A 113424-nucleotide genomic window follows, 5' to 3' on the forward strand; every position below is an offset into this window, starting at 1 on the left:
GATCGTCGAGCAGGCGCCGCCGCAGGAGTTCTTCGGCAACCCCAAGGACGAGCGCACGCGCCAGTTCCTCGGGCAAATTCTCAGCTCGCACCAAGCCCACTGATGGCCTTCGAAGTCCTGATTTCTCTGTCGTCCTTCGGTGCGGCCGAGGTGGGGCGGCACGGCCAGCTCTGGTGCTCGCAACTCTCGCGCGCGGCCGGCGCCGATTCGGTGGAAGTGCGCGGCGAGATGCTGCGCGACGCCGAGGCCGAACTGCCTGCGCTCAACGGCCTGGCATCCGTGTACTCCAGCCCCGAGGGCCTGTGGGCCGAAGGCGGCTGGCTCGACAGCGCCGCGCTGCAACGCGGCATCGCCGCCGCCACGCGCGTGGGCGCGAAGCGGCTCAAGATGGCCATCGGCGATTTCCAGCCCTCGTCGCACGGCTCGCTCTGGGGCCTGAAGGTGGCGCTGGCCGAGACCCGCGTCGAGCTGCTCATCGAAAACGACCAGACCGTGCGCGCCGGCACGCTGGCCGCGCTGCAGACCTTCTTCGACGTGGCCGACCGCGCCGGCGTGCCGCTGGGCATGACCTTCGACATGGGCAACTGGCACTGGCTCGGCGAGTGCCCGCTGCAGGCCGCGCAGGCGCTCGGCCACCGCGTGCGCTACGTGCATTGCAAGGGCGCGCAGCGCCTGCCGCACAAGTGGGTGGCGGTGCCGCTGGGCGACTCGGTCGCGCCGTGGCGCGCGGTGCTGCGCGCACTGCCGGCCGATGTGCCCCACGCCATCGAATACCCTCTGGTGGGCGACGACCTGCTGGCCGTCACCCGCACGCAGATCGACTTCATCCGCGCCGCACGGGCGTAGGAACACACACATGACGCAACCCACCGCCTTCGACGTCGCGCTGTTCGGCGAAGCCATGCTGCTGCTCGTGGCCGACCGGCCCGGCCCGCTGGAAGACGCAGAGGCGTTCCACAAGCGCACCGCCGGTGCCGAGACCAACGTGGCCATCGGCCTGTCGCGCCTGGGCCTGAAGGTCGGCTGGGCCAGCCGCCTGGGCACCGACTCCATGGGCCGCGCACTGCTGGCCGCGATGCGCGCCGAAGGCATCGACTGCTCGCACGTGATCACCGACGCGACGCAGCGCACCGGCTTCCAGTTCAAGGGTCGCGTCACCGACGGCAGCGACCCGCCGATCGAATACCACCGCAAGGGCTCGGCCGCCAGCCACATGGGTCCGGCCGATGTCGACGAAGCCTGGCTGCGCTCGGCGCGCCACCTGCACGCCACCGGCGTGTTCGCCGCCATTTCCGAGACCAGCCTGCAGGCCGCGCTCAAGTCGATGGACGTGATGCGCGCGGCCGGCCGCACCATCTCGTTCGACACCAACCTGCGGCCCACGCTGTGGTCGTCCACCGAGACGATGCGCCACTGGGTGAACGAACTCGCCTCGCGCGCCGACTGGGTGCTGCCCGGCATCGAAGAGGGCCTGCTGCTCACCGGCCATGACAAGCCCGAAGACGTGGCAAAGTTCTACCGCGAGCGCGGCGCGAAGCTGGTCGTCGTCAAGCTCGGCGCGGCCGGCGCCTACTACGACAGCGACGTGGCCGGCACCGGCCATGTCGACGGCTTCCCGGTGAAGGAAGTGATCGACACCGTGGGCGCGGGCGACGGCTTTGCGGCCGGCGTGGTGAGCGCGTTGCTCGAAGGCCGCAGCGTCCCCGACGCGGTGCGCCGCGGCGCCTGGATCGGCGCGCGCGCCGTGCAGGTGCTCGGCGACACCGAAGGCCTGCCGACGCGGGCGCAACTCGAAGAAGCGGGACTGTGATGACCAAGAAGAATGTGCTGGTGTTCCGGGCGCTGCCCGAAGACCAGCTCGCGCGCCTGCAGGCGGTGCACCACGTCACCGTGGCCGATCCGCGCAAGGCGCCCGAGGCCTTTGCCGCTGCGCTTGCCACCGCGAACGGGCTGATCGGTTCGAGCTACAACGTCGACGCCGCGCTGCTCGATGCGGCGCCGCAGCTCGAAGTGATTTCGAGCGTGTCGGTCGGCGTCGACAACTACCCGCTGGCCGAACTGCACAAGCGCCACATCGTGCTGTGCCACACGCCCGACGTGCTCACCGAGACGGTGGCCGACACGGTGTTCGCGATCCTCATGGCCACGCAGCGCCGCGTGGTCGAGCTGTCGAACCTCGTGCGCGAAGGCCGCTGGACGAAGAACATCGGCGAGGAATTCTTCGGCACCGACGTGCATGGCAAGACGCTGGGCATCCTCGGCTTTGGCCGCATCGGCCAGGCCGTGGCGCGCCGTGCCGCGCTGGGCTTCGGCATGCCGGTGCTCTATCACTCGCGTCGCGCGGTCGACCTGGCCACGCAGGCGCCCGAGCTGCAGGGCCGCGCCACGCACACGCCGCTGGACGACCTGCTAGTGCGCGCCGACATCGTGCTCGCGATGCTGCCGCTGACCGACGCCACGCGCGGCATGATCGACGCCGCCTTCTTCGCGCGCATGAAGCCGGGCGCGTCGTTCCTCAACGGCGGCCGTGGCGCCACCGTGAACGAGGCCGCGCTGCTCGACGCGCTGGACCACGGCACCTTGCGCGCCGCCGGCCTCGACGTGTTCGCGAAGGAGCCGCTGCCGGCCGACTCGCCGCTGCGCACGCACCCGCGCGTCACGCCGCTGCCGCACATCGGCTCGGCCACGCACGAGACGCGCCACGCGATGGCCGAGCTGGCCACGACCAACCTGCTGCAGGTGCTGGCCGGCCAGAAACCCACGGCACCCTACGACACCGCCGCCGCCTGACATGAAGCCCACAGGCCGCGCCACCATCGCCGACGTTGCCGAAGCCGCGGGCGTCTCCAAGGCCACCGTCTCGCGCTTCCTGAACCACCGCGAGCGCCTGCTGAGCCCCGACATCGCCGCGCGCGTCGAGGCCGCCATCGCCAAGCTGGCGTACTCGCCCAGCCCGATGGCGCAGGCGCTGAGCCACGGCCGCTCGCGGCTCATCGGCCTGATCGTGGCCGACATCACCAACCCGTACTCGGTGGCCGTGCTGCGCGGCGCCGAGAAGGCCTGCCAGGATGCCGGCTACCTCGTGATGCTGTTCAACCTCGGCAACGAGAGCGAACGCGAGCGCGAGGCCATCAATGCGCTGGCGGGCTACCAGGTCGACGGCTTCATCCTCAACACGCTGGGGCGCGGCAGCAACGTGGTCGACGCGGTCACGCTGCACGGCAAGCCCGCCGTGCTGGTCGACCGCCGGCACACGGGCATGCACACCGATTTCGTCTCACTCGACAACCACGCCGCCATGCGCGACACCTGCGGCCACCTGGTCGAGGGCGGCTACCGCGAATTGCTGTACGTCACCGAGCCGCAGAAGGGCGTGAGCTCGCGGCGCGAGCGCACGGCCGCTTTCGGCGCCTGCGTGGCCGCGCACGAGCCGCGCGTGGCGGGCGAGGTCTTCGAATCGGTCGAGGGCGAGAACGATGCGCTCGACGAGGCCTTGCGCGCACTGCGCCAGCGCGCCAAACGGGGCCGCCGCGCGGCGGTGGTCGCGGGCAATGCCGTGGTCACGCTGCGCGTGGCGCAGGCCATGGCGCGGCTGGACTGGCGCTTCGGCACCGACCTGGGCTTCGTGGGCTTCGACGATCCCGAATGGGCCTCGCTCATCGGGCCGGGCCTGAGCACCGTGGCACAGCCGACCGACGAGATCGGCCGTGCCGCCGCCACCTGCCTCATCGAGCGCCTGCGCGGGCTCGACGCGGCGCCGCGTCAGCTGCTGCTGCCGGGCGAACTCATGGTGCGAGGCTCATCGACGGCACTGCCGTAGCGGATGCCGCGAAGGAGGCCGCCCCGCGCATCCAGCCGGCTGCGCGCTCCGCGATCATGATCGTCGGCGCGTTGGTGTTGCCGCCGATCAGTGTCGGCATCACCGAGGCATCGACCACGCGCAGGCCCGCGATGCCGTGCACGCGCAATTGCGGGTCGACCACCGCCATCGCATCCACGCCCATCTTGCAGGTGCCCACGGGGTGGTAGATGGTGTCGGCGCGCGCGCGGATGTGCTGCTCGAGCTGCGCGTCGGTGTGGGCGTCGGCGGTGTAGACCTCGCGGTGGCGGTATTTTTCGAGCGCGGGCGCGCGCATGATCTCGCGCGTCTTCTTCACGCCCTGCAGCAGCAGCGCCATGTCTTCCGGGTCGGCCAGGAAGCGCGGGTCGATGCGCGGCGCCGAGTCGGGGCTGGCGTCGTTCAGCCGCACGTCGCCCCGGCCCTTGGGGCGCAGCACGCACACATGGCACGAGAAGCCGAAGCCCGCGTGCAGCTTGCGCGCATGGTCGTCGGTGATCGCGATCACGAAGTGCAGCTGCAGGTCGGGCCGGCGCAGCTCGGGCGACGACTTGATGAAGGCGCCGCCTTCCGCGAAGGGCGTGGCGACCAGGCCCGTGCCGTCGCGGCGCCACTGGTTGATGGCCTTCAGCAGGTGCAGCCCGCCGACCGGGCCGATGCCGAACATGTCGGTCTGCTTGGACTTGTAGGCGACGATGAAGTCGCAGTGGTCCTGCAGGTTCTGCCCCACGCCGCGCAGCGCATGCCGCACTTCGATGCCGTGGCGCGCGAGCTCGTCGGGGTCGCCGATGCCCGAGAGCATCAGCAGCTGCGGCGAGTTGAAGGCGCCGCCGCACAGCGCCACCTCGCGGCGCGCGCGAATGGTTTCGACGTTGCCGCCGCGCCGCACCTCGACGCCCACCGCGCGCCGGTCTTCGAGCACCACGCGCAGGGCCTGCGTGCCGGTCATCACCGAGAGGTTGGGGCGCTGGTCCATCACCGGGTGCAGGTAGGCCGCGGCGGCCGAGCAGCGCTCGCCGTTCTTCGCGCCGCCGTGGAACTGCGTCACCTGGTAGAGCCCCGCGCCTTCCTGCTCGGGGCCGTTGAAGTCGTCGTTGCGCGCAATGCCGCACTCGGCGGCGGCGCGCACGAAGGCCTCGGTGATGGCTCGCGGGCTTTGCTGCTCCGACACCTGCAGCGGTCCGTCGGCACCGTGCAGCGCGCTCGCACCGCGCTGGTTGCCTTCGGCGCGCAGGAAGTGCGGCAGCACCTCGTCGAAGCTCCAGCCGGCGCAGCCTGCGCGCGCCCAGTCGTCGTAGTCCTCGCGGTGGCCGCGCACGTAGAGCATGGCGTTGATCGCACTGGAGCCGCCCAGGCAGCGCCCGCGCGGCTGGTAGCCGCGCCGCCCGTTCAGGCCGGGCTGCGGCACGGTCTGGTAGGCGTAGTTGTTGATGCGCGGACGGCCCGGCAGCATCGCCACCACGGCGGCCGGCGCCCGCACGAGGATGCCGCGGCCGTCGCCGCCGGCCTCGATGAGGCAGACCGTCACCGACGGGTCCTCGCTCAGGCGCGAGGCCAGCGTGGCGCCGCCCGAGCCGCCGCCCACGATCACGTAGTCGAATTCCGCCATGGCATCTGGTCCTTCTTGTCGTTGGATGTTGGGGTGCCCATGCGCCGATGCGCGCACCGGCATTGTGGCCAGCGACCCCGGGTTCGGGCCCCACGGGTTTCCCCTGCCGTGGACGCACCTTGGGGGCTTTACCGATGCTTCACCCCGCGGACAAATTGCAACGCGCCGCCCGTGGCCCAATGCGCCTTCGGAGCGGCCGACCCGCTGCCCGCCCTCAACGCTCTGCCCATGCACCTGCTTTCAGACGCGACGATATTCACCGAGGTCCGTTTCTGGGGGCTGGTGCTGTGCTCGCTGGTGCTGCCCGCCGCGATCTTCGTCACGCTGTTCGTGCGGCGCGAGTTCTCCAAGACCACCGTGCTGGCCTTCGGCCTGCTGCTGATCGCGCTGGCGGGCGCGGACATCTTCCTGCTGCGCGCGCTGGCGCGGCTGGCGCAGGCCACGCCCTCGCTGGCGGACGATCTCGTCTTCTCGTCGGAACTGTCGATCGCGCTGTACATCTTTCCGGCGGCGTTCGGCACCCTCGGGCTGAACATGGTGTCGCACGTGCTCATGCACTACCTGAAGCAGAAGGAAGCGCGGTTCGAGGCCCACCGGCAGGCACCGCCGTCGGCACTGCAAGGGCGCCGAGGGGCGCGCGTGCTGCGCCATCGTCGTGCAGCCGCGCGCGTGTCGCTGCGGCCGGGCTTGCGCACGTCCGCGGCGCGCCGTCCGCCTGCCGACCGCTGAGGGCGATACCCGGCGGGTTTCCTCCGGCACCCACGGGGAACCGTGGGGTTCGACGCCGGTTGCCGCCAGAATCGGAAGATGCCCGCCACCATCCTGTTGATCGACGACCACGCGATGTTTCGCGAAGGCCTGTTCCTCGCGCTGCGCGAAGCCGAGCCGACGATGACCGTCGCCACGGCCCGCAACGGCGCCGAAGCGCTCGAGGCGCTCGCCACCTTGCCCCGGCTCGACGCGGTGATGACCGACTACTACCTGCCCGACCTCGGCGGCGCGGCGCTGCTGGCCGAGCTGCACCGGCGGCGCGGCGGCCTGCGCATCCTGGTGCTGTCGGCCTCCGAAGACCCGCAGGACATCGACACCGCGCTCGACGCCGGCGCGCAAGGCTTCGTGCACAAGTCGGCCGACAGCCAGCAGCTCATGGACGCGCTGCGCCGCGTCATGGCGGGCGAGCAGAACGTGGTGCAGGCCTCGCCGGCGGGCGGTGCGTCGCTGCCCGTGCTGTCGACGCCCACCGACGTGCTGAGCACGCTCACGGCGCGGCAGGCCGAGGTGCTGCAGCTGCTGTGCGAAGGGCTGCGCAACGCCGAGATCGCGCTGCGCCTGGCCACCAGCGAGAAGACGATCAAGGCGCACATCTCGGCGATCTTCGGCGCGCTCGGCGTGACCAGCCGCACGCAAGCCGTGATCGCGGCGCGGCGCGCGGGGATGCTCGGTCGCCCGCGCTAAGGCCAACGCATCAGCGCGGCTGCTGCTGCGTCGTGCAGTGGATGCCGCCGCCGCCCGCGGCAATGGCGTCGATGTCGAGCTGCACCACCTCGCGCTTGGGGAAGAGCTCGCGCAGCAGCGCACGCGCGTTGCCGTCGGCGCGCGCGTCGCCGAACTGCGGCGCAATGACGGCGCCGTTGCAGACGTAGAAGTTGATGTAGCCCGCCGCGAACTCGTCCGACTCGTAGGTGCTGCGCACCGATTCCGGGCCGCGCAGCACTTCCACGCGCAGGCGCTGGCCGCGTGCATCGGTGGCCTGGCGCAGGATCTCCAGGTGGCGCCGGGTCACGGCGTGGTCGTAGGAGTCGGGGTCGTCGTCCAGGCCCGCGACCACCACGCCCGGCGCGGCAAAGCGCGCATAGAAATCGGTGTGGCCATCGGTGATGTCACGGCCCGCGATGCCGGGCAGCCAGATGATCTTGCGCAGGCCCAGCAGGCGCTTGAGTTCGGCCTCGCAGGCCTCCTTGCGCAGGCCGGGGTTGCGGTTGGCATTGAGCACGCAGCTTTCGGTGATGATCGCCGTGCCCGCACCGTCGACCTCGATGCCGCCGCCTTCGAGCACGAGCCGCGTGCGCAGGCGCTGCACCTCGGCGGCGTCGGTCACGTACTCGGCCACTTCGGCGTCGCGCGCATGCGACTGCTTGTTGCCCCAGCCGTTGAAGTTGAAGTCGACGCCGGCCCATTCGCCCGCGCCGTTGCGCACGAACACGGGGCCGGTGTCACGCATCCAGAGGTCGTCCACCGGCTGCACCTCGAGCGTCACGCGGTTGCCGCACAGCCGCGCGGCCAGGTCGTGCTCCTGCTCGCGCACCAGCAGGTGCACGGGTTCGAAGGCGGCGATGGTGCGGGCGATCTGCGCCAGGTGCTCGCGCGCCGGCTTCAGCAGGCGCCGCCCCCAGACGCGTTCGCTGGGGCCGAAGGACATCCAGGTGGCGCGGTGCGCGTCGCCCTCGTCGGGCATGTGCCAGGTGTCGGGTGCTGCGGCGGTGGCCGTGGCGACCAGGCCCAACGAGGCCAGGGGCGCCAGGCCCATGCCGTGCAGCAGGCGGCGGCGGGTCAGGGGAAGGTGCATGTCGGTCTCCGGAATCAGGGGCGGGGGCGCGGCATCACGCCGGTTCCTGTTGCGTCGTGCAGTGGATGCCGCCGCCGCCCGCGGCGATGGCGTCGATGTCCAGCTGCACGATCTGATGGCTGGGCAGGTGCGCGGCCAGCGCCGCGCGGGCTGCGCTGTCGGCCACGGCGTCGCCGAACTCGGGCATGAACACCGCCTTGTCGGTGAGGAAGAAGTTGACGTAGCCAGCCGCGAACTCCTTGCGCGCAAAGGTGGGGCGCACCTGGCTCGGCGTCTTCAGCGTGACGATCTGCAGGGGGCGCCCGCGCGCGTCGGTGGCGCCGGTCAGCAGTTCCAGGTGGCGGTGCGTCACGGCGTGGTCGTACGATTTCGGGTCGGTGTCCAGCGCCGCCACGACCACGCCGGGCTTGAGAAAGCGCGCATAGAAGTCGGTATGGCCGTCGGTGATGTCGCGGCCCGCGATGCCCGGCAGCCAGATGATCTTGTCCAGCCCCAGCATGCGCTTGAGCTCGGCCTCCGCGTCGGCCTTGCTGACGCCCGGGTTGCGGTTCTTGTTGAGCACGCAGCTCTCCGTGATGATCGCCGTGCCCTGGCCGTCGACCTCGATGCCGCCGCCTTCCATCACGAGGCTGCTGCGCAGCAGCGGCACGCCCGTGAGTTCGGCCATGCGCGCGGCCACCGTGGCGTCGCGTGCATGGGCCTGCTGGTTGCCCCAGCCGTTGAAGTTGAAGCTCACGGCGGCGCGCTCGCCACGGGCGTTGCGCACGAAGACGCAGCCGGTGTCGCGCATCCAGAGGTCGTCGATGGCGTGTTCGATCAGGTGCACGTTGGAGCCGCACAGTTGGCGGGCCGTGGAAGCATCCGCGGGGTTCACCAGCATCTTGACCGGTTCGTAGACGCTGATGGCATTGGCGATGCGCGCCAGCGCCTGGAACACCGGCTGGCGCATCTCGGCGGTCCAGATGGATTCGCGCGCGGCGAAGGCCATCCACACGGCGCGGTGGGCGTCGCCTTCGTCGGGCATGCGCCAGCCGGACGCGGGCGCCGGGGCGGGAGACGGCGAAGGGGCGGGCATGGGCACGGGGAAGGGCGGCAGCATGCCGCTGCCCCCACCACCGCCGCCGCCGCCACAGGCGGTCACGAGTCCACCGAAAAGGCCCAGGCCGCCCAGGCCCAGGAGAGTGCGTCGCGTTGTCATTGGAATCAGGGTTATTACTAAGTTCTAGGAAGCCCCGGATTCTGTCGACGCCTATCTATCTACACAATTGATGTCTTTTCAACCGATTGATCGATCTGGCTCATATCGAGGGCGTCTTCCTGCGCAAACAGCCGCAGGCTGTCGAACACCTCCCGCACCAGCGGCAGGCGTGAGGGGCCTTCGGCGCACGCGATCCAGAGGGTGCCCAGCGGCAGACTCGGGCTGTCCGGCAACCGCCGCAATTGCCCGGTGCGCAAGGCGTCGTCGGCCAGCAGCCGCGACACCAGCGCGATGCCCCGGCCGCGCAGCGCCGCGTCGAGCACCAGGCGCGGGTCGTCGTAGATCGCGGCCTTGCGCAGGCCGCCGAAATGCGCGCGGATGAAGGGGCCGATGCGGTCGCTCGTGAGGTCTTCTTCGAGGCACAGCAGGCCCTGGTTGGCGTCTTCGTTCTGAGCGGGCGGGCCGACGGCCACGAGTTCGTCGGTGAGCAGCGGCACTTCGAAGACGCCCTCTTGCCGCAGCGGCGCGCGGGTGATGGCGATGTCCACGTCGAGTTCATCGATGAAGCGCGCGCTCTCGTCGACCGAGATGATCGGGCACAGGTCGGGGTGCGCCTGCAGCAGCCGGTCGACCCGCGGCTGCAGCCAGCCGGTGGCCACGGGCGCGGGACACACCAGCGTGACGAGCCGGTCGTCCATGTAGGTCTCGATGCGGGCCAGCCCGTTGCGGATGTGCTCGAGCGACTTGCCCACGCTGTCCAGCAGCAGGCTGCCCGCCACCGTCAGCTCCACGCCGCGCCCCTTGCGCCGGAACAGCGGCTGGCCGACCTGCTGCTCCAGCTGCGAGATCTGGTGGCTCACGGCGGACTGCGAGACGAACAGCTCTTCCGCCGCGCGCGAATAGTTGCCCAGGCGCGCCGCCGCCTCGAAGCCGATGAGGAACTTGAAAGAGGGCAGCCGGGTGTTGGACATATGAGTGAAGTCGATGAATTCAGCCAAGAAATGTCGCTTTTTCATCGAAGGAATTCAAGTCAGAGTGGGCGTCCCTGCAATTTCTTCTGAAGGACCCTTTGATTTCCAACGATTTCGACGCTCGCCGCGCCGGCCTGCGCATGCCCGCCGAATGGGAGCCGATGGCCGCCACCTGGCTGGGCTGGCCGGTGCTCGACCACCGCGAAACCTTGTGGGGCGCGCACTACGACGCGGTCTGCCGCGCGTTCGGCCTGCTGGCGCGTACCATCGCGCGCTACCAGCGCTGCATCGTGGCCGCGCACGCACCGCTGGCCGATGCGGCCCGCACGGTCTGCGGCCCGCAGGTGCGCGTGGTGCCCATCGCGGCCGAAGACAACTGGCTGCGTGACTGCGGCCCGATCTTCCTCGTCGACGAGCACCACGTCAGCCAAACCGCGGTGGGCTTCCGCTTCAACGCATGGGGCGAGAAGTACCACCCGCACGACGGCTGCCAGCGCGCCGCCGCGGACATCGCCGCGTTGGCCGGCGTGCCGCTGGTGCGTTCGGACATGGTGCTCGAAGGCGGCGCCTTCTACGTGGACGGGCAGGGCACGCTGCTCACCACCGAGAGCTGCCTGCTGCACCCGAACCGCAACCCGGGCCTGCGCAAGACGGAGATCGAGGCCGAACTGCGGCGCATGCTGGGCGTGCAGAAAATCGTCTGGCTGCCGGGCCATGCGGCCGAGGTGGAGACCGACGGCCACATCGACGGCATTGCGTCGTTCATGGCGCCGGCCCGCATTCTTTTCAATGCGGCCGACCCCGACCAGGGCGACTACTTTCGCGCGATGCAGGAGAACCGCCGCGCGCTCGAACTGGCGACCGACGCGTGCGGCCGTCGCTTCGAGATCCTCGAGCTGCCCGTGCCGCGCGACGCGCACAACTACGGCAGCGCGCGCTTCTGCGACCTCTATTCGAACTACATCCTCGTCAACGGCGCGGTGATCTCGACCGCCTTCGGCGTGCCGCGCGATGCGCAGGCGCGCGAGGTGTTCGCGCGTGCGTTCCCGGGCCGTCGCGTCGAGCTGCTGCCCATCGATGCGATCTCGCTGGGCGGTGGCGCCGTGCACTGTTCGACACAGCAGCAGCCGATGCAGGGGAATCGCCTGGCCGCGCGCGGCTTCTAGGGCGCGATCAGCTGCGACACCGTCGCCTGCAGCTGCGCCGGGTCCACTGGCTTGTGCAGCATCTGCCAGCCGCGGGCCGCCACGTCGCTCAGGCGGCGCGGATCGGTGTCGCCGCTCACGATCAGCGCGGGAATCGCGTCGTCGTTGTATTCCTCGTGCAGGCGGTCGACCACGTCGATGCCGGTCTCGCCCGCGCGCAGGCGGTAGTCGCTGACGATGAGCGCCGGCTTGCCGGGCTGGCGCGCGGCGAGTGCCAGCAGTTCGTCGCCGCCTTCGGCCGCGATCACGCGCAGGCCCCAGCTTTCGAGCAGCAGCTGCAGGCCCAGGCGGCTTTCGCCGTCGTCCTCGGCCACGAGCACGAGGCGGCCGGTGTCGGCCGGCAGCGGCGCAGGCGGCGCCTCGGGCGCGGGCAGCGCCTGGCGCGCCAGCGGCACCGTCACCGAGAACACCGTGCCCCGGCCGACGCGCGAGCGCAGCGCCAGCGGATGGCCCAGCAGCGCGGCCGTGCGGCGCACGATGGCCAGGCCCAGGCCCAGCCCCTTGGTGCGGTCGCGCTCGGGGTTGCCGAGCTGGTGGAACTCCCAGAACACCTGCTCCTGCTCGGTGGGCGGAATGCCGGGGCCGGTGTCCCACACCTCGATGCGCAGCGCGTCGGCGCCCGCGCGGCGACAGCCGATGAGCACGCCGCCGCGCACCGTGTAGCGGATCGCGTTCTCCACCAGGTTGCGCAGCACGCGGTCGAGCAGCGCGGGGTCGGAGTGCACCACCGCATCGCCCGCGCGCAAGCGCAGCGACAGCGTCTTGCCCGCCGCCTGCGGCGCGAACTCCAGCTGGATCTGGTCGAGCAGGCGCGCCAGCGCAAACGGCCGCGCCTTCACACGCACCACGCCCGCGTCGAGCCGCGAGATGTTGAGCAGGCCTTCGAACAGCAGCCCCATCGCCGCGGCGGCGCGGCCGATGCTGTCGACCAGGTGCCGGCTCGCCGCCGGCAGCGCCTGCCCGCGCAGCACGCCCACGAACAGGCTCAGCGCATGCACCGGCTGGCGCAGGTCGTGGCTGGCCGCGGCAAGGAAGCGCGACTTGGCGAGGTCGCTGCGCTCGGCCGCGTCTTTCTCCAGGCGCAGCTGGCGCAGCAGGTAGAGGTTTTCGAAACGCAGCTCGAGCGAGTCGACCTGCGTGCGGTACATGCGCTGCGCGAAGGCCAGCGTGACGAACAGGTAGAGCACGCCGGCCGCCGACATCACGCGCAGCAGCACGTCGTCGAGCGTGGCCATCGCGAGGATCGCGGGCGCGAAGTACGTCACCTGGAAACCGTAGAGCAGCCCCAGGTCGATGCAGTAGGCGTAGATCGCGCCCGTGCCCATGGTGAGCATCGCCACCACGATGAACATCTGCTGCGGCAGCGACACCTGCAGCATCCACCCCGCCAGCGGCAGCCCCCACAACAACCCGCCGAGCACCGCGCCCCCCATCGCGCCGCGCCGCCAACGCCGCAGCGCGCCCGGGTCGTGCTCGGCCTGCCGGTAGCGTGCGACCTGCCAGGCGCGCGCTGCCGTCAGCACCGCGTTGGCGCCCACCCAGGCCAGCAGCTGCTCTTGCGGCACCGCGCCCCACAGCGCCGCGACCACCAGCCCCGCCGTGAGCATCACGCCGAGCAGCGAGAACGGAAAGTTGCGTCGCAAGGCAGCCATGCGCGCGGCAAAGACGGGGTCGGCGGGCGTCGTGGGTGGGGTGGCGCTCATCGGTGTGTGGACGGTGGGGGAGGTGGGATCGCCGAAGGTGGCGATCCCAAGGTAACGCGTGGCGTGGGGGGCGTCATGGGACTTTAGTCCAATGCCTGGGTTTGCCTGAGGCCACGGGGGGCGGCATGGCATCATCGTGCGCCGCTTCCCACCACCCACCCATGTCCGCCGATTCCTTCGTCCGCCGCGTTCGCAGCCAGCTCGACCAGTTGTCCGCAACCGAACGCCAGCTTGCCGATTTCGTCCTGGAGTTTCCCGGCGAGCTGGCCAGCTATGCGGGCAACGAACTGGCGGAACTGGCGGGCGTGTCGCCCTCCACGGTGAGCCGCTTCATCCGGCGCATCGGCTACGAGAACTACGAAGAGGCGCGGCGCCAGGTGCGCGAAGAAAAGCAGACCGGCTCGCCGCTGTTCCAGAACGCCACCGAAGCCTCCAAGCGCGGCCACCTCGTGGCCACGCACTTCCAGCAGTCGCAGGCCAATCTGGCGAGCACCTTCGAGCGCCTGAGCGACAAGCAGATGGCCGAGATCGTGAAGGCGATCATCGGTGCGGGGCAGGTGCTGATCTTCGGCACGCGCAGCAGCCACGCGTTCGCGCTGTACCTGCGCTGGCAGATCATCCAGGTGGTGCCGCGCGTCACCGCCATTCCGGGCCCCGGCGAGACGCTGGCCGAGCACCTGGCGGGGCTGGGCGAGCGCGACTGCGTGATCGTGTTCGGCACGCGCCGCCAGACCCGCCAGCTCGACACGCTGCTGGCGGGCGCGCAGCGCGTTGGCGCGAAGATCGTCTACATCAGCGACCGCGCCTCGCCCGATTTCGCGGGCGCCACGTGGTCGCTGCAATGCGACTGCCGCGGCCCGGGGCTGCTCGACAACCATGCGGCCGTGATGGGCGTGTGCGACCTGATCGCCACGATGGTGATCGAGGCCGCCGGCTCGGCCGGGCGCAAGCGGCTGGCGGCGATCGAGCTGGGGCACGAGGAAAACGGCGAGCTCTGAAGGAGCACTCGGCCCCCGCGCCGTTTACTTCACCGCTTCGCTGCGCGGCAACTGCGCCTTCAGCAACAGCGCCATCTCCTTTTTGCGCGCCGGCGGCAGCCGCGGCGTGATCGCGCCGAAGCTGATCGCGGCCAACGTGGTGGCCGACGCCGCGAAGGTGCGCCCCACGCCCGACACCCCTTCGGTGAGCGTGTCCACGATGTCCGCATGGCCCGCCGCGCGCGTGCGCTTCACGGCCTGCTTCATGCGCTCGCGGGTGAAGCCGGCCTGCGCGTACTCGGCGGTGTGGCGCTCGAGGATGCGGTCGATCTCGGTATCGGTGAGCGCGGCCATCAGCGCCAGCCCGCCCGCGCCCAGGCCCAGCAGGCGGCGCCCGCCGACGTCGGTGGTGAACACCTTCACCGGAAAGTGCCCTTCCTCGCGGTGCAGGCACACGCAGTAGTCGCCCTGGCGGATCACGAGGAACACGGTGTCGCCCGACATGCGCGCGAGCTTTTGCATGAGCGCGCGGCAGGAGTCCACCAGCGGCACGCGGCGCATCGAGGCGAAGCCCAGCTGCATGGCGTCGATGCCCAGGCGGTAGGCCTTGCCGTCGGGGTCGCGCTCGGCGAACTGCTCCTCGGCCAGGCACGACAGCAGGCGGTGCACGGTGGAGCGCTCCAGCCCCGAGGCGGCGATCACCTCGGTGAGCTTGATGCCTTCCTCGTGGTGCTCGGCCAGCAGGCGCAGCAGCTGCAAAGCGCGCCGTAGGCTCTGGGCGCCGGCGGTCTCTCTGGGTTCGTCCATATAGTGGGAAAAATTGGAATTAGTGTTTGGAATGCAGGAATTTCGAAGTCTAAACTGCCCCCGCCCCAGACACAGACCCGGAGACACACGATGGCGTACGACACCCTCGAAATCGAACACCACGGCGCCGTGCGCCGCATCCTGCTGGCACGCGACGCCCAGCGCAACGCCCAGAGCCAGCAGATGCTGGACGAGCTCATGGCCGCCTTCGACGACGCCGCGCGCGACGACACGGTGAACGCCGTGGTGCTCGGCGGCAAGGGCGCGCACTTCTCGGCCGGCCACGACCTCAAGCAGGCGCAGGCCGAGCGCGCCAACTTCACCGTGGAAGAGCGCTGGGCCTACGAAGAGCTGCGCTACTTCGACTACTCGATGCGCATCTGGGACTTTCCCAAGCCCACCATCGCGCAGGTGCAGGGCGCCTGCGTGGCGGGCGGCTTCATGATCGCCAACATGTGCGACCTGGTGGTCGCGGGCGAGTCGGCCTTCTTCAGCGACCCCGTGGGCCACACGCTGGGCGCGGCGGCCACCGAGGTGCTGATCCACCCCTGGGTGATGGGCGCGCGCAAGGCCAAGGAAATGCTCTACACCGGCGGCAAGCTGTCGGCGCAGGAGGCGCATGCCATCGGCATGGTGAACCGCGTCGTGCCCGATGCCGAGCTGGCCGACGCCGCGCTGGCGCTCGCGCAGCAGATCGCCAAGGCGCCGCCGTTCGGGCTGCGCCTGATCAAGCGCTCGATCAACCGCACGCTCGACGCGCAGGGCCTGCGCACCGCGCTGGCCGCGCACTTCGACACGCACCAGCTCTCGCACCTGAGCGAGGGCTTTCTCACGGCCCGCGACCGCGGCCTGGCCTCGGCCATCCAGAAGAACCCCGCCTCCGCCTGAACGATGATGACCTTGCACCGTCTCGAACCCCTGCTGAACCCGGCATCGATCGCCGTGGTCGGCGCCAGCGGCAATGCCGCGCGCATCGGCGGCATGCCGCTCGCGCACCTCACGACATTCGGCTACCAGGGCGCGATCTACCCGATCAACCCGAAGTACGAAGAAGTCTTCGGCCTGCGCTGCTGGCCCGATCTCGAAGCGCTGCCCGCCGCGCCCGACCTGGTGGTGCTGGCACTGGCCGCGGCCGAGGTCACGCCGATGCTCAAGCGCTGCCAGGCGCGCGGCGTGCGCGCGGTCATCGTGTATGCCGCGGGCTTTGCCGAAGCCGGTGACGCGGGCGCCGCGTTGCAGGCCGAGCTGGAAGCCTTCGTGGCCACCACCGACATGGTGGTGGCGGGCCCGAACGCGATGGGTTTCGCCAACCTGAACACGCAGGCCCACACCAACTTCGCGTCGGTGTTCAACACCGCGCCGATGCAGCAGGGGCCGGGCCGCGTGAGCCTGCTCACGCAAAGCGGCAATGTGTGCGCCGCGGTGTACGCCATTGCGCGCCGGCTGGGCGTGGACTTCAGCCACTTCATCAACACCGGCAACGAGGCCTGCGTGGACTTCGCACAGTACCTCGAGTACCTGGCACAGGACGATGCCACCGAAGTGGGCATCGGCTACATCGAGGAGCTGCGCGACGGCCCGCGTTTCATGGAGGCCGCGGCCGAGTTCGTGCGGCGCGACAAGCTGCTCATCCTCTACAAGGCCGGCGAGACCGAGAAGGGCTCCGAGGCCGTGCGCTCGCACACCTCGGCGCTGGCGGGCGACCAGCAGATCTACCAGGCGGCGTTTCGCCAGCTCAACATCATCCAGAGCCACGACTTCGCGCAGATGGCGCAGCTCGCGCACCTGGCCGGCTACCGGCAGCGCAGCGCGGGCAAGCGCGTGGCGATCATCACCATCTCGGGTGCGCTGGGCGCGATCCTGGCCGACAAGTTCATCGGGCAGGGGCTCGACGTGCCCACGCTGCCGCAGCCGCTGCAGGACCAGCTGCGTGCCGGCATTCCCGACTACGGCATGGTCTCCAACCCGGTCGACGTGACGGGCAACGTGGTGAACGACCCCGGCTTCGTGCGCACCGCGATGGAAGCGCTGGCGGTGTCTGACGCCATCGACGCCATCGTGGTCTACGCGCCGGGCTACATGCTCGACCGCATGGCCGACGACCTGTGCGCCGTGGCCGAAAAACACCCGCGCCTGATCGTCGCCATCGACACCGGCGCAGCGAAGACGCGCGAGCAGTTGCGCGCGGGCGGCGTGCCGGTGTTCGAGGACATCGGCGTGGCCGTGTCGGCGCTGTCGCCCTTCCTGCTGTGGCAGGAGCGGCGCAAGCACAACCCCTGGCTGCAGGTGCGCAGCCAGCCCGCGCCCGCGCGCGCCGCATTGGCGGGCCGCGCCGACGAGCACACCACCAAGCGCTACCTCGCGGAGTTCGGCGTGCAGCCGGTCGACGAGGCCGTGGCGCGCACAGCGGACGAAGCCGCGGCCGTGGCCGGGCGGCTGGGCTTCCCGGTCGTGCTGAAGGTGCTCAGTGCCGACATCGCGCACAAGACCGAAGCAGGCGGCGTGCGCCTGCGCCTGGGCAATGCGCAAGAGGTGCGCAAGGCCTTCGACGAAGTGATGGCCTCGGCGCGCGCCTACGCGCCCACGGCGCAGATCGACGGCGCGCTGCTGCAGAAGATGGAAGCGGGGCAGGCCGAGCTCATCCTCGGCGCCACGCGCGACCCGGTGTTCGGCATGACGCTGACCGTGGGCCTGGGCGGCGTGCTCACCGAGCTGTACAAGGACGTGAGCCACCGCGTGCTGCCGGTCGACGAAGCCATGGCGCGCGACATGCTGGGCGAGCTCAAGGCCTTTCCGCTGCTCACGGGCTACCGCGGCCGGCCGCTGGGCGACGTCGAGGCCGCGTGCCGCGCCATCGCCGGATTTTCACGCGCCGTGCTGGCGCTGCAGGAACAGGCAGACGAGGTCGAAGTCAACCCGCTGCTCGTGAAGGAACAGGGCCAGGGCGTGCGCGCGCTCGACGCGCTGGTCCTGGCTTCGTAAGACACAACCACAACCATCGACAGAGACAGGAGACATCCCATGTTCAAGAAAGCACTGGCCTGCATGGCCCTGGCCGCCGCCGCTCTGGCGGGCGGCCCCGCCGCGGCGCAGACCTACCCGACCAAGCCCGTCACGCTCGTCGTGCCGTTCTCGCCCGGCGGCGCGGCCGACATCATGTCGCGCCTGCTCGCCGAGCGGCTGCACAAGCGCCTGGGCCAGCCCGTGCTGGTGGAGAACAAGCACGGCGCCGGCACCATGATCGCGTCGGAGTACGTGGCCAAGGCCGCGCCCGACGGCCACACGCTGCTGCTCGCGGCCTCGTCGCTGGGCATCGCGCCCAGCCTGTACAGCAAGGTCAACTACGACCCGGTGAAGGACTTCGCGCCGGTCTCGCAGGTGGCCTCGGTGGTGCACGTGCTGGTGGTGCATCCGAGCATTCCGGCCAAGAACGTGGGCGAACTCGTGAGCTGGCTCAAGGCCAACCCCAACAAGGCCAACTACGGCTCGGTGGGCGCGGGCACGTCCACGCACCTGGAGGCCGAGCTCTTCAACAGCGTGGCCGGCGTGAAGATGCAGCACATCCCCTACAAGGGCAGCGCGCCCGCGCTCACCGACATGATCGGCGGCCAGCTGCAGGTGATGTTCGACGCATACGCGTCTTCGGGCCCCTTCATCAAGGACGGCAAGGTGCGCCTCTTGGCCGTGACCACGGCGCAGCGTTCGCAGTCGCTGCCCGACACGCCCACCGTCGCCGAGTCGGGCCTGCCCGGCTACGAAGCCATGCCGTGGCTGGGCGTGGTCGCGCCGGCGAAGACGCCTGCAGCGGTCGTGAACAAGCTGCACGACGAACTGCAGGAAGTGCTCAAGGAACCCGAGGTGAAGGACAAGTTCCGCAGCCTGGGCCTGGACATCATCGGCAACAAGCCCGAGGAGTTCGCGGCCTTCCTGCGCAAGGACATCGTCAAGTGGGCCAAGGTCATCAAGGACTCGGGCGCGAAAGCTGACTAACCCCCAGGCTTCGCGCACTGCGTGTCGCTTCGCCAACCCCCTTGCAGGGGGCGACACCAGCGGCCCGGCAAAGCCGGTTCCGCGGCGTCTCGCGACTGAGTTGCGCCGGTTTCATGCCGCGCGGACGACGCACGGCAACGCGCAAAGCTGCACGAATACATACGACGACATAGAGAAAGCAGACAAGCATGCAAGTGGGTTACTCGGCGCAAGACGAAGCCTTCCGCCTCACGTTGCGCGACTGGTTCGAGACGCACTATCCGCGCTTCGTCGCGGCCTGGCCCGGCGGCGCGCCCGACGCCAACGAGCTGACCTGGCGCCGCGCCTGGGAAGACCACGTGTGCCAGGCCGGCTGGTCGGGCCTGGGCTGGCCCGAGGCCCATGGGGGCAAGGCCTGGCCGCTCACGCGGCAGGCCATCTTCCACGAGGAGCAGGCCCGCATCGGCGCGCCGCTGGGCGTGAACATCATCGGCCACGGCATCCTGGCGCCCACGCTGATCCACTTCGCGAGCGAGGCGCAGAAGGCCCGCTACTTGCCGGGCATCCTGAGCAACCGAGAGCTCTGGTGCCAGGGCTATTCCGAGCCTGGCGCGGGCTCCGACCTTGCGGCGCTGTCCACGCGCGCCGAGCGGCGCGGCGACCACTACGTGCTCAACGGCCACAAGGTGTGGACCTCGTTCGCACACATTGCCGACCACTGCTTCGTGCTCGCGCGCACCGACGCCGCGGCCGCGCGCCACCAGGGCATCAGCTTCCTGCTGGTCGACATGAAGAGCCCCGGCGTGCGCGTGGAACCCATCCGCCAGATCACGGGCGAGTCGGACTTCAACGAGGTCTTCTTCGAGGACGTGAAGGTGCCGCTCGATGCGCTCGTCGGCGAGGAGAACGGCGGCTGGCGGCTGGCCATGGCCGCCGCGAGCTTCGAGCGCGGCACCTACTTCATTCCGCGCCAGGTGCGCTTCACGCAGGAGCTGGGCGCGCTCACGCGGCTGGCGGCCAGCGTGCAAAGGGGCGGACGCCCCGCGCTCGATTGCCCGCACCTGCGGCGCGACCTCGCGCGGCTGGCGGTCGACAGCCATGTGCTCAAGCTCAAGTCTTACCGCGCGCTCACGCACGCGATGCGCGGCGGGCCACCGGGCCCCGAAGGTTCGTCGACCAAGCTGCACTGGAGCGAGTCGCATCAGAAGCTGCTCGCCACGGCCATGGAAGTGCTGGGCGAGCGCGCGCTGGCCGGCCCCGAGCCCACGGGCGCCGACCCGCAGGCCGCGGCCTGGGTGCGCGACTTCCTGTGGACGCGCGCCGAAACCATCCTGGCGGGCACCTCCGAAGTGCAGCGCAACATCCTGGCCGAGCAGATGCTGGGCCTGCCCAAGAACTGATTGAAGACGACGACACGACGACCGCCATGGATTTCGCATTGAACGACGAGCAGCAGATGCTGCACGCGTCGGCCCACCGCTTCTTCGCCGACCACCACCCGCTCGTGCGCGCACGGCGCGCCTTGCCCTGGACCGATGCCACGCAGCCGTCGCTGTGGGCCGACATGGCCGGCATGGGCTGGATGGCGCTGCTGGTGCCCGAGGCGCACGACGGTTTGGGGCTCGGCATGAGCGAGGCCTGCATCGTGGCCGAGGCCGCAGGCCAGCAGTTGTTGAACCTGCCGCTGGCCGGCAGCGCCGTGCTGCTGCCGTTGTGGCTGCAGGCGTGTGGTGAGGCGCCGCCCAATGCGTTGCGCGAGGGGGTGCGCGCGGCGATGGCGGGCGAGCGCGCCTTCCATTGCATCGCCGACGGTGATGGCTGGATCGACCACGCAGGGCAGGCGTCGGACCTCGTGGTGGTGCAGGGCTGGCATGACGACACCGTGCCGCTGCGCGTGGCGCTGCAGCCGATGCCCGAGGGCGCGGTGTCCGATGCGCTCGATCCCACGTTGCGACAAGCACCGACGACTCTCGCGCCGTCACTCGCGTGGGAGACGCTGCCCATCGCGCCCGAAGCGCGTGCCCGCGTGCGCGCCGCCCACCGCGCCGCGCTGTCGGCGGAACTCGTCGGCGTCGCGCAGGCCGCACTCGACCTCGCCAGCGCCTACGCCCGCGAGCGCGTGCAGTTCGGCAAGCCCATCGGCAGCTACCAAGCCATCAAGCACCAGCTCGCCAACGCCTGGATGGGCGTGGACAACGCGCGCCTGGCCGTGCGCTACGCCGCCGCCGCGCTCGACGGCGGCCTGCCTGACTGGCGTTTTGCCTGCGCCGCCGCCGAGTTCACGGCCATCGATGGCGCGCAGCAGGCCACGCGCACAGCCATCCAGGTGCATGGCGGCATGGGCTTCACCTGGGAGCACGACGCGCACCTGTACCTGAAGCGCGCGCAACACCTGGCGACGCGCCTGGGCGGTGCGTCGCGCGCGCTGGACCAGGTCGAGGCGCTGGCCCTGGCCTGAGCGGCGTCAGGCCTGCGGCGCGGCAGCGTCCGCGCGCAGGCCATCGATCAGCAGCGACAGGCTCGCCCGGAACTCGGTCTCCGCATCGCTGGCCGTCGCGGCGGTGGCGATTTCGATCAGGTGCGGGAACCGGTCCGGCGGCAGCGCCTGGAAGCGCGCGATGGTCTCGTCGGGCGATTCGTCGGCCTGCAGCGTGAGCGGCCCGGCCAGCTCCGCCTGCGCGGCGCCCATGATGAGCGCGGACACCGCGCGAAAACCCACGAGCAGGCGCGCGCCGCTGCGGCCGCTGTGGGCCAGCGTGCGCAGCAGGGCTTCGGTCACTTCGAACACCGCGGGCGAGCGGCTGCGCTTCGTGAGGATCAGGGGAATCACATGGGGATGGTCGCGGATCACGCGCCACAGCGCGATCGCGATGTCCTCCAGCGCTTCGTGCCAGGGCAGGCGGTCGTCGGTCTCCCAGCGCACCTTGCCCAGCACCGCCTCGACCACCAGCATCTCCAGCTCCTCGCGCTGCGAGACGTAGTTGTAGAGCGTCATCGCGCCGGTTTCCAGCCGGCTCGCGAGCGCGCGCATGGTCAGGCCGGAGAGGCCGTCCGCATCGACCAGCGCCAGCGCGGCCTGCTGGAGCTGTTCACGGGTGAATTTGGCGGGACGTCCCACGCTTGACTCCGTTCTCGAAAGGGTTGTAAAGTAATAAACGTACAGTGTACTTAAAATGGGAAGACGCTTTCCAGCCACCCGGCCCGGCGTCTTCGCAACCCTTCCTGAAGGATCATCGATGAAGTTCTCGCCCGGCGATGTGGTGCCCGCCACGGCCCTGGAAACGATCCACGGAAAGCCCTTGCAGCTGCCGGACGCCGGTTCGCGCTGGGTTCACCTGCAGTTTCGCCGCTTCGCGGGCTGCCCGGTCTGCAACTTCCATCTGATGACCTTTGCCCGAAGGCAGGGCGAGCTGGCGGCGGCGGGCATCCGCGAGGTCGTGCTCTTTCACTCGTCCGCGCAGGAGATGCGCAAGTACCAGGCGCAGCTGCCGTTCGACTGCGTGGCCGATCCCGCCAAGGCGCACTACCGGCGCTTCGGCGTGGAAACCTCGCGGTTGGCGTTCCTGCATCCGCGCGTCTTCTGGAGCGGCCTGCGCTGGGTGCTCGCGACGGGCCGCTTCTACAAGCGGGCGGAGAACGGCATCACGGGTTTGCCGGCCGACGTGCTCATCGACGCGCGGGGCACCGTGGTCGCCGTCAAGTACGGCGGGCACGCGGACGACCATTGGGAGGTCGACGAACTGCTGGCGCTGGCCGGCGCCGCGAGTTCCTAGACAGCGGCGCACGCCCACGGTGCGCGAGCGCACGCTGCAGGTGCGCTCGGGCGCCACTTTCCAGCCAGACCCCGGAGAACCCGTTTTCCAGGCCTGAAAAACACCCGGCATGAAGCTTGCAAACGCTCGCAATTGAATGAAATTTGAATTTCAACTATTCAAAGTAGGTGAAATCCATATGCCATTCAGGCGCGATGCCGCCTACGATGCGATCCGCGACACCGGGCTGCACCGCGCAAGCAAGCACTTCATTCCTTCTCAAGGGGTTTTTCCATGGCTGGACCTGCACTCTCCTCCGGGCCCGACTCGCCCCGAGTCGCGGAGCTCGATCGCGCGCTCGACACCATCGGCGTCACGCGCTCGCACCACACGATCATCTTCCTGATCCTCATCGGTTGCCTGTTCGATGCCTTCGAACAGAACGCGGTGGGCATCGTCGGTCCGATGCTGCGCGAGCAGTGGGGGCTGAGCGCCTCCGACATCGGCTTCCTGAACACCGTCACCTTTGCCTGCGCGGCCATCGGACGGATCATTTCGGGCTTCATCGCCGACCGCTACGGCCGGCGCGTGATGCTGTCGATCGACCTGCTGCTGTTCACGCTCGGCGCGGGCATCTGCGCGATGGCACCCAACTTCACGGTGATGGCGCTGGGCCGCGCGGTGGTGGGCTTCGGGCTGGGCGGCGAGATTGCCATTGCCGTGACCATGCTGGCCGAGTTCTGCTCGACCAAGTTCCGCGGCACGGCCGTGGGCATGGTGAACGTGGGCGCCGGCGGGCTCGGCAACTTCCTCGCACCGGGCTTTGGCCTGCTGGTGTTCTGGATGTTCCCGGGCGACAACGCCTGGCGCTGGCTGTTCGCCTGCCTCATGGTGCCGGCGCTGCTCGGCGCTTTCTACCGCCGCTACATCCCCGAGACGCCGCGCTTCCTGCTGTCGCAGGGCCGCGTGAAAGAAACGAATGCCGTGCTGTCGCGCCTCGCCTCGGGACGGCTGTCAGGCAAGCCGGCGGCGCCGCACCCCTACATCACCGACGACGGCACGCTCGCGCAGGCCGTCCGGCCGAAGGTGCGTGTGACCGAGATCTTCCGCGGCGCGCTGGCGCGGCGCACGGTGCCGCTGTGCATCACGATCTGGATGACCTACGGTGCGCAGATCTCGGTGCTCACGCTGATGCCGACCATCCTCGTGACACTGGGCTACAGCATGTCCAAGAGCCTGCTGTTCACGATGGTGATGCAGGGCGGCAGCCTGCTGGGCGCCATCGCGGCCTCGCTGCTGGGCTTTCACTTTCCACGCAAGCGCGTGCTGACGGCCGGCGCCGTGTGCGCCTGCCTCGCGGCACTGACCATCGGCTTCGTGGCCAAGAGCATCGTCGTGATCCTCATTGCGGGCGCGGTGTTCCAGTTCTTCGTGCTGCTGCTGAACACCACCATCTGGATCTTCGCGCCCGAGCTGTACCCGACGCGCGTGCGCGCCTTCGGCACGGCCTTCATCCTCGCCACGGGCACGGCGGCCGGCGCGCTGATGCCGCTGGTGGCGGGCCGCCTGTTCGACAGCTTCGGGCTGGTCGGCGTGTTCGGCCTGGCTGCCGCGATGTACGCGGTGTTCGTGGCCAGCGTGCAGTGCGTGCCCGAGACCTACGGCCAGTCGCCCGATGCGCTGCCGCTGCCCGGCGAAGCCGAGGCCGAAGACCGCGCACCGGGCGCGACGCTGGCCCGCTCGAACTGAACCGCGCACCGAACGATCTCCAAAGAAAGCGCTTTTCCGCATGCCCGACATCCTGCTCATCAACCCCAACGCCTCCGTCGCCACCACCGACATGATGGTCGGCATCGCGTCCGCCGAAGCGCCCGCCGGTTGCCGCGTGACCGGCCGCACGGCGGTGCAGGGCCCGCCGATGATCGTCAACGAAGACGAGCTGAACGCGGCCGCGCACGAGGTGCTGAAGGTGTGGCGCGCGGCGGCGGACGAGGGCTGGGACGGCGTGATCGTCAGCGCCTTCGGCGACCCCGGCGTGGCGCTGTTGCGGCGCGAGGCCGGCGTGCCCGTGGTCGGCATCGCCGAAGCCTCGATGCTCGCGGCGGGCGAGGGCGGCCGCCGCTTCGGCATCGCGACCGTCACGCCCGACCTCGTGGCGCCCATCGAAGCGCGCGCCGCCGCGCTCGGGTTGGGCGCGCAGTTCAGCGGCATCCGTCTCACGCAGGGCGATCCGCGTGCGCTCGCGGCCGATGCGAAGGCGCTCGAAGAGGCGCTGGCGCAGGCCGTGCAGCGCTGCATCGACGACGACGGCGCGCAGGCCGTGATCATCGGTGGTGGTCCGCTCGGGCAGGCCGCGCTGGCGCTCGCACCGCGCTTCGAAGTGCCGGTGATCGCGCCGATCGGTGCTGCGATGCGGCTGCTGTGTTCGAAGCTCGCGGTCACACCGTGAGACGTTCGTCGCGGCGATGAGATGCGAGGCGTTCTGGCAATGAACGCCTTCTAGAATGAAACGACACACTTGTCCGCAAACATCGGGCAAGCCGCATCGTTCGTTTTCTTTTTTGCATGCCTCACCTTCGACCGCGTTCCGCTCTCCTCGCTTTTCTTCTTCTCTCTTCCCTCGGCGCCGTCGCACAAACCGCGACACCCCAGCTGGTCCTCGTGCCGCATCACGAGCGCGCCCCGGAAACATCCCAGGCCCCCGCACTCGACCTTGCCGTGACGCGCTTCGCGGGCATGGCGTCGGGCTCGTACTACTGGCCCGAAGGCCTGCTGGCCGAGCAGCTGATCTCGGGCCTGGCCTCGCGCCCCGACCGCAAGCAGCAGGCGCTGCCTGACGGCCAACGACTGCTTTCGTCGTACCGCCGGCCCTACGACGGCGGCGAGCGCGCGGCCGTGCTGGTCGACGACCGCAGCGGTGACGTGCTGGCTGCCGCACTGGTGCATCGCAGCTGCGGCAAGGACTCGTCGTCGAGCGGTTGCCTCGACGACCAGCATGCCGTGCTCTCGATCTTCCTGCGCCCCGGCCTCGACCGCACCAAGGCGCAACCGCTGGTCGCATGGAGTCAGCAGGTTCCCGACCGCATGCAGGGCGGCGAGGGCGTGGGCGAGAAGATCGCGACGACCGAGTACGTCACGATGGACGCCGCGCGCACCACGGCACGGCCCATCGTGCGGCCCAACAAGGCCTTCTCCGCGCAGGTGCCGCTGTATCCCAAGGCGCTGATCTACGGCACCGCACAGGACGCGCTGAGCGACGCCAAGGCCAAGCGCGTGCTGCGCCTGCAGACCGTCGACACGCCACAGCAGGTGCTGGCGTTCTACAAGCAGCTGTCGCCGCCGCTGAAGGACATCGAGTCCAGCGACGGCTTCATCGCCGGCAGCCGCAACGGCCTGAGCTTCTCCGTCAGCACGACGGTCCCGCGCGACATGCCCGCGATCACGAACATCGAAGTGGAAATTTCCGAATGAAGAAGACATTGATTCCGGCGGCGCTCGCGTCGCTGGTGTTCGCCTGCGCGCTCACCGCCCACGCACAAGACGCTGCGGCGCCCGTCACGACGGAGCTGCCGCCGCCCACGCTGCGCCTGAGCGAGCAGACGCGCATCCGCAGCGCCGTGATCGGCCTGGTCGGCTACGCGCGCGGCAGCTACACCGAACCCGACACGCTGATCGCGCAGCAGCTGCTCGAAGGCATGCGCTCGAAGTTCGACGTCACGCGCACCGTGTGGCCCGACGGCCGCCAGGTGATCGCGTCGGTCAGCGGCGGCGGCCACGGCGAAGAGCGCGCGGCACTGCTGATCGACGCCGATGGCCGCGTGCAGGCGGTGGGGCTGGTCAACGGCCACTGCCGCACGGCTGCCAAGCGCGACGACCCCAAGGTGTGCAACCCCTTGCCGCAGACCGTGCTCTCGGTCTTCCAGCGCGCCGGTGCCAGCCAGGCCGACGCCGCGCCGCTCGTGGCCTGGAGCAAGCAGCTGCCGTCGTTCCTTGCGGCCATGGCCGACAGCGACGATCCGGCGGACGTGGCCGCCGCGCAGAAGATCGCCAGCGTCGAGTACATCACCGGCCAGCCGGGCGTGCCGGGCTGGCGCGCCGAGCAGCTGCCGCCGGGCTTCCCGGCGTCGTTGCATCCGCTGCTGGTGCAGACGGCCGAGGTGAACAGCACTGCCAGCGCCGGTAAGATCGTGCTGCCCAAGGGGCTGGCCGGCCTGCCGATGCGCACGGCCTACCAGAGCGCCCAGCGCCCCGAGGCGCGCCTGCCCGACGCCGAGGTCACGCTGCGCAGCTACGAGCCGATCGCCAAGCTGGTCGACGCCTACCGCGAACTCGCCAAGGGCGCGACGCTGGACGAAGAGGGCCGCGAGGTCGTCTTCAACGGCACCGACGGCGCCGGCCGCTACAGCGTGCGCCTGCGCGACGCGAAGGAAACCGGCGTGTACATCACCGTGGCGAGCTGGAAGCGCAAGTAGCAGCCGCCAAGCGTTGCATGGCCCTTTGCGGGCCGGATGTCAATCGGAGGATTCTTGCCGCCCCCCTGCGATGACACCGAGGCGGGCGGGGCAGGGTGCTCACGAGAATCGATGCATGACCGAGGCCGTCAGAGCCCGCCGCATCCACCTCGAGGAGACAACCACCATGCACCGCTCCCGTTCTCTCGCAGGCCTCGTTCGCCTGCTGCTTCGCACCACGGTCCTGTGGGCGCTCGCGATGCTCGCGGCGCCTGCGCTGGCCGCCTACAACCAGAGCCTCACGCGCACGCTGGACGCCGGCCAGATCTACGGCAAGGTCGCGGCCAACAACACGCATGCCTTCCTGGGCATTCCCTTCGCGCAGCCGCCCGTCGGCAACCTGCGCTGGCGCGCCCCGCAGCCGCCGCAACCGTGGAGCGGCGCGCGTGCCGCGACCACGCTGGCCGGCATGTGCGCGCAGGTCGGCAACCCCTTCGGCGAGCCCGACCCGGCCACCTTCGGCCAGCCCGTGGGCACCGAAGACTGCCTGTACCTGAACGTGTGGCGGCCGAACTCCAGCGCCGAGAACCTGCCGGTGTTCTTCTGGATCCACGGCGGCAGCAACACCAAGGGCTCGGCGCGCGAGCCGGCCTACGACGGCGCCTACCTGGCGCAGAAGGCCAACATGGTGGTGGTCACCGTGCAGTACCGCATGGGCATGCTGGGCTGGCTGAACCACCCGGCCATGAAGACCGGCAACGCGCTGGACGACTCGGGCAACTTCACCACGCTGGACCTCGTGCGCGCGCTCGACTGGGTGAAGGCCAACGCGCGCGCCTTCGGCGGCAACCCGGGGCAGGTGACGGTGGCGGGCCAGTCGGCCGGCTGCATCAACACCTGGGGCCTGCTGCAGTCGCCGCTGGCCGACGGCAAGTTCCACCGCGCACTGTGCATGTCGGGCGTGCCCAATGCGTACCCGCCGGTGGTGGGCACGCTGGCGGCCGACTCGCTCATCGACAACCTGCTGGTCGACACCGGCCGCGCCTCGACCACGCTGCAGGCCGCGGCGCAACGCGTGACCATGAGCGCCGCCGACATCGCCGCCTTGCTGCGCGGTGCGAGCGCGGCGCAGATCATGAAGTTCACGCCCAGCCCCGTGGTGCCAGGCCACTTCACCGATGGCACCGTGATCCGCGCGAGCGGGCTGCCCGGCCTGCTGGCGGGCAACTACAACAAGATGCCGCTGATGATCGGCTCCACGCACGACGAGGGCTCGTACTTCGCCTTCCTGTTCGGCATGGGCCAGCCCTCGCAGCAGGAGCTGTGGAACCTGAGCAACTACGCGGCGCCCGGCAGCGTCACCTTCAACCAGCTGATCAAGCCCGAGTTCCGGCCGATCTACACGCAGACGCATGAAGTGATCAGCTACGCGCTGGACAACGTGATCGACAACGTGATCCGCGTGCTGCGCCTGCAGAACGGCGACATCTACCGCTACAACTACAACTGGGACGACACGCCGCAGCCCTGGAAGGACACCTTCGGCGCGTTCCACGGCATCGACGTGGCGGCGCTGTTCGGCAACTTCGTGACCGACGAGCCGAACTTCATGCGCTTTGCCTGGAGCTCCGCGAACGCAAGCAGCCGCAAGGCGCTGTCGGACAAGTTCATCGGCCACGCGGCGAGCTTTGCCCGCTACGGCGCACCGAGCCGCATGTTCGACGGCCAGACGACCTGGAACAACTGGACCAACTTCGTGTGCCTGCTGTGCAGCAAGCGCATGGTCTTCGACAACCAGCCGCGCATGTCGGCCGACGACTACCTGTTCTTCTGGCCGCGCTACTCGCTGCTGTCGCCGCAGCAGCGCGAGTTCCTGTTCCAGCAGATCGATTTCAACGCGCTGCCCGATTCGGTGGACCCACTGCGCAACGGTACTCGCTGAGTTCCTGAAAAAGCCAGCTACTGGATGATCCCGTGGCGCACGGCATAGAGCACCAGCTCCGCCGTGCTGGCCACGCCCAGCTTGTCCAGGATGTTGCTGCGGTGCGTGCTCACGGTCTTCACGCTGATGAGCATCTCGTCGCCGATGGCGGTGAGCGACAGGCCCTTGAGCATCATGAGCATGATCTGGTGCTCGCGCACCGTGAGCCGCTGGTGCGCGGGGCGGTCGTCGCGGCCTTCGAGTTGGCCGCTGACCTGCGAGGCGGCGCGCGCGCTCAGGTACTGGCCGCCGGCCGCGACGCAGCGGATCGCGCGCACCAGCTCGGCGGGCTCCGCGTCTTTCGCGATGTAGCCGCGCGCGCCGGCCTGGATGGCGACCAGCGCGTACTGTTCCTCGGCGTACATCGACAGCATGAGCACCGGCAGCGCGGGCTGCAGCGCGCGGATCGAGGCCAGCACCTCCAGGCCGTTGCGGCCTTCCATGTTGATGTCCAGCAGCACCACGTCGAAGCGGCGCTGGCGCACCAGCTCGAGCGCCTCGGCGCCGTTGCCGGCCTCGGCCGTGGTGCGCAGGTCGGTCTCGTCGAGCAGCAGCCGCTGCAGGCCCGAGCGGAAGATCGTGTGGTCGTCGACCATCAGGATGTCGATCATGAGGGGCCGCTCTCCGGCTGCAGCGGCACGCTCAGCGCCAGCCGCGTGCCCGCGCCGGGCGCCGCGTGGATGTGCAGCTCGCCGCCGATCTCGCGCGCGCGTTCGCGCATGCTCAGAAGGCCCAGCGCGCTGCCCTCGGGCGCGTCGGGGTCGAAGCCGCAGCCGTCGTCGTGCAGCGCGAGCCGCAGGCGCTCGCCGTCCACGCGCAGCCGCACGTCCACGCGCTGCGCCTTCGCGTGGCGCAGGACGTTCGTCAGGCCTTCCTGGAAGATGCGGTAGACCGCGGTGGCCTGCTTGGGCGCGAGCCGCAGCGCGGGTGCGTCGGTGTCCAGCGAATGCAGCACGCCCGAGCGGCGCGTGAAGGCCTGCAGCTCGTGGGCCAGCGCCACCGACAGGTCCAGGTGGTCGAGCGCGCTGGGGCGCAGCGCCTCCGAGATCTGCTTGACCGTGTCGATGGTCTGCTGCGTGAGCGCGATCAGGCCCTGCGTGAGCGCCTGCACCTCGGGGTTGTCGGCGCGGCGCTGGATGCGCGTGGCGTCCATCTTGATCGAGGTCAGCATGCCACCGAGCACGTCGTGCACGTCGCGCGACAGCGCCAGCCGCTGCTCCTCGAGCTTGTTGGCGGTGTAGGCCGCCAGGGCCTGCAGCTGCTCGCGCGAGCGCTGGCGCTCTTCCTCGTTGCGCACGCGGTCGGTCACGTCCACGCCCACGCCCATCACGGCCGGGCGGCCCCGGTGCTCGATGCGCGAGCCGTGGACTTCGACGAAGCGCACGCGCCCGTCGCGGTGCAGGCCGCGCGTGATGAAGTGCATGCTCGGCGGATTGCCCGCCAGCCGGATGCGGATGCGCGAGCGCACGACTTCGACGAAGTCGGGCGGCACGATCTCGGCCAGCGACATGCCGGTCATTTCCTCTGCGGTGTAGCCCACGATGGCGGCCCAGGTCGCGTTGCAGTAGACGAAGCGGTCGTCCTGGATCACGTAGATGCCCGCCACCGCCTGTTCGACGATGGTGTCGAAGGGCATGTCCTGCAGGCTCTCGCGGGCGGGTGCTGTCATGGGGGGCGGGCGGTGGCGCGCTGCATGATAGGTCGCGGGCCGCGCCGCACGGCCGCGCCCGAGGGTTTGCGAGCAGCAGGGTTCCCCGTAGCGCCGGCCGGAAATGTCCGATGGCCGCCGCATGCGGTGCGCCGCCAAGATCGGGGCCCGCCTGCTTCAGGCTGCCCCACGGCCGGCGACGCCGGCAAGGACGACACGACGATGGTCTACCGCTGGCTTGCGCCTCTGCTCCTCATGCTCCTGGGCCTGCCGGGCCGCGCCGACGAGATCGTGGTGGGGCAGTCGCTGCCGCTGAGCGGGCCGCTCGGCGAGGCCGGGCGCAACGTGAAGGACGGCATCGACGCCTACCTGGCGCGCGTGCAGCGCGACGGCCTGCTCGGGCGCCACAAGCTGGTGTGGCGCGCGCTGGACGACGGCTACTCGGTGGAGCGCCACACGCAGAACATCCGCCAGCTCGTGGTGCAGGACAAGGTCGATGCGCTGGGCCTGTCGGCCGGCACCTCGCACATCGACGCGGCCTACCCGACGATGCGCGAAGCGGGCACGCCGCTGATCGGCGCGATGACCGGCGCCTCGGCGCTGCACGGCGCGCAGCGCGCGCTCATCTACCACCTGCGCGCAAGCTACGCCGACGAAGTGCGCCAGCTGGTCGCGCAGGCGGTGTCGGTGCGGCAGCGGCGCGCGTTCGCGGTCTGGCAGGACGACGGGCTGGGGCGCGACGCGTTTGCGGCGCTCGAGATCGCGCTGCGCGGCGCGGGCATCGAGCTGGTGGGACAGCAGGGCGTGGCGCTGGCGCAAATGGACGGGGCCGCGGTGGCCGCGAGTGTGCGTGCGGCGAAGCCCGACGCGCTGTTCGCGCTGTGCGTGACGCCGTGCGGGGTGAAGCTGCTGTCGGGGCTGGCGGCGGAGAGTGGTGTTGCGAGGCCGACGCCGTACATGCTCTCGATCGTCAACGGCGAGGTGCTCGCCAAGAGCGTGGGGCCGGCGGCGCGCGGTACCGTGATCTCGCAGGTCATGCCCAACCCGCGGCTGGCGACCTCGCCGCTGGTGCAGCGCTACCAGCAGGACATGCGCAGCCACATGGGCCGCGACGAGTTCAGCTACTTTTCGCTGGAAGGGTACGTGGTGGCGATGGTGACGGTGGAGGCGGCGCGCTCGGCGCTGGCCGCTTCACCACGCCGCTCGATGCAGGACGCCATGAAGCTGATGCTGCGGCGTGAGATCGAGGGGATTCCGGTGTCGAGTGGCGATGATCCGGGTGTGCGTCCGCATCCCGTGACGCTCTCGATGATTGGCAACGGAGGGCGGCTCATTCACTGAAGGCGCGAATAAACCTACTGCGCGTCCCGATCTCGCATCTGCGGTCCTCACCGTACGGGTGTACGGTTCCGGTCCTCGATGCGACCTCGGGCCGCTCGCTACGGTTTCTTCACGCCTTCAGAGACCGAGCCGCCCAGGAGAAAGATCAGCCGATCTCTGCGATCAGCTCGATCTCGACGCAGGCGCCCATCGGGATCTGCGCCACGCCGAAGGCGCTGCGTGCATGCGCGCCCTTTTCGGGGCCGAACACTTCGGCGAAGAACTCGCTGGCGCCGTTGGTCACCAGGTGCTGTTCGGTGAAGGTGCCGACCGAGTTCACGAGGCTCATCACCTTGACGATGCGCTTGACCTTGTTCAGGTCGCCCACGGCCGCGTGCAGCGTGCCGAGCAGGTCGATGGCGATGGCGCGTGCGGCCTGCTTGCCTTCGTCGGTGCCGATGTTGGCGCCGAGCTGGCCGACCCAGACCTTGCCGTCCTTCTTGGCGATGTGGCCCGACAGGAACACGAGGTTGCCGGTCTGCACGAAAGGCACGTAGGCGGCGGCGGGTGCGGACACCGGGGGCAGGGAAATGCCGAGGCTGGAAAGCTTGTCGTAAACGCTCATGGAGACTCCTGATCTGAGGATGGTGATGACGATGACGGGGGTGATTGTGTCTGTGTTTGCGCCGCCGACGTCGGCAGCTGCACCACTTCCCCCACGGGTTGCACGGTCACGCCGACATGCAGCGTGTGGCGCGCGCCGCCATGCAGCACGCCGCGCATCGGCGAGACGTCGGAGTAGTCGCGCCCGATGGCGAGCGTGACGTAGTCCTCGCCGGGCTGGCGGCCGTTGGTGGGGTCGAAGTCGGCCCAGCCACCCACGCTCTCGGGGCCTTCGCCCTCGCCAGGCAAATACACCGACACCCACGCGTGCGAGGCGTCGGCGCCGACCAGGCGCGGCTGGCCCGGCGGCGGCTGCGTGAGCAGGTAGCCGCTCACGTAGCGCGCCGGCAGCCCCATGGCGCGAAAGCACGCGATGAGGATGTGGGCGAAGTCCTGGCACACGCCCTTGCGCTGCGCCAAGGCCTCGACGGCGGGGGTGTTGATCTCGGTGCTGTCGGCGTCGTAGGCGAAGTCGCGGTACATGCGCTCGGTGAGGTCCATCGCCACGTCGAAGGTGGGACGCTCGGGCACGAAGCTGGCGCGCGCGTAGGCGACGAAGTCGTCGTGACGCGGCACGTACGGCGAGGGAAAGACGAACTCCGAGGCGGGGTCGAAGGGCGCGTCCTTGCGAAAGCGGAAGCGCTCGCGCACGGCCTCCCAGGGCAGCTCGCGCGCCACGGCGGGCGAGAGCACGGGCGCCGATGTTTTCACCACGCTTTCGGCCGTGACGATGAGGTGGTCGTGCGTGGTCTCGAGCGCGAAGAAGGCGCGCGTGTTGCCGTACAGGTCGGGCACCTCGTTGCGCTGCGCGGGCGCGGGGTCGATCGTGAGCTGGTGGCTCACGAGTTCCTGCGAGGCGGTGGCCAGCGGGCGCAGGTGCGCCAGGTGCTGCGCCGTCTCGACCGCTGGCGCGTACGCGTAGCGCGTTTCGTGGGTGACGTGCAGCAGCATCGCGCGGGCCTGTGGCTTACTTGGACTCGGCGCCGAAGTGCGAAGCGTAGATCTTCGCGTAGGTGCCGTCGGCCTTGATGTCGGCCAGGCCCTTGTCGATCTTCGCCAGCAGCTCGGCGTTGCCCTTTTTCACGGCGATGCCGTACTGCTCGGTCGAGAAGCCGGCATCGCTCACGGTCTTGAAGCCGCCGCCCGGGTTGTTGGCCAGGTAGTGGGCGACCACGCCGTTGTCGGCCACCACGGCCTGCACGCCGCCGGCCTCGAGTTCCTTGAGCGCCAGCGGCGTCGATTCGAAGCGCTTGATGTCGGTGCTCGACTTGCCCAGCAGCTTGCCCACCACCTCGTCGCCGGTGGTGCCGTTCTGCACGCCGACCTTGAGCTTCTTGATGTCGTCGAACTTCGCGACCGTCGAATCGCTCTTCACGGCGATGAGCTGGCGGGCCTCGAAGTAGGGCTGCGAGAAGTCCATCGTCTGGCGGCGCTCGGGCGTGATGGTGATGGCCGACACCAGCAGGTCGCGGTCGCCCAGCTCGAGCGTGTTGAAGATGCCTTCCCACGGCGTGTTGACGAACTTCACTTCGATGCCGGCCTTCTGCGCGATGGCCTTCACCACGTCGATGTCGAAGCCCACGACCTCGCCCTTTTCGTTCTGCGATTCGAAGGGCGTGTAGGCGGCGTCGGTGCCGACGACCAGCACGCGCGGTGCGGCGGCGGGCGGCGGTGCCGAGGCGGCTGCGGGCGCGGTGGGTTCCTGCTTGCCGCAGCCGGCGAGCGCGAGGCCGACCAGGAGGCTGGCGGCGGTCAGTGTGAGACGGCGGTTGAGGGCGATGCCGGACATGGAAATGCCTCCTTCGAAATATCGTTGTGTGTATCTGTGGAATCAGGCGCCGACGGAGCGCAGCGATTCCGAGGTGAGCGTGAAGTAGCGCGTGCCGATGGCGTCCGACACGTGGTACGCCGCCGTCTCGCAGGTGGCGAGCAGTTCGACCAGCGCGGGGTAGTCGGCGCCGGGGCCGGCCGCGCACAGGTGTTCGAGCGTCCAGGTGGCGGGGTCGGGCAGCTCGTACGACAGGGCGGTGAGCTTGCCTGGTGCGCTGCCTGCGAGCCTTGCGATGCGACCGCGCAGCGTCTGCGTGACCCAGGCCAGCGAACGCGGGTTCTCGGCGTCGAGCACCAGCAGGTCGACCAGCGTGGCGACGTCGCGGCGCTGCTGGTAGCGCGCATGGAAGGTGATGGTGCTGTCGAACAGCGCCACCATCGCCTCGAAGCCGCTCACCTCGTGCACGGCGCCGTTGGCGAAGCCGGCCTCGAGCGCGCTCGACAAAAAGCCCAGCCGCTCGATGTGGCGACCGATCGACAGCAACCGCCAGGCGTCGTCGCGCGTCATGCGGTCGGTCTGCGCGCCGGTCATGGCGGCCAACGCGGTGCTGGCGGATTCGAGCGCGCGCAGGGCGGCGCTGGCGGCAAAGCTGCCTTCGCCGGCCTGTTCGGCCGCGCGCCGCAGGAAGTCGCTTTCGGCGCGCACGATCTGGTTCCAGTTGTCCTGCGACAGCCGTTCGCGCACGGCCGCCGCGGCCTGCCGGATGCTGCGCAGGCTGTAGCCGACGCTGCCGCCGTGGTCGACATCACCCAGCTCGGCGATGAGTGCGCGCTCGAACACGCGGCGCGACTGAGGCGCGCTCGGCGCCTCGGCGGGCACGAGTGCATTGCGCACTGCCATGCGGTGCAGCCATTCGAGCAGCGGGCGCGAGGACTGGTCTTCGCTGCCCAGCAGGTTGAGCGTGAGCCGGGCCAGGCGCACTGCGTTCTCGGCGCGCTCGGTGTAGCGGCCGAGCCAGAACATGTTCTCGGCCGCGCGGCTGGTGACCGGCGCGCGGTGCCGCGCGAGCGAGGCCGGCGTGGCGTGCGGCTGCAGCAGCGTGGTGCGGTCGACCTCGCCGTGCGTCTGCACCCAGACGTCGGCACTGCTGCCGCCGCGTTGCATGGAGGCGATCTGTGCGTCGGGGCCTGCGAGGCGCGCCAGGCCGCCGGGCAGCACGCGCCACGACTGCGGGCCGTCGCTCACTGCGAATACGCGCAGCATCAGCGCGCGCGGCGCGATGTGGCCGGGGCCGAGGTCGCTGGCCCAGGTCGGCATCTGCGACAGCGGCAGGTAGCCCTGCACCGTGTGGACGTCGCCCTCGCGCACGATGCGGCCGGCCCATTCGTCGATTTCGCGGCGGCCGAGCTGGCTGCCGAACACGGCGTCGAAACTGGAGCGGCCCTGGAAGCCGGGGTAGGTCGGCTTGATGGCGCTTTCGCCGAGCTGCGGCAGCACGGCCTCGAGCGCGGCGCGCTCGCCGCACCACCAGGTCGGCAGCGCCGGCAGCTTGAGTTTTTCACCGATGAGCCGCAGCGCCAGCCCCGGCAAAAAGCCCAGCAGCGCCGGCGATTCGAGGAAGGCCGAGCCCGGCATGTTGGCCACCAGCAGGTTGCCCGCGCGGATGGCCTGCAGCAGGCCGGGCACGCCGAGCGTGGAGTCGGGGCGCAGCTCCAGCGGGTCGAGGAACTGGTCGTCGAGCCGCTTGATGAGGCCGTGCACCGGGCGCAGGCCCTGCAGCGTCTTGAGGTACAGGCGCTGGTCGCGCACCGTGAGGTCGCTGCCCTCGACCAGCGTCAGGCCGAGGTAGCGCGCCAGGTAGGCGTGCTCGAAGTAGGTTTCGTTATACGGGCCCGGCGTGAGCAGTGCGATGTGCGGCGGCGAGCCCGAGGGGCACATGCGCTGCAGGCCTTCCATCATGGCGCTGTAGGTGGCGGCCAGCCGCTGCACCTGCAGCGCCTCGAAGGCCTGCGGAAACTGCCGCGTGATCGCGAGACGGTTCTCCAGCAGGTAGCCCAGGCCCGAAGGCGCCTGCGTGCGCTGCGAGACCACCCACCAGTTGCCGTCGGGGCCGCGTGCGAGGTCGAAGGCGGCGATGTGCAGCCAGGTGTCGCCCGCCGGCTTCACGCCGTGCAGCGCGCGCAGGTAGCCCGGGTGGCCGCGGACCAGCGCCGGCGGCAGCAGGCCTTCGGCCAGCAGCTGCTGCGGGCCGTAGGCGTCGGCCATCACGCGGTCGAGCACGCGCACGCGCTGCTGTACGCCGGCCTCGATCTGGGCCCAGCTCTCGGGCGAGACGATCAGCGGGAACAGGTCGAGCGACCACGGCCGTTGCGGGCCGTTGGCGTCGGCGTACACGTTGTAGGTGACGCCGTTGTCGCGGATCTGCCGCTCCAGGCTGACCGCGCGCCGCGGCAGGTCGTTGATGCCGCCGGGGCCGAGCTGTTCGAAGAAGGCGTTCCAGGCGGGGGTGAGCGGGGGCTGGTCGCCGGAGGGTGAAGGTTCCTGTGCCTGTGATTGCGAGGACGACTGTGACTGTGACTGGGACTGGGACTGCGATTGCGACGGAGCCGGTCGCTCTTCGGCGGCGTCGTACAGCAGCGGGGCCGCGGCGGGCGCCGGGGCTGCGCCCGACACCGGCCGCGAGGGCGCCGCGGGCGTCGCCTGTCCCCGCAATTCGTCGAAATGCCCAGGCAGGGCCGCCGGCGCGAGCGAAGACGCCAGCGCCGCCGGATGCTCCGGGGCCTGGGCGTCGAACAGGGATTCGTTCAGGGGTTCCACAGGGGGGAGATTGTCACATCACCGTCACCGGGGCCTCCGCGCACCGTCTGGCGAGGCGAAATGAAGGCGTTGAGGGTCCGAACATGAATAGCGGTAGCCATAATCAAGAAAACCAATCCATCTCTTCACATGAGCGCGGCATCCCCCAACTCACCGCTGCAACCACATATCGAGAGCCGCATCCTGTCATTGCGAGAGCAGCGCGTGATGCTGGATTCCGATCTGGCAGTGCTCTACGACGTGCAGACCAAGGTGCTGGTGCAGGCGGTCAAGCGCAATGCCGAGCGCTTCCCGGCCGATTTCATGTTCCAGCTTTCGCCCGAGGAGTGGGCGGCTTTGAGGTCACAAACTGTGACCTCAAACACCGGCCGTGGCGGCCGACGCACGGCACCCTACGTGTTCACCGAGCAGGGCGTGGCGATGCTGTCCTCGGTGCTCGGCAGCCCGCGCGCCATTGCGGTCAACATCGAGATCATGCGCACCTTCGTGCGGGTACGGGCGCTGGTCACCACGCACCAGGACCTGGCCAGGCGTTTGAGCGAGCTGGAAGAAAAGACCGAGCTGATCGACATGCGGCAGGAATCGTTCAGCAGCAACACGCGCAACCAGCTGCGCCAGGTCTTCGATGCCATCAAGGCGCTGACGACGCCACCCGATCCGCCCAGGCGGCCCATCGGCTTTGTGACGCCCGATGAGAAGAAGGCTCCGAAGGCGCGCGGCAAGCAATAAGCGCCCCGCGCGAACAGAGCCCACCTCGTTCCTCAGCGCCGCAGGTCCAGCGTGAACGGAAACTCCCGGCTGCCCGGCAGCTCGATGGTGGCCGGCGGCGTGCGCAGCAGGCCAGGCGTGTGGCCGGTGCGTGTGAAGCGCGAGTGGCGACGGCTCTCGGCCTCGTAGGCGTTGACCGGGAAGGTGTCGTAGTTGCGTCCACCCGGGTGGGCGACGAAATACTGGCAGCCGCCCAGCGAGCGCTTCATCCAGGTGTCGACGAGGTCGAAGGTCAGCGGTGCGTGGGCCGGGATGCTCGGGTGCAGCGCCGAGGGCGGGTTCCACGCCTTGTAGCGCACGCCCGCGACGAATTCGCCGGTGACGCCGGTGGGCTGCAGCGGCAGCACCTTGCCGTTGACGGTGACGACGTGGCGGCTTTCGTTCAGGCCGGTCACGCGCACCTCGATGCGCTCCAGCGACGAATCGACGTAACGCACCGTGCCGCCGGCCGAGCCTTCTTCGCCCATCACGTGCCAGGGCTCGAGCGCGTTGCGCAGCGACAGCTCCACGCCCATCGACTGCATCTGGCCCACGAGCGGGAAGCGGAACTCGAAGTGCGGCGCGAACCAGTCGGCATCGAAGGCAAAGCCGGCCTGGCGCATCTCGCTGATGACGTCGTCGAAGTCCATCTTGACGAAGGTCGGCAGCAGGAAGCGGTCGTGCAGCTCGGTGCCCCAGCGGGTGACGGGCGCCTGGTAAGGCGCGTCCCAGAAGCGGGCGACCAGCGCGCGGATCAGCAGCTGCTGCGCGATGCTCATGCGCGCATGCGGCGGCATTTCGAAGGCGCGCAGTTCCAGGAGGCCGAGGCGGCCGGTGCTGGAGTCGGGCGAGTAGAGCTTGTCGATGCAGAACTCGCTGCGGTGCGTGTTGCCCGACACGTCGATCAGGATGTTGCGCAGCGTGCGGTCGACCAGCCACGCGGGCATGTTCTGGCCGTAGATCTCGCGGTTCTTGGCGATTTCCTTCAGCGCGATCTCGAGTTCGTAGACCTGGTCGTTGCGCGCCTCGTCCACGCGCGGCGCCTGGCTCGTCGGGCCGATGAACATGCCCGAGAACAGGTAGCTCAGCGACGGGTGGTTGTGCCAGTACAGCAGCAGGCTGGCCAGCAGTTCGGGCCGGCGCAGGAACGGGCTGTCGGCGGGCGTGGCGCCGCCCATCACGAAGTGGTTGCCGCCGCCGGTGCCGGTGTGGCGGCCGTCGGTCATGAACTTCTCGGCCGACAGGCGCGTCTCGAACGCGGCGTTGTAGAGGAACTCGGTGTGGTCGACGAGTTCCTTCCAGTTGTGGGCCGGGTGGATGTTGACCTCGATCACGCCCGGGTCGGGCGTCACGGCCAGCATCTTCAGGCGCGGATCGCGCGGCGGCGGATAGCCTTCCATCACGATGCGCACGCCCAGCTGCTGCGCGGTGGCTTCGACGGCGGCGACGAGGTCGAGGTAGTCCTCCAGGCGCGCCAGCGGCGGCATGAAGACGTAGAGCACGCCCGAGGCGCTGCCTTTCTTCTCGGCCGCGGGGCCGTTGGCGCGGCGCGGGTCGCGCACCTCGACGCACAGCGCGGTGCGCGTGACCCAGTGGGCCGATTCGCCGCGCAGCGGCTGGCGCGTGGCGGCATCAGCAGGAGCAGCAGCATCGCCCTTCGCCGCATCGCCGGGGCTTTGCATGCGCAGCGACGCGGCCATCACGGGCGGCGCGCCGAAGGTGTAGGGCACCTCGCCCAGGTCGGCGCCAGCCACCGGCGTGGCGGTGGCATAGCGCGCGCGGTAGTCGGACGCGCTGGGCAACGCGGCGCGCGGCGCGGTCGGGTCGCGCTCGATGAGGTAGGGGTAGTCGCCCTTGCTGGCCCACGGCTGCGAGTCGAGCGGCAGGCGGTAGCCCATGGGCGAGTCGCCCGGGATCAGGAACAGGCGGTCGTCGCGCAGGAACCAGGGGCCGGTCTTCCAGCCGGGGCCGGCGAGCGCGGGCGCGTCGCTGTTGGCGTTGCCGGGTTCGATGGGCAGCATGTAGCCGATCACCGCGTCGAGCTTCTGCGTGAACACGCGGCGCAGGCGCACGCGTTCGAGTTCGTCGTCGAGCTTGGAGTCGAAGGGGTCGACGTTCACCGGCAGGCGGCGTTCGCGCCACAGGTAGTAGTAGGTGTCCTCGTAGCCGGCCTGGGTGTAGCGCTCGGTGAGGCCCAGCTTGTGCGCCAGCACGGCAGTGAAGCGGCGCGCGTCCTCGCTCGTGTAGTGCGTGGGAAAGCGCTCATCGGCGAACAGCTCGGGGTCGTGCCACAGCGTCTGGCCGTCGGCGCGCCAGAAGATCGACAGCGCCCAGCGCGGCAGCTGCTCGCCCGGGTACCACTTGCCCTGGCCGAAATGCAGGAAGCCGCCCTGGCCGTACTCGGCGCGCAGCTTGTGCACGAGCTCGGTGGCGTAGCCGCGCTTGGTGGGGCCGAGCGCGTCGGTGTTCCATTCGGGCGCGTCGCGGTCGCTGGTGGCCACGTAGGTGGGCTCGCCGCCCATCGTGAGGCGCACGTCGCCGGCCACGAGGCGCGCATCGACCGCGTCGCCGAGCGCGAGCACCTCGGCCCATTGTTCTTCGGTGTAGGGCTTGGTGACGCGCGGCGATTCGTAGATGCGCGTGACCTTCATCTCGTGGCTGAACTCGACCTCGGACTCGTCGACGCCGCCCTCGATGGGCGCGGCGCTCGACGGTGTGGGCGTGCAGGCGAGTGGAATGTGGCCTTCGCCGGCGAGCAGGCCCGAGGTGGCATCCAGGCCGATCCAGCCGGCGCCCGGCAGGAACACTTCGCACCAGGCATGCAGGTCGGTGAAGTCGACCGTGGTGCCGCTGGGGCCGTCGAGGGCCTTCACGTCGGGCGTGAGCTGGATCAGGTAGCCCGACACGAAGCGCGCGGCCAGGCCGCAATGGCGCAGCAGCTGCACCAGCAGCCAGCCCGAGTCGCGGCACGAGCCGCTGCCGTTGCTCAGCGTTTCTTCCGGCGTCTGCACGCCGGGCTCCATGCGGATGAGGTAGCTGACGTCCTTCTGCACCTGCTGGTTGATGCCGACCAGGAAGTCGATGGTGCGCTGCTCCTTGCGCTCGATCCTGTCGAGGTAGGCCTGCAGCAGCGGCGTGGGCTTCTCGGTGACGAGGTAGGGCGCCAGCTCTTCGGCCTGCGAGGCCGTGTACTTGAAGGGAAAGTTCTCGGCCTGCGGCTCGAGGAAGAAGTCGAAGGGGTTGTAGACCGCCATCTCGACCACGAGGTCGACCGTGACCTTGAACTCACGCGTCTTCTCGGGGAACACGAGCCGCGCCTGGTAGTTGGCGAACGGGTCCTGCATCCAGTTGACGAAGTGCTCGGCCGGCTCGACCCGCAGCGAGTACGAGATCACATTGCTTCGGCAATGGGGCGCGGGGCGCAGTCGCACGACTTGCGGGCCCAACTGCACCAGGCGGTCGTATGTGTAGTGGGTGACGTGGTGGAGTGCGGCGTGGATGGACATGCGTAGGGGCGTGCAGTGCAGCGAGGTTGCATCGAAAAGATGTCTCTGGTGAGACGCATACTAGCCCAGTTGCCAAGCAATTAACGCGCCATCGAGCGTGGGTTGGGGGAGGGTTTGCATCATGGATTCCGGGGTGTGGGGAGGGCAGTCGCGGCGTGCGTCCGACGCTGTCGCGGGTGGGGCGGGGGCCTTCGTTGCGCTGGGCGGCACGCTGCTCGGCGCGGCGGTGCAACTGCGCCAGCCGCTGCTGTGGGCGGCGGGTGTCTACGTCGCATTGCTGCTCGTGGGGCTCGGCGGCGGATGGCTGCTGTGGCGGTGGCGGGGGACTCGGCTGATCGTGCTGATGCTGTCGCTGGCCTGCGGCGCGATGGCCGGCGCGGGGCTCGCTGGATGGCGCGCGACGGCCTATGCGCAAGGGGCCCTGAGCCCGCAGCTCGAAGGGCGTGACCTGCGGCTCACGGGCGTGGTCTCGCAGATGCCGCAGCCCGGCGAGATCGGAACGCGCTTCCGTTTCGACGTGGAGACGGCGCAATGGGCCGAGGCCTCGCGCGGCGATGCGCCGCCGAAGGTGCCTTCGCGCATCGCACTCTCCTGGTACGGCGAGTACGGCGGGATGTGGGAGCAGCCCGCCGAACGTCGCGCGTCCGTCGCACGCACCGTGGGCGAGGTGCATGCCGGCCAGCGCTGGCAACTGACCGTGCGCCTGCGCGCGCCGCACGGCAACCTCAATCCGCATGGCTTCGACAGCGAACTGTGGGCGTGGGAGCAGGGCGTGCATGCGCAGGGCCATGTGCGAGTTGGCGCACGCGACCCTGCGCCGCAGCTGATGGGCACCACTTGGCGGCACCCGATCGAGCGGGCGCGCGAGGCCGTGCGCGATGCGGTCTTCACCCGCGTGGACGACCGGCGGCAGGCCGGCGTGATCGCCGCGCTGGTCACCGGCGACCAGGGCGCCATCGACCGCGCCGACTGGGACGTGTTCCGCGCTACCGGCGTGGCGCACCTGATGTCGATCTCGGGCCTGCACATCACCTTGTTCGCGTGGTTCGCGGCGCACATCGTGGGCGCGCTCTGGCGGCGCAGCAGCCGGCTCATGCTGCGGCTGCCCGCGCAACAGGCCGCGCTCGCGGGCGGCGTGCTGCTGGCCGCGCTCTATGCGCTCTTCAGCGGCTGGGGCGTGCCCTCGCAGCGCACGGTCTGGATGCTCGCGGCCGTGGCGCTGTTGCGCCTGACCGGTCGGCGCTGGCCGTGGCCGCACGTCTGGTTGTTGACGGCGGCGGTCGTGGTGGCCGCCGATCCGTGGGCGCTGCTGCAGGCCGGCTTCTGGCTCAGCTTCGTCGCCGTGGCGGTGCTGTTCGCCTCCGCCACGGCCGTGCCGGGCGAGGGCAGGGTGGGCGCGCTCACGCGCCTGGGGCGCTTCTTTCGTGAGCAATGGACGATCACGCTAGCGCTCACGCCGCTGAGCCTGCTGCTGTTCCAGCAGGTGTCGGCGGTCGGGCTCGTGGCCAATGCGCTCGCGATCCCGTGGGTGACGCTGGTGATCACGCCGCTGGCGATGCTCGGCGTGGCGGTGCCGCCGCTGTGGGATGTGGCGGCCGGTGCGGTGAAGCTGTTCGCGCTGTTGCTGCAAGTGCTCGCCGGTCTGCCGTTCGCCACGCTGTCGATGGCCGCGCCGCCGCCATGGCTGGCCGCAAGCGGCGTGGCGGGCGGCGTGCTGCTGGCGATGCGCCTGCCGTGGTCGATGCGCGCGCTCGGCCTGCCGCTGCTGTTGCCGGTGCTCCTGTGGCAGCCGGCGCGGCCCGCCGTGGGCGAATTCGACCTGCTCGCCGCCGACATCGGGCAGGGCAACGCGGTGCTCGTGCGCACCGCCACGCACAGCCTGCTGTATGACGCCGGCCCGCGCTACGGGCTCGACAGCGACGCGGGCCACCGCGTGCTCGTGCCGCTGCTGCGCGCGCGGGGCGAACGGCTCGACCTGCTGTTGCTGAGCCACCGCGACATCGACCACACCGGCGGCGCCCCCGCCGTGCTCGCCATGCAGCCGCAGGCCGCGCTGCTGAGTTCCATCGAGGCCGCGCACCCGCTGCAGGCGCTGCGCCCCGCGCGCCGCTGCGAGGCCGGGCAGCGCTGGACCTGGGACGGTGTCGATTTCGAGGTGCTGTTTCCCTTCGACAGCGACTACCTCGGCTTCACGCGGCCCAACGCCGTGTCGTGCGTGCTGCGCATCGGCAACGGCCGCGCCACGGTTCTATTGGCGGGCGATATCGAACGGCTGCAGGAGGCCGCGCTCGTGTCGCGCACGCCCGGGCTGTCGGCCGACGTGTTGCTGGTGCCACACCACGGCAGCAAGACCTCGTCGAGCGAGGTTTTCCTGGACGCCGTGCGCCCGCGCATTGCGCTCGTGCAGGCCGGCTACCGCAGCCGCTTCGGCCACCCCGCGCCCGAGGTGGTGGCGCGCTACGTGGAGCGCGGCGTGCAGGTGGTCGACAGCCCGCGCTGCGGCGCCGCCCATTGGGCGAGCCCGGCGCCGGCCGAGCTGAAGTGTGAACGCGCGAATGATCCGCGCTACTGGCGCCACCGCATGCCATGAAGGTCCGAAACGCGAAATGCCCTCGCATCGGGCCCAAACCTAGGGCTTCTACTGGCCTCGAACTTGCTAAGCTATGGCTCAAGGAGATTGGTCGTTCCATGCACAAATTCGACGAGATGTATGAGCAGCTCCCCTATGCGGGCGCTGCAATCCGACAGCACTACAAGCGCTACGACCAATGGCTTGCGAAGCAACCCGGTGAGGTGATGCGATCGCGCCGTGAAGAGGCGGAGATGATTTTCCGTCGGGTCGGCATCACCTTCGCGGTGTACGGCGCCAAGGACGAGGACGGCTCCGGCACCGAGCGGCTGATCCCGTTCGACCTGCTGCCCCGGATCATTCCCTCCCATGAGTGGGAGAGCATGGAAAAGGGGCTGGTGCAACGCGTCACGGCGCTCAACCGCTTCCTGTACGACGTGTACCACGACCAGGAAATCATCAAGGCCGGCATCATCCCGGCCGAGCAGATCCTGAACAACGCCCAGTTCCGTCCCGAGATGATGGGCGTGAACGTGCCGCACAACGTCTACTCGAACATCTCGGGCATCGACATCGTGCGTGCCCCCGATGCCCAGGGCAACGGCGAGTACTACGTGCTCGAAGACAACCTGCGCGTGCCCAGCGGCGTGAGCTACATGCTCGAAAACCGCAAGATGATGATGCGGCTCTTCCCCGAGCTGTTCAACCAGAACCGCATCGCGCCGGTCGCCCACTACCCCGACCTGCTGCTCGAAACGCTGCGCGCCAGCGCGCCGCCGGCCACGGCCGAGCCCACGGTGGTGGTGCTCACGCCCGGCATGTACAACAGCGCCTACTTCGAGCACGCCTTCCTGGCCCAGCAGATGGGCGTGGAGCTGGTCGAGGGACAAGACCTGTTCGTCAAGGACGACTTCGTCTACATGCGCACCACGCGCGGCCCGGTGCGGGTCGACGTGATCTACCGCCGCGTCGACGACGACTTCCTCGACCCCGAGGTGTTCCGCCCGACCTCCACCCTCGGCTGCGCGGGCCTCATGCGTGCCTACCGCCAGGGCAACGTCGTCATCTGCAATGCCGTGGGCACCGGCGTGGCCGACGACAAGTCGATCTACCCCTACGTGCCGAAGATGGTCGAGTTCTACCTCGGCGAGAAGCCGATCCTGAAGAACGTGCCCACCTACATGTGCCGCAACAAGGACGAGCTGCAGTACACGCTCGACAACATGAAGGACCTGGTCGTCAAGGAGGTGCACGGCGCCGGCGGCTACGGCATGCTCATCGGCCCGGCCGCGACGCAGGCCGAGATCGAAGACTTCAAGAAGGCCGTCATCGCCAAGCCCGACGGCTACATCGCCCAGCCCACGCTGAGCCTGTCGACCTCGCCGACCTTCGTCGACGCCGGCATTGCGCCGCGCCACATCGACCTGCGCCCCTTCGTGCTCTCGGGCAGCGAGGTGCAGATGGTGCCCGGCGGCCTCACGCGCGTGGCACTGAAAGAAGGGTCGCTGGTGGTCAACTCGTCGCAGGGCGGCGGCACCAAGGACACCTGGATTCTCGAAGCGGACCGCACGGCCAAGCCGAAGGCGGCCACGCAGTCGCAAAGCCAATCGCAGTAGGAGCACAAACGATGCTGTCCCGCACCGCAGACCACCTCTACTGGATGTCGCGCTACACCGAGCGTGCCGAGAACACGGCGCGCATGCTCGACGTCAACTACCAGACCTCGCTGCTGCCGCAGTCGGCCGAGGTTGCCAAGTACGGCTGGCAGGGCGTGCTCTCGATCAGCGAATTGCTGCCCTGGTACAGCAAGAAGTACGACCAGATCACGCCCAACGAAGTCATGGAGTTCATGGTCAAGGACGAGAGCAATCCGTCGTCGATCGTCTCCTGCCTGAAGGCCGCCCGCGAGAATGCGCGTGCCGTGCGCGGCGCGCTCACCACCGAGGCCTGGGAAACGCAGAACACCACCTGGCTCGAAGTGAACCGCATGCTGCGCGCCGGCGATTTCGAGCGCGACCCGGGCCAGTTCTTCGAGTGGGTCAAGTTCCGCTCGCACCTGTCGCGCGGCGTCACGCTGGGCACCATGCTCCAGGATGAGGCGTTCTACTTCTCGCGCCTTGGCACCTTTTTGGAGCGTGCCGACAACACGGCGCGCCTGGTCGACGTGAAGTTCCACGCGCTCAACAGCGAATTCTTCGGTGCCGCCACCGAGGAAGACCAGGAGTACGACTTCTATCACTGGAGCGCGATCCTGCGCAGCGTCTCGGCCTTCGAGGTCTACCGCAAGGTGTACCGCGACGTGATCAAGCCCGAGCGCGTGGCCGAGCTGCTCATTCTTCGCGCCGACATGCCGCGCTCGCTGCACGCGAGCCTGGTCGAGGTGGTCAACAACCTCGCGAAGGTGCAGAACGAGCAGAGCGCCGAAACCCAGCGCCGCGCCGGCAAGCTGCTGGCCGACCTGCAGTACGCGCGGGTCGACGAGATCCTGGCGACGGGTTTGCATGCCTACCTCACGCAGTTCCTCGACCGGGTGAACGAGCTGGGCGGGCGCATCAGTCAGGACTTCCTGGTGCCGGCGCACTGACGACGCATCGAATCGACGTCCTGCGGGCCCGGGCCGGCCCCGGGACCTCGCGCACCCGGCGGTAGCATTCGAGTTCGATCTCGATCCAAGTTGCTGACCGCAGGGAGTTTTCATGAAGAAATCAATGCTTGCCCGTGATGGCAAGTGGAAGGCCGCCGCCTTCGCGGCTGTCGCGTTGCTCGCCGGCTGCGACCAGGCCGCCTCACCGAAAGAACAAGCCTCCGCGCAGGTATCGACGGCCGTCGTCGTCGATGCCGCCACCGGATTGCGCTGGCTGCGCTGCGCCTTGGGGCAGACCTGGCAGGGTGGCCGTTGCATCGGCGAGGCCGAAGCCCTGAGCCTGATGGACGCGCAGGAACGCGTGCAGGCGCTCAACATCAAGGGCCATGAAGGCATCTCGCAATGGCGGCTGCCGACCATCGTGGAGCTGGCGGCGCTGCGGCGTTGTGACCATGGCCTGGTCGACGAGACCTTCACGCTCGAATTGAGCCCCGAACGGGAGCCCGTCACCGTGCCCCGGTGGTGCGCCCGCGAAACCTCCGTTCCCACCATCGACGGTGCGCGCTTTCCCGATACGCCGCTGCGCAAGTTCTGGTCGGGCTCGGGCAGCGAGGCCGCGCAGCACTTCTATGCCGTGGACTTCAGCAATGCGTGGATTGGCCAGAACGAGGCGGCCGAGGCCACCCACGCCGTGCGGCCGGTGGCCGATCGCTGACCTCCCGCTACTTCGAGAACGACTCCACCACCACCGGAATCTCCGGCGCCTGCCACCGATAGCTGTCGCCCAGCACATTGCGCTCGGCCTTCTGCCCGCTCCAGCGGATGCCCAGCAGGTCCATCAGGCTCCAGCCGGCCCAGTCCGCGCGAAAGGGCTGCTGCGTGGCGGCGCCGGTGGGCAGTGGCTCGCGGTTGCGCCAGACGACGGCCGGGATGCGGTAGCCCGAGGCGGTCGCGGGGCTGTGGCCTGCGCGGTCGCTGCCGTGGCCGACTTCCTGGCCGTGGTCCGACAGGTACATCCAGGCGCGGTAGTCGTCCGGCTTGCCGGTGCTGCGGGTCTGTTGCAGCAGTTCCGACACCACGAAGTCGTGGTACAGCAGGGCCGCGTCGTACTCCTGGCGGAAGTGGCGCACCCAGGCCGAGCGGCCGTCCTTCACGAGGCCGTTCTCGACCGCGTCGACGCTGTCGTCGAAGGGATTGGCGTTCTCGGGAAAGCGCAGGCTGTAGTGCGGGTGCGCGCCCATCAGGTGGACCACGATGAGCTTGCGCTCGGTGCCGGTGTCGGCAAAGGCTTCCTGCACGCAGTCGAGGATCTCGCCGTCGAGCGAGGCGCTGGCGCGGCCCGGCGTGCGGTTCACCATGTCGACCACGTCGGCGTAGCGCGCGTGCTGCTGCTCGATGGCCAGGTCGTCGTGGTTGCTGATCCACCAGACCTTGTAGCCGGCGGCGCGCGCCAGGGCCAGCAGGTGGGGCGGGCTGTCGCCATTCCCGTTGTTTCCGTCGTTTCCATTCGCGGGTTGGCCGAAATGGAACATGTTGCGCAGCGCGGGCAGGGTGCTTGCGTCCACCGACCACGCGTTGCGCAGCACGGCCATGCGGTCACCCTCCTGCGCCTTGTGTGCCTGCAGGCGCGGCGTGGTCGGGCGGCCGTAGCCGTACAGGGCCATGTTGTCGCGGTTGATGCTGTCGGTGATCACCAGCACGACGGTGGACGGCCCTTCGCGCGTGATCACCGGCGCGATCTGCCGGGCCTGGGCCATCTGCGCATCGCGGGTTTTTTCCTGGTCGGCCCAGGCGGCGCGCTGGTCGTGCAGCGACTGCGACCACTGAGTCCAGAAGACGACCGGGTGCAGCCGGCGCCAGGGTTTGCTCACGTAGGCGACACAGGCGGCGAGCAGGATGAGGAGCAGCAGCGAGCGCGCCCAGAACGGCCGCCGCGCACGCGGCGCCGTGGCACCGCGTCGCGCGAAGAGGCCCGCCAGCAGGCCCGCCGCCACGAGCGCGGCCGACCACACGACGGCGGAGCGCCAGTGCATGCGCAGGTACTCGGCGCTTTCCCGCGCGTTGGTGTTGGCCGCGGCGCCCAGCACCATGGCGCTGTCGGGCGCGGCTTGGTAGGTGTCGAGCAGGTAGGCGCGGACCACGGCGTCCAGGCCGAAGCCCATGACCCAGAGCCACACCAGCGCCGTGCGCCAGCGCCGCAGGCGCGCGCTGTGCAGCGGCCACAGCAGCCAGAGCACGGGTGGCGCGGCGAGCACCGCGAGCTGGGCGATGCGGCGGCCGTCGTGGCCCAGGGCGATCAGCGCCAGCAGCGTCGCGCCGACCACGCCGCAGGCCAGCAGCGCGCTGGAGGGAGGACGCGGGGCGTCGATGGCGGGATGTGTCAAGCGCGGCGCGGGGGAGTCGAGGGCGGCCGAATTCTGCCCCGCACCCTGCCGCGACACGGCCAGTGTCCCGACCCTCGCGGGGTCTTTGGAGTGCGGCTCAGGGATATCCCCGCGGAACTTATCGGCGCTCAGCGTCCCAGAGGGGGGCTTCGACCGGCATTTGCCGGACCTCCCGTGTCTTCTCGAAAGGAACCCTCGCCCCATGGCCCGATTCAGCCGCCGACTGCCCGCGCTCCTGCTCGCATTCTTCTTCTCGTGGATGCTGCTGCCGTCCGCCTTTGCCGCGCAGCCGCAGATGGTCAGTGTCGCGGTCAAGACCCTGAACATGCGCACCGCCCCCAGCCAGCGCGCCGAGGCGCACTGGACGGTGAGCCGGGGTTATCCGCTGCGCGTGATCGGCCGCAAGGGCGACTGGCTGCGCGTCACCGATTTCGAGAACGACAAGGCCTGGGTCTTCCGTTCGATGACGAGCAAGACGCCGCACCACGTCGTGAAGGCGAAGACCGCGCAACTGCGCCGCGCGCCCGGCGCGCGCAGCCCGGTCGTGAAGAAGGCCGTGTACGGCGACGTGCTGCGCACCCTCGAGCGCCGCGGCGACTGGGTGAAGGTGCGCCACGAAGGCGGCACCACCGGCTGGGTGCTGAAGCGCTCCCTCTGGGGCTGGTGAACCCGAGGGCGCTCAGGTCGCGGTGGCCTGGCGCACGGCGCGCTCCCAGCGCGCCATCGATTCCTCGGCCTGCGCGCGGCCCATGGTCGGCATGAAGCGGCGCTCCACCTTCCACAGCTTCGAGAGCTGGCGCGCGTCGGTGTAGACGCCGGTCGACAGCCCCGCCAGGTAGGCCGCGCCCAGCGCGGTGGTCTCGACCACCTCGGGCCGCACCACCGGAATGCCCAGCAGGTCGGCCTGGAATTGCATCAGCAGGTCGTTCACGCTCGCGCCGCCGTCCACGCGCAGCTCGGCCACGGGCTTGCCGCCCGCGGCCACGGCGTCGCGGCTCATGGCCTGCAGCAGCGCGGCACTTTGATAGGCGATGCTTTCCAGTGCGGCGCGCGCGATGTGCGCGACCGTGGTGCCGCGCGTGAGCCCGGTGATCGTGCCGCGCGCGTCCGCGTCCCAGTAGGGCGCGCCCAGGCCGGTGAAGGCCGGCACCATCATCACGCCGCCGGCGTCGGGCACGCTCTCGGCCAGCGACTGCACCTCGGCGCTGCCCTTGATGGCCTTGAGGCCGTCGCGCAGCCACTGCACCACGGCGCCGCCGACGAACACGCTGCCTTCCATCGCGTACTGCGGTGTCGCATCGACCTGCGCCGCGCTGGTCACGAGCAGGCCGTTGTGCGAGGGCTGGAACGCGCCGCCCGTGTGCATCAGCAGGAAGCAGCCGGTGCCGTAGGTGTTCTTGGCCATGCCGGCCTCGAAGCAGGCCTGGCCGAAGAGGGCGCTCTGCTGGTCGCCGGCCACGCCGCCGATGGGCAGCGCGTGGCCCAGCAGCGCGGCGTCGGTGTCGGCAAAGTGCGAGCTCGAGGGCTGCACCTTCGGCATCAGCGCGGCGGGGATGTCCAGCGCCTTCAGCAGGTCGGCGTCCCAGTCGTTCGTGTGCACGTTGAAGAGCATGGTGCGCGAGGCGTTGCTCACGTCGGTCACGTGCACCTTGCCGCCGGTGAGCTGCCACATGAGCCAGCTGTCGACCGTGCCGAAGGCGAGTTCGCCGCGTTCGGCCTGGGCGCGCGCGCCGGGCACGTTGTCGAGCAGCCAGCGCAGCTTGGTGCCCGAGAAATACGCGTCGATCACCAGGCCGGTCTTCTCGCGGATGGTGTCGCTCAGGCCCTGTTCGCGCAGCTGCGCGCACAGCGGTTCGGCGCGGCGGTCCTGCCAGACGATGGCGTGGTGCACCGGCTGGCCGGTGGTGCGGTTCCACAGCACGGTGGTCTCGCGCTGATTGGTGATGCCGATGGCGTGGATGTCGGCGGGCTGCAGCTTTGCCTTGGCCAGCACTTCGCGCGCGGTGGCCAGCTGGCTGCGCCAGATTTCCATGGGGTCGTGCTCGACCCAGCCCGGCTGCGGGTAGATCTGCGTGAGTTCCTTTTGGGCGATGGCGACGATGCGGCCTTCGCGGTCGAACACGATGCTGCGCGAGCTGGAGGTGCCCTGGTCCAGGGCAAGCAGGTAGGTGGTCATTCGATGAGTCTGATGGGGTTCAGTTGTCGCGCGCGATCTCGAGGCGCACCTGCGCGGCGTGCAGCAGGTCGGGGAAGGGCGGCGGCGGCGCGGCGTCGGTGAACAGGCGGTCGATCTGCGAGAGCGTGCCCAGCTGGATCATGGCCGGCCGGTTGAACTTGCTCGCGTCGGCCGCCAGCCACACCTCGCGCGCCTGGGCAATGATGGTCTGCGCGACCTTCACCTCGCGCAGGTCGAAGTCGCGCAGCGAGCCGTCGGCCTCGATGCTCGACACGCCGATGAGCGCGATGTCGACCTTGAACTGGCGGATGAAGTCGATGGTGGCCTCGCCCACCACGGCGCGGTCGCGCGGGCGCACCGAGCCGCCGGCCACGATCACCTCGCAGGCCGTGTTGCCACTCAGGATGGTCGCCACGTTCAGGTTGTTGGTGATCACGCGCAGGCCCGTGTGGCGCATCAGCGCCTTGGCGATGGCCTCGGTGGTGGTGCCGATGTTCAGGATGAGCGAACAGTCGTTGGGCACCAGCTCGGCCACGCGGCGCGCAATGCGCGCCTTGCCGTCGGCATTGAGCGTTTCGCGCTGCTGGTAGCCGATGTTCTCGGTGGTCGAGCTGGGCACGCGCACGCCGCCGTGGAAACGCGTGAGCAAGCCCGCATCGGCCAGCCGCTGCACGTCGCGCCGCACGGTCTGCAGCGTGACGCCCAGCATGTCGGCGAGCTGTTCGACGGTGACGGAGCCGCGCGCGCGCACGGTGTCGAGGAGGTTGATCTGGCGCGGGTTGGAGTTCACAGAGGCGTCGTGGAAAGCGGAAAGACTGGGGTCGAGGGTACAGGCCGCGTCACTTTAAAACGAAAGAAAACGAAGCCGAGTAAGGGAAAACTCGGAGGAAAATCGCGCCAAAAGGAATCCAAATGAAAAAACGCGAAAATACAATCTCGGCCTTTGCTGACAAAAGTCACGAACCTACGGACCTCCAGCCTGTGACCGATTTCTCCTCTCCAGCGGCCGAGCCCGCCACCGATTGCGATGTGCTGATCGTCGGCGGTGGCATCAACGGCTGCGGCATTGCGCGCGACCTGGCCGGCCGGGGCTGGCGCGTGGTCCTGTGCGAGAAGGACGACCTGGCCTCGCACACCTCGTCGTCTTCCACCAAGCTGATCCACGGCGGGCTGCGCTACCTCGAGTACTACGAGTTCTCGCTGGTGCGCAAGGCGCTGCAGGAGCGCGAGGTGCTGCTCAAGAGCGCGCCGCACATCATGTGGCCGCTGCGCTTCGTGATGCCGCACGACCCCTCGATGCGTCCGGCCTGGATGATCCGCATCGGCCTGTTCATGTACGACCACCTCGCCAAACGCGAGGTGCTGCCGCCGTCGCGCGGCATCGACCTGCGCCAGCATCCGGCCGGCGCGCCGCTCAAGGCGCAGTACAAGCGCGGTTTCGTGTACTCCGACGGCTGGGTCGACGACGCGCGGCTGGTGGTGCTCAACGCCATCGACGCGCGTTCGAAGGGCGCCGAAGTGCTCACGCGCACGCGCTGCATCCATGCGCAGCGCGGCGCCGACGGCTGGGTCGCCACGCTCGAAGGCCCCGACGGCGCGCACCGCACCGTGCGTGCGCGCGCCGTGGTGAACGCGGCCGGCCCGTGGGCCGAATCCTTCCTGCGCGGCGTGGCCCAGTCGGCGCGCGGCGAGGCGCTGGCCACCAAGAGCCTGCGGCTCGTGAAGGGCAGCCACATCATCGTGCCGCGCCTGTTCGACCACGACCACGCCTACATCTTCCAGAACCCCGACAAGCGGATCATCTTCGCCATTCCCTACCAGGGCGCGTTCACGCTGATCGGCACCACCGACATCGAGATCAGCGGCGACGACCCCGGCGCCGCGCGCATCGCGCAGGAAGAGATCGACTACCTGTGCACCCAGGCCAGCCGCTACTTCGACAAGGCCATCGTGCCGGCCGACGTGGTCTGGACCTACTCGGGCGTGCGCCCGCTGCTGGACGACGCCTCGGGCGACCCGTCGGCCGTCACGCGCGACTACCTGCTCGAGTCGAACACCACCGCCGCGCCGCTGCTGTCGGTGTGGGGCGGCAAGATCACGACCTTCCGCAAGCTGGCCGAGGACGCGGCCGACGAGGTCGGCAAGATGCTCGGCCAGTCGGGCGCGCAGCGTCCGGCCTGGACCGACGGCGCCTTCCTGGCCGGCGGCGACCTGTCGGCCTGGATCGGCGCGCCCAAGCGCCCCGACGACGACTTCGGCCGCTTCGTGGCGGCCGTTCAGGCGAAGTACCCCTGGCTCGACGCCCAGGTCGCGCTGCGGCTGGCGCGCGGCTACGGCGCGCGCGTGGCCGAACTGGTCGGCGAGGCGCAGTCGCTGGCCGACATGGGCGCCGAGGTGGCGCCCGGCCTGTACGAACGCGAGCTGCGCTTCTTGCAGGCGCGTGAATGGGCCGTGAGCTCGGACGACGTGCTCTGGCGCCGCACCAAGCTCGGCCTGCACTACACGCCGGCCGAGCGCGAGCAAGTGGCCATCTGGCTGCAGGCCAACGCAAAGAACAACAACGACACCGTGGAAGTGGAGGTGAGCTGATGCAGCTGACTCTGGAGCGCGTCACCAAGAAGGTCGGCGCGCAAACCTGGCTCTACGAGCAGAGCATTGCGCCGAAAAGCGGCGCGGTGACCGTGCTGCTCGGCGCCACGCAGGCCGGCAAGACCAGCCTGATGCGCCTCATGGCCGGGCTCGACACGCCCAGCACCGGGCGTGTGCTGGTGGACGGCAAGGACGTCACCGGCACGCCGGTGCGCGAGCGCAACGTCGCGATGGTCTACCAGCAGTTCATCAACTACCCCTCGCTCAAGGTGGCCGACAACATCGCCTCGCCGCTGAAGCTGCGCGGCGAGTCGAACATCGACGCGCGGGTGAAGGCGCTGGCCGACAAGCTGCACATCGGCATGTTCCTCGACCGCTACCCGCAGGAGCTGTCGGGCGGCCAGCAGCAGCGCGTGGCGCTGGCGCGTGCGCTCGCCAAGAGCGCACCGCTCATGCTGCTCGACGAGCCGCTGGTCAACCTCGACTACAAATTGCGCGAAGGCCTGCGCGAAGAACTCACGCAGCTCTTCGCCACCGGCGACTCGACCGTCATCTACGCCACCACCGAGCCCGGCGAAGCGCTGCTGCTGGGCGGCTACACGGCCGTGATGGACGCCGGCGAGCTGCTGCAGTACGGCCCGACCGCCGAGGTGTTCCACGCGCCGCAGTCGCTGCGCGTGGCGCGCGCCTTCAGCGATCCGCCGATGAACCTGCTGGCGGGCACGGCCGCGGCCGGCCGCGTGCAGCTCGCGGGCGGGCCCGCGCTCACGCTGGCCCTGCCTGAAAGCGTGTCGGGGGCGGTCACCGTCGGCCTGCGCGCGAGTGCCTTGAACGTGAATGCGGGGGAGGGCGACATCGCCTTGCCCGGCAAGGTGGAGCTGGCCGAAATTTCGGGCTCCGACACCTTCGTGCACGTCGACACGGCGGTGGGCGAACTGGTGGCGCAGCTCACCGGTGTGCACCGCTTCGAGCTGGGCGCTTCGATCACGCTGTACTTCAGCGCATCGCAAGCCTATGTGTTCGATGCCAGCGAAAAGCTGGCGCTCGCGCCGGCATGGCGCAAAGGAAGCTAGTCATGGCACGCATCGATCTCGACCTGGCCCACGCCTACCGCGCCAACCCCACGCAGGACAGCGACTACGCGCTGCTCCCGCTCAAGATGAGCTTTCGCGACGGCGGCGCGTATGCCTTGCTCGGCCCCTCGGGCTGCGGCAAGACGACCATGCTCAACATCATCTCGGGCCTGCTCGTGCCCTCGCAGGGCAGCGTGAGCTTCGACGGCCGCGACATGACGCGCGCCACGCCGCAGGAACGCAACATCGCGCAGGTGTTCCAGTTCCCGGTGATCTACGACACCATGACCGTGGCCGAGAACCTGGCGTTCCCGCTGCGCAACCGCAAGGTGCCCGAAGACCAGATCAAGAAGCGCGTCGGCGAGATCGCCGAAATGCTCGACATGAGCGGCCAGCTCAACCAGCGCGCCGCGGGCCTCGCGGCCGACGCCAAGCAGAAGATCTCGCTGGGCCGCGGCCTGGTGCGCAGCGACGTGTCGGCGGTGCTGTTCGACGAACCGCTCACCGTGATCGACCCGCACCTGAAGTGGCAGCTGCGCCGCAAGCTCAAGCAGATCCACCGCGAGCTCAAGCTCACGCTGATCTACGTGACGCACGATCAGGTCGAGGCGCTCACATTCGCCGAAGAGGTGGTGGTCATGACGCGCGGCAAGGCCGTGCAGGTGGGCAGCGCCGAGGCGCTTTTCGAGCGGCCGGCCCACACCTTCGTCGGCCATTTCATCGGCTCGCCGGGCATGAACTTTTTGTCGGCCCACAGCGCCAACGGCGCACTCGAAGTGGCGGGCACGCCGCTGGTGCCCACGCGCGAGCTGCCGCCCGGCGCGCTCAAGATGGGCATCCGGCCCGAGTACCTGCGCCTGTCGAACGCGGGCGCCGCCGGCGCCGTGCCGGCGGTGGTGAAGCAGGTGCAGGACGTCGGCACGCACGCGATGCTCAGCGCGGAGGTCGACGGCGGCGTGGTCAAGGTGCGCATGCATTCGGACGAACAGCCGCCCTCGGTGGGCGACACGGTGTGGCTGCGGGTGCTCGACACCCACACCTGCTACTACAAGGACGAGGAACTGGTCGCATGAACCCGACGAACAAGCCGGTCAACCAGAAGGCATGGTGGCTGGTGCTGCCTGTGCTGATCTGCGTGGCCTTCTCGGCCATCGTGCCGCTGATGACGGTGGTCAACTACTCGGTGCAGGACATCATCTCGCCCGACCGGCGCGTGTTCGTCGGCACCGAATGGTTCGCCGCCGTGATGCGCGACGACGAGCTGCACCAGGCGCTGTGGCGCCAGCTGGGCTTCTCGCTGTCGGTGCTGCTGGTGGAGATTCCGCTGGGCATCGCACTCGCGCTGTCGATGCCGGCCACGGGCTGGAAGTCGTCGGCGGTGCTGGTGGTGGTGGCGCTGTCGCTGCTCATTCCATGGAACGTGGTGGGCACCATCTGGCAGATCTACGGCCGCGCCGACATCGGCCTCCTGGGCCACGCGCTGCAGGTCATGGGCATCGAATACAACTACACCGGCAGTGCGACCGACGCCTGGCTCACGGTGCTGGTGATGGACGTGTGGCACTGGACGCCGCTGGTGGCCTTGCTCTGCTACGCCGGCCTGCGCTCGATTCCCGACGCCTACTACCAGGCCGCGCGCATCGACGGCGCCAGCAAGTTCGCGGTGTTTCGCTACATCCAGCTGCCCAAGATGCGCGGCGTGCTGATGATCGCGGTGCTGCTGCGCTTCATGGACAGTTTCATGATCTACACCGAGCCCTTCGTGCTGACGGGCGGCGGGCCGGGCAATGCGACCACCTTCCTGAGCCAGTACCTCACGCAGAAGGCCGTGGGGCAGTTCGACCTCGGGCCGGCGGCTGCGTTCTCGCTGATCTATTTCCTGATCATCCTGCTGTTCTGCTTCGTGCTCTACAACTGGATGCAGCGTGTGGGCACGCAAGAAGTGGAGAAAGAACAATGAACGAAAAGAGATTCCACAAGCGCAGCATCTTCTTGCTGCTGTACATCCTGTTCGCGCTGTTGCCCATCTACTGGATGGTCAACATGAGCTTCAAGACGAACGAGGAGATTCTTTCGAGCTTTTCGTTCTTCCCGCAGCAGCTCACCTGGGCCAACTACGCGCGCATCTTCACCGACGAGTCGTGGTACTCGGGCTACATCAACAGCCTGATCTACGTGGCGATCAACACGGTGATCTCGCTCACCGTGGCGCTGCCGGCGGCCTATGCGTTCTCGCGCTATTCGTTCCTGGGCGACAAGCACGTGTTCTTCTGGCTGCTGACGAACCGCATGACGCCGCCCGCGGTGTTCCTGCTGCCGTTCTTCCAGCTGTACAGCACCGTGGGCCTCATGGACACGCACCTGGGCGTGGCGCTGGCGCACCTGCTGTTCAACGTGCCGCTGGCGGTGTGGATTCTCGAAGGCTTCATGAGCGGCATCCCGCGCGAGATCGACGAGACGGCGTACATCGACGGCTACTCGTTCCCGCGCTTCTTCCTCACCATCTTCCTGCCGCTCATCAAGGCCGGCGTGGGCGTGGCGGCGTTCTTCTGCTTCATGTTCAGCTGGGTCGAGTTGCTGCTGGCGCGCACGCTCACGAGCGTGAACGCCAAGCCCATCGTGGCGACGATGACGCGCACGGTGAGCGCCTCGGGAATGGACTGGGCGACGCTGGCCGCGGCCGGTGTGCTCACCATCGTGCCGGGCGCGATCGTGATCTGGTTTGTCCGCCACTACATCGCAAAAGGCTTTGCGATGGGCCGCGTCTAAGGAGACCGAGAGATGTTCGACTGGATGGTCTGGACCACCCCGGTGGCCGTTTTCTTCAGCTGCATCGCGCTCATGCTGGTCGGCATGACCGTGTGGGAATTCAAGTCGCCCACCACGATGCGGCGCGGCTGGCTGCCCATTGCCACCACGCGCGGCGATCGGCTTTTCATCGGCCTCTTGTCCGCTGCCTACGTCAACCTGATCTTCGTCGGCCTGGCCGGCAAGGTGCAGGAGTGGCTGAGCCTGGAGGCCGAACCCTCGATCTGGATCGGCTTCGTGCTGTCGATGTTCGTGCTCGCGCTCGTGATGCGCAAAGGCTAGCCCACCGATTTCGTCAACGCGTCCGGCTCTCCGCCTCCCCGGAGCCGCGATGAAAAAACCGGGGAAGCACAACCGAGGAGACACATTCATGAAGATGCGCTACACGGCATTGGCAATGGCGGCGGCGATGGTCGCCGCGCACGGCGCATGGGCCGCAGAGCCCGAAGCCAAGAAATGGATCGACAGCGAGTTCCAGCCGTCGACCCTGAGCAAGGACCAGCAGGCGGCCGAGATGAAGTGGTTCATCGACGCGGCCAAGAAGCTGCAGGCCAAGGGCGTCAAGGAAATCTCGGTGGTGTCGGAGACCATCACCACGCATGAATACGAGTCGAAGACGCTGGCCAAGGCCTTCGAGGAAATCACCGGCATCAAGGTCAAGCACGACCTGATCCAGGAAGGCGACGTGGTCGAGAAGCTGCAGACCTCGATGCAGTCGGGCAAGTCGATCTACGACGGCTGGATTTCCGACTCCGACCTGATCGGCACGCACTACCGCTACGGCAAGATGATGAACCTCACCGACTACATGGCCGGTGCGGGCAAGGAGTACACCAACCCCGGGCTCGACCTCAAGGACTTCATCGGCACCAAGTTCACCACCGCGCCCGACGGCAAGCTCTACCAGCTGCCCGACCAGCAGTTCGCCAACCTGTACTGGTTCCGCGCCGACCTGTTCGATCGCAAGGACCTGAAGGACAAGTTCAAGGCCAAGTACGGCTACGACCTGGGCGTGCCGCTGAACTGGAGCGCCTACGAGGACATCGCCGAGTTCTTCAGCGTCGACGTGAAGACCATCGACGGCAAGCCGATCTACGGCCACATGGACTACGGCAAGAAGGACCCGTCGCTGGGCTGGCGCTTCACCGATGCGTGGCTCTCGATGGCCGGCACCGCCGACATCGGCACCCCCAACGGCATGCCGATCGACGAGTGGGGCATCCGCGTGGCCGACGACAAGTGCACGCCCGTGGGCGCGGCCGTGTCGCGCGGCGGTGCGACCAACTCGCCGGCCGCCGTGTACGCGCTCACCAAGTACATCGACTGGATGAAGAAGTACGCGCCCAAGGAAGCCATGGGCATGACCTTCGGCGAAGCCGGCCCGGTGCCCGCGCAGGGCCAGATCGCCCAGCAGATCTTCTGGTACACGGCCTTCACGGCCGACATGACCAAGAAGGGCCTGCCCGTGGTGAACGAGGACGGCACGCCCAAGTGGCGCATGGCGCCCGGCCCGAACGGCCCGTACTGGAAGCAGGGCATGCAGAACGGCTACCAGGACGTGGGTTCGTGGTCCTTCTTCAACGGCCATGACGCCAACAAGACCGCCGCCGCCTGGCTCTACGCCCAGTTCGTGACCTCCAAGAGCGTCTCGCTCAAGAAGACCATCGTGGGCCTGACCCCGATCCGCGAATCGGACATCCAGAGCAAGGCCATGACCGACATGGCGCCCAAGCTGGGCGGCCTGGTCGAGTTCTACCGCAGCCCGGCCCGCGTGGCATGGACGCCCACCGGCACCAACGTGCCCGACTACCCCAAGCTGGCGCAGCTGTGGTGGAAGAACGTGGCCGAGGCCGTCACGGGCGAGAAGACCCCGCAAAAAGCCATGGACAACCTGGCCGACGAGATGGACAACGTGATGGGCCGCCTGCAACGCGCCGGCATGGCCCACTGCGCGCCCAAGCTCAATGCCAAGGGCGACCCGAACAAGTGGCTCAGCGACCAGCACGCCCCGTGGAAGAAGCTGGCCAACGAGAAGCCCAAGGGCGAGACCATCGACTACAACAAGCTGCTGAGCGCCTGGAAGGCCGGCAAGGTACGCTGATCGGCGCGTCGCCAGCAGCAATTGCAAACAAGGGCCGCGCCGCGAGGTGCGGCCCTTTTTCGCTTTCTGGCGCCCTGGTTCGTCGGATTCACGCGACGCCATGACCTATGGCAGATGCACCTTTGAAAAGGTTCGCTTACATTCGACGGCCCCCGCCACGGCCCGCCAGTGAATCCAAGTTCTTCCAGCCCCACCGCCAGCCCTCCTGCCACCCCGAGCGCGCGTGTCAAACGCGTCCTGCTGATCCAGTACTCGCAGACCGGGCAACTCGACCGCGTGGCCGGGCAGATCGCCGCGCCGCTGCGCGCCGATCCGGGCATCGAACTGCGCGTGGAAACGCTGCGGCCGCTGCAGCGCTTTCCCTTTCCCTGGCCGTTCCTGACCTTCTTCGACGCGTTCCCCGAGTCGGCCCACCTGAAGCCGGGCCCGCTGGCGCCGCTGACGCTCACGGGCGACGAAGACTTCGACCTCGTCATCCTGCCGTACCAGGTCTGGTTCCTGGCGCCTGCGCAGCCGGTCGTGGCCTTCCTGCAGCACCCCGTGGCGGCACGGCTGCTCAAGGGAAAACCCGTGGTCACGGTCATTGCCTGCCGCAACATGTGGCTGCTGGCCCATGAAAAGCTCAAGGGCCTGCTCGCCGCCACCGGCGCGCGCCTGATCGACAACGTGGTGCTCACCGACCCGGGCCCGACGCTCGCCACCTTCTTCACCACGCCGGCCTGGCTCATCTGGGGCCGCAAGCGCGGCTTCTGGGGCATGCCCGACGCGGGCCTGAGCGAGGAACAGATCCACGGCTGCGGCCGTTTCGGCCGGGCCCTGCGCGACGCGCTGCATGAAGGCCGCGAGCAGGGCGATGCGCCCTTGCTGGCCGGGCTGGGCGCGGTGCGCGCCCAGGCGCGCCTGCTCATCAGCGAGAAGGCCGGCACGCGCAGCTTCTATCTCTGGGGCAAGCTGATCATGGCGGCCGGCGGGCCGGGCGCGGCGGTGCGTAAACCGCTGCTCTTGCTGTACGTGCTGTTTCTGCTGGCACTGATCGTCACCGTCGTGCCGGTGAGCCTGACGCTGCAGGCCCTGCTGCGGCCGTTGTTCCGAGGGTGGCTGACTAAAATGACGGCTCAATTCGAGCGCCCGTCGGGCTCTGCCACGGACCGGCTCCCTCTCTATGACGACTGATGTTTTCCTGACCCGCACCGCTGCCTTCCTGCCTTTTTCTCCGGTCAGCAACGAAGACATCGAAGAAGTGTTGGGCCGCATCGGCGGCAAGGTGTCGCGTGCGCGACGCCTCATCCTGCGCAGCAACGGCATCCAGTCGCGCCACTACGCGATTGATCGCGCCACCGGCCAGCTGGCCATGACCAACGCGCAGCTCACCGCCGCGGCCATCCGCGCGCTGGGCGACGACATCGGCCCGGTCGACTGCCTGGCCACCGGCACCTCGCTGCCCGACCAGCTCATGCCCAACCACGCGGTGATGGTGCACGGCGAACTGGGCTGGCCCCGGCTCGAAGTGGTGGCCTGCGCCGGCATCTGCCTGGCCGGCGCGGCGGCGCTCAAGCATGCGTGGCTGTCGGTGCGTGCGGGCGATGCGCGGCGCGCGGTCGCCACGGGCTCCGAGCTGGCCTCGGCCGTGATGCGCGGCATCAACTTCGAAGCCGAGCTCGAGCACAAGCTCGAGGCCCTCGAAGCGCGCCCGGAGATCGCCTTCGAGAAAGACTTCCTGCGCTGGATGCTGTCCGACGGCGCCGGCGCGGTGCTGCTGGAGCGCGAGCCGCGCGGGCCGCTGTCGCTGCGCGTCGAGTGGATCGAGCTGTCGTCGGCGGCGCACGAGCTGCCGGTGTGCATGTACGCCGGCGCCGACAAGAACGAGCAGGGCGGCCTCGACGGCTGGGCCCGCACCTCGCCGGCCGACTGGCAGCGCGACTCGACCTTCGCCGTCAAGCAGGACGTGCGCCTGCTCAACGACAACATCGTGCGCGCCACGCTGGCCGAGCCGCTGGCGGCCATCATCGAGCGGCGCGGACTGAAGACCGACGACATCGACTGGTTCCTGCCGCACCTGTCGTCGCACTATTTCGTCGAGCCCGTGGCCGCGAGCCTGGCCGCGCTGGGCCTGCCGATTCCGCGCGAGCGCTGGTTCAGCAACCTCGCGACCAAGGGCAACACGGGCTCGGCCTCGCCGTACATCATGCTCGACGAGCTGTTCCGCTCGGGGCGTATCAAGCCGGGCCAGAAGCTCCTGATGTTCGTGCCGGAAAGCGGCCGCTTCTCCAGCGGCTTCATCTACCTGGAGGCGGTGTAGCCATGGACCTCGATGCCGTGCCACAAGAGGGCAACGTGACCCTCGCAGGCCATTCCAAGCTGATGTACGCCCGCGACGCGCAAGGCCGCGTCGTCACCACCACGTCCAAGGGCTGGGAGGCGGAAGAGATCGTCACCAGCCACGCGGTCGATGTGCTCATCGAGCAGGCGCAGGAGGCCAAGGCGCGCGTGAAGGCCGGGCTGGCCTCGCCGCTCGAGTACTGGATGTACGAGCGCCGCATGGACGTGGCGCTGCTCTCGCAGACCAGCGGCTTCTGGCAATGGCGCGTGCGCCGCCACCTGCAGCCGCGCCATTTCGCCGCGTTGTCGCCGGCCCAGCTCGCCCGCTACGGCCAGGCGCTGGGGCTGCCCGTTTCCACCCTGCAAGGCCTGCCGTGAACTTCCAACACCAACAGGCGGCGCACTGCGAAAGCGGCGTCATCTCCAGCCTCATGCGCCACCACGGTGCGCCGATGAGCGAGGCGATGGCGCTGGGGTTGTCGTCGGCGCTCTCGTTCGCCTACCTGCCGTTCATCAAGCTGTCGGGCCTGCCGCTCATCTCGTACCGCATGCCGCCCAAGGCCATCATCAAGGGCCTGCTGGCGCCGATGGCCGCGCGCTTTCGCTTCGAGACCTTCCGCAGCCCGCAGGCCGGGCAGCAGCGGCTGGACGCGCTGCTGGCCGACGGCCAGCTCGTGGGCCTGCAGACCTCGGTTTACTGGTTGCCGTACTTTCCGCCGAACATGCGCTTTCACTTCAACGCGCACAACCTGCTGGTCTACGGCAAGGACGGCGACGACTACCTGATCAGCGACCCGGTGTTCGAGGAGCCCGTGCGTTGCGCCAGCGAAGACCTGTCGCGCGCCCGCTTCGCCAAGGGCGTGCTGGCACCCAAGGGCCTCATGTACTACCCGCAGGCCATCGAGCGCAAGGCGGTCGACGCCGCCTCGGTGACCCGGGCCATCCGCAAGACCGTGCGCAACATGCTCGCACCCGTGCCCATCGTCGGCGTGCGCGGCATGCGCACGCTGGCCAGGCGCATGCAGAAGCTGTCGCCCAGCGATCCGCGCAGCGTCGACTTCATCGGCCATCTGGTGCGCATGCAGGAAGAAATCGGCACGGGCGGGGCGGGCTTTCGCTTCATCTACGCGGGCTTCCTGCAGGAGGCGGCGCAGCTGCTCGACAAGCCGCAGCTCACGCAGATGTCCGAACGCCTGATCGCCATCGGCGACGGCTGGCGCGCGTTCGCGCTCAAGGCGGCGCGCATGGTCAAGGGCCGCGAGCCGGTCGATCCGGTGGCGCTGGCGGGCAAGCTGCGCGAGCAGGCGCAGCAAGAGGAAACCTTCTTCCGCGACCTCAAGGCCGCTGTTGCCTGATGCTCGAGCTTCACCAGCTCGGCTACCGCTACCCGCACGCTGACAAGGCCGCGCTGGCCGACGTGTCGCTCGCCGTGCCGCGCGGTTGCGTGCTGGGCCTGCTCGGCCCGAACGGCGCCGGCAAGACCACGCTGATCTCGCACCTGTCGGGTGCGCTCGCGGTGCAGTCGGGCGACATCCGCATCGACGGCCGGCCGCTGCAGCAGGTGCGAGCCAAGGCGCCCACGCGCATCGCCGTGGCGCCGCAGGACCAGGCCTTCTATCCGATGCTCACCGTGGCCGAGAACCTGGCCTGCTTCGCCGCGGCCGGCGGTCTCTCGGGGGCGCGCAAGAAGGCGCGCATCGACACCTGCACGCAGTTCGCGCAGCTCGAGCAGTTCGCGGGCGTGCGTGCCGAGCGGCTTTCGGGCGGCCTCAAGCGCCGCCTCAACCTCGCGATCGCCTTGCTGCCCGAACCCGAGCTGATGCTGTTCGACGAGCCGACGGTGGGTGTCGATCCGCAGTCGCGCGCCTTCATCCTCGATGCGATCAAGAGCCTGGCGCAGGCCGGCGCGGCGGTGATCTACGCCTCGCACTACATGGAAGAGATCGAGGCCATCGCCGACCGCGTGGCCATCCTCGACCAGGGCCGCGTGCTGCGCGAAGGCCCGCTCGACGCGCTGCTGTCGCAAAGCGCGATGCTGCTGACGCTGGCCGCCGACGGGCTCGATGCGCAGCGGCTGTCGCGCTTCGGCACGGTGGAGCAGGGCGCGGCGCACTGGCGCATCCACCTGCACGCAGGCACCGGTCCCGGCCCCGTGCTGGCCGCGCTCGAAGCCGAAGGCATCGAGGTGCGCCAGGCCGAGTTCGGCCGGCACGACCTCGAGCAGCTCTTCATGGCGCTCACGCACCGCTCGCTGCGCGACTGACCGAACGCCATGCTCCTAGCGCTCATCAAGAAGGAACTGCTGGCCCTCGTGCGCGACATGCACGGGCTGGCCGTGCTGTTCGTGATGCCGATGGTCTTCATCGTGCTGATGTCGCTCACGCTGAAGGACATCTACCGTCCGCCGCTGGCCGAGCTGAGCTACGCGGTCGATGCACGCGACAGCGGCACGCCCGCCAAATGGCTGTTGCAGATCTGGCAGCGCAGCCACGGCGCGCCGCAGCCGCTGGGCAGCGACTGGCAGGCGCGGCTGCGCAGCGGCACGCTCAAGTACGTGATCGTGCTGGAGCCCGGGCTGTCGGACGAACTGGAATCGGCCGCGCTCTCCACGCGTGCCCACATCCGCCTGCTCGCCGAACCCGGCATCGACGCCAATCTGTTCAACGCACTGCGCGCCGAACTCATCGGGGCCTCGGGCGAACTCAAGGCGCGGCTCGCGCTGGCGGTGCCCGGCACGGCCAGCCCCGCGCCCGATGCGTCCATCCAGGCGATGGTGCAGGCCGAGCGCTTTGCCACCGCCGGCCCGCGGCCCACGTCGGTGCAGCAGAACGTGCCGGCCTGGCTGGTGTTCGGCATGTTCTTCGTGGTGGCCTCGCTGTCCAGCCTGTTCGTGCAGGAGCGCGGCTCGGGCGCGCTCGGCCGGCTGCAGAGCCTGGGCGTGTCGCGTTCGATGCTGCTGGCCTCCAAGGCCTTGCCCTACCTCGGCGTGAACGCGCTGCAGGCGCTGCTGATGCTGGCGGCGGGCATCTGGTTCATGCCGCTGATCGGTGGCGACGCGCTCTCGCTCGCGGGCATCCACTGGGGCGGCCTGCTGCTGTCGCTGGCGGCCGTGAGCCTGGCGGCGGTGAGCCTGTCGCTGGCGGTGGCCTGCCTCGTGAAGAGTCATGCGCAGGCCGCCACGCTGGGGCCGATGGTGAATGTGCTGATGGCGGCGGCGGGCGGCATCATGGTGCCCAAGTTCGTCATGCCGGGCTTCATGCAGCGCATGGTCGAAATTTCTCCCATGAACTGGGGGCTCGAAGCGCTGCTCACCGTGCTGCTGCGCGGCGGCGGCGTGGCCGAGGTGCTGCCGCAGGTCGGCCGGCTGGTGGCGTTCGCGGCCCTCATGTTCTTCGTGGCTGTCTTTCTGTTTCGCAGGCGCGCACCGTGACGAGCACCGCTTCTTCTCCTGAATTCATCGCCCGCCTCAAGGCCCTCGTGCTCGAGGCCGTCGAAAAAGACGCGCCGCCCGGCGGCCTCGGCGACGACGAGCCGCTGTTCGGCCCCGAGGCGCGGCTGGACCTCGACTCGCTCGATGCGCTGCAGGTGTCGATGGCGATCCAGCAGCACTTCGGCCTGCGCATGCCCGACAGCAAGGACACGCGCCGCGCCATGACCTCGATCGCGCACCTGGCGGAACACCTGGCGCAAGCGGGCAAGGCATGAGTCCTGTGTACCTGGCCGGCATGGGCCTGGCCTGCGTGCTCGGCGACGATGTGCCGTCGGCGCTCGCGGCATTGCGGCGCGGTGGTGTGCCGCCCACGCCGGTGACCGTGGCTGACGGCCTGCAGTGGCCGGTCTACACGCTGGCGGTGCCGCCCGGTGACTGGGCGCAGCGCGTGCAGCACACGGTGCGCCGCGTGGTCGCGCAGACCGGCGACGGGCTGGACCGGCACGGGCCGTTGTTCGTGGCCTCGTCGTCGCTCGACATCGGCGCCATGGAGCACGCGCAGCACGACGCGCGGCTCAGCGGCGACCTGCAGGATTTCGCCGACATCGCCGCCGCCGCGCTCGACTGGCAGGGCCCGGTCTTCACCGTCTCGACCGCCTGCACCTCGGCGCTCAACGCGATGCTGGCGGCGGCCGACATGGTGCGTGCGGGCGAGGCCCGCGAGGCGCTGGTGATCGGCGCCGAACTCGACAACCGCTTCACCGTGGCCGGCTTCGGCGCGATGCAGCTGCTGGCGCCCGACAGCGCGCGGCCTTTCGGCGCGGGGCGCCAGGGGCTGGTGCTCGGCGAAGCGGTGGCGGCGCTGCGGCTCGGATCGCAACCCGCGCGCTGGGCGCTGCTGGGCGGCGCCAACGTGGTCGACGGGCGCAACCCCTCGGGCACCGAGGCCAGCGCCGTGCGCGCGATGTGCCGCGACACGCTGGCGCGCAGCGGCCTGCAGCCCGCGGACATCGACCTCATCAAGGTGCAGGCCGCCGGCAGCCCGGTCAACGACGCGATCGAGGTCGAGGCGCTGCGGCAGGTGTTCGACCCGCTGCCGCCGCTGGTGTCGCTCAAGTCGGCGATCGGCCACACGCTGGGCGCGGCCGGGGCGGCGGAGCTGGCCCTGCTGGTCGGCTGCATCGAAGGCGCCGCCTGGCCGTCGGTCGGCTACACGCTGGACGAGACGCTGGGCATCGCGCTGAGCGACGGACCGCCCGCGCGGCTGCGCCACATCCTGCTCAACGTGGTGGGCTTCGGCGGCGGGCATGCGTCGCTGGTGCTCAAGGATTGCGACGCCGCATGACCACACCGACTTGGCGCACTGTCGCGCACGTCGTGGCGCATCCGCCGCCCGACGACTGGCGCGACGCGCTCGCGACCCGCCTGGGCCGCCGGCCGCGCCGCGTCGGCCTGTGGACCGAGCTGGCGATGTACGGCGCGCTGCGCTGCCTCGACGCGGCCGGCGAAGCCGCGCTGCCGGCGGGCGCGCGCTTGCGCGTGACCAGCCGGCGCGGCGCGTGGGAGGCCACGCGCGCGGGGCTGGCACAGCTCGACGCGGGCCTGCCGATGCCCTTCACCTTCATGCAGGGCCAACCCGCGCTGATGCTGGCGGAAGTCGGCCGCTGCCTCGACTGGCAGGGCGATGCGAGCTTCATGCTGTGCCGCGATCTCGCGCGGCCGCTGGCGCTGTCGCAGCTGGGCGCGGGGTGCGACGGGCTGCTGTTCGGTGTGGTGGAGGAGACGTTCGGCGACGTGCCGCCGCGCTCCGAATGGTGGCGGCTGGTGCCGGCAGATCAGGTGGCGATCGAGCGCTGAAGGTTCTCGCGCGCTCGCGCTTCGAGCAGTGCGTGCATGCGTGGCGTGGCGTAGATCTCCGGGCGAGCTAGAAAGTGCTGGAGGATCGCGCGCCGGCGCGGCAGGCGAATCTCCTCCGGAACGAAACCGTATTCCGCATGCACCTGGCGCTCGTACTCGTCGAAGCGCGCACGCTCGGCGCCGAGGATCGACAGGTCGATGTCGATCAGCAGCTCGGCGTCGCGGCCCTCGGGCACGGCGTCGTGGCGCGTGGCCATGACGAGTGCGTGGACGCGTTCGGCCGACGCTGTGTCCACACCGGCGACCTGCAACGCCTGCCGCGCCCAGTCGGCGCTGCGCGCTTCGTTGTCATGCGCATGCACGTCGTAGATCGCGTCGTGGAACCACAGCGCCAGCGCGACTTCGCCGGGGCGTTCGGCGAGCGCCTGCTCCCGGTCGAACCACGCGAGGCATTCGCCCAGGTGCTGCATCGTGTGGTAGTGGCGCTGCGGCTCGCCGTAGCGGCGTTGCAGTTCGAGCCGCAATGTGTCGTCGGGCGCGGCAACGCCCAGCGCGTGCCAGGCGGCGGTCCAGTTCGCGTGCAGCGCCTGCGGTGTCATCGCGGCTATTGCTCCATCGCGGCCTTGACCTCCTGGCCGAGGTCGAGCACCGACATCGCGTAGTAGCTGCTCCAGTTGTAGCGCGTGATCACGTAGAAATTGCGCGTGCCCGCGACATAGGTGGGCGGCGCGTCGAGGCCGTTCTGCAGCTCGATGAGCGCCAGCAAGCCCTTGTGCTTCAGGCCTTCGCCCTCGGGCACGGCGCCCGCGGCCACGAAGCTGTCGGCGCTGAAGGTCGGCAGGATGTCGGGCGCCAGCAGCAGCGCCTTCTTCAAGCGCGCTTCCTCGAAGTGCACCGGATAGATCGACGGCATGCCCGGCGTCCAGCCGAAGCCCTTGAAGTAGCTTGCCACCGAGCCGATCACGTCGACCGGGTTGTTCACGAGGTCGATGCGGCCGTCGCCGTCGAAGTCGACCGCGTACTTGGCGATGCTGCTGGGCATGAACTGCGGCATGCCCATGGCGCCGGCGTAACTGCCCACGGGCGTGAGCGGGTCGTCGGCGGTGCGGCTTTCGGTGCTCAGGAAGCTTTCGAGCTCGCCGCGGAAGAAGGCGATGCGCTCGGCCGCGCGCGGGTGGCCCTGCGGGAAGTCGAAGGACAGCGTGGCCAGCGCATCGATCACGCGGAAGTTGCCCATGTTGCGGCCGTAGATGGTCTCGACGCCGACGATGCCGACGATGATTTCCGGCGGCACGCCGTAGGTGGCCTCGGCGCGCGCGAGTGTCTCGGCATTGGCGCGCCAGAAGCGCACGCCGGCCGCGATGCGCACCGGGTCGATGAAGCGGCTGCGATAGGTCTGCCAGTTCTTCACCGTGCCGACCGGGCCCGGCAGCATCAGGCGCGGCACGTTGGGCAGGAAGCGTGCGGCGCCGATGGTGGCGCGCACCCAGTCGCGGTCGAGGTTGCGGCGCTGGGCGACGTCGTCGGCGAACGCCATGGCGTCGTCGCGCGTGGCGTAGGGAGTGCTGCCGCGCACCGGCGTGACGGCGGGGCGGCCATTGGCCTGGGGCTTCTGGGCCAGGGCGCCCGTGGGCCAGGCGACGCAGGCGGCGAGGAGGGCGGTGGCGGCCACTGCGGCGCGCAAGGGCGTGGGGAAGGCGTGTGACATGGGCACGATTGTGCCGCCCGTGCGCATGCGCACTTTCGGGGGACACATGTGGTTGCAGCCGCGCGTCAGGCGCGCGGCGGTGCGGGCGGCCAGGGCAGCCGGCGGAACTCGGCGCGCAGCGCGGCGAGCGAGGCCGATGGGCCGGATGCGGCGGGTGCGTAGCGCTGGGCTTCGAGCTTCAGCAGCCAGTCGCGCACGGCCTGCGCGGCGGGCCCGAAGCGGGCATCCGCGGCCTGGGCCATCTGGCGCGGCGGCGCCGTCTCGGGCAGCGGCAGGCCGGCCTTGGCCAGGCGCGCGCGGGCCCGGCCCAGCAGGCGCAGCCACGGGTCGTGCCGGCTGCGCTCCCACAGCGTCCAGCCGGCGCCGGCCAGGCTCGCGGCCACCAGCAGGTACAGCAGCACGTAGCCCAGGTCTTCCAGGCTCGGGGCGTTGAAGCCGAGGGTCTTGAGCAGGTCGAGCTGGCGGCTCTGCGTGTAGTTGAGCACCCACTGGTTCCAGCCGTTGTTCACGGCCTCCCAGGCGGCGCGCAGGTTCTGTACCAGCGTCGGGCTCATGACGCCGATGGCGCCGGCCAGCAGGCCGGGCTGCGGCGTGAGGCGCTGGAACTGCCCGATGCGCCCCGGCGCGACCGAGCCGGTCGGGTCGACGCGCACCCAGCCCGCGCCTTCTTGCCAGACCTCGGCCCAGGCGTGCGCGTCGCTCTGGCGCACCACCCAGTAGTTGTCGACGTTGTTGAGCTCGCCGCCCTGGTAGCCGGTGACGATGCGCGCCGGGATCTGCAGATTGCGCATGAGCACCACGAAGGCCGAGGCGATGTGCTCGCAGAAGCCTTCCTTGCGATCGAACCAGAACTCGTCGGCGGTCTCGTTGCCGTACACGCCGGGCTCCAACGTGTAGGTGTAGCCGCCGGTGCGCAGGCGTTGCAAGGCGGCCTGCACGAAGGCGTTGGCATCGGCGCCGGCCAGCGCGGGGTCGGCGCGCATCTGGGCGGCGAGCGCGGCGGTGCGTGGGTTGCTGCCGGGCGGCAGCACCAGGTAGGGCTGCAGCCGGCCGCCGGTGCGCACGATCGGGCCGCTCTGGAACTGCGGGTGGCTCTCGGCGCGGTAGCGCACGAGGTCCATGATCGGCCGGTTCACGAACCACTGCAGGTCGGGCGTGCCGGTGACCTCGTAGCCGGGCACCTCGGGTGCGCGCGGCGCGGCGTCGAGCGTGAGCAGCCACGGGCGCTGGCTGGCCTCGAGCGTGACCTCGTAGCGCACCGGCTCGCCGCGCGTGCGCAGGTTCGACACCGACTGCCCGCTGCGCGCCCAGGTCGGCAGCGCCGTCCATTCGCGGCCGTCGAACTGCGCCAGCACGGGGCCGCGGAAATACAGCTGGCTCTGCGGCGGCGCGCGGTTGTCGTCGAACTTGATGCGCGCGGCGATGCTCCCGTCGAGCGCCAGCTCGGCGATGGTGCCGACCCGCATCGTGTTCGACAGGCCGGTGCGCCCGGCCATGGCGTCGCCGGGCGTGCCCCACAGCGGCGCGAAGCGCGGGAACAGCAGGAACAGCGCGAGCATCACCGGCGCGCCCGCCAGTGCCATCCAGCCGGCCATGCGCGCGGCCTGCATCAGCGGCGGCCGGCCCACCGGCATGTGGGCGTTGACCAGCGCCGTCAGCAGGCCCAGCAGCGCCAGCAGCATGGTGAAGGCGGTGAGCAGTGACTGCGAATAGAAGAAGTTCGTGAGCATCGCGAAGAAGCCCAGGAAGAAGACCACGAAGGCGTCGCGCCGCGCGCGCAGCTCCAGCGTCTTGAGCGCCAGCAGGCACACGACCAGCGTGACGCCCGCGTCGCGGCCCAGCAGCGTGCGGTGGGTGGCGTAGGTGCCGGCCAGCGCCAGCGCCAGCAGCGCGATGCGCCACCACTTGCTGGGCAGCGGGCGCGCCTGCACCGCCAGCGAGGCGCGCCACAGCAGCACCATGGCGGTGATGGCCGAGCACCACCAGGGCAGCTCGTCCACCTGCGGCAGCAGGATGAGGCCGATGACGCACAGCAGGAACAGCGTGTCCCGTGCGTCCCTCGGCAGTGCGGTGAGTTCGCGTACGACCCGGTTCATGCGGCGACCTCGTTCATGCGCACAGCGCCAGCGCCTCGAGGCAGGCGCGCCGGTGCGCTTCGCCCTGCGACGGCTTCACCGTGCGGCCGGCGACGCGCACGCCGTAGTCCACGCCGAGCCGGTCGGCCATCAGCACCCAGGCGCACAGGCGCGAGAGGCGGGCCTCGGTGTCGGGCAGCGCGGCGGCGTGCGCGTCGAGCCAGAGTTCTTCGCGTTGCGTGTGCTGCGTGTCGCGGCTCACGAGGTCTTCGGAGCCGTTGGCTTGCGCGCGGGCGGCCTTCTTCCAGACCACGAGCTTGAGCGGATCGCCGCGCCGGTAGGCCCGCACGCCGTCGTACTCGCCGGCGTTCTGCGCCCGCACCGCGGCCGACGCGGCGGCGGGCCCCGAGAGCGGCTCGCCCGCCGGCAGCGGCGGCGGGTGGGCTTCGGGCGTCGGGTACACGAGCAGCTGCGCGGCCGGCCGCCAGACGGTCCAGACGCGGAAGGTGCCGAGCGGAAAGCGCGTCTCGGCGGTCAACGCCGGCACCGGGTGCAGGCCGCGCCGCTCGGGCTGGAAGGCGATCTCCACCGTGGCCGTGCCTTCGGCCGGCACGTCGGTCCAGGCCCACTGGCCGCTGCCGCGCACCGCCATGCCGATGCCGTAGCGCACGCTGCGCCGTTCGTTGTGCAGCACCACGCGCAGCACCGCCGCAGCGCCCGCGAACTGCGCCTCGGGCGGCACCATGCGCAGCGCCAGCCCGCGCAGCGTGGCGTGGCACACGTGCATGCCCACCGCGACGCTGCCGGCCAGCAGGAAGGTCAGCAGGTAGCCCAGGTTGAGCTGGTAGTTGATCGACGCCACCAGCAGCACCAGCAGCGTGGCCGCCAGCGTCCATCCGGCGCGCGTGGGCACGATGTAGACGTTGCGCTGGGTGAGCTCGAGCGTGTCCGACGGGGCCCGGCGCGAGAGGAACCAGCCGTCGATGCGCGAGCGCAGGACGCCGACAGGGTTCACGGCAGCGGCACCGCGGCGATCATGGCGCGCACCTGTTCGACGGCGCCGCGACCGGCGTCGCCCACGGGCGTGAGGCGGTGCGCGATGGTCTGCGGCAGCACGGCCTGCACGTCGTCGGGCGCCACGTAGTTCCGGTTGGCCAGCAGCGCCTGCGCCTTGGCGGCGCGCAGCACGGCGATGCCCGCGCGCGGCGACAGGCCCTGCAGGAACCAGCGGCCCGAGCGGGTCGCGGCGATCAGGTCCTGCAGGTAGTTCAGCAGCGGCTCGGCCGCATGCACCTGCTGCACGCGCTGCTGCAGCGCGGTGAGCTCGCCGGCGGTCAGCATCGCGGGCAGGCCGGCGAGCATCTCGCGGCGGTCGGCGCCGGCCAGCAGCTGGCGCTCGGCGGCCCGGTCGGGGTAGCCCAGCGAGATGCGCATCAGGAAGCGGTCGAGCTGCGACTCGGGCAGCGCGAAGGTGCCGAGCTGGTCCTGCGGGTTCTGCGTGGCGATCACGAAGAAGGGCGAGGGCAGGGGACGGGTCTCGCCCTCGACCGTGACCTGCTTTTCTTCCATCGCCTCGAGCAGCGCGCTCTGGGTCTTGGGGCTGGCGCGGTTGATCTCGTCGGCCAGCAGCACCTGCGCGAAGATCGGCCCGGGGTGGAACACGAAGGCCTGCTGGCCCCGGTCGTAGATCGCCACGCCCGACAGGTCGCCTGGCATCAGGTCGGCCGTGAACTGCACGCGCGAGAACTGCAGGCCGAAAGTGTGCGAGAGCGCATGGGCCAGGGTGGTCTTGCCGACCCCCGGCACGTCCTCGATCAGCAGGTGCCCGCCCGCCAGCAGACAGGCCACGCAGTCGCGCACCTGGGCCTCTTTGCCAACAATCACCGTGTTAAGCTGACTCAGCAAAGTGGCTAGCTTCGCAGCAACGTCCATATTTGTATCCATATGCAAACGATACCGTAAGACCTTGCGGCCCCATGCTGCGTGAGGTCTAGACGCGACGACACGAGACACGGCGAGAGATGGGCAAGACAGGCTACTTCACGCATCGCGACTTCTGGAAGCACGACATGGGCAACGGGCATCCCGAATGCCCCGAGCGGCTGGATGCCATCGAAGACCGGCTGCTGTTGACCGGCGTCGGCGACGCGCTGGCGCGGGGCGAGGTGCCCCTGGCCACGCTCGAACAGATCACCCGGGCCCACAGCCACGCGCATGTCGAACACCTCGAGGAACTGCAGCAGCGCCTCGTGGCCGACGCGCCCGCTGGCGGCCCCGACCATGCGCAGGTCGACCCCGACACCGTGCTGACCCGCTTCACCCTGCTGGCCGCCCGCCGCGCCGCCGGTGCCGCCGTGGCGGCCACCGACGCCGTGATGGCCGGCGAGGTCGAGAACGCTTTCTGCCCCGTGCGCCCGCCGGGCCACCATGCCTGCCGGGAGCAGGCCATGGGCTTTTGCTTCTTCAACAACGTGGCCATCGCCGCGCGGCACGCGCTCGAGGTGCACGGCCTGGACCGCGTGGCCATCGTCGATTTCGACGTGCATCACGGCAACGGCACCGAGAACATTTTGTCGAACGACCCGCGCGTGCTGATGGTCGGGTTCTTCCAGCACCCGTTCTATCCGTACAGCGGCACCGAGCACCCGGCGTCGAACATGCTGAACCTGCCGATCCCGGCCTACACCAAGGGCATGGACGTGCGCGAGCTGGTCGAGGCGATCTGGATGCCCCGGCTCGAGGCCTTCAAGCCGCAGATGGTGTTCATCAGCGCCGGCTTCGACGCCCACCGCGAGGACGAGCTGGGCCAGCTCGGCCTCAACGAAAACGACTTCGCCTGGATCACCGGCCGCGTGCGCGATGTCGCCAAGCGCCATGCGCGCGGGCGCATCGTCTCGCTGCTCGAGGGCGGCTACCACCTCGATGCCCTGGCGCGCAGCGTGGAAGCGCACATCCGCGTGCTGGCGGACCTGTAACCCGGTTGGTGCCCGTGGGGCGCCCTGTTTCTTTCACCGATGAATTTCAATTTCGACGACTTCCTCCAGCGCCTGCGACAGGTCGACGCGCACGGCCTGGGCATCGAACTGGCCGTGCTCGTGGCCTGCGTGGGCGTGGCATGGGGGGTATGCAAATGGTTCGGGCGCGACCAGCCCAAGGATTCGATCTGGTTCGGCGAGCGCACCTTCGACGGCCTGCTGTTCCCGCTGCTCGCGCTGGTGCTCACCGGCATTGCGCGCCGCCTGGCGCTCGACCTGCTGCCCGTGGTGCTGGTGCTGCGCATCGCCGTGCCGGTGTTCCTGTCGCTGGCGGTCATCCGCCTGGTCGCGCGGGTGCTGCGGGCCGTGTTCCCCACCTCCAGCCTGGTGCGGCTGATCGAGCGCACCATCTCGTGGCTGGCCTGGATCGCCGCCGTGCTGTGGATCGTCGGGCTGTTGCCGCCGGTGCTGGCCGAGCTGGACGACATCACGCTGGCCTTCGGCAAGACCCGCGTGAGCCTGCAGACCATCATCCAGGGCGCGCTGTCGGCGGGGCTGGTGCTGATGATCGCGCTGTGGATCTCCAGCACCATCGAGAAGCGCATCCTGCGCGAGGCCGTGAGCGACCTGTCGATGCGCAAGGTGGCGTCGAACGCGGTGCGCGCCTTTTTGCTGCTGATCGGCCTCTTGTTCGCGCTGTCGGCGGTGGGGGTCGACCTCACGGCGCTGTCGGTGTTGGGCGGCGCGCTCGGCGTGGGCCTGGGCTTCGGCCTGCAGAAGCTGGCGGCCAACTACGTGAGCGGTTTCGTGATCCTGCTGGAGCGCTCGATCCGCATCGGCGACAACGTGAAGGTCGACACCTTCGAAGGCCGCATCACCGACATCAAGACGCGTTACACGCTCATCCGCGCGGGCAACGGGCGCGAGGCGATCGTGCCGAACGAATCGCTCATCACCGGGCGGGTCGAGAACCTCTCGCTGGCCGACCGCAAGTTCAACATCACGACCAACATCGTGGTCGGCTACGAGAGCGACGTGGCGCAGGTGCAGGGCATCCTGTGCGACGCTGCCAAGGCCCAGCCGCGCGTCATGACCGACCCGGCGCCCATCGCCTACCTCGTCACCTTCGCGCCCGACGGCCTGGAGTTCAGCCTGAACTTCTGGGTCGCCGACCCTGACAAGGGCAAGGACAACGTGCGCTCGGCCATCAACATCGCCATCCTCGAAGGGCTGCGCGCCGCCCGCATTGACATTCCCTATCCGCAGCGGGTGCTGCGAGTGGAATCTTTGCCGGCGGGAATGGCCGCAGCGCCTCCCGCTGTTTTATAATCACGGAAAAGCACGATCGTTCTTTTTTTGGCCCTCGAGGCCGACAAGAAGAATGGAGAGGCAGCCAAGGCCGGCGTCCTAAAATGGCAGGCTGCTCTCGAAGCCCCCCTTTTTGCAATCCAATGGAGTCAAGTCAATGAAGGTTCTTGTGCCTGTCAAACGGGTCGTCGATTACAACGTGAAGGTGCGCGTCAAGAGCGACGGCACCGGGGTGGACATTGCCAACGTCAAGATGAGCATGAACCCCTTCGACGAGATCGCTGTCGAAGAGGCAGTGCGGCTGAAGGAAAAGGGCCTGGTCACGGAAGTGATCGCTGTGTCGTGCGGTGATGCCAAGTGCCAGGAAACCCTGCGCACCGCGATGGCCATCGGCGCCGACCGCGGCATCCTGGTCGAGACGAGCGAAGAGCTGCAGCCTCTCGCGGTTGCCAAGCTGCTCAAGGCACTGGTCGACAAGGAACAGCCCCAGCTGATCATCCTGGGCAAGCAAGCCATCGATGACGACGCGAATCAAACGGGCCAGATGCTGGCTGCGCTGGCCGACCTGCCCCAAGCCACCTTCGCCTCGAAGGTCGACCTGGCAGCCGACAAGGTCACCGTCGCACGCGAAGTCGACGGCGGCATGGAAACGCTGACGCTCACGCTGCCCGCGGTCATCACGACCGACCTGCGCCTGAACGAGCCGCGCTACGTCACCTTGCCCAACATCATGAAGGCCAAGAAGAAGCAGCTGGACACCTTCAAGCCCGAAGACCTGGGTGTGGACGTCAAGCCCCGCCTGAAGACCCTCAAGGTCAGCGAGCCCCCGAAGCGTGGCGCAGGCATCAAGGTGCCCGACGTCGCCACCCTGGTGGACAAGCTCAAGAACGAAGCCAAAGTGATCTGAGGAAGAAACGAACATGACCGCACTCGTCATTGCCGAACACGACCACGCCAGCATCAAGCCGGCCACCCTCAACACCGTGACCGCAGCCCTGGCTTGCGGTGGCGACGTCCACATCCTCGTGGCCGGTGCCAACGCCGCCGAAGCCGCCAAGGCCGCCGCCCAGATCGCCGGCGTGTCCAAGGTGATCGCCGCTGATAGCGCCAGCCTGGCAGAGAACCTCGCCGAGAACGTCGCAGCCCAGGTGCTGGCGATCGCCGGCAACTACAGCCACATCCTGTTCCCCTCGACCGCCAACGGCAAGAACGTCGCACCGCGCGTGGCTGCCAAGCTGGACGTGGCGCAGATCAGCGACATCACCAAGGTCGACAGCCCCGACACCTTCGAGCGCCCGATCTACGCCGGCAACGCCATCGCCACCGTGCAGAGCACCGACGCCACCAAGGTGATCACCGTGCGCACGACCGGCTTCGACGCTGCAGCCGCCACCGGTGGCAGCGCCACGGTTGAAACCGCTGAAGGCGTGGCCGACAGCGGCAAGAGCGCCTTCGTGGGCCGTGAAGTCACGAAGAGCGACCGCCCCGAACTGACCGCCGCCAAGATCATCGTCTCGGGCGGCCGTGCGCTGGGCAGCGCCGAGAAGTTCAACGAAGTGATGACGCCGCTGGCCGACAAGCTCAACGCCGGCCTGGGCGCCAGCCGCGCCGCCGTGGACGCGGGCTACGCCCCGAACGACTGGCAAGTGGGCCAGACCGGCAAGATCGTCGCGCCGCAGCTGTACATCGCCGCGGGCATCTCGGGCGCCATCCAGCATCTGGCCGGCATGAAGGACTCGAAGGTCATCGTCGCGATCAACAAGGACGAAGAGGCTCCGATCTTCTCGGTGGCCGACTACGGCCTCGTGGCCGACCTGTTCACGGCCGTGCCGGAACTCGTGAAGGCGCTCTGATCGCTTCAACGCATTGAGCCAGAAGGCATCGTTCGCGATGCCTTTTTTACATCTGCCGCTCCCACCGCGGCCCCTGGAGAGAAGACATGAGCTACACCGCCCCCCTCAAGGACATGCTGTTCGACATCGAACACCTGGCCAACATCGGCGAGATCGCCAAGCTGCCCGGCTTCGAAGACGCCGGCCTCGAAACCGCACAGGCCGTGCTCGAAGAGTGCGCGCGCTTCAACCAGGACGTGGTGGCGCCGCTGAACGTCGAAGGCGACCGCAACCCCTCGTCGTTCAAGGACGGCGAAGTCACCACCAGCAAGGGCTTCAAGGACGCCTTCGCGCAGTACGTGTCGGGCGGCTGGCAGGGCCTGCAGCATCCGGCGGACTTCGGCGGCCAGGGCCTGCCCAAGACCATCGGTGCGGCCTGCGGCGAAATGCTCAACTCGGCCAACATGAGCTTCGCGCTGTGCCCGCTGCTGAGCGACGGCGCCATCGAGGCGTTGCTCACCGCCGGCTCCGACGAGCTCAAGGCCGTGTACCTCGAGAAGCTCGTGAGCGGCCAGTGGACCGGCACGATGAACCTCACCGAGCCGCAGGCCGGCAGCGACCTGGCCATGGTGCGCAGCCGCGCCGAGCCGCAGCCCGACGGCACCTACAAGGTGTTCGGCACCAAGATCTTCATCACCTACGGTGAGCACGACATGGCCGAGAACATCGTGCACCTCGTGTTGGCCCGCGTGAGCGGCGCGCCCGAGGGCGTGAAGGGCATCAGCCTGTTCGTGGTGCCGAAGTTCATGGTCAATGCCGACGGTTCGCTGGGCGCACGCAACGACGTGCACTGCGTGAGCATCGAGCACAAGATGGGCATCAAGGCCTCGCCCACCGCCGTGCTGCAGTACGGCGACCACGGCGGCGCCGTCGGTTACCTCGTGGGCCAGGAGAACCGCGGCCTGGAGTACATGTTCATCATGATGAACTCGGCCCGCTACGCCGTGGGCATGCAGGGCATCGCGATCGCCGAGCGCGCCTACCAGCACGCCGTGGCCTACGCCAAGGACCGCGTGCAGAGCCGCCCGGTCGATGGCTCCATCAACGCCAGCGCGCCCATCATTCACCACCCGGACGTGAAGCGCATGCTGATGACGATGCGCGCCTACACCGAAGGCTGCCGCGCGATGGCCTCGGTGGCCGCCGCCGCCTACGACGCCGCGCACCACCATCCCGATGCGGATGCGCGCAAGCAGAACCAGGCCTTCTACGAATTCATGGTGCCGCTCGTGAAGGGCTACAGCACCGAGATGAGCCTCGAAGTGACCTCGCTGGGCGTGCAGGTGCACGGCGGCATGGGCTTCATCGAGGAGACCGGCGCGGCGCAGTACTACCGCGACGCGAAGATCCTCACGATCTACGAAGGCACCACCGCGATCCAGGCCAACGACCTCGTGGGCCGGAAGACCGCACGCGACGGCGGTCAAACGGCCAAGGCGATCGCCGCGCAGATCGAGAAGACCGAGGCCGAACTCGCTAAGAGCGACAGCGCCGCGGCCGCAGCCGTCCTCAAGCGCCTGACCGCCGCGCGCCTGGCCTTCATCGACGTGGTCGACTTCGTCGCCGGCCAGACCAAGGCCTCGCCGAACGCCGTGTTCTCGGGCAGCGTGCCGTACCTCATGCTCGCGGGCAACCTCGTGGCCGGCTGGCAGCTGGCGCGTTCGCTGATCGTGGCGCAGGACCAGGCCTCGCACAACGTCGACGTCGCCTTCATGCAGGCCAAGATTGCCACCGCGCGCTTCTACGCCGAGCACATCCTGAACAAGGTGCCGGGCATCCGCGACAGCATCGTCGAAGGTGCCGAGAGCGTCACGGCGCTGGCGCTCGAAGCGTTCTGACGCACCCGCCGCTGTCGCCGATCTGACGGGCGGCAGCGGCCCCTTGCTCTTATAAAACCGAACCCCTTCCCGGAGACGACATGTCCAAGCTGCCTTCTGTTCTCGCGAACCTCCCGCTGCCGATCATCGGCTCGCCGCTGTTCATCATCAGCAACCCCAAGCTCGTGATCGCGCAATGCAAGGCCGGCGTGGTCGGCTCGATGCCGGCGCTCAACGCCCGCCCGGCCGCCCAGCTCGAAGAGTGGCTGATCGAGATCACCGAGGAGCTAGCGGCCTACAACAAGGCCAACCCGGACAAGCCGGCCGCGCCCTTCGCCATCAACCAGATCGTGCACAAGAGCAATGACCGCCTGGAGCACGACATGGAGATGGTCGTGAAGTACAAGGTGCCGATCGTGATCACCTCGCTGGGCGCGCGCACCGACGTGAACGACGCGGTGCACAGCTACGGCGGCGTGACCTTGCACGACATCATCAACAACAAGTTCGCGCAGAAGGCGATCGAGAAGGGCGCCGACGGCATCATCGCCGTGGCGGCCGGTGCCGGCGGCCATGCGGGCGTGAAGAGCCCGTTCGCGCTGGTGCAGGAAATCCGCCAGTGGTTCGACGGCCCGATCGCGCTGTCGGGCTCCATCGCCTCCGGCGGCGCGGTGCTCGCGGCGCAGGCCATGGGCGCCGACTTCGCCTACATCGGCACCGCCTTCATCGCGACCGAAGAAGCGCGCGCGAGCGAGGAGTACAAGCAGGCCATCGTGGACGGCAACTCGGACGACATCGTCTATTCGAGCCTGTTCACCGGCGTGCACGGCAACTACCTGGCGCCCAGCATCGTCAAGGCCGGCATGGACCCGGCCAACCTGCCCGAAGGCGACGTGACGACCATGAACTTCGGCGGCGGCGAAGGCAGCAAGGCCAAGGCCTGGAAAGACATCTGGGGCTCGGGCCAGGGTATCGGCGCGATCACCGAAGTGGCGAGCGCGGGTGCCTTCATCGAGAAGCTCAAGCGCGAATACCAGGAAGCACGACAGCGATTGGCACTTTGAACAGTTCGCACGCACCGGCATCGACCTCCGCTGCGAGCGGTGGCGGCGGGGTTGTGCCCGCGCGGCAGGGGCGCATGCCGCTGCTCGACGTGGTCAAGGGCCTGGCCTGTGCGCTGATCGTCGGGCACCACCTCGCGCGCTACGGCCCGATGCCGGCCGGCGCGCAGGTGCTGGCGCCCGACTTCTTCGGCTGGCTGGCGAACGACGGCCGGCTCGCGGTGCAGGTCTTTCTCGTGATCGCCGGCTTCCTGGCCACGGCGAGCCTGGCGCCCGACGGCGTGCTGCGCGTGGACCGGCCGCTCTCGCGGATCTTCCAGCGCTATGGCCGGCTCGTCATGCCGTACCTGGCGGCGCTCACGGTCTGCGTGCTGGTGGCCGAGGTGGCGCGGCCATGGCTGGGTGAAGAGGTGGTGCCGGCCGAGCCGAGCCTCGGTCAGCTGCTGGCGCACGGCCTGCTGCTGCAGGACCTGCTGAACTACGAGTCGTTGTCGACCGGTGTCTGGTATGTGGCCATCGACTTCCAGCTGTTCGCACTGGCGCTCGCACTGGTCGGGCTGCCCGCCGTGCTGCGACAACCCACTTCGGCCGCGCGCTGGGCGCCGGTGGCGCTGGTGTTCATCGTGGCCGTGGCGTCGCTCGCGCTGTTCAACCGGCAGGCGCGGCTGGACGAAACGGCGTTCTATTTCTTCGGCGCCTACGGGCTCGGCATGCTGGCCTTCTGGGTCGGCCGCGCCACGCGCACCAGCACCTGGTGCAGCGCCGTTGCGCTGCTGGCGCTGGTGGGGGCGGGCGCGCTTGCCATCGACTGGCGCAGCCGCATCGCCATCGCGCTGGTGACCGCGCTGTTGATCGCGGTGGCGCAGCGCCGGCAGTGGCTGTCGCCCGCGCACTGGCCCGCGGCGGCCGTGCCGCTGCAGCAGTTGGGGCGCATTTCGTACTCGCTGTTCCTGATCCATTTCCCGGTGCTGCTCGCCGTGAACGCGCTGGTGGCGGGCCTGGGGCCGCATGGGCCATGGGTCGACCTGCTGGGCATGGTCGCGACCTTCGGCCTCTCGGTGGGCGCCGCGGTGCTGCTGTACCGCGGGGTCGAAGCCCGCCCGGCCTCGCTGCGCAGCGTCTGCACACTTTTTGCCGCATTGCTCGTCAGCGGCCTCATCGTGTCGTACTGAAGCGCGCCGCACCCGCTGCGGTGCGGCCCTTTTTCTTCCCATTCCTTTGCAAATCTGTTGCCTTCGGGCTTCAGAGCGGGCAGTCTGCGCGAACTGCCCCTGTTGTGTATGATTGTGAATCTTTCAGTAAATACTGAAAATACACAAACTCAAGGAATGACAGAACCATCGCCGCCACGATCGCCGTTGAAGGCTTTCACGTCGCCCGACATCGGCAGCGTGGTGCAAGGCGTCGCGGCGCTCGCTTGGTTGCTGCAGGCGGCGCTGCTGGCGATGGCAGTCCAGGGTCTGGCCAACGGCGAGGGCATGGCGGCCGTGCTGTGGCCGGCGGTGGGCATCCTCTTTCTCGGCCTGCTGCGCGCGGGCTGCGAAGCCTGGGGCGTGCGCCGCACCTTCGGGCGCGCGCGGGCGCAATTGACGGCCTTGCGCGCGCAGACAGCGTCCGTATTGGCGGCCAGTTCGCCGCTCGACCGCGAACGCGCGCCCTCGGGCCTTGCGGCCAGCGTGCTCGCCGAACAGGCCGAGGCGCTGGTGCCGTACCTCGTGCGCTACCAACCCGCGCGCTGGCGTGCGACGGTGGTGCCGCTCTTCCTGCTCGCCGCAGTGGCCTGGTTCTCGTGGGCCGCGGCACTGGTGCTGCTGGTGGCGGCGCCGCTGATCCCGATCTTCATGGCCATCGTCGGCTGGCGCGCCAAGGCGGCCAGCGAGGCGCAGATGGTCGAGATGGGCGGCATGAACGCCTTCCTGCTCGACCGCCTGCGCGGCCTGGCCACGCTGCGCGCGCTCGATGCGGTCGATACCACGGCCGACCGGCTCGGCGCCTCCGCCCAGTCGCTGCGCCAGCGCACGATGGCGGTGCTGCGCATCGCGTTCCTGTCGTCCGCCGTGCTGGAGCTGTTCTCCGCGCTGGGCGTGGCGCTGGTCGCGGTCTACGTCGGTTTCCACCTGCTGGGCTCGCTCGGTTTCGGTGCCTGGGGCCAGCAGCTCAGCTTGGGCGAAGGCCTGTTCGTGCTGTTGCTGGCGCCGGCCTTCTTCGAGCCGCTGCGCGAGCTGTCGGCGGTCTGGCACGACCGCGCGGCGGGCGAGGCGGCGCTGCAGGCGCTCGACGACCTGCAAGGCGGCGCGCTGCCATTGCCCGGCGCGGGTGTCGCGGTCACGCGCGCAGCGACCGGCGCTGCTGGGGCAGGGGCTGCGCCTGCGGTGACGGTCCACGGACTGCATTTCTCCTGGCCCGGCGAGTCGACGCCGCTCTTCGACGGCTATGAATTGCGCATCGGCGCCGGCGAGCATGTCGCGCTGGCCGGCCCCAGCGGATCGGGCAAGACCGCGCTGCTCTCGCTGCTGGCCGGGCTGATGCCGGCCACGCGTGGCGAGATCGCCATCGGCGGTGTGCCGCTCACCGAACACACGGCCGCCACATTGCGCCAGCGCACGGCGTGGATGGGGCAGAAGCCCCACGTCTTCGCCGGATCGGTCGAAGCCAACGTGGCACTGGGCCGTGCCGACATCGGCGCGCCCGAGGTGGCCGAGGCGATGCGTTTCGCGGCGCTCGAGGACGTGGCGCAGGCCCATCCCGGCACCGCGCTGGGCGAGGGCGGCAGCGGCCTGTCGGGCGGCGAGGCCGTGCGGCTGGCGCTGGCGCGCGTCGCGGTGCATCCGCATGCCGACCTGATCCTGGCCGACGAGCCCACGGCCCACCTGGACACCGCCACCGCCGCGCGCGTGGCCGATGCGCTGGTGGCACTCGCCCGTGGCCGGACGCTGATCGTCTCGACTCACGATCCGGTGCTGGCCGCGCGCATGGACCGCACGGTGAGCCTCGGCCCCGAGCCGCTGGTGGAGAAGGCCGCATGAGCCGCCACGCCACCCGTTCCCCCCGCTGGCGCGACCTGCGCCTCGTGCTGCGTCCCTTCCTCGCGACGCAGCCGCGCGCCTTGCTGCTGGGCTGCCTGCTGGCCGCTGTCACGGTGCTCGCGGGCATGGCGCTGCTGGGCCTGTCAGGCTGGTTCATCACCGCGACCGCGCTCGCGGGCCTGCATGCGGCCACGGCCTTCACCTTCGATGTCTTCATGCCCTCGGCCGGCATCCGGCTGCTGGCGCTCGGGCGCACGGGGTCGCGCTACGGCGAGCGGCTGGTCACGCACGACGCCACTTTCGCCGTGCTTGCCGAACTGCGCGTGCGGCTGTTCCGCGGCTGGGCACGCCCCGAGGCTGCGCGCGACCTGCTCATGCGCCCGGCGCGGCTGCTGTTCCGCCTCACGTCCGACATCGACGCGCTCGAGTCGCTCTACCTGCGCCTGTTCGTGCCTGCCGCTGCGGCGTTGGGCGCCGCGCTGTTGGCGGGCATCGTGCTCGGCTTCATGCACGTCGGGATGGGCGTAGCGATCGCGCTCTGGCTCTGTGCCATCGGCTGGGGGCTGGCGTTCCTCATCGCGCGGCGTGCGCGGCAGCCGGCGCGGCAGCGCGCCCATGCCGTGGAAGCGCTGCGCGCGCGGGCTGTCGACCTGGTCGCAGGCCAGGCCGACCTCGCAATGGCCGGCCGGCTCGACGCCCAGCGCGCGGCGCTGATGAATGCCGACGCCCACCTCGCGCAGGCCGACCTCGCGCTGAACAAGCTCGAAGCCGCGGCCGGCTTCGCCTACGGCAGCGCGGGCACGCTGACGCTGGTCGGCGTGCTGCTGGCCGTGGGCGCGCTGGTGAGCGAAGGCGTCATCGGCGCCCCCGGCGCGGCGCTCGCGTTGCTGATCGCACTCACCGCCACCGAACCGTTCGCCGCGCTGCGGCGTGGCGCGCTCGATGCGGGGCGCACCTGGCTGGCCGTGCGCCGGCTAGCGCCACGGCTGGACCCTTCAGTGGAAGAGGGCGCGCGCCTCTCTCGCACCATGCAGACGGCGGCCGTGCAAGTCGACCAGCTCACCGTCATGCACCCCGGCAGCCTCGTCGAAGTGCTCGGCGGCGTGTCGCTGCACCTGAACGCGGGCGAGCGCGTCGCACTGGTCGGCGCCAGCGGCGCGGGCAAGTCCACGCTGCTTTCCGTGATCGCCGGCGACCTCACGCCACGCGCCGGCCAGGTGCAGGCGCAACCGGCCTGCCTGCTGACCCAGCGCACCGAACTCTTCCAGGACAGCCTGCGCGACAACCTGCGCCTTGCTGATCCCCAAGCCAGCGACGAGCGCCTGTGGACCGTGCTGCACGCCGCCGGCCTCGATGCCGATGTGCGCGCGCTGGCCACCGGCCTCGACACGCGCCTGGGCGAAGGCGGCCTCGGCCTCTCGGGCGGGCAGTCGCGCCGGCTCGCGCTCGCGCGGCTGCTGCTGCGGCCCGTGCCGCTGTGGCTGCTCGACGAACCGACCGAGGCGCTCGACGCCGCCACCGCGCACGACGTGCTGCAGCGCCTGGCGCAAGAGGCCGGCCCGCGCACCTTGCTGATCGCCACGCACCTGCGCCGCGAAGCCGCGCTGGCCGACCGCCTCGTGTGCATGGCGCAGGGCCGCATCGTCGCCGACCTGCGCCGTGGCGCCGATGCCTTCGAGGCCGCACTGCGCAGCCTGCGCCCCGATTGACCCGAGCCCGTACCGACCGAACGAACAGAACACATAAAGGAAGCCCCCATGGACCTTGACATCGTCGCGCTCTCGCGCCTGCAGTTCGCCGTGACGGCGCTGTACCACTTCCTGTTCGTGCCGCTCACGCTCGGACTGTCGATCATCCTGGCCATCATGGAGACGGTTTACGTGATGACCGGGCGCGTCATCTGGCGCGACATGACCAAGTTCTGGGGCGTGCTGTTCGGCATCAACTTCGCGATGGGCGTGGCCACCGGCATCGTGATGGAGTTCCAGTTCGGCATGAACTGGAGCTACTACAGCCACTACGTCGGCGACATCTTCGGTGCGCCGCTGGCCATCGAAGGGCTCATGGCCTTCTTCATGGAAGCGACCTTCGTGGGCCTGTTCTTCTTCGGCTGGGACAAGCTCTCGAAGGTGGGCCACCTCACGGCCACCTGGGCCGTGGCCATCGGCTCCAACTTCTCGGCGCTGTGGATCCTCATCGCCAACGGCTGGATGCAGAACCCCGTCGGCGCGGCCTTCAACCCCGCGACCATGCGCATGGAAGTGACCGACTTCGCCGCCGTGCTGACCAACCCGGTGGCGCAGGCCAAGTTCGTGCACACCGTGTCGGCCGGCTATGTGTGTGCCGCGGTGTTCGTGCTCGGCGTGTCGGCGTGGTACCTGCTCAAGGGTCGCCACATCGAACTGGCCAAGCGCTCGATGACCGTGGCCGCATCGTTCGGCCTGGCCGCTGCGCTGTCGGTGGCGGTGCTCGGCGACGAGAGCGGTTACCTTTCGGGCGAACACCAGAAGATGAAGCTGGCCGCCATCGAAGGCATGTGGGAGACGCAGCCCGCGCCCGCCGCCTTCACCGTGATCGGCTTCCCCGACCAGAAGGCGCGCGAGACGCACTACGCCATTCACATCCCGGCGGTGATGGGCCTCATCGGCACGCGTTCGCTCAACACCGTGATGCCCGGCATCGACGAGCTCGTGAAGCGCGCCGAGGCCCGCATTCGCGAGGGCCTGAAGGCCTACGACGCGCTGCAGAAGATCCGCGAGGCCGGCGGCACCGACAAGGTCACGCAGGGCGTGCGCGGCGACTTCGAGGACAACGGCATCAACATGGGCTACGCGCTGCTGCTCAAGCGCTACGTGGACGACCCGCGCCAGGCCACCGACGAACAGATCGCCAAGGCCGCATGGGACACCGTGCCGCAGGTGGCGCCGCTGTTCTGGCTGTTCCGCGTGATGGTGGGCATCGGCATGCTGCTGATCCTGCTGACGGGCACCTTCTTCGTGCTGTCGGCGCGCCGCGCGCTCGACCGCCACCGCTGGCTGCTGAAGGTCGCGGTGTGGGCGATTCCGCTGCCGTGGATCGCCATTGAATCCGGCTGGCTGGTGGCGGAGTTCGGCCGCCAGCCCTGGGTGATCGAGGGCGTGCTGCCGACCGCGGTGGCCGTGTCGAACCTGGGCGTGACGACGCTGCTGATCACGCTCGCGGGTTTCATCGCGATCTACACCACGCTGCTCATCATTGAGATGAAGCTGATGCTCAAGGCCATCCGCAAGGGCCCCGAGGTCGAGCATGCGCCCACCGAGGGCGATGCGCGCTCGCACATTCCGCCGGCGCGTGCCGCCACGTCTTCCTCTTCTGCCTCGACCGGGAGCGCCGCATGATCCTCCACACACTCCTCGACTACGACACCCTGCGCTTCATCTGGTGGCTGCTGATCGGCGTGCTGCTGGTCGGCTTCGCGGTGACCGACGGCTTCGACCTGGGCGCCGGCATGCTGCTGCCCTTTGCCGCGCGCAACGACATCGAACGGCGCGTGGTCATCAACAGCGTGGGCCCGGTGTGGGAGGGCAACCAGGTGTGGCTCATCCTGGGCGGCGGCGCCGTCTTTGCGGCCTGGCCGCAGCTGTACGCCGTGTCGTTCTCGGGCTTCTACCTGGCAATGTTCGTGATCCTGTCGGCGCTGATCTTGCGGCCGGTGGCCTTCAAGTTCCGTAGCAAGCGCGAGTCGCCGCAGTGGCGCGCGCGCTGGGACGGCGTGCTGTTCTTCAGCGGCTTCGTGCCCGCGCTGATCTGCGGCGTGGCAGTGGGCAACGTGCTGCAGGGCGTGCCGTTCCGCTTCGGCGCCGACATGCACATCTTCTACGACGGCAGCTTCTTCGGCCTGCTGAACCCCTTCGCCATCCTCTGCGGGCTGGTGTCGGTGGCGATGCTGGTGATGCACGGCGCGGCCTGGCTGCTGCTCAAGACCGCCGGGCCGGTGGCCGAGCGTGCGCGCAGCTACGGCATGGTCGCGGCGGTGCTCACGCTCGTGTTCTATGCGCTGGCCGGCGTGTGGCTGGCCATGGGCATCGGGGGCTTTCGCATCAGCAGCGTGGTCGACGCGGTGGGCCCGTCGAACCCGATGCTCAAGACCGTCGAGCTGCATGCCGGCGCCTGGATGGGCAACTACGCGGCGCACCCCTGGACCATCGCTGCGCCGGCAGCGGGCTTCGTCGGCACGCTGGGCGCATTGCTCGGGCTGGTGCTGCGCCGGCCGGGGCTGGCGCTGCTGGCCGCGGCGCTGGGCATCGCCGGCATCATCCTCAGCGTGGGCGCGTCGATGTTCCCGTTCATCCTGCCGTCGTCGATCGACCCGCGCGCCAGCCTCACGGTGTGGGATTCGTCGTCGAGCCACCTGACGCTGTTCATCATGCTGGTGGTCACCGCGATCTTCATCCCGATCATCGTGGCCTACACCACCTGGGTCTACCACGTGCTGTGGGGCAAGGTCGACGAGCAAGCCATCCGCGACGAGAGCGGACACGCCTACTGAAACGGGAAGGAAAAAGACATGTGGTACTTCGCCTGGATCCTCGGCCTGCCGCTGGCCGCCGCCTTCGCCGTGCTCAACGCCATGTGGTACGAGCTGATGGACGACGAGGCCATCCGCAAGGAAAAGCTCGGCACGCCGGAAGCCCCGCAGGGGCAGGAACGGCTCTGACGCGCAGCGGATAGCCGTTCATCAGCCCCGCGGCGACTCAGCTGTCGCCCGCGGGGCCCTTGCTCTTCTTCGACGCACCGCCCGTGAGGCGGTCCTTGAGCGTCAGCACCTTCGTCACCGTCGCGCCCATGCCCATGAGCTGCATGGCAGTTTCGGGCGCCAGGCGCTGCACGTCGTCGAACCACTTCATCAGCCGGTCAATCAGGTCGTGCATCTCGCGCATGCGGGCCTGCGCGTGGCGCTCGGCGTCGCTGGTGGGCGATTCGAGCAGCGCGTTGCGCAGCATCGAGAGCGTGGGCTCGATCTCGCGGCGCCGGCGCTCCTCGGCCAGCACGCGGAAGATTTCCCACACGTCCTTCGGCGCCTCGAAGTACTCGCGCCGGTCGCCCGCGTGGTGGCGCAGGTGCACGAGGCGCCAGGCCTGCAGCTCCTTCAGGCCCATGCTCACATTGGAGCGCGAGAACTCCAGCATCTCGGCGATCTCGTCGGCATTGAGCGCGCGCTCCGACAGGAAGATCAGCGCGTAGATCTGGCCGACGGTGCGGTTGATGCCCCACTTGCTGCCCATCTCGCCGAAGTGGGCGACGAACTGGCGGTTGAGGGGAGGGAGGTCGGGTGCGGAAGCCATGCGGCGGATTGTCGCGCCGGATTGCTGGACGTACGGAAGTTTCCGAAAACCCAGCAAGGCAGCGGGGTGCATGAATAACTAGTTTCGGTGATGGGTGAGAAACAAATTATTTACAAAAATAAACGTTTCCTGACGGTTTGCCCATTTTTGGTGCATCCGGCCTCCCATTTCAAGGTTTTTCTCCCATGAACAAAGCACATCGCAGCCTCTGGAACTCGTCGTTGGGGGCCTGGGTGGCTGTTTCCGAGAACACCCACGCCCGCGGCAAGAAGAGCCACCGGGCGGTGGCGCGGGCGGCGGGCGCGGCGTCGCTGCTGATGCTGGCCGGGGCGTCGTTCGCGGGGGGCGATGGGGGCGGAGGGGGTTTCCTTATCAACGGCAGCTATGGCGCGGGGCACACGGCGGGCAACAGCACGACCGGTGAAGGCGGTCATGGGGGGCAGGGCGATCAGTCCGCCGCGGGTGCCGCCGGGGGCGCCCTCGGTGCCAACGGAACGAACGGGGCTGCGGCGTCGAGCGGCAACAACCCGGACAGGCTCGACGGCAGTGGTGGCGGCGGCGGCGGTTCCGCCCAGACCGGCTCCGCGCCTGTCACCACCTCGATCAAGGCCGGTAACGGCGGCAACGGGGGGACCGGCGGCTACGCCGGCTCAATAGACCCTGGCGGTGCAGGCGGCGGCGGCGGTGGTGGCAGTGTGCTCGCCACCCAATCGTTCGAAGTCAAGACGACGGGGGTGCTCCTCGGCGGCGATGGCGGCAACGGCGGCGATGCGTTCACAGGCACTTCGTCCCTGAAGGGGACTGGCGGCGGCGGCGGCGCAGGCGTGCTGGTGGTGCCTGTGGGCGGCGTGACGATCACCAACGCCGGCTCAATCGCGGGCGGCAACGGCGGCAAGGGCCTGGCCGCCCGAGGAACCCATCCGATTGTGAACGTGACGGTCTATGGCGGTGCCGGCGGCAACGGTGAAGGCGGCGCGCAGGGCGGCACGCAACTGGGTGCGTATGCGCAGGGCGGCGCGGGCATCGTCGGCAGCAATCTCACCATCGTCAACAGCGGCATCATTTCCGGTGGCGTTTCAGGCGACGGACTGACCCGCGCCAATTCGCTCCAGCTGGGCGGCAGCAACAACTCGCTCACGCTCCAGGCAGGCTCGGTGCTCAACGGCAGCGTGGTCGCCCAGGGCACGGGCAACACGCTGCGCCTGGAAGGTACGAACATCGAGGACGACGCGTTCCAGGGCTTCTCGAGCATCCAGGCCGCCAGCGGCAGCCGGTGGACGCTGACAGGCGCGTTCCTGCCCACGGGCGACCTCACGGTCACCGTCGACGGCACCGGCCCAATGCCTGCGCATCTGGCCATGAACGGCGTCATCTCCGGCCCCGGCAGTCTCACGGCCGACGGCGGCGGCACGCTGGCGCTGGGCGGTCCCAACACGTACGCCGGCGGAACCACGATCAAGACAGGCACCACGCTGCAGATCGGCACGGCCGGCGCGCTCGGCGCCGGTACGGTCACGCTCGACGGCGGCAAGCTGACCGCCACCTCGAGTCTCCACCTGACCAACCGCCTGGACTTCGCCGGCGGTCAGCGAAGCACAGTGGCTGCCGCCAGTGGCCAGGCGTTCGGTATCGGCGGTGCCCTGAACCTGGGCGCTGGGGCGACTGTCGTCTTTGGCAGCGCCGCCGAAAACGGCACCATCCGTCTGAGTGGCGGCGGCGGAGGCAGCCTCTTTTCGGATGCCGCGATCGTCGTGGCCGGCGGCACGCTGCAGGCGGCAGACGTCTTTTTCCTTGGGTTCTTCTTGTCCAACGTGGCTTCCACCACGGTGGACACCGGCGCCACGCTCGACCTGAACGGCTCTAATGTCACCCTCCGCAACCTGCAGGGCGCCGGAACGCTGAACACCCAGACCGGCAACGGCCCGACCCAGACCACGACGGTAGAGTCCGGCGCGTTCTCCGGTGCGATCACCGGCACGGGCCAACTCGTGAAGACGACGGCGGGCACGCTGACCCTGACGGGCGCCAGCACCTACACCGGCGGCACGACCATCAGCGCGGGGACGCTGCAGATCGGCGACGGCGGCAGCCTCATCGGCAACGTGGTCAACAACGGCACGCTGGCTTTCGACCGCACCGACAGCAGCACCTTCTCCGGCGCCATCAGCGGCGCGGGCGACGTGACGAAATGGGGCACCGGCGCGGTCACGCTCTCGGGCAACAACACCTACCAGGGCGGCACCACCGTTCGCGGCGGCACGCTGCGCTCCGGCGCCGCATCGGCCCTGTCGCAGAACACGGCGTACACCGTGCTTGGCGGCGTGCTGGACCTGGGCAGCTTCAACCTGCGTGCATCGAGCCTGTCGGGCACCGCAGGCACCGTTCAACTGGGCAGCGCCACCCTGACCGTCGGGTCGGCCAACGCCAGCACCACGTTTGCAGGCAGCATCGACGGCACGGGCTCGCTGGTCAAGGAGGGCTCGGGCACCTTGACGCTCTCGGGCTCGAACACCTACACCGGCGGCACGACGGTCAGCGCGGGTACCTTGCAGATCGGCAGCGGCGGCAACAACGGCAGCATCACCGGCGACGTCACCAACCACGCGGCGCTGGTCTTCAACCGCGCCAACGGCACCGCTTTCGCGGGCAACATCAGCGGCGTCGGCAGCGTGACGAAGACCGGCACGGGCACGCTGGTCTACACCGGCAGCGCCACGCACGCCGGTGGCACCACCATCGACGGCGGCACCCTGCAGATCGGCAATGGCGGCACTGTCGGCAGCATCACCGGCAACGTCACCAACAACGCGTCACTGGTCTTCAACCGATCGAACGATGCGGCTTTCGCGGGCGACATCACCGGCAGCGGCAACGTGACGAAGACCGGCGCGGGCGCGCTGGTCTACACCGGCAACGCCACGCACACCGGCGGCACGACCATCGACAGCGGCACCCTGGAGATCCGCGACAGCGGCAGCATCGTCGGCCACATCGACAACAACGCCGCGCTGGTGTTCAACCGCAGCGCCGACACCACCTTCGCCGGCAACATCAGCGGCTCCGGCAGCCTTCTGCAGAAGGGCGCGCGCAAGCTGACTCTGACCGGCGACAACACCTTCACGGGCATCACCACCGTCGTGGCGGGCAACATCCTGCAGATCGGCGCGGGTGGCACCACCGGCAGCATCGCGGGGAACATCAGCAACGACGGCGACCTGGTCTTCGACCGCGCGGGCGAGCTGAGCTACGCAGGCGTCATCAGCGGCTCCGGCACCCTGTCCAAGAACGGCACGGGTGTGCTGGAACTGACGGGCGCCAGCACCTACACCGGTGCGACCGAGGTCAACGCCGGCACGCTGCGCGTGAACAACACCACCGGCAGCGCCACGGGCACGAGCACGGTGCAGGTCAAGAGCGGCGCCACGCTCAGCGGCGGCGGCACCATCGCCGGCCAGGTCACCATCGCCAACGGCGCGACGCTCGCACCGGGCAGCAACCTCGGCACGCTGACCACCGGCATGCTGCGCTTCGATCCCGGCGCCTTCCTGAACTACGAGCTGGGCCAGGCGGGCGTGGCGGGCGGCCCGCTCAACGACCTCGTCAAGGTCAACGGCGGCCTCGTGCTCGACGGCACGCTCAACGTGGCGGAGGCGCCCGGCGGCACCTTCGGGCCCGGGCTGTACCGCCTGATCAGCTACACCGGTTCGCTGATCGACAACGGCCTGAACATCGGCACAGCGCCCGCGGGAACGGCTACGGGCGACCTGTACGTGCAGTCGTCGGTGCTCGGCGAGATCAACCTGATCAACAGCAAGGGCGTGTCGCTCGGCTTCTGGGACGGCGCGGGCGGTGACGCCACCCAGTACAACGACGGCAAGATCGGCGGCGGCTCCGGCACCTGGCGCATCGGCAACTCCACCCTCAACGACCCGTCCGACAGCTGGACCGGCGCCAACGGCAAGACCAACACCGGCTGGCAGCAGAACCAGTTCGCGCTGTTCGGCGGCGCGGCCGGCACGGTCCGGGTGGACAACACGGGCGGCGCGATCAGCATCGATGGCGCGCAGTTCTCCACCAGCGGCTATCTCGTCACCGGCGACGCGCTGACGCTGGGCAACGCCAACACGGTCATCAAGGTCGGCGACGGCACGGCCTCGGGGGCGCAGATGCAGGCCACCATCGCGTCGGTGCTGACCGGCGCGGGCGGCCTCACGAAGGACGACCTGGGCACGCTGGTCCTCCAGGGCGCCAACACCTACGCCGGAGGAACGCTCGTGCGCGCCGGCACGCTGCAGGGCGACACCACCAGCCTGCGCGGCACCATCGTCAACGACGCCCGGGTGGTCTTCGACCAGGTGGCCAGCGGCAGCTTCGCAGGCACGATGAGTGGCGCGGGCAGCCTGCGCAAGATCGGCGGCGGCGAACTGCTGCTCACCGCGGCCAACAGCTACAAGGGTGGCACGCAGGTCGATGGCGGCAGTTTGAACGTGGGCGCCACCGGCGCGGTCGGAACCGGCCCGGTGTCGGTGAGCGGCGGCGCTGGCTTGTTTTTCAGCGGCAGTGCGCAGGCGGAAAGCCTGCAGATCACGGCGGGCAATGTTCCGCAGGCCAGCGGCGGCTTCGTCCAGTTCCAGGACAACGCCTCGGCTGGCAACGCGATGCTCGTCGCGGGCGCCACCGGCTCGATCGAATTCCGCGGCAACGCGACAGCGGGCAACGCCACCATCGAGAACCGGGGTGGCCAGGTCACGGTCTCGTTCGACGCCACCGCAGGCAAGGCCCACATCACCAACTTCGCCGGCGGCTGGACCAACCTCTGGGACAAGGGCTCGGCCGGGCAGGCGACGATCGTCAACGAGGACCGCGGCACGTTGGACATGCAGCACGACGCGACGGCCGCTCAGGCGCGCGTGGTGAACAAGGCGGGCGGCACGGTTCGCATCGCCCGACTCGCGGCTGCCGGTACGAGCATCGGCGCATTGGAAGGGGCGGGCCGCGTGCTGCTTGGCGCCAAGGCGTTGACAACGGGCGCTCTCAACACCGACACCGAAATCTCGGGCGTGATCTCCGGCGTCGGTGGCTCGCTCGTCAAGGTCGGCACGGGCACGCTCACGTTGTCGGGCGAGAACACGCACACCGGCGGGACCGCCTTGCGCCAGGGTCGCCTGAACGTGGGCCACAGCCAGGCGCTGGGCACCGGCACGCTGTCGATGGACGACGACACCACGCTGGGCTTCAGCGCGAACGGCCTGACGATCGCCAACACCATCAAGCTGACGGGCAACAACGACCCGGTCATCGACACCGGGGCATTCAGCGGCACGCTGAGCGGTGCGATCAGCGGAGGTGGCTTCATCACCAAGCAGGGCACGGGCACGCTGACGCTGTCGGGCGCCAACACCTACACCGGTGCGACGAACGTGGCGCAGGGCACGTTGAAGGCCGGTGCGGCGAACACGCTGAGCGCTGCTTCGGCCCACAGCGTGGCCGCAGGCGCCACGCTCGATCTCGCGGGCTTCAATCAGACCGTCGCGTCGCTGACGAACAGCGGCACCGTGTCGCTGGCCGCTGTGACCGCAGGTACGACGCTGACCGTCAAGGGCGCCTACGTTGGCAACAACGGCGTGCTCAAGCTGAGCACGACGCTTAACGGCACCGGTCCCTCCGACCGCCTCGTGCTCGATGGCCCCACTGCCGTCGCCAGCGGCAAGACCCAGGTGCAGATCAGCAACCTCGGCGGCCTGGGCGCACTCACGAGCGGCAACGGCATCGAGGTCATCACTGCACAGAACGGCGCGACCAGCACCGCACAGACCACGAAGGACGCCTTCTCGCTGGCCGGTGGCCATGTCGACGCAGGCGCCTACGAGTACCGCCTGCATGCCGCCGATGCGAAGGGCGCAGGCGAGAGCTGGTACCTGCGCTCCACCACCGACGCGGTGGCGCCGGGCCAACCGGTGGGCCTGCCCGTCGTCACTTACCGACCGGAGGCTGCGCTCTACGCCGCACTGCCGAGCCAGCTGCGCCAGGGCAACCTCGCGATGCTGGGCGATGTGCGCAAGCGCGTGGGCGACGACGATGTGAAGGGCGCCGCGAGCACGCCGACGGGATCGGACCGCCGCGCCTGGGCCCGCGTGCTCTCCACCGACATCGACATCCAGCAAGGCGGCACCGTCTCTCCCACCAGCAAGGGGCGCCTCACCGGCTTCCAGGCCGGCACCGACCTGCTCGCCACGCCGAACTGGCGCGCCGGCCTGTACGTCGGCCAGCTCGACGGCGATGCGCGCGTGAGCGGCTTTGCCAGCGGCATCCGCCACCTCGCGGTGGGCCGCAACGACCTGCGCAGCCAGTACGTCGGCGTGTACGGCACCTACACCGCCGACAGCGGCTTCTATGCCGACGCCGTGATGCAGTCGGGCCGCCACCGCTACACGGTCGAGCCGATGCTCGGCGCGGGCGTGGGCGGCAAGGGGAACAGCCTGCTGGGCTCGATCGAAGTGGGTCAGTCCTTTGCGATCGGCGGCAGCGGTTGGCGCATCGAGCCGCAGCTGCAGCTGATCCACCACCACATGGACCTGGGCAACTCGACCATCGCCGGTGCCATCGCGCAGCCGCAGGCCGACAGCGGCTGGATCGCCCGCGCGGGCGTGCGGGTCAAGGGCCAGATCGACACCGGCCTGGGCGTGCTGCAGCCCTACGGCCGCGTCAACGTCTACAAGACCTCGAGCGGCACCGACATCGCGCGCTTCGTGAACGGCGCGACCACGACCGACATTGCGGCACCGACCGGCGGCACCAGCACCGAACTCGCAGGCGGCTTCACGCTGGCGTTGAGCCAGGCGACCAGCCTGTACGGTGAAGTCGGCAAGCTGTGGTCGTCGGGCGGCGATGCCAAGGTGAAGAGCTCGGTCAACGGATCGCTCGGCGTGCGAGTCAAGTGGTAGGCGGGTAGCTTCAAGCCTCGGGGTCCGAGTCCGGCTCCGGATTGGGTCGCCTTCGATACGACCCCGGCGCCCCGCCGGTCCAGGTCTTGAAGGCGCGCTGGAACGCCGCGCTGTCCGAAAAGCCCAGCTCCTCGGCCAGCGCCGCCAGCGGCACGGTGCTGGTGTTCAGGCGCACGATGGCCACGTCGCGCCGCAGCTGGTCCTTGAGCGACTGGAACGAGGTGCCCTCGGTCGCCAGGTGGCGCTGCAGGGTGCTCACCGACATGTGCAGGCTGCGCGCGGCCGTGGCCAGGTCGGCCCAGGCCGGGCGGTGCTGCTGCAGCACGGTGCGCACGCGCGCGCTCACGGCCAGCTCGCCCAGCGGCGGCAGGATCACGTGGGCCGGCGCGGCGGCCAGGAAGTCGCGCATGGCCCGCGCGTCGCGGTGGATCGGCGTGGCCAGCGCGCTGGCGTCGAACCACACGGCCGACAGCGGCTGGCCGAACTGCAGCGGCGCGGGAAACACCTTGTTGTAGCGCGCCGCGTAGGGCGGCTGCTCGAAGCCGAAGTCGAAGCGGCGCGCCGTCAGTCGGCCGCCGTGCAGCCAGGCAAAGAGCCGCCAGTACACGCGCAGCATCAGCTCGTGCAGGAAATTCAGCGGCGCGCTCGGCATGCCCTGCACCCGCAGGCCGAAGCCCGCAAGCGGCCCTTCGTGCAGCAGCACCATCTCGAGGTCGTCTTGCAGCAGGCTGAAGGTGCGGGCCACGCGCCGCAGCGCCACTTCGAGCGTGGGGGCACCCATCGTGGCGCGGGTCATGAGCGCGAAGCTGCCGCAGCGCAGGCGGCGCGACAGGAAGCACAGGGCCTCGTCGTCCAGCCGCTCCATCAGCAGCGCGAACAGCGCCACGTACTGCTCGGCCGTGACGCGCGCCCCCGGTGCGTCGAGCAGGGCGGGGGCGATGCCGGCGTCCTGCAGCGCGGTGTCGATGCAGATGGGCGCGTTGTCGCCGCGCGCGCGCACGCCCGAGAGCATGCCCTGGACGAACACGATCGGGATGGTGACAGGCGGTTGCAGCATGCGTGAGCGGATCAGACCTGACGGCGGCGCGGGTGTCGATTGAGGTTTTCTGCCATGCGGGCGATGCGAAGCGCAATCGCCGCGGCACGGCGCGGTTTCTACCATGCGCGTACACAAGAACCGAACGGAGACAACCGCCATGTACCAGACCCAGTCGCTGCACCGCAGCGTGCAGCAGCACCCCGACCGGATCGCCGTGCGCGCTTCCGGCCGCACCCTGAGCTTTCGTGCGTATGCCGAGCGCGTCGCGCGCCTGGCGGGCGCCCTGCAGGGGCTCGGCATGCAGGCGGGTGACCGCGTCGCCATGCTGGCGCTCAACTCGGCGCGCTACCTCGAATACCAGATGGCCGTGCCCTGGGGCGGCGGTGTGCTCAACCCCTGCAACATCCGCTGGTCGGCGGCCGAAATCCTGTATTCGCTCGAAGACTCCGGCTCTTCGCTGCTGCTGGTGGATGACACCTTCCGCGCAGTGGTCGAGCAGATGCGCGGGCAGGCGAGCAGCCTGCGCGAGGTGATCTACTGCGGCGACGGCCCGACGCCGCCCGGCATGCTCGGCTACGAGGCGTTGCTGGAGGCCGCCTCGCCCGTGCCCGACGCCGGCCGTTGCGACGACGACCTGGCGGGCATCTTCTACACCGGCGGCACCACGGGTTTTCCCAAGGGAGTGATGCTGAGCCACACCAACATGGGCAGCTCGGGGCTGGCCCTGCATGCCGAAGGCCTGGCCGCGCCCGAGGGCTGCTACCTGCATGCCGCGCCGATGTTCCATCTGGCCGACATGGGCCTGGCCGCGCCGCACTGGCTCGAGGGCAACACGCACGCGATCATTCCGGCCTTCAGCCCTGAAGCGGTGCTGAACGCCATCGAGCAGGACCGCGTCACGCACGCGCTGCTGGTGCCCACCATGATCCAGATGCTGGTCGACCATCCCGCGATGCGCGAGCCGCGCGACCTGACCAGCCTGAAGTGCATCACCTACGGCGCCTCGCCGATCTCGGAGGCGGTGCTGACCCGCGCGATGGCGGCTTTCCCGGGCGTGGACTTCGTGCAGGCCTACGGCATGACCGAGCTGTCGCCGCTGGCCACCGTCAACCCGGCGCGCAACCACACGGCCGAAGGCCAGCGGCGGGGCAAGCTGCGCTCGGCCGGCCGTGCCAGCTACTGCACCGAGGTGCGCATCGTCGACGGCGAGGGCCTCGAGGTGCCGCGCGGCACCGTGGGCGAGGTCGCGGTGCGCGGCCCCAACGTGATGCAGGGCTACTGGAACCAGCCTGCGCAGACGGCCGCGGCCGTGCGCGGCGGCTGGATGCACACGGGCGACGGCGCGTACATGGACGACGACGGCTACATCTTCGTGGTCGACCGCCTGAAGGACATGATCATCAGCGGCGGCGAGAACATCTATTCGGCCGAGGTCGAGAACGCCATCAACCAGCACCCGGCCGTGGCGGCCTGCGCGGTCATCGGCATTCCCAGCGAGGAGTGGGGCGAGGCCGTGCATGCGGTGCTCGTGCTCAAGCCGGGCCAGCAGCTGGCGGCCGACGCGCTCATTGCGCACTGCAAGGCGCTGATCGCCAACTACAAATGCCCGCGCAGCGTGGCGGTGGTCGAGGCGCTGCCGCTGTCGGGTGCGGGCAAGGTGCTCAAGACCCGCCTGCGCGAACCGTTTTGGCAAGGGCGCCAACGAAGCGTAGCCTGACGGTTTTCGAACTCTCTCTTCCTTCCCATTCATTCATTTCAGGAGCCTCTCATGAGCCAGGATGTCTACGTCGTCGGTGTCGGCATGATCCCCTTCACCAAGCCGGGCGCGAACCAGCCCTACCCGCAGATGGCCGCGCACGCGACCAACGCGGCCTTGAAAGACGCCGGCATCGGCTACGAGCTGGTGCAGCAGGCTTACGTCGGCTATGTGTACGGCGACTCCACCGCCGGCCAGCGCGCGCTGTACGAAGTGGGCATGACCGGCATTCCGGTCGTCAACGTCAACAACAACTGCTCCACCGGCTCGACCGCGCTGTTCCTCGCGCGCCAGGCCGTGGCCAGCGGCGCGGCTGACTGCGTGCTGGCGCTGGGCTTCGAGCACATGAGCCCCGGCGCGCTGGGCGCGGTGTTCAACGACCGCCCGAGCCCGTTCGACCACTTCGAATCGATCACCGACGAGCTGGTCGGCAACGAGCAGGTGCCGTTGGCGCTGCGCTACTTCGGCGGCGCGGGCCTGGCCCACATGCAGCAGTACGGCACGCAGATGTCGACCTTCGCGAAGATCCGCGCCAAGGCCAGCCGCCATGCATCGAACAACCCGGTGGCGCTGTTTCGCACTGTCGTCACCGAAGACGAGGTGATGGCCGCGCCCGTCATGTGGCCCGGCGTGATGACGCGGCTCATGGCCTGCCCGCCCACCTGCGGCGCGGCCGCGGCCATCGTCTGTTCGCCGCGCTTCGCCGAACGCCACGGGCTGGACCGCCGCGTGCGCATCAAGGCCCAGGCCATGACCACCGACCGCGCCATCACCTTCGAGGCGCGCGACATGCGCGAGGTGGTCGGCTTCAGCATGGCGCAGGAAGCCGCGCAGAAGGTGTACGACGCGGCCGGTGTCGGCCCGCAGGACATCGACGTGGTCGAGCTGCACGACTGCTTTGCGCACAACGAGCTCATCAGCTACGAGGCGCTGGGCCTGTGCCCGGTGGGTGGCGCGGAAAAGTTCGTGGTCGATGGCGACAACACCTACGGTGGCAAGGTCGTCACCAACCCCTCGGGCGGCCTGCTGTCGAAGGGCCATCCGCTGGGCGCCACGGGTCTTGCGCAATGCACGGAGCTGGTCCAGCAGCTGCGCGGCACGGCGGACAAGCGCCAGGTCGAAGGCGCGCGGATGGCGCTGCAGCACAACCTCGGGTTGGGCGGCGCCTGCGTGGTCACGCTGTACGAACGCGTCTGAGGGCAGCGCAGATGATCGACAAGAAATGGATCGGCCACGAGCTGCCCGCGTCGGTGCTGCCCATCGAGCGCAGCCGGCTGCAATTCTTCGCCAAGGCCATCGGCGAGACCGACCCGGTCTACACCGATGCCGCCGCCGCGCGCGATGCGGGCTACCCCGATCTGCCGGCGCCGCCGACCTTCCTGTTCGCGGCCGAGCTGGACTCGGGCGCCTCGGACCGGCTGCTGACCGACCTGCAGATTCCGTTGTCGAAGCTGCTGCACGGCGAGCAGAGCTTCAGCTACCACCACCCCGCCTGCGTGGGCGACACGGTGACGGTGCGCTCCACCATCAGTGACATCTACGACAAGAAGAACGGCGCGCTCGAATTCGTCGTGAAGACCTCGCGCGCCACCAACCAGCGCGACGAACTCGTGGCCGAGCTGCGCACGGTGATCGTCTGCCGCCACTGAAGAAAGAACGAGCGATGACCCTCCGCTACGACACCGTCCAGGTCGGCGACGAACTTCCCGCGCTGCAACTCCCGCCGGTGAACCGCACCACGCTCGCGCTCTTCGCGGGCGCCTCGGGCGACCACAACCCGATCCACATCGACACCGACTTCGCGCGCAAGGCCGGCATGCCTGACGTGTTCGCGCAGGGCATGCTGGGCATGGCCTGGCTCGGCCGGCTGCTCACGCAGTGGGTGCCGCAGGCGCAGCTGCGCCGCTTCGACGTGCGCTTCCAGGGCATCACGCACCTGGGCCATGCCGTGCGCTGCACCGGTCGCGTGGTCGAGAAGCTGGAACACAACGGTGAGCGCTGCGTGCGCGTGGAAGTGCTCAGCGCCAACCAGCACGGCCAGACGCGCATCGCGGGCGAGGCGCTGGTGGCGCTGCGCTGACCCCTTGAACGAATGAAAGAAGAGAGAAGAGACATGACACCCAAACTCGAAGGCAAGGTCGCCCTCATCACCGGCTCGGGCCGCGGCATCGGCCGCGCGATCGCGCTGAAGCTCGCCAGCGAAGGCGCACGCATCGTCGTCAACGACCTCGATGCCGCACCGGCCGAAGAGACCGTGCAGGCCATCCGCGCCGCGGGCGGCCGGGCCGTGGCCTGCGTCGGCAGCGTGTCGGCGCCGGACTTCGCCGAGCGATTCGTGGGCACGGCGGTGAACGAATTCAAGGGCCTGGACATCATCGTCAACAATGCCGGCTACACCTGGGACAGCGTGGTGCAGAAGATGACCGACGAGCAGTGGTACGCCATGATCGACGTGCACCTGACGGCGCCGTTTCGCATCCTGCGCGCCGCGCAGCCCGTGATCCGCGCGCTGGCGAAAACCGAGGGCGAAGCGGGCCGGCGCGTGGTGCGCAAGGTGGTCAACATCTCGTCGGTGGCCGGGCTCTTCGGCAATGCGGGGCAGGCCAACTATTCGACGGCCAAGGCCGGCATCGTCGGCATGACGCAGACGCTGGCCAAGGAGTGGGGCCGCATGAACGTCACGGTGAACTGCGTGGCCTTCGGCTTCATCCAGACGCGGCTCACGGCCAGCACGGCCGAGGCCACCACCGCGAACATCGAGGGGCGCGAGATCAAGGTCGGCGTCAACCCCGGCCTGCTGGCGATGATGGAACAGTCGATCCCGCTGGGCCGCGGCGGCACGCCCGAAGAGGCGGCCGGCGCGGTGTACCTGCTGTGCGCGCCCGAGTCGGACTACGTGAGCGGCCAGACGCTCATGTGCACCGGCGGGCTGACGGGGATCTGAGATGCAGTTCGAAGAAGGCATTGCCTGGGGCGTGCAGGACGGCATCGGCCGCATCGTGCTGAAGCGGCCCGAGCGCGCCAACTCGGTCTCGCTCGCAAGCAGCCACGCGCTGGCGCGGGCCATCGACGAAGTGCTCGAAGCGGCACCGCGCGCCATCCTGCTGACGGGCGAGGGCCGCGTGTTCTGCGCGGGCGGCGACATCGACAGCTTCGTGGCGGCCGGCGACCAGCTGCCCGAACTGGTCGACGCCATCCTCGACCGGCTGCATCCCGCGCTGCTGCGGCTGGTTCAGAACCCGGCGCCGCTGGTGGTGGCGGTGAACGGCACGGTGGGCGGTGCCGGCGTGGGGCTGGCGCTGTGCGGCGACTTCGTGCTCGCCACCGAGTCGATGAAGCTGCGCACCGGCTACGCGGCCATCGGGCTGTCGCCGGACGCGGGGAGTTCGTATTTCCTGTCGCGGCGCATCGGGCCGGTGCGCGCGCAGCAGTGGCTGATGCTGAGCGACGCGATCGACAGCGCGCGCTGCCTGGCGTCGGGTGCGGTCGATGCGCTGTACCCGGACGCCGAACTGGCGGCGGCCGCCGAAGCGCTGGTGACGCGGCTGGCGAACGGTGCCACCGCATCGTTCGCGGGCATCAAGGCGCTGTGCGGCGGTGCCACCGCGCGCCCGATCGAAGAACACTTCGAGATGGAGCACCGCCTGCTGCGCCGACGCGCGGGCAGCGCGGATGGGCGCGAAGGCGTGAAGGCCTTCACCGAGAAGCGCGCACCGCGCTTCTCGGGCCGCTGAGCGCGGCGGGCTGCTGCGGGCTCAGCTCTTCTTCTTGAAGAGCTTCGTGAGGCCCCACAGCGCCGCGCCGCCCGCCACCACGGCGACCTTCGCGAACTTGGCCAGGAAGGCGAGGGCGACCGCGAACAGGCCCAGCTTCTTCGCGGCCGCGCCGGCCACCAGCGCGGCCAGGCCGTAGGCGGCGACCTTGTCGGTCGATGCGTTGAAGTCCGCGTACTTCTTGCCGTCGTCGTACTGCAGTGCGCCGAGCAGCTTGGTGGCGTCGGGCTTGTACTTCTCGAGGTCGTTCGCGTTGGTGATGAGGTTCAGGCTCAGGTAGCCCTCGCGGCCCAGCGCGTAGGTGTTGTAGTTGACGCCGGGGTTGCCGCCGTCGCTGCCCTTCTTCTTCGACAGGGCCGACCACACCAGCCGGTGCGTCGCGGCGTCGTACTGCGGCTTCTGCGCCCAGCCCGTGACCTCGATGCCCGGGATGCCGCGCTTGGCGCGTTCCTCGTTCGCGGCCTCGGTGCCTTCCTTCAGGCTCGTGAGCAGTTCGTCGGCGTTCCAGTCCTTGGCGTCGTCGTCCTTGATGTAGCCCTCTTTCACGAACTTCACGACCGCCATCCAGTCGCCGTCGTCGGCGGGGAAGATCGCGCCGATGAAGGTGTCGTCGGTGCGGTTGCCCATGCTGCGCATGAGCTGCGCGGCGGCGGGTGTGGGCACCCAGACGTAGCCCGCGGGCAGCTTCAGGTGGGCCTGGTCGCGCAGCGTGATGTCGGCGGGGCCGGCTTTCTGCACGGCCTTGGCGGCCTTGAAGGCGGCTTCCTGCTCGGCTTCGAGCGAGCTCGCGGTCGAGGCTGTGGAAGCGGTGGTGGGGGATGCGGCGTTGCTGAGGTTGGTGGCCGTCAGGGCGCACGCGAACAGCAAGCCGGCCGTCAGGCGGGCAGTATGAATACGCAAGTTCTCTCTCCTCGGTTGTTGTCGTTTCTGGTGAGACGCGAGGAGTTTATCGGCGCGCGAAGCCGCGCCGGCCGTGGGTTTCAGGGCCAGGGCGTGGGCGGCGGAATCTCGCACACGGGCTCGACGTCGATGCTCCTGAAGTCGGCCGGCGAGACGATCTCCAGGTACTCCATGTCGGGCGAGTAGTCGAAGAGAAAGTGGCGGATGCCGGGGCGCTGGTGCACCACGTCGCCGGCCTCGACGCGCGTCTCCTTGTCCTCGTACATGAAACGCGCCCAGCCCTTGAGCATGATGACGATCTGGAAGTCCGCCTCGTGGCGGTGCCAGCCGGTGCCCGCTTCCGGTGCCATGTTGGCCTTGACCAGGTGCGCGATCACCTTGCCGTGGGTGGCGGCCGCAATGCCGAGGTCGCGGTACAGGAAGAAGTCTCTCAACCCGCCCGAGACGTACTCGGTGTCACCGGGCTTGACGTGGGAGAACTGGGTGGCGGTTCGGTCCAGCATGGGCGCTCCTTCGCGGGGGATGATGCTGCGATGCTGCATGCATAAACCGTTCCTGAGCGAGGCCCATGGCTTGACGGCCCACGTGCCGCTCCAGATACTCAACCGCATGGTTCACTCAGATGCCCTGGACGCCGTGTTTGCGGCCCTGTCCGACCCGACCCGCCGCAGCGTGCTCGAAGCGCTGGGCGAGGGCGGCCTCAGCGTGACCGAGCTCGCCGAACCGCACGGCATGTCGCTGACCGGCTTCATGAAGCACCTGCGCGTGCTCGAAGGCGCCGGCCTCATCTCGCGCACGAAGGCGGGTCGCGTCGTGCGCTGCGAGCTGTCGCCGGGCCCGATGCAGGAGGCTGCCGTGTGGCTCTCGCGCTACGAGAAGTTCTGGACCGGCCGCCTCGATGCCCTGGCGCGCTTTCTCTACCACCAGGAGGACACCGAATGGCGAAACCTTCCCCCGGCCCCACCGCCGGCCCCGGCACCGATCGCCCCTCGCTCACGCTCCGCCGGCACTTCCGCGTCAGCCCCGCCAAAGTCTGGCGCGCGTGGACCGACCCGCAAGCGCTGAAGCACTGGTTCGGCCCCGAAGAGATCGTCGACGTGCCGCTGGCCGAGGTCGACCTGCGCGTGGGCGGGCGCTTTCGCGTGACCATGTTGGCGGCCGACGGCGAGACGCACGACGTGAGCGGCACCTACCTCGAGGTCGTGCCCGAGCGCCGGCTGGTCTTCAGCTGGGTCTGGCGCAGCACGCCCGAGCGCGAGTCGCGCGTCACGGTGCAGCTCGAGCCCGACGCGGGCGGTTGCGAGCTCGTGCTCATGCGCCAGCAGTTCTTCGACGAAGCGGCGCGCGACGGCCACAACCACGGCTGGACCGGCTCGCTCGTCAAGCTCGAGCGTTGGCTGGCCGGCGGCGACACCGGGTGATAGAACAACCGACGGCCACTGCCGACGTACCCGACACGCTCGACGCGATCTACCGCAGCGAGTCGCGCCGCATCTTCGCCACGCTGGTGCGGTTGCTGGGCGATTTCGACCTGGCCGAAGAAGCCCTGCACGACGCCTTTCGCGCCGCGCTCGAGCAATGGCCGCGCGAAGGCGTGCCGGCCAATCCGCGCGCCTGGCTGGTGTCGGCGGGGCGCTTCAAATCGATCGACGGCATCCGCCGGCAGGCGCGCTTTACCGCGTGGGACGACGCCACCGCCCACACCGACACGCTGGCCGACCCCGCGCCCGCCTGGCACGAGGCCGACCCCGATGCCGACGCGCTCGAGGACGACCGCCTGCGCCTGGTCTTCACCTGCTGCCACCCCGCGCTCGCGCCCGACGCCCAGGTGGCGCTCACGCTGCGCGAGGTCTGCGGGCTGGCGACCGAGGAGATCGCGCGCGCCTTCCTCGTGCCCGCGCCCACCATCGCGCAGCGCATCGTGCGGGCCAAGGCGCGCATCCGCGATGCGGGCATTCCGTACCAGGTGCCGGGCCTGGCCGAGCTGCCCGAACGGCTCGATGCCGTGCTGCGCGTGGTGTACCTCGTGTTCAACGAAGGCTACGCGGCCTCGTCGGGCCAGAGCGTGACGCGCGCCGACCTCTCGGCCGAGGCGATCCGGCTCGGGCGGCTGGTGGCCGAGCTGCTTCCCGACCCCGAGGCGCTGGGCCTGCTCGCGCTGATGCTGCTGCACGACGCGCGCCGCGCCGCGCGCACCTCGGCGCAGGGCGAGCTCGTGCTGCTCGACGCGCAGGACCGCAGCCTGTGGCACCGCGAACAGATCGGGGAGGGCGCGGCGCTGGTCGAGCGCGCGCTGCTGTCGCGCCGCTTCGGCCCGTACACCTTGCAGGCCGCCATTGCCGCGGTGCACGCCGAAGCGGCCGAGGCCGCCGCCACCGACTGGCCGCAGATCGTCGGCCTGTACGACGTGCTGCTGCGGCTCGATCCCTCGCCCGTGGCCGAGCTCAACCGCGCGGCGGCTGTGGCGATGCGCGACGGGCCGGCTGCGGGGCTCGCGCTGATCGACGCGCTGCTTGCGCGCGGCGAGCTGGCGAAGTACCACCTGGCGCATGGCGCGCGCGCCGAGCTGTGCCGGCGCCTGGGCCGCACCGATGACGCGCGCGCGGCCTACCTGCAGGCGCTGTCGCTGGTGCGCCAGCAGCCCGAGCGGCAGTTCCTGGAGCGGCAGCTGGCGTCCTTGCCGGACACGAAAAATTTTTGACAGCCCTTGTCGATTCCGGCCGTTGCCGTTCGACCAGTGGTGTCCTCACTCACATCTGCAAGGAGATTCCGCATGAAATACCTCTGCCTCGTTCACTGCGACGAAGCGGTGCTTCGCGCGCTGCCGCCCGACGAGCGCCGCGCGCTCAATGCCGACTCGATGGCCTACGACCGCCTGCTCGAAGCCGCCGGCCACTTCATCGCCGCCGAGGCGCTGAGCCCGGTGCGCGCCGCCAAGGTCGTGCAGGTGCGCCAGGGCCAGCGCTCGCACGTCGACGGCCCGTACGCCGAAGCGCGCGAGCAGCTGTGCGGCTTCATCCTGGTCGAGGCGCGCGACTTGAACGCCGCGATCCAGCTGGCGGGCCGCATTCCGATGGCGCGCTACGGCGCCATCGAGGTGCGTCCCATCGACGTCATGGAAATGATCGAAAACCCCGAGGGGAATGCCGCATGAGATACCTTTGCCTGATCTACGGAACCGACGCGCAGACGAGCCACTTCTCGGCGCAGGACATGGACCACTACATCAACGAACACATCGACTACGACGCCCATCTGCAGGCGCTCGGCAAGCTCGTCGTGGCCGAGGCCTTGCAGCCGGCCGGCACGGCGGTCACGGTGCGCATGCGCAACGAAAAACTCTCGGTCACCGACGGGCCGTTCGCCGAAACCAGCGAGCAGCTGGGCGGCTTCTACCTGGTCGAGGCCGACAGCGAAGAAGAAGCGCTGCAGCTCGCGGCCGGCATTCCCTCGGCGCGTTTCAGCAGCGTCGAGGTGCGCAAGGCCTGGTCGGCAAGCGACAGCGGAGCCGGCCCATGAGCGGCGCACCCGACCGGGCGGCACCCGCCCGCGCCACGGCGCGCGAATGGACCGGGCTGGCGGTCATCGCGCTGCCGTGCATGCTCTATTCGATGGACCTCACGGTGCTGAACCTGGCGATCCCGTCGATCAGCGAAGACCTCAAGCCCACTGCCTCGCAGCTGCTGTGGATCGTCGACATCTACGGCTTCTTCGTGGCCGGCCTGCTGGTCACCATGGGCACGCTGGGCGACCGCATCGGGCGGCGCCGGCTGCTGCTGATCGGCGCGGTGGCGTTCGGCGTGGCCTCGGTGCTCGCGGCCTTCTCGACCAGCGCCAACATGCTGATCGCCACGCGCGCGCTGCTGGGCGTGGCGGGGGCGACGCTGGCGCCGTCCACGCTCTCGCTGATCCGCAACATGTTCCTCGACCCGGCGCAGCGCACCGTGGCCATCGGCGTATGGATCTCCAGCTACTCGGCCGGCGCCGTCATCGGCCCGGTGCTAGGCGGCGTGCTGTTGCAGTTCTTTCCGTGGGGCTCGGTGTTCCTCATCGGCGTGCCGGTGATGGTGCTGCTGCTGGCGCTCGGGCCGTGGCTCTTGCCCGAGTACCGCGATCCCGACGCGGGCGCGCTCGACCTGGCCAGCGTGGCGCTCTCGCTGGGCGCGGTGCTGGCGGCCATCTACGGCATCAAGCAGGTGGCCGAGCACGGGCCCGACGCGGTGTCGCTGCTGGCCATCGCGGCCGGTGCGCTGCTGGGCTGGCTGTTCGCGCGCCGGCAGGGGCGGCTGGCCAACCCGATGATCGACCTGCGCCTGTTCAGGCTGCCGGCCTTCAGCGTCTCGCTGGGGGCCTACATGCTGGCCTGCTTCGTGATGTTCGGGCTCTTTCTGTACAACGCGCAGTACCTGCAGCTGGTGCTCGGCCTGCCGCCGTTGGCGGCGGGCCTGTGGAGCATGCCGGGCGCCGGCGCCTTCATCGTCGGCTCGATGATCGTGCCCGCGCTCACGCGGCGCCTGTGCCCGGCCTACGTGATGGGCGGCGGGCTGGGCGTGGCGGCGCTGGGCTTCGGCATGCTGGTGCTGCTGCCGGCGCAGGGCGGGCTGGCCTGGATGGTGACGAGCGCGGTCATCTCTTCGCTCGGCCTGGCGCCGGTGTTCACCTTGGCCACCGACCTGGTCGTGGGCAGCGCACCGCCCGAGCGGGCGGGCGTGGCCTCGGCCATCTCGGAGACCAGCTCCGAGTTCGGTGGAGCGCTGGGCATCGCCATCCTCGGCAGCGTCGGCGCGGCGATCTACCGCGCGACCATGGCCGATGCCGTACCCGCCGGCCTGGCCGGTGCGGCGGCGGTCGAAGCCGCCCGCAGCACGCTGGGCGGGGCGGTCGCGCTGGCCGGGGAACTGCCCGGTACCACCGGCGCCGCGCTGCTCGACGCCGGGCGCGACGCGCTGCTGCGCGCCCTGCGGCTGGTGGCCGGCCTGTGCGCCGCGGTGTTGCTGTTCGTCGGCGTGCTGGTGGCGGTGCGGCTGCGCAGCGTGGGCGCGTCGCATGCGCAAGAGGGCGCGGTACCCCCGGGCGGCGCCGCATTGCCGGAGCGTTGACGAGCCTCCATACTGGGGCTTCCACGACGCACCCCACGACCGAACGGAGGCCCCATGAGCAACGAACTGCGCAAGAAGCTGCATGACCTGGCGGAACTGTCCGACAGCACCTCCGACCCGCAGACCAAGGCCATCGTCGAGGCGATCCGGCTGCAGACGGCGGTGCTGAACGAGCGACTGTTCAGCATCGAGCTGCAGCTCGGCGCGCTCGCCAAGCGCATGGAAAACACCACCGACTGAGTCGGCTGCTGCTTTGTGGGGATAATCCCCGGCATGAGCGGCAACACCTTCGGAACTCTCTTCGCGGTCACCAATTTCGGCGAGTCGCACGGCCCGGCCATCGGCTGCGTGATCGACGGCTGCCCCCCGGGCATGGCCCTGAGCGAGGCCGACATCCAGGGCGACCTCGACCGCCGGCGCCCCGGCACCAGCCGCCACGTCACCCAGCGCAACGAGCCCGACGCGGTGCAGATCCTGTCCGGCGTGTACGAAGGCAAGACCACCGGCACGCCCATCGCGCTGCTGATCCAGAACACCGACCAGCGCAGCAAGGACTACGGGCAGATCGCCCAGCAGTTCCGCCCCGGCCACGCCGACTTCACCTACTGGAAGAAATACGGCATCCGCGATCCGCGCGGCGGCGGGCGTTCTTCGGCGCGCCTCACCGCGCCCATGGTCGCGGCCGGCGCGGTCGCCAAGAAGTGGCTGGCCGAAAAATACGGGATGGTGTTCCGCGGCTGCATGACGCAGATCGGCGAGATCGCCATTCCCTTCGAGAGCTGGGACCACGTCCCCCACAACCCCTTCTTCGCCCCCATCGCCGACGTGAGCGCGCTGGAGGACTACATGGACCGCCTGCGCAAGGCCGGCGACTCGTGCGGCGCGCGCATCCGCGTCACCGCCACGAACGTGCCCGTGGGCCTGGGCGAGCCGCTGTTCGACAAGCTCGACGCCGAGATCGCCTACGCCATGATGGGCATCAACGCCGTGAAGGCCGTGGAAATCGGCGCCGGCTTCGACAGCATCACGCAGCGCGGCACCACGCACGGCGACTCCATCACGCCGACGGGTTTCCTCAGCAACAACGCGGGCGGCATCCTGGGCGGCATCAGCTCGGGGCAAGACCTCGAGGTGAGCATCGCGATCAAGCCCACCAGCTCGATCATCAGCCCGCGCCAGTCGATCGATGTGAACAACAACCCCGTCGAGGTCATCACCAAGGGCCGCCACGACCCGTGCGTGGGCATCCGCGCCACGCCCATCGCCGAAGCCATGCTCGCGCTGGTGGTGATGGAACACGTGCTGCGCAACCGCGCGCAGTGCGGTGACGTGAACCCGCCTGTCGAGAAGAGCGAAGCTGCGTCGCCGCAGTCGTCTTTCCTGTAGTGTCCGCCGCGCCACCTGTGGCCGCCGGGCGCGGCCACCTGTTGGCATTTGCTGGCCTGTCGGCCAGCTACTTCGCGCACATCGGTTTCTTCAACCCTTACCTGCCGCTGTGGCTCAAGGACCTGGGCCTGCCGATCTTCACGATCAGCCTGCTGGCTTCGGTGCAATCGATCACGCGCGTCTTCGCGCCCTATGCCTGGGGCGCGCTCAGCGACCACACCGGCCAGCGCGTGAAGCTGCTGCGCTTCAGCGCCGCGGTGGCGCTGGCCAGCTCCTTCGGCCTGTGGTGGCATGGCGGCGCCTGGTGGCTCGCGCTGGTGCTGCTCGTGATGTTCACGCACACCAGCTCGATGATGTCGCTCACCGAAGCGGCCATGGCGCAGATCGTCGCGGGCGATTGGGGGCGCTACGGGCGCATCCGCCTGTGCGGCTCGGCCGGCTTCCTGGTCACCGTGTTCGTCGCGGGCGAGTGGTTCGAGCGCTTCGGCATGAAGCACTTCCCGTACTGGGCCGCCGGCACGCTGGCCGTGGTGCTGCTCGCGACCATGAAGCTGCCAGACCTGCGCGAGCCGCCGGCCGCGCACGACGCCGTGAAGGAACCCATCGGCCCCGTGCTGCGCATCCCCGCCGTGCGCTGGTTCTTTGCCTCGCTGTTCTTCCAGGTGATGTCGCACTTCTCGGTGTACGCGTTCTTCTCGCTGTACCTCGATTCGATCGGCTACGGCAAAAGCACGATCGGCCTGCTGTGGGCGCTGTCGGTGGTGGCCGAGATCGTCTGGTTCTTCCTGCAGGGCCGGCTCATCGGCCTGTTGCCGATGCCGCGCTGGATGCTGGTGTGCGGCATCGCCGGCGTGGCCCGGCTCGGCCTCACGGCCGGGCTGGGCGGCTTCATCGCTGCGCTGGTCATCGCGCAGTGGCTGCATGCGCTGAGCTTCGCGGCGCACCACACGGCCTGCATTGCCGTGGTGTCGCGCCGCTTCCCCGGCCACCTGCGCGGACGCGGGCAGGCGCTGTTCACGGTGATCGGCTACGGCTTCGGCGGTGTGCTGGGCGTGCTGCTCGGCGGCGCGGTGGCGCAGGAGCTGGGCTACCGCACGATGTTCGCGCTGGCGGCGTTGCTGGCGGTGGCGGGGACGCTGTGCGCGTGGCGGATGGTGGTGCTCGAACCGTCGGGGCGCGCGGCCAAGGCCTGAACCGGATTCAGGGGAGGGCGCTTCGGGGGTGAAGTGTCATGGGCCGTACATGACCGAGTCATGGCCGCGACCTACGCTGGGTGCTTCCCAACGTTTTCTCTTGTCATGTCCGATTCCGTCGATCCGCGCGGCGCACGCGCGCTTGCGCTTTCCCCGTCTTCTTCTTCCCCCTCCGCTCCCGACACCGAACGCGTCCCGCAACGTCGGCAGATGCTCAAGCTCGGCGCCTCCCTGCTCACCGTCGGCGGCAGCAGCGCCCTCATCGCCGCCTGCGGCGGTGGTGGCGGCGGCAGCGCCGGCTTCGGCCCGCTGCCGGCCCCCGCACCGGCGCCCAACCCGCCCGCGCCAGAACCCGTCGTGAGCAAGCGTTCGAGCTTCGCGCTGGCCGTGATGCCCGACACCCAGTTCTACGCGCGCTACGCCACCGCTGCCGAGAGTGACCAGTACGACAAGCGCTTCGGCAGTGCGCCCTTCGCGGCGCAGACGAAGTGGATCGCTGCCAACGCCAAGGCACTGCATATTCCCTTCACCATCCACCTCGGCGACGTGGTCGACCAGGTCGGCAAGCCCGACCAGTGGAAGGTGGCCGATGCCGCCATGAAGGTGCTCGAAGACGCGAAGCTGCCCTACAGCGTACTCGCCGGCAACCACGACGTGCTGAACGACGTCGACTACGGCGTCGACCCCGTCAACGGCACCGACGCCGCACGCAACCTGGCCGCCGAGCCCTACCTGCAGTGGTTCGGCACCGAGCGCGCGAAGAAGCAGGCCACCTTCGGCGCGCGCGACACCAGCGGCTTTCACGAGTACCACGTGTTCGAGGCGCAGGGCCAGAAGTTCATGGTGCTGTCGCTGTCGTGGCGCGTGTCCGACGCGGGCATCGTGTGGGCGCGGCAGGTGATCGCGAAGAACCCGACGCTGCCCGTGATCCTGGTCAACCACCAGCTGCTGAACATCGCGCCCGACGGCACCAGCCCGCTGGAAACCGACTACGGCAAGATGCTGTGGGAGAAGCTGATCCGCGACAACGACCAGATCTTCATGACGCTCAACGGCCACCACCACGGCGCCGCGCACCTCACGAAGACCAACGACTTCGGCCACAAGGTCGAGGAGATGGTGGTCGACTACCAGATGGCCTACCAGGGCGGCAACGGCCTGATGCGCCTGTACGAGTTCGACCTGACGAACAAGCAGATCAAGGTGCTGTCGTTCTCGCCCTGGGTGCCGCAAAAGCCCGCCGCCACGCTGAACGCCTTCGACCAGGCCGTGCTCACCACGCCTAACGAGGCTTTCACCATCGAGATGGATTTCGCGCAGCGCTTCGCCGGCTTCAACAAGGGCTTTGCCGCGGGCGAGGCCACGGTCGAGCAGTCGCTGGTCGAGCAGGCGAAGGCGCTGATCCTGGCCAACTACAAGGACCCGGAGGCCACCGTGCAGCGGCCCGCCGCCGATGCGGAGGACTACCCCAAGGTCGCGAACACGTTGGCCCACTGGCGCTTCGTCGGCGGCACGGCGAACCAGCCGGTGCTGCCGGGCACCGTGATCGCGGACGTGACGGGCGTGAACCCGCTGCGCCGCGATGCCCTGAACCAGAACGGCGTGGTGGGCGCGGCCGACGGCGACGTCGTGTGGACCGACGACCGCCACCGCCTCTCGGCCGCGCCGGGCTCGGTGCGCTTCCTGAACACCAACAAGGCGCGGATGAGCTACTTCCTCACCGAGGCCTCGGCGCCGATCAATGCGCAGACGCTGGACAACGGCTACACGGTCGAGGCCTTCGTCAAGATCGACAAGAGCTGGACCAGCAAGCTGCACGCGTGGATGAACATCATGACGCGCGACGGCCGCCGCGGCGATCTCGCGGGCTACACCGGCGGTGACGGCGAATCGCCGCCGATGCTCTTTGCCATCTCGAGCCTGCGCGAGGTGCAGTGGGAGGTGGTGCCGAACACGACGGGCACGCGTTCGGCCAAGGCCAACTGGTCGGGCGAGGTGCTCGCCGACCGCTGGGTGCATATCGCCATCGTCAACGACCCGGTGTCGCACGACACCACGATGTATGTCGAGGGCGCCCCGGTGCTGCGCAACTCGGCGGCCGTGCCGGGCCTGGCCACGCTGAAGGCCGCCGCCCCCTGGGTGGTGGGCGGCGGCTCGTGGGATGGTGCGCGCTCCGACGGCTTCTTCGGCCACATCGGCGAAGTGCGCGTGGTGGCGGCGGCCCTGGCGCCGTCGCAGTGGTTGACGGCGCGCAGGGCGGGCTGAGCGCCCTGCAAGGCCGGGGAGGCGGTTACTTCTTCTTCCCGGCCTTGCCCGTCTTCACGGGCTTGACCACGGCGGTCTTCGCCGTGGCCGCCTTGCCGCCCCCGACCTCCTTCTCGAACACCGCAAAGTACTCCGAAGCCATCTTGCGCAGCGAGCGCCCGATGTTCGCGTAGTCGTACTCGTTGAGGTTGGCCAGCGACACGCGCCCCGACGGGTGCTTGCCGCCGAAGCCGCGACCGGGCAGCAGCACGATGCTGGTCTCGGCGGCGATGCGGAACAGCGCCTCGTTGGGCTGCAACTTCGTGAGAATCCATTTGCCGAAGCGCTCGCCGTGCATCTGCGTGGCGATGTCCTGCAGGTCGAGCAGGTGGTAGTAGCTCACCGAGTTCGGGTCGGGCTGCAGCGGCAGGCCGAGCTCGCGGTACAGCGCCTCCTTGCGGCGCGAGACGATGTGCTTCATCGACTTCTTGTAGGTCTCGCCCTCGTCCATCAGG

The 113424-nt window shown here is 69.4% G+C and carries 98 protein-coding genes and 1 pseudogene (2 of these 99 running past the window's edge); 72 read left to right on the forward strand and 27 right to left on the reverse strand.

Features of this window, described 5'->3' with window-relative positions; genetic code table 11:
- The 5 genes in view from AC1RAA_RS00290 to AC1RAA_RS00310 are tightly spaced (at most 10 nt apart) and all read left to right on the forward strand, a layout consistent with a single transcriptional unit that may run on beyond the window.
- Window positions 1-103, forward strand: partial view of an amino acid ABC transporter ATP-binding protein gene (locus tag AC1RAA_RS00290; protein WP_056583293.1) — the 3' portion only. It extends 653 nt beyond the left edge of the window; only the last 103 of its 756 coding nucleotides appear in the window; its start codon lies beyond the left edge, outside the window; the stop codon is at window positions 101-103.
- Window positions 103-846, forward strand: coding sequence for a sugar phosphate isomerase/epimerase family protein (locus AC1RAA_RS00295; protein WP_492725816.1), 744 nt, complete (start codon window positions 103-105; stop codon window positions 844-846). The genes AC1RAA_RS00290 and AC1RAA_RS00295 overlap by 1 nt, the downstream gene beginning before the upstream one ends.
- A 10-nt stretch (window positions 847-856) precedes the next feature.
- Window positions 857-1810, forward strand: coding sequence for a sugar kinase (locus tag AC1RAA_RS00300; RefSeq protein WP_062474731.1), 954 nt, complete (start codon window positions 857-859; stop codon window positions 1808-1810).
- On the forward strand, window positions 1810-2790 hold the full coding sequence (locus tag AC1RAA_RS00305; RefSeq protein ID WP_492725819.1) for a 2-hydroxyacid dehydrogenase: 981 nt from the start codon (window positions 1810-1812) through the stop codon (window positions 2788-2790). The genes AC1RAA_RS00300 and AC1RAA_RS00305 overlap by 1 nt, the downstream gene beginning before the upstream one ends.
- 1 nt (window position 2791) lies before the next feature.
- The gene (locus AC1RAA_RS00310) at window positions 2792-3820 is read left to right on the forward strand and encodes a LacI family DNA-binding transcriptional regulator (RefSeq protein ID WP_492725821.1); all 1029 of its coding nucleotides are present in this window, start codon (window positions 2792-2794) and stop codon (window positions 3818-3820) included.
- On the opposite strand, the gene AC1RAA_RS00315 is transcribed toward AC1RAA_RS00310, so the two are convergent.
- A complete protein-coding gene (locus AC1RAA_RS00315) occupies window positions 3786-5447 on the reverse strand; it encodes a GMC family oxidoreductase (protein WP_492725823.1) in 1662 nt (553 codons plus the stop codon). The two genes, AC1RAA_RS00310 and AC1RAA_RS00315, sit on opposite strands and share 35 nt — an antisense overlap.
- Window positions 5448-5675: 228 nt before the next feature.
- Between AC1RAA_RS00315 and AC1RAA_RS00320 the strand changes: the two genes are divergently transcribed.
- Together AC1RAA_RS00320 and AC1RAA_RS00325 are read left to right on the forward strand one after the other, a co-directional pair.
- Window positions 5676-6176 (forward strand): hypothetical protein, encoded by a 501-nt coding sequence (locus tag AC1RAA_RS00320; protein WP_492725825.1) that lies wholly within the window; start codon window positions 5676-5678, stop codon window positions 6174-6176.
- Window positions 6177-6254: 78 nt separating this feature from the next.
- Window positions 6255-6902 carry a response regulator transcription factor gene (locus AC1RAA_RS00325; RefSeq protein WP_139703137.1) on the forward strand — a complete coding sequence of 216 codons (648 nt, stop codon included), beginning with the start codon at window positions 6255-6257 and terminating at the stop codon, window positions 6900-6902.
- Between the two features lie 10 nt (window positions 6903-6912).
- Here the strand turns inward: AC1RAA_RS00325 and AC1RAA_RS00330 are convergent, their stop codons facing one another.
- The 3 genes from AC1RAA_RS00330 to AC1RAA_RS00340 are packed head-to-tail and all read right to left on the reverse strand — an operon-like array spanning window position 6913 to window position 10182.
- Window positions 6913-8013 (reverse strand): agmatine deiminase family protein, encoded by a 1101-nt coding sequence (locus tag AC1RAA_RS00330; RefSeq protein ID WP_492725827.1) that lies wholly within the window; start codon window positions 8011-8013, stop codon window positions 6913-6915.
- A 34-nt stretch (window positions 8014-8047) separates the two neighbouring features.
- Window positions 8048-9211: an agmatine deiminase family protein gene (locus tag AC1RAA_RS00335; protein ID WP_492725828.1), complete on the reverse strand. Its 1164-nt coding sequence runs from the start codon at window positions 9209-9211 to the stop codon at window positions 8048-8050.
- Between the two features lie 59 nt (window positions 9212-9270).
- Window positions 9271-10182, reverse strand: a complete 912-nt coding sequence (locus AC1RAA_RS00340) for a LysR family transcriptional regulator (RefSeq protein WP_492725830.1) — start codon at window positions 10180-10182, stop codon at window positions 9271-9273.
- A gap of 98 nt (window positions 10183-10280) precedes the next feature.
- On the opposite strand from AC1RAA_RS00340, the gene AC1RAA_RS00345 reads away from it, so the two are divergent.
- Entirely contained in the window at window positions 10281-11348 is a 1068-nt protein-coding gene (locus tag AC1RAA_RS00345) for an agmatine deiminase family protein (protein ID WP_492725831.1), read from the forward strand.
- On the opposite strand, the gene AC1RAA_RS00350 is transcribed toward AC1RAA_RS00345, so the two are convergent.
- Window positions 11345-13090 (reverse strand): ATP-binding response regulator, encoded by a 1746-nt coding sequence (locus AC1RAA_RS00350; RefSeq protein ID WP_492725833.1) that lies wholly within the window; start codon window positions 13088-13090, stop codon window positions 11345-11347. The two genes, AC1RAA_RS00345 and AC1RAA_RS00350, sit on opposite strands and share 4 nt — an antisense overlap.
- A gap of 161 nt (window positions 13091-13251) precedes the next feature.
- On the opposite strand from AC1RAA_RS00350, the gene AC1RAA_RS00355 reads away from it, so the two are divergent.
- Complete coding sequence (locus AC1RAA_RS00355) at window positions 13252-14088, forward strand: MurR/RpiR family transcriptional regulator (protein WP_062480494.1); 837 nt, start codon at window positions 13252-13254, stop codon at window positions 14086-14088.
- Window positions 14089-14112: 24 nt separating this feature from the next.
- On the opposite strand, the gene AC1RAA_RS00360 is transcribed toward AC1RAA_RS00355, so the two are convergent.
- Window positions 14113-14874: an IclR family transcriptional regulator gene (locus AC1RAA_RS00360; protein ID WP_492725834.1), complete on the reverse strand. Its 762-nt coding sequence runs from the start codon at window positions 14872-14874 to the stop codon at window positions 14113-14115.
- A 90-nt stretch (window positions 14875-14964) separates the two neighbouring features.
- On the opposite strand from AC1RAA_RS00360, the gene AC1RAA_RS00365 reads away from it, so the two are divergent.
- From AC1RAA_RS00365 to AC1RAA_RS00385, 5 genes are all read left to right on the forward strand, one after another.
- Entirely contained in the window at window positions 14965-15762 is a 798-nt protein-coding gene (locus AC1RAA_RS00365; RefSeq protein ID WP_070059491.1) for an enoyl-CoA hydratase, read from the forward strand.
- A 6-nt stretch (window positions 15763-15768) separates the two neighbouring features.
- On the forward strand, window positions 15769-17856 hold the full coding sequence (locus AC1RAA_RS00370; protein WP_492725836.1) for an acetate--CoA ligase family protein: 2088 nt from the start codon (window positions 15769-15771) through the stop codon (window positions 17854-17856).
- A 39-nt stretch (window positions 17857-17895) separates the two neighbouring features.
- The gene (locus tag AC1RAA_RS00375; RefSeq protein ID WP_492725838.1) at window positions 17896-18864 is read left to right on the forward strand and encodes a tripartite tricarboxylate transporter substrate binding protein; all 969 of its coding nucleotides are present in this window, start codon (window positions 17896-17898) and stop codon (window positions 18862-18864) included.
- A gap of 188 nt (window positions 18865-19052) precedes the next feature.
- Complete coding sequence (locus tag AC1RAA_RS00380) at window positions 19053-20243, forward strand: acyl-CoA dehydrogenase family protein (RefSeq protein ID WP_492725840.1); 1191 nt, start codon at window positions 19053-19055, stop codon at window positions 20241-20243.
- A 26-nt stretch (window positions 20244-20269) separates the two neighbouring features.
- Window positions 20270-21301: an acyl-CoA dehydrogenase family protein gene (locus AC1RAA_RS00385; protein ID WP_492725842.1), complete on the forward strand. Its 1032-nt coding sequence runs from the start codon at window positions 20270-20272 to the stop codon at window positions 21299-21301.
- Between the two features lie 6 nt (window positions 21302-21307).
- Here AC1RAA_RS00385 and AC1RAA_RS00390 read toward each other — a convergent pair whose 3' ends face one another.
- A complete protein-coding gene (locus AC1RAA_RS00390; RefSeq protein WP_492725844.1) occupies window positions 21308-21961 on the reverse strand; it encodes a TetR/AcrR family transcriptional regulator in 654 nt (217 codons plus the stop codon).
- Window positions 21962-22079: 118 nt separating this feature from the next.
- Here AC1RAA_RS00390 and AC1RAA_RS00395 point away from each other — a divergent pair, with 118 nt between their 5' ends.
- The 6 genes from AC1RAA_RS00395 (at window position 22080) to AC1RAA_RS00420 (ending at window position 28988) form a co-directional block, all read left to right on the forward strand.
- A complete protein-coding gene (locus tag AC1RAA_RS00395; RefSeq protein WP_492725845.1) occupies window positions 22080-22616 on the forward strand; it encodes a peroxiredoxin-like family protein in 537 nt (178 codons plus the stop codon).
- Window positions 22617-22889: 273 nt separating this feature from the next.
- Window positions 22890-24344, forward strand: coding sequence for an MFS transporter (locus tag AC1RAA_RS00400; protein WP_492725847.1), 1455 nt, complete (start codon window positions 22890-22892; stop codon window positions 24342-24344).
- Window positions 24345-24384: 40 nt separating this feature from the next.
- On the forward strand, window positions 24385-25044 hold the full coding sequence (locus AC1RAA_RS00405) for an aspartate/glutamate racemase family protein (protein WP_492725849.1): 660 nt from the start codon (window positions 24385-24387) through the stop codon (window positions 25042-25044).
- Between the two features lie 212 nt (window positions 25045-25256).
- On the forward strand, window positions 25257-26066 hold the full coding sequence (locus tag AC1RAA_RS00410) for a hypothetical protein (RefSeq protein ID WP_492740524.1): 810 nt from the start codon (window positions 25257-25259) through the stop codon (window positions 26064-26066).
- Window positions 26063-27067 (forward strand): hypothetical protein, encoded by a 1005-nt coding sequence (locus AC1RAA_RS00415; protein WP_492725851.1) that lies wholly within the window; start codon window positions 26063-26065, stop codon window positions 27065-27067. Before AC1RAA_RS00410 ends, AC1RAA_RS00415 begins: the two co-directional genes overlap by 4 nt.
- Window positions 27068-27233: 166 nt before the next feature.
- Window positions 27234-28988, forward strand: coding sequence for a carboxylesterase/lipase family protein (locus tag AC1RAA_RS00420; protein ID WP_492725853.1), 1755 nt, complete (start codon window positions 27234-27236; stop codon window positions 28986-28988).
- A 17-nt stretch (window positions 28989-29005) separates the two neighbouring features.
- Here AC1RAA_RS00420 and AC1RAA_RS00425 read toward each other — a convergent pair whose 3' ends face one another.
- Both AC1RAA_RS00425 and AC1RAA_RS00430 read right to left on the reverse strand, forming a co-directional pair.
- Entirely contained in the window at window positions 29006-29638 is a 633-nt protein-coding gene (locus AC1RAA_RS00425; RefSeq protein ID WP_062476788.1) for a response regulator, read from the reverse strand.
- Window positions 29635-30696 (reverse strand): sensor histidine kinase, encoded by a 1062-nt coding sequence (locus tag AC1RAA_RS00430; protein ID WP_492725855.1) that lies wholly within the window; start codon window positions 30694-30696, stop codon window positions 29635-29637. The genes AC1RAA_RS00425 and AC1RAA_RS00430 overlap by 4 nt, the downstream gene beginning before the upstream one ends.
- 126 nt (window positions 30697-30822) lie before the next feature.
- On the opposite strand from AC1RAA_RS00430, the gene AC1RAA_RS00435 reads away from it, so the two are divergent.
- The gene (locus AC1RAA_RS00435) at window positions 30823-32016 is read left to right on the forward strand and encodes an ABC transporter substrate-binding protein (RefSeq protein WP_492725857.1); all 1194 of its coding nucleotides are present in this window, start codon (window positions 30823-30825) and stop codon (window positions 32014-32016) included.
- A 145-nt stretch (window positions 32017-32161) separates the two neighbouring features.
- Here the strand turns inward: AC1RAA_RS00435 and AC1RAA_RS00440 are convergent, their stop codons facing one another.
- The 4 genes from AC1RAA_RS00440 to AC1RAA_RS00455 are packed head-to-tail and all read right to left on the reverse strand — an operon-like array spanning window position 32162 to window position 37246.
- Window positions 32162-32620 (reverse strand): RidA family protein, encoded by a 459-nt coding sequence (locus AC1RAA_RS00440; RefSeq protein WP_062476784.1) that lies wholly within the window; start codon window positions 32618-32620, stop codon window positions 32162-32164.
- A complete protein-coding gene (locus tag AC1RAA_RS00445; protein ID WP_492725859.1) occupies window positions 32617-33609 on the reverse strand; it encodes a transglutaminase family protein in 993 nt (330 codons plus the stop codon). Before AC1RAA_RS00445 ends, AC1RAA_RS00440 begins: the two co-directional genes overlap by 4 nt.
- Before the next feature lie 16 nt (window positions 33610-33625).
- Entirely contained in the window at window positions 33626-34447 is an 822-nt protein-coding gene (locus AC1RAA_RS00450; RefSeq protein ID WP_492725861.1) for a basic amino acid ABC transporter substrate-binding protein, read from the reverse strand.
- A gap of 42 nt (window positions 34448-34489) precedes the next feature.
- On the reverse strand, window positions 34490-37246 hold the full coding sequence (locus tag AC1RAA_RS00455) for a circularly permuted type 2 ATP-grasp protein (RefSeq protein WP_492725863.1): 2757 nt from the start codon (window positions 37244-37246) through the stop codon (window positions 34490-34492).
- A gap of 129 nt (window positions 37247-37375) precedes the next feature.
- Between AC1RAA_RS00455 and AC1RAA_RS00460 the strand changes: the two genes are divergently transcribed.
- On the forward strand, window positions 37376-37975 hold the full coding sequence (locus tag AC1RAA_RS00460; RefSeq protein ID WP_095947346.1) for an ORF6N domain-containing protein: 600 nt from the start codon (window positions 37376-37378) through the stop codon (window positions 37973-37975).
- Between the two features lie 32 nt (window positions 37976-38007).
- Here the strand turns inward: AC1RAA_RS00460 and AC1RAA_RS00465 are convergent, their stop codons facing one another.
- Window positions 38008-41499: a transglutaminase family protein gene (locus AC1RAA_RS00465; protein ID WP_492725865.1), complete on the reverse strand. Its 3492-nt coding sequence runs from the start codon at window positions 41497-41499 to the stop codon at window positions 38008-38010.
- Between the two features lie 121 nt (window positions 41500-41620).
- Between AC1RAA_RS00465 and AC1RAA_RS00470 the strand changes: the two genes are divergently transcribed.
- From AC1RAA_RS00470 to AC1RAA_RS00485, 4 genes are all read left to right on the forward strand, one after another.
- Window positions 41621-44089 (forward strand): DNA internalization-related competence protein ComEC/Rec2, encoded by a 2469-nt coding sequence (locus AC1RAA_RS00470; protein ID WP_492725867.1) that lies wholly within the window; start codon window positions 41621-41623, stop codon window positions 44087-44089.
- A gap of 98 nt (window positions 44090-44187) precedes the next feature.
- Window positions 44188-45684 carry a circularly permuted type 2 ATP-grasp protein gene (locus AC1RAA_RS00475; protein ID WP_062476766.1) on the forward strand — a complete coding sequence of 499 codons (1497 nt, stop codon included), beginning with the start codon at window positions 44188-44190 and terminating at the stop codon, window positions 45682-45684.
- 11 nt (window positions 45685-45695) lie between these two features.
- A complete protein-coding gene (locus tag AC1RAA_RS00480; RefSeq protein WP_062476763.1) occupies window positions 45696-46652 on the forward strand; it encodes an alpha-E domain-containing protein in 957 nt (318 codons plus the stop codon).
- A gap of 124 nt (window positions 46653-46776) precedes the next feature.
- The gene (locus AC1RAA_RS00485) at window positions 46777-47367 is read left to right on the forward strand and encodes an Lcl C-terminal domain-containing protein (RefSeq protein WP_492725869.1); all 591 of its coding nucleotides are present in this window, start codon (window positions 46777-46779) and stop codon (window positions 47365-47367) included.
- A 7-nt stretch (window positions 47368-47374) separates the two neighbouring features.
- Here AC1RAA_RS00485 and AC1RAA_RS00490 read toward each other — a convergent pair whose 3' ends face one another.
- Complete coding sequence (locus tag AC1RAA_RS00490; protein ID WP_492725871.1) at window positions 47375-49036, reverse strand: phosphoethanolamine transferase; 1662 nt, start codon at window positions 49034-49036, stop codon at window positions 47375-47377.
- A 202-nt stretch (window positions 49037-49238) separates the two neighbouring features.
- Between AC1RAA_RS00490 and AC1RAA_RS00495 the strand changes: the two genes are divergently transcribed.
- Window positions 49239-49703 carry an SH3 domain-containing protein gene (locus AC1RAA_RS00495; RefSeq protein ID WP_062476754.1) on the forward strand — a complete coding sequence of 155 codons (465 nt, stop codon included), beginning with the start codon at window positions 49239-49241 and terminating at the stop codon, window positions 49701-49703.
- Between the two features lie 12 nt (window positions 49704-49715).
- Here the strand turns inward: AC1RAA_RS00495 and glpK are convergent, their stop codons facing one another.
- Both glpK and AC1RAA_RS00505 read right to left on the reverse strand, forming a co-directional pair.
- The gene (glpK, locus tag AC1RAA_RS00500; RefSeq protein ID WP_159272363.1) at window positions 49716-51212 is read right to left on the reverse strand and encodes a glycerol kinase GlpK; all 1497 of its coding nucleotides are present in this window, start codon (window positions 51210-51212) and stop codon (window positions 49716-49718) included.
- Window positions 51213-51231: 19 nt separating this feature from the next.
- A complete protein-coding gene (locus tag AC1RAA_RS00505) occupies window positions 51232-52002 on the reverse strand; it encodes a DeoR/GlpR family DNA-binding transcription regulator (RefSeq protein ID WP_062476748.1) in 771 nt (256 codons plus the stop codon).
- Between the two features lie 122 nt (window positions 52003-52124).
- Here AC1RAA_RS00505 and glpD point away from each other — a divergent pair, with 122 nt between their 5' ends.
- From glpD to AC1RAA_RS00585, 16 genes are all read left to right on the forward strand, one after another.
- Window positions 52125-53801: a glycerol-3-phosphate dehydrogenase gene (gene glpD, locus AC1RAA_RS00510; RefSeq protein WP_492725874.1), complete on the forward strand. Its 1677-nt coding sequence runs from the start codon at window positions 52125-52127 to the stop codon at window positions 53799-53801.
- Window positions 53801-54874: an ABC transporter ATP-binding protein gene (locus AC1RAA_RS00515; RefSeq protein WP_492725876.1), complete on the forward strand. Its 1074-nt coding sequence runs from the start codon at window positions 53801-53803 to the stop codon at window positions 54872-54874. The genes glpD and AC1RAA_RS00515 overlap by 1 nt, the downstream gene beginning before the upstream one ends.
- Before the next feature lie 2 nt (window positions 54875-54876).
- Window positions 54877-55947 carry an ABC transporter ATP-binding protein gene (locus AC1RAA_RS00520; RefSeq protein ID WP_492725878.1) on the forward strand — a complete coding sequence of 357 codons (1071 nt, stop codon included), beginning with the start codon at window positions 54877-54879 and terminating at the stop codon, window positions 55945-55947.
- A complete protein-coding gene (locus AC1RAA_RS00525; protein ID WP_492725880.1) occupies window positions 55944-56834 on the forward strand; it encodes a carbohydrate ABC transporter permease in 891 nt (296 codons plus the stop codon). The genes AC1RAA_RS00520 and AC1RAA_RS00525 overlap by 4 nt, the downstream gene beginning before the upstream one ends.
- On the forward strand, window positions 56831-57643 hold the full coding sequence (locus tag AC1RAA_RS00530; protein WP_062476734.1) for a carbohydrate ABC transporter permease: 813 nt from the start codon (window positions 56831-56833) through the stop codon (window positions 57641-57643). The genes AC1RAA_RS00525 and AC1RAA_RS00530 overlap by 4 nt, the downstream gene beginning before the upstream one ends.
- Before the next feature lie 12 nt (window positions 57644-57655).
- A complete protein-coding gene (locus AC1RAA_RS00535) occupies window positions 57656-57964 on the forward strand; it encodes a DUF2160 domain-containing protein (RefSeq protein WP_062476731.1) in 309 nt (102 codons plus the stop codon).
- Between the two features lie 88 nt (window positions 57965-58052).
- Window positions 58053-59783, forward strand: a complete 1731-nt coding sequence (locus AC1RAA_RS00540) for an ABC transporter substrate-binding protein (RefSeq protein WP_070059465.1) — start codon at window positions 58053-58055, stop codon at window positions 59781-59783.
- A 168-nt stretch (window positions 59784-59951) separates the two neighbouring features.
- The gene (locus tag AC1RAA_RS00545) at window positions 59952-60956 is read left to right on the forward strand and encodes a dialkylresorcinol condensing enzyme (protein ID WP_492725882.1); all 1005 of its coding nucleotides are present in this window, start codon (window positions 59952-59954) and stop codon (window positions 60954-60956) included.
- Complete coding sequence (locus AC1RAA_RS00550) at window positions 60946-62082, forward strand: beta-ketoacyl-ACP synthase III (RefSeq protein ID WP_062476726.1); 1137 nt, start codon at window positions 60946-60948, stop codon at window positions 62080-62082. Before AC1RAA_RS00545 ends, AC1RAA_RS00550 begins: the two co-directional genes overlap by 11 nt.
- Before the next feature lie 2 nt (window positions 62083-62084).
- Entirely contained in the window at window positions 62085-62480 is a 396-nt protein-coding gene (locus AC1RAA_RS00555) for a DarG family dialkylresorcinol biosynthesis protein (RefSeq protein ID WP_492725884.1), read from the forward strand.
- A complete protein-coding gene (gene darH / locus AC1RAA_RS00560; protein ID WP_492725886.1) occupies window positions 62477-63457 on the forward strand; it encodes a BtrH-related acyltransferase DarH in 981 nt (326 codons plus the stop codon). Before AC1RAA_RS00555 ends, darH begins: the two co-directional genes overlap by 4 nt.
- Complete coding sequence (locus tag AC1RAA_RS00565) at window positions 63457-64365, forward strand: ABC transporter ATP-binding protein (protein WP_492725887.1); 909 nt, start codon at window positions 63457-63459, stop codon at window positions 64363-64365. Before darH ends, AC1RAA_RS00565 begins: the two co-directional genes overlap by 1 nt.
- Window positions 64366-64374: 9 nt before the next feature.
- Window positions 64375-65532 carry an ABC transporter permease gene (locus AC1RAA_RS00570; RefSeq protein WP_354346351.1) on the forward strand — a complete coding sequence of 386 codons (1158 nt, stop codon included), beginning with the start codon at window positions 64375-64377 and terminating at the stop codon, window positions 65530-65532.
- Window positions 65529-65807: an acyl carrier protein gene (locus tag AC1RAA_RS00575; RefSeq protein WP_095947360.1), complete on the forward strand. Its 279-nt coding sequence runs from the start codon at window positions 65529-65531 to the stop codon at window positions 65805-65807. Before AC1RAA_RS00570 ends, AC1RAA_RS00575 begins: the two co-directional genes overlap by 4 nt.
- Complete coding sequence (locus AC1RAA_RS00580) at window positions 65804-66877, forward strand: beta-ketoacyl synthase N-terminal-like domain-containing protein (protein WP_492725888.1); 1074 nt, start codon at window positions 65804-65806, stop codon at window positions 66875-66877. The genes AC1RAA_RS00575 and AC1RAA_RS00580 overlap by 4 nt, the downstream gene beginning before the upstream one ends.
- Window positions 66874-67389, forward strand: a complete 516-nt coding sequence (locus AC1RAA_RS00585) for a hypothetical protein (protein WP_492725890.1) — start codon at window positions 66874-66876, stop codon at window positions 67387-67389. The genes AC1RAA_RS00580 and AC1RAA_RS00585 overlap by 4 nt, the downstream gene beginning before the upstream one ends.
- On the opposite strand, the gene AC1RAA_RS00590 is transcribed toward AC1RAA_RS00585, so the two are convergent.
- The 5 genes from AC1RAA_RS00590 to AC1RAA_RS00610 all read right to left on the reverse strand — a co-directional run bounded on the left by AC1RAA_RS00590 (window position 67368) and on the right by AC1RAA_RS00610 (window position 73104).
- On the reverse strand, window positions 67368-67988 hold the full coding sequence (locus tag AC1RAA_RS00590) for an HD domain-containing protein (RefSeq protein ID WP_492725891.1): 621 nt from the start codon (window positions 67986-67988) through the stop codon (window positions 67368-67370). The two genes, AC1RAA_RS00585 and AC1RAA_RS00590, sit on opposite strands and share 22 nt — an antisense overlap.
- Window positions 67989-67993: 5 nt before the next feature.
- Window positions 67994-69097 carry a lytic murein transglycosylase B gene (gene mltB, locus AC1RAA_RS00595; RefSeq protein ID WP_062482271.1) on the reverse strand — a complete coding sequence of 368 codons (1104 nt, stop codon included), beginning with the start codon at window positions 69095-69097 and terminating at the stop codon, window positions 67994-67996.
- A 65-nt stretch (window positions 69098-69162) separates the two neighbouring features.
- Entirely contained in the window at window positions 69163-71193 is a 2031-nt protein-coding gene (locus AC1RAA_RS00600; protein WP_492725894.1) for a transglutaminase TgpA family protein, read from the reverse strand.
- A 13-nt stretch (window positions 71194-71206) separates the two neighbouring features.
- Window positions 71207-72187 (reverse strand): DUF58 domain-containing protein, encoded by a 981-nt coding sequence (locus tag AC1RAA_RS00605; protein WP_492725897.1) that lies wholly within the window; start codon window positions 72185-72187, stop codon window positions 71207-71209.
- Window positions 72184-73104, reverse strand: coding sequence for an AAA family ATPase (locus tag AC1RAA_RS00610; protein ID WP_070059454.1), 921 nt, complete (start codon window positions 73102-73104; stop codon window positions 72184-72186). The genes AC1RAA_RS00605 and AC1RAA_RS00610 overlap by 4 nt, the downstream gene beginning before the upstream one ends.
- Before the next feature lie 89 nt (window positions 73105-73193).
- Here AC1RAA_RS00610 and AC1RAA_RS00615 point away from each other — a divergent pair, with 89 nt between their 5' ends.
- The 12 genes from AC1RAA_RS00615 (at window position 73194) to cydX (ending at window position 87947) form a co-directional block, all read left to right on the forward strand.
- Window positions 73194-74147 carry a histone deacetylase family protein gene (locus tag AC1RAA_RS00615; protein WP_056583365.1) on the forward strand — a complete coding sequence of 318 codons (954 nt, stop codon included), beginning with the start codon at window positions 73194-73196 and terminating at the stop codon, window positions 74145-74147.
- Between the two features lie 39 nt (window positions 74148-74186).
- Window positions 74187-75476, forward strand: a complete 1290-nt coding sequence (locus AC1RAA_RS00620) for a mechanosensitive ion channel family protein (protein ID WP_492725899.1) — start codon at window positions 74187-74189, stop codon at window positions 75474-75476.
- A gap of 136 nt (window positions 75477-75612) precedes the next feature.
- Entirely contained in the window at window positions 75613-76362 is a 750-nt protein-coding gene (locus tag AC1RAA_RS00625) for an electron transfer flavoprotein subunit beta/FixA family protein (RefSeq protein WP_354345839.1), read from the forward strand.
- Window positions 76363-76375: 13 nt separating this feature from the next.
- Window positions 76376-77308 carry an electron transfer flavoprotein subunit alpha/FixB family protein gene (locus tag AC1RAA_RS00630; protein WP_095744806.1) on the forward strand — a complete coding sequence of 311 codons (933 nt, stop codon included), beginning with the start codon at window positions 76376-76378 and terminating at the stop codon, window positions 77306-77308.
- 86 nt (window positions 77309-77394) lie between these two features.
- Window positions 77395-79185, forward strand: coding sequence for an acyl-CoA dehydrogenase (locus tag AC1RAA_RS00635; protein WP_070059450.1), 1791 nt, complete (start codon window positions 77395-77397; stop codon window positions 79183-79185).
- 80 nt (window positions 79186-79265) lie between these two features.
- Window positions 79266-80228 (forward strand): NAD(P)H-dependent flavin oxidoreductase, encoded by a 963-nt coding sequence (locus AC1RAA_RS00640; protein ID WP_062482679.1) that lies wholly within the window; start codon window positions 79266-79268, stop codon window positions 80226-80228.
- A 74-nt stretch (window positions 80229-80302) separates the two neighbouring features.
- Entirely contained in the window at window positions 80303-81397 is a 1095-nt protein-coding gene (locus AC1RAA_RS00645; protein ID WP_062482677.1) for an acyltransferase family protein, read from the forward strand.
- Window positions 81398-81553: 156 nt separating this feature from the next.
- Window positions 81554-83251, forward strand: coding sequence for a thiol reductant ABC exporter subunit CydD (gene cydD / locus AC1RAA_RS00650; RefSeq protein WP_492725902.1), 1698 nt, complete (start codon window positions 81554-81556; stop codon window positions 83249-83251).
- Complete coding sequence (gene cydC, locus AC1RAA_RS00655) at window positions 83248-84960, forward strand: thiol reductant ABC exporter subunit CydC (RefSeq protein WP_492725905.1); 1713 nt, start codon at window positions 83248-83250, stop codon at window positions 84958-84960. Before cydD ends, cydC begins: the two co-directional genes overlap by 4 nt.
- Before the next feature lie 48 nt (window positions 84961-85008).
- Window positions 85009-86628 carry a cytochrome ubiquinol oxidase subunit I gene (locus tag AC1RAA_RS00660; RefSeq protein WP_095744809.1) on the forward strand — a complete coding sequence of 540 codons (1620 nt, stop codon included), beginning with the start codon at window positions 85009-85011 and terminating at the stop codon, window positions 86626-86628.
- Window positions 86625-87779, forward strand: a complete 1155-nt coding sequence (gene cydB / locus AC1RAA_RS00665) for a cytochrome d ubiquinol oxidase subunit II (protein ID WP_492725907.1) — start codon at window positions 86625-86627, stop codon at window positions 87777-87779. Before AC1RAA_RS00660 ends, cydB begins: the two co-directional genes overlap by 4 nt.
- Before the next feature lie 18 nt (window positions 87780-87797).
- Window positions 87798-87947, forward strand: a complete 150-nt coding sequence (cydX, locus tag AC1RAA_RS00670) for a cytochrome bd-I oxidase subunit CydX (RefSeq protein WP_095744810.1) — start codon at window positions 87798-87800, stop codon at window positions 87945-87947.
- A gap of 37 nt (window positions 87948-87984) precedes the next feature.
- Here the strand turns inward: cydX and AC1RAA_RS00675 are convergent, their stop codons facing one another.
- Window positions 87985-88575 carry a GbsR/MarR family transcriptional regulator gene (locus AC1RAA_RS00675; RefSeq protein ID WP_307694085.1) on the reverse strand — a complete coding sequence of 197 codons (591 nt, stop codon included), beginning with the start codon at window positions 88573-88575 and terminating at the stop codon, window positions 87985-87987.
- Window positions 88576-88760: 185 nt separating this feature from the next.
- Between AC1RAA_RS00675 and AC1RAA_RS00680 the strand changes: the two genes are divergently transcribed.
- Window positions 88761-95519 carry an autotransporter-associated beta strand repeat-containing protein gene (locus tag AC1RAA_RS00680; protein WP_492725909.1) on the forward strand — a complete coding sequence of 2253 codons (6759 nt, stop codon included), beginning with the start codon at window positions 88761-88763 and terminating at the stop codon, window positions 95517-95519.
- Between the two features lie 10 nt (window positions 95520-95529).
- Here the strand turns inward: AC1RAA_RS00680 and AC1RAA_RS00685 are convergent, their stop codons facing one another.
- Entirely contained in the window at window positions 95530-96576 is a 1047-nt protein-coding gene (locus AC1RAA_RS00685; protein ID WP_492725911.1) for an AraC family transcriptional regulator, read from the reverse strand.
- A gap of 139 nt (window positions 96577-96715) precedes the next feature.
- On the opposite strand from AC1RAA_RS00685, the gene AC1RAA_RS00690 reads away from it, so the two are divergent.
- From AC1RAA_RS00690 to AC1RAA_RS00715, 6 genes are read left to right on the forward strand one after another with little or no spacing between them, the layout of a single operon-like run.
- Complete coding sequence (locus AC1RAA_RS00690; RefSeq protein WP_492725913.1) at window positions 96716-98275, forward strand: long-chain-fatty-acid--CoA ligase; 1560 nt, start codon at window positions 96716-96718, stop codon at window positions 98273-98275.
- A 51-nt stretch (window positions 98276-98326) separates the two neighbouring features.
- On the forward strand, window positions 98327-99511 hold the full coding sequence (locus AC1RAA_RS00695) for a lipid-transfer protein (protein ID WP_492725915.1): 1185 nt from the start codon (window positions 98327-98329) through the stop codon (window positions 99509-99511).
- Between the two features lie 11 nt (window positions 99512-99522).
- Complete coding sequence (locus AC1RAA_RS00700) at window positions 99523-99963, forward strand: MaoC family dehydratase N-terminal domain-containing protein (RefSeq protein WP_159277442.1); 441 nt, start codon at window positions 99523-99525, stop codon at window positions 99961-99963.
- 14 nt (window positions 99964-99977) lie between these two features.
- Window positions 99978-100394 (forward strand): MaoC family dehydratase, encoded by a 417-nt coding sequence (locus AC1RAA_RS00705; RefSeq protein WP_307636904.1) that lies wholly within the window; start codon window positions 99978-99980, stop codon window positions 100392-100394.
- 33 nt (window positions 100395-100427) lie between these two features.
- The gene (locus AC1RAA_RS00710) at window positions 100428-101258 is read left to right on the forward strand and encodes an SDR family NAD(P)-dependent oxidoreductase (RefSeq protein WP_492725918.1); all 831 of its coding nucleotides are present in this window, start codon (window positions 100428-100430) and stop codon (window positions 101256-101258) included.
- Window position 101259: 1 nt separating this feature from the next.
- Window positions 101260-102048: an enoyl-CoA hydratase/isomerase family protein gene (locus tag AC1RAA_RS00715; protein WP_492725920.1), complete on the forward strand. Its 789-nt coding sequence runs from the start codon at window positions 101260-101262 to the stop codon at window positions 102046-102048.
- Window positions 102049-102069: 21 nt separating this feature from the next.
- Here the strand turns inward: AC1RAA_RS00715 and AC1RAA_RS00720 are convergent, their stop codons facing one another.
- Complete coding sequence (locus AC1RAA_RS00720; protein WP_492725922.1) at window positions 102070-102987, reverse strand: DUF2167 domain-containing protein; 918 nt, start codon at window positions 102985-102987, stop codon at window positions 102070-102072.
- Window positions 102988-103067: 80 nt separating this feature from the next.
- Window positions 103068-103490 carry a cupin domain-containing protein gene (locus tag AC1RAA_RS00725; RefSeq protein WP_492725924.1) on the reverse strand — a complete coding sequence of 141 codons (423 nt, stop codon included), beginning with the start codon at window positions 103488-103490 and terminating at the stop codon, window positions 103068-103070.
- 106 nt (window positions 103491-103596) lie between these two features.
- Between AC1RAA_RS00725 and AC1RAA_RS00730 the strand changes: the two are divergent.
- From AC1RAA_RS00730 to AC1RAA_RS00775, 10 genes and pseudogenes are all read left to right on the forward strand, one after another.
- Window positions 103597-103776: pseudogene (locus tag AC1RAA_RS00730) on the forward strand (ArsR/SmtB family transcription factor); the annotation flags it as partial.
- 149 nt (window positions 103777-103925) lie between these two features.
- Entirely contained in the window at window positions 103926-104408 is a 483-nt protein-coding gene (locus tag AC1RAA_RS00735) for an SRPBCC family protein (protein ID WP_492725926.1), read from the forward strand.
- The gene (locus AC1RAA_RS00740) at window positions 104405-105688 is read left to right on the forward strand and encodes an RNA polymerase sigma factor (RefSeq protein WP_492725928.1); all 1284 of its coding nucleotides are present in this window, start codon (window positions 104405-104407) and stop codon (window positions 105686-105688) included. The genes AC1RAA_RS00735 and AC1RAA_RS00740 overlap by 4 nt, the downstream gene beginning before the upstream one ends.
- Before the next feature lie 72 nt (window positions 105689-105760).
- On the forward strand, window positions 105761-106141 hold the full coding sequence (locus AC1RAA_RS00745) for a YciI family protein (protein ID WP_139703818.1): 381 nt from the start codon (window positions 105761-105763) through the stop codon (window positions 106139-106141).
- On the forward strand, window positions 106138-106506 hold the full coding sequence (locus tag AC1RAA_RS00750) for a YciI family protein (protein ID WP_492725930.1): 369 nt from the start codon (window positions 106138-106140) through the stop codon (window positions 106504-106506). The genes AC1RAA_RS00745 and AC1RAA_RS00750 overlap by 4 nt, the downstream gene beginning before the upstream one ends.
- The gene (locus AC1RAA_RS00755) at window positions 106503-108086 is read left to right on the forward strand and encodes an MFS transporter (RefSeq protein ID WP_492725932.1); all 1584 of its coding nucleotides are present in this window, start codon (window positions 106503-106505) and stop codon (window positions 108084-108086) included. The genes AC1RAA_RS00750 and AC1RAA_RS00755 overlap by 4 nt, the downstream gene beginning before the upstream one ends.
- 54 nt (window positions 108087-108140) lie before the next feature.
- Window positions 108141-108326, forward strand: coding sequence for a hypothetical protein (locus AC1RAA_RS00760; protein ID WP_062475744.1), 186 nt, complete (start codon window positions 108141-108143; stop codon window positions 108324-108326).
- Window positions 108327-108359: 33 nt separating this feature from the next.
- Complete coding sequence (aroC, locus tag AC1RAA_RS00765; RefSeq protein ID WP_492725934.1) at window positions 108360-109472, forward strand: chorismate synthase; 1113 nt, start codon at window positions 108360-108362, stop codon at window positions 109470-109472.
- Window positions 109472-110665: an MFS transporter gene (locus tag AC1RAA_RS00770; protein WP_062475736.1), complete on the forward strand. Its 1194-nt coding sequence runs from the start codon at window positions 109472-109474 to the stop codon at window positions 110663-110665. The genes aroC and AC1RAA_RS00770 overlap by 1 nt, the downstream gene beginning before the upstream one ends.
- Window positions 110666-110770: 105 nt before the next feature.
- Window positions 110771-112930 carry a LamG-like jellyroll fold domain-containing protein gene (locus AC1RAA_RS00775; protein ID WP_492725936.1) on the forward strand — a complete coding sequence of 720 codons (2160 nt, stop codon included), beginning with the start codon at window positions 110771-110773 and terminating at the stop codon, window positions 112928-112930.
- 25 nt (window positions 112931-112955) lie between these two features.
- Here AC1RAA_RS00775 and AC1RAA_RS00780 read toward each other — a convergent pair whose 3' ends face one another.
- Window positions 112956-113424 carry the end of a bifunctional aspartate transaminase/aspartate 4-decarboxylase gene (locus AC1RAA_RS00780; RefSeq protein ID WP_070059429.1) on the reverse strand. 1190 nt of this gene lie beyond the right edge of the window, so 469 of the gene's 1659 nt are visible here — the last part of the coding sequence; its start codon lies off the right edge, out of view; its stop codon occupies window positions 112956-112958.

This window comes from Variovorax sp. GW823-FHT04F07 (genome assembly GCF_058795995.1).

Excerpts from the sequence above, each read along its gene's own strand:
- AC1RAA_RS00295 (WP_492725816.1), top strand. The coding sequence starts at position 103 with ATGGCCTTCGAAGTCCTGATTTCTCTGTCGTCCTTCGGTGCGGCCGAG.
- AC1RAA_RS00300 (WP_062474731.1), top strand. The coding sequence starts at position 857 with ATGACGCAACCCACCGCCTTCGACGTCGCGCTGTTCGGCGAAGCCATG.
- AC1RAA_RS00305 (WP_492725819.1), top strand. The coding sequence starts at position 1,810 with ATGACCAAGAAGAATGTGCTGGTGTTCCGGGCGCTGCCCGAAGACCAG.
- AC1RAA_RS00310 (WP_492725821.1), top strand. The coding sequence starts at position 2,792 with ATGAAGCCCACAGGCCGCGCCACCATCGCCGACGTTGCCGAAGCCGCG.
- AC1RAA_RS00315 (WP_492725823.1), bottom strand. The coding sequence starts at position 5,447 with ATGGCGGAATTCGACTACGTGATCGTGGGCGGCGGCTCGGGCGGCGCC.
- AC1RAA_RS00320 (WP_492725825.1), top strand. The coding sequence starts at position 5,676 with ATGCACCTGCTTTCAGACGCGACGATATTCACCGAGGTCCGTTTCTGG.
- AC1RAA_RS00325 (WP_139703137.1), top strand. The coding sequence starts at position 6,255 with ATGCCCGCCACCATCCTGTTGATCGACGACCACGCGATGTTTCGCGAA.
- AC1RAA_RS00330 (WP_492725827.1), bottom strand. The coding sequence starts at position 8,013 with ATGCACCTTCCCCTGACCCGCCGCCGCCTGCTGCACGGCATGGGCCTG.
- AC1RAA_RS00335 (WP_492725828.1), bottom strand. The coding sequence starts at position 9,211 with ATGACAACGCGACGCACTCTCCTGGGCCTGGGCGGCCTGGGCCTTTTC.
- AC1RAA_RS00340 (WP_492725830.1), bottom strand. The coding sequence starts at position 10,182 with ATGTCCAACACCCGGCTGCCCTCTTTCAAGTTCCTCATCGGCTTCGAG.
- AC1RAA_RS00350 (WP_492725833.1), bottom strand. The coding sequence starts at position 13,090 with ATGAGCGCCACCCCACCCACGACGCCCGCCGACCCCGTCTTTGCCGCG.
- AC1RAA_RS00355 (WP_062480494.1), top strand. The coding sequence starts at position 13,252 with ATGTCCGCCGATTCCTTCGTCCGCCGCGTTCGCAGCCAGCTCGACCAG.
- AC1RAA_RS00360 (WP_492725834.1), bottom strand. The coding sequence starts at position 14,874 with ATGGACGAACCCAGAGAGACCGCCGGCGCCCAGAGCCTACGGCGCGCT.
- AC1RAA_RS00365 (WP_070059491.1), top strand. The coding sequence starts at position 14,965 with ATGGCGTACGACACCCTCGAAATCGAACACCACGGCGCCGTGCGCCGC.
- AC1RAA_RS00370 (WP_492725836.1), top strand. The coding sequence starts at position 15,769 with ATGACCTTGCACCGTCTCGAACCCCTGCTGAACCCGGCATCGATCGCC.
- AC1RAA_RS00375 (WP_492725838.1), top strand. The coding sequence starts at position 17,896 with ATGTTCAAGAAAGCACTGGCCTGCATGGCCCTGGCCGCCGCCGCTCTG.
- AC1RAA_RS00380 (WP_492725840.1), top strand. The coding sequence starts at position 19,053 with ATGCAAGTGGGTTACTCGGCGCAAGACGAAGCCTTCCGCCTCACGTTG.
- AC1RAA_RS00385 (WP_492725842.1), top strand. The coding sequence starts at position 20,270 with ATGGATTTCGCATTGAACGACGAGCAGCAGATGCTGCACGCGTCGGCC.
- AC1RAA_RS00395 (WP_492725845.1), top strand. The coding sequence starts at position 22,080 with ATGAAGTTCTCGCCCGGCGATGTGGTGCCCGCCACGGCCCTGGAAACG.
- AC1RAA_RS00400 (WP_492725847.1), top strand. The coding sequence starts at position 22,890 with ATGGCTGGACCTGCACTCTCCTCCGGGCCCGACTCGCCCCGAGTCGCG.
- AC1RAA_RS00405 (WP_492725849.1), top strand. The coding sequence starts at position 24,385 with ATGCCCGACATCCTGCTCATCAACCCCAACGCCTCCGTCGCCACCACC.
- AC1RAA_RS00415 (WP_492725851.1), top strand. The coding sequence starts at position 26,063 with ATGAAGAAGACATTGATTCCGGCGGCGCTCGCGTCGCTGGTGTTCGCC.
- AC1RAA_RS00420 (WP_492725853.1), top strand. The coding sequence starts at position 27,234 with ATGCACCGCTCCCGTTCTCTCGCAGGCCTCGTTCGCCTGCTGCTTCGC.
- AC1RAA_RS00425 (WP_062476788.1), bottom strand. The coding sequence starts at position 29,638 with ATGATCGACATCCTGATGGTCGACGACCACACGATCTTCCGCTCGGGC.
- AC1RAA_RS00430 (WP_492725855.1), bottom strand. The coding sequence starts at position 30,696 with ATGACAGCACCCGCCCGCGAGAGCCTGCAGGACATGCCCTTCGACACC.
- AC1RAA_RS00440 (WP_062476784.1), bottom strand. The coding sequence starts at position 32,620 with ATGAGCGTTTACGACAAGCTTTCCAGCCTCGGCATTTCCCTGCCCCCG.
- AC1RAA_RS00445 (WP_492725859.1), bottom strand. The coding sequence starts at position 33,609 with ATGCTGCTGCACGTCACCCACGAAACGCGCTACGCGTACGCGCCAGCG.
- AC1RAA_RS00450 (WP_492725861.1), bottom strand. The coding sequence starts at position 34,447 with ATGTCCGGCATCGCCCTCAACCGCCGTCTCACACTGACCGCCGCCAGC.
- AC1RAA_RS00460 (WP_095947346.1), top strand. The coding sequence starts at position 37,376 with ATGAGCGCGGCATCCCCCAACTCACCGCTGCAACCACATATCGAGAGC.
- AC1RAA_RS00465 (WP_492725865.1), bottom strand. The coding sequence starts at position 41,499 with ATGTCCATCCACGCCGCACTCCACCACGTCACCCACTACACATACGAC.
- AC1RAA_RS00470 (WP_492725867.1), top strand. The coding sequence starts at position 41,621 with ATGGATTCCGGGGTGTGGGGAGGGCAGTCGCGGCGTGCGTCCGACGCT.
- AC1RAA_RS00475 (WP_062476766.1), top strand. The coding sequence starts at position 44,188 with ATGCACAAATTCGACGAGATGTATGAGCAGCTCCCCTATGCGGGCGCT.
- AC1RAA_RS00480 (WP_062476763.1), top strand. The coding sequence starts at position 45,696 with ATGCTGTCCCGCACCGCAGACCACCTCTACTGGATGTCGCGCTACACC.
- AC1RAA_RS00485 (WP_492725869.1), top strand. The coding sequence starts at position 46,777 with ATGCTTGCCCGTGATGGCAAGTGGAAGGCCGCCGCCTTCGCGGCTGTC.
- AC1RAA_RS00495 (WP_062476754.1), top strand. The coding sequence starts at position 49,239 with ATGGCCCGATTCAGCCGCCGACTGCCCGCGCTCCTGCTCGCATTCTTC.
- glpK (WP_159272363.1), bottom strand. The coding sequence starts at position 51,212 with ATGACCACCTACCTGCTTGCCCTGGACCAGGGCACCTCCAGCTCGCGC.
- glpD (WP_492725874.1), top strand. The coding sequence starts at position 52,125 with ATGAAAAAACGCGAAAATACAATCTCGGCCTTTGCTGACAAAAGTCAC.
- AC1RAA_RS00515 (WP_492725876.1), top strand. The coding sequence starts at position 53,801 with ATGCAGCTGACTCTGGAGCGCGTCACCAAGAAGGTCGGCGCGCAAACC.
- AC1RAA_RS00520 (WP_492725878.1), top strand. The coding sequence starts at position 54,877 with ATGGCACGCATCGATCTCGACCTGGCCCACGCCTACCGCGCCAACCCC.
- AC1RAA_RS00525 (WP_492725880.1), top strand. The coding sequence starts at position 55,944 with ATGAACCCGACGAACAAGCCGGTCAACCAGAAGGCATGGTGGCTGGTG.
- AC1RAA_RS00530 (WP_062476734.1), top strand. The coding sequence starts at position 56,831 with ATGAACGAAAAGAGATTCCACAAGCGCAGCATCTTCTTGCTGCTGTAC.
- AC1RAA_RS00535 (WP_062476731.1), top strand. The coding sequence starts at position 57,656 with ATGTTCGACTGGATGGTCTGGACCACCCCGGTGGCCGTTTTCTTCAGC.
- AC1RAA_RS00540 (WP_070059465.1), top strand. The coding sequence starts at position 58,053 with ATGAAGATGCGCTACACGGCATTGGCAATGGCGGCGGCGATGGTCGCC.
- AC1RAA_RS00550 (WP_062476726.1), top strand. The coding sequence starts at position 60,946 with ATGACGACTGATGTTTTCCTGACCCGCACCGCTGCCTTCCTGCCTTTT.
- AC1RAA_RS00555 (WP_492725884.1), top strand. The coding sequence starts at position 62,085 with ATGGACCTCGATGCCGTGCCACAAGAGGGCAACGTGACCCTCGCAGGC.
- AC1RAA_RS00565 (WP_492725887.1), top strand. The coding sequence starts at position 63,457 with ATGCTCGAGCTTCACCAGCTCGGCTACCGCTACCCGCACGCTGACAAG.
- AC1RAA_RS00570 (WP_354346351.1), top strand. The coding sequence starts at position 64,375 with ATGCTCCTAGCGCTCATCAAGAAGGAACTGCTGGCCCTCGTGCGCGAC.
- AC1RAA_RS00580 (WP_492725888.1), top strand. The coding sequence starts at position 65,804 with ATGAGTCCTGTGTACCTGGCCGGCATGGGCCTGGCCTGCGTGCTCGGC.
- AC1RAA_RS00585 (WP_492725890.1), top strand. The coding sequence starts at position 66,874 with ATGACCACACCGACTTGGCGCACTGTCGCGCACGTCGTGGCGCATCCG.
- AC1RAA_RS00590 (WP_492725891.1), bottom strand. The coding sequence starts at position 67,988 with ATGACACCGCAGGCGCTGCACGCGAACTGGACCGCCGCCTGGCACGCG.
- mltB (WP_062482271.1), bottom strand. The coding sequence starts at position 69,097 with ATGTCACACGCCTTCCCCACGCCCTTGCGCGCCGCAGTGGCCGCCACC.
- AC1RAA_RS00600 (WP_492725894.1), bottom strand. The coding sequence starts at position 71,193 with ATGAACCGGGTCGTACGCGAACTCACCGCACTGCCGAGGGACGCACGG.
- AC1RAA_RS00610 (WP_070059454.1), bottom strand. The coding sequence starts at position 73,104 with ATGGACGTTGCTGCGAAGCTAGCCACTTTGCTGAGTCAGCTTAACACG.
- AC1RAA_RS00615 (WP_056583365.1), top strand. The coding sequence starts at position 73,194 with ATGGGCAAGACAGGCTACTTCACGCATCGCGACTTCTGGAAGCACGAC.
- AC1RAA_RS00620 (WP_492725899.1), top strand. The coding sequence starts at position 74,187 with ATGAATTTCAATTTCGACGACTTCCTCCAGCGCCTGCGACAGGTCGAC.
- AC1RAA_RS00625 (WP_354345839.1), top strand. The coding sequence starts at position 75,613 with ATGAAGGTTCTTGTGCCTGTCAAACGGGTCGTCGATTACAACGTGAAG.
- AC1RAA_RS00630 (WP_095744806.1), top strand. The coding sequence starts at position 76,376 with ATGACCGCACTCGTCATTGCCGAACACGACCACGCCAGCATCAAGCCG.
- AC1RAA_RS00635 (WP_070059450.1), top strand. The coding sequence starts at position 77,395 with ATGAGCTACACCGCCCCCCTCAAGGACATGCTGTTCGACATCGAACAC.
- AC1RAA_RS00640 (WP_062482679.1), top strand. The coding sequence starts at position 79,266 with ATGTCCAAGCTGCCTTCTGTTCTCGCGAACCTCCCGCTGCCGATCATC.
- AC1RAA_RS00645 (WP_062482677.1), top strand. The coding sequence starts at position 80,303 with ATGCCGCTGCTCGACGTGGTCAAGGGCCTGGCCTGTGCGCTGATCGTC.
- cydD (WP_492725902.1), top strand. The coding sequence starts at position 81,554 with ATGACAGAACCATCGCCGCCACGATCGCCGTTGAAGGCTTTCACGTCG.
- cydC (WP_492725905.1), top strand. The coding sequence starts at position 83,248 with ATGAGCCGCCACGCCACCCGTTCCCCCCGCTGGCGCGACCTGCGCCTC.
- AC1RAA_RS00660 (WP_095744809.1), top strand. The coding sequence starts at position 85,009 with ATGGACCTTGACATCGTCGCGCTCTCGCGCCTGCAGTTCGCCGTGACG.
- cydB (WP_492725907.1), top strand. The coding sequence starts at position 86,625 with ATGATCCTCCACACACTCCTCGACTACGACACCCTGCGCTTCATCTGG.
- cydX (WP_095744810.1), top strand. The coding sequence starts at position 87,798 with ATGTGGTACTTCGCCTGGATCCTCGGCCTGCCGCTGGCCGCCGCCTTC.
- AC1RAA_RS00675 (WP_307694085.1), bottom strand. The coding sequence starts at position 88,575 with ATGGCTTCCGCACCCGACCTCCCTCCCCTCAACCGCCAGTTCGTCGCC.
- AC1RAA_RS00680 (WP_492725909.1), top strand. The coding sequence starts at position 88,761 with ATGAACAAAGCACATCGCAGCCTCTGGAACTCGTCGTTGGGGGCCTGG.
- AC1RAA_RS00685 (WP_492725911.1), bottom strand. The coding sequence starts at position 96,576 with ATGCTGCAACCGCCTGTCACCATCCCGATCGTGTTCGTCCAGGGCATG.
- AC1RAA_RS00690 (WP_492725913.1), top strand. The coding sequence starts at position 96,716 with ATGTACCAGACCCAGTCGCTGCACCGCAGCGTGCAGCAGCACCCCGAC.
- AC1RAA_RS00695 (WP_492725915.1), top strand. The coding sequence starts at position 98,327 with ATGAGCCAGGATGTCTACGTCGTCGGTGTCGGCATGATCCCCTTCACC.
- AC1RAA_RS00700 (WP_159277442.1), top strand. The coding sequence starts at position 99,523 with ATGATCGACAAGAAATGGATCGGCCACGAGCTGCCCGCGTCGGTGCTG.
- AC1RAA_RS00705 (WP_307636904.1), top strand. The coding sequence starts at position 99,978 with ATGACCCTCCGCTACGACACCGTCCAGGTCGGCGACGAACTTCCCGCG.
- AC1RAA_RS00710 (WP_492725918.1), top strand. The coding sequence starts at position 100,428 with ATGACACCCAAACTCGAAGGCAAGGTCGCCCTCATCACCGGCTCGGGC.
- AC1RAA_RS00715 (WP_492725920.1), top strand. The coding sequence starts at position 101,260 with ATGCAGTTCGAAGAAGGCATTGCCTGGGGCGTGCAGGACGGCATCGGC.
- AC1RAA_RS00725 (WP_492725924.1), bottom strand. The coding sequence starts at position 103,490 with ATGCTGGACCGAACCGCCACCCAGTTCTCCCACGTCAAGCCCGGTGAC.
- AC1RAA_RS00735 (WP_492725926.1), top strand. The coding sequence starts at position 103,926 with ATGGCGAAACCTTCCCCCGGCCCCACCGCCGGCCCCGGCACCGATCGC.
- AC1RAA_RS00745 (WP_139703818.1), top strand. The coding sequence starts at position 105,761 with ATGAAATACCTCTGCCTCGTTCACTGCGACGAAGCGGTGCTTCGCGCG.
- AC1RAA_RS00750 (WP_492725930.1), top strand. The coding sequence starts at position 106,138 with ATGAGATACCTTTGCCTGATCTACGGAACCGACGCGCAGACGAGCCAC.
- AC1RAA_RS00755 (WP_492725932.1), top strand. The coding sequence starts at position 106,503 with ATGAGCGGCGCACCCGACCGGGCGGCACCCGCCCGCGCCACGGCGCGC.
- AC1RAA_RS00760 (WP_062475744.1), top strand. The coding sequence starts at position 108,141 with ATGAGCAACGAACTGCGCAAGAAGCTGCATGACCTGGCGGAACTGTCC.
- aroC (WP_492725934.1), top strand. The coding sequence starts at position 108,360 with ATGAGCGGCAACACCTTCGGAACTCTCTTCGCGGTCACCAATTTCGGC.
- AC1RAA_RS00775 (WP_492725936.1), top strand. The coding sequence starts at position 110,771 with ATGTCCGATTCCGTCGATCCGCGCGGCGCACGCGCGCTTGCGCTTTCC.